96 protein-coding genes, 3 tRNA genes, 2 pseudogenes and 2 riboswitches (1 of these 103 cut by a window edge) are annotated in these 114001 nt (G+C 71.8%); of the genes and pseudogenes, 45 read left to right on the top strand and 56 right to left on the bottom strand.

Annotated elements, in window-relative coordinates; translation table 11 throughout:
- A protein-coding gene (locus ACIQ6R_RS31640) for a hypothetical protein (protein ID WP_404225035.1) crosses the window boundary here: on the top strand, window positions 1-788 show its 3' portion. Its footprint begins 304 nt before the window's first position; only the last 788 of its 1092 coding nucleotides appear in the window; its start codon lies off the left edge, out of view; its stop codon occupies window positions 786-788.
- 98 nt (window positions 789-886) lie between these two features.
- Here ACIQ6R_RS31640 and ACIQ6R_RS31635 read toward each other — a convergent pair whose 3' ends face one another.
- Complete coding sequence (locus tag ACIQ6R_RS31635; RefSeq protein WP_404225034.1) at window positions 887-9919, bottom strand: DNRLRE domain-containing protein; 9033 nt, start codon at window positions 9917-9919, stop codon at window positions 887-889.
- 369 nt (window positions 9920-10288) lie between these two features.
- Here ACIQ6R_RS31635 and ACIQ6R_RS31630 point away from each other — a divergent pair, with 369 nt between their 5' ends.
- Window positions 10289-10873, top strand: a complete 585-nt coding sequence (locus tag ACIQ6R_RS31630) for a hypothetical protein (RefSeq protein WP_404225033.1) — start codon at window positions 10289-10291, stop codon at window positions 10871-10873.
- A 572-nt stretch (window positions 10874-11445) separates the two neighbouring features.
- Here ACIQ6R_RS31630 and ACIQ6R_RS31625 read toward each other — a convergent pair.
- The 4 genes from ACIQ6R_RS31625 to ACIQ6R_RS31610 form a co-directional block, all read right to left on the bottom strand.
- On the bottom strand, window positions 11446-12471 hold the full coding sequence (locus ACIQ6R_RS31625) for an ABC transporter substrate-binding protein (RefSeq protein WP_404225032.1): 1026 nt from the start codon (window positions 12469-12471) through the stop codon (window positions 11446-11448).
- A gap of 59 nt (window positions 12472-12530) precedes the next feature.
- A complete protein-coding gene (locus tag ACIQ6R_RS31620; RefSeq protein WP_404225030.1) occupies window positions 12531-13313 on the bottom strand; it encodes an ABC transporter ATP-binding protein in 783 nt (260 codons plus the stop codon).
- Window positions 13313-14416: a FecCD family ABC transporter permease gene (locus ACIQ6R_RS31615; protein WP_404225029.1), complete on the bottom strand. Its 1104-nt coding sequence runs from the start codon at window positions 14414-14416 to the stop codon at window positions 13313-13315. The genes ACIQ6R_RS31620 and ACIQ6R_RS31615 overlap by 1 nt, the downstream gene beginning before the upstream one ends.
- A gap of 121 nt (window positions 14417-14537) precedes the next feature.
- A riboswitch (cobalamin riboswitch) is annotated at window positions 14538-14620 on the bottom strand.
- Between the two features lie 220 nt (window positions 14621-14840).
- A complete protein-coding gene (locus tag ACIQ6R_RS31610) occupies window positions 14841-16562 on the bottom strand; it encodes a carbohydrate-binding module family 20 domain-containing protein (protein WP_404225028.1) in 1722 nt (573 codons plus the stop codon).
- 301 nt (window positions 16563-16863) lie between these two features.
- Here ACIQ6R_RS31610 and ACIQ6R_RS31605 point away from each other — a divergent pair, with 301 nt between their 5' ends.
- The 3 genes from ACIQ6R_RS31605 to ACIQ6R_RS31595 all read left to right on the top strand — a co-directional run bounded on the left by ACIQ6R_RS31605 (window position 16864) and on the right by ACIQ6R_RS31595 (window position 21047).
- Complete coding sequence (locus ACIQ6R_RS31605; RefSeq protein WP_404225027.1) at window positions 16864-17820, top strand: endonuclease/exonuclease/phosphatase family protein; 957 nt, start codon at window positions 16864-16866, stop codon at window positions 17818-17820.
- An 87-nt stretch (window positions 17821-17907) separates the two neighbouring features.
- The gene (locus tag ACIQ6R_RS31600; protein ID WP_404225025.1) at window positions 17908-18918 is read left to right on the top strand and encodes a LacI family DNA-binding transcriptional regulator; all 1011 of its coding nucleotides are present in this window, start codon (window positions 17908-17910) and stop codon (window positions 18916-18918) included.
- A 344-nt stretch (window positions 18919-19262) separates the two neighbouring features.
- Window positions 19263-21047, top strand: a complete 1785-nt coding sequence (locus ACIQ6R_RS31595; RefSeq protein WP_404225023.1) for a SpoIIE family protein phosphatase — start codon at window positions 19263-19265, stop codon at window positions 21045-21047.
- Between the two features lie 44 nt (window positions 21048-21091).
- On the opposite strand, the gene ACIQ6R_RS31590 is transcribed toward ACIQ6R_RS31595, so the two are convergent.
- Window positions 21092-22975: an ABC transporter ATP-binding protein gene (locus ACIQ6R_RS31590; protein ID WP_404225177.1), complete on the bottom strand. Its 1884-nt coding sequence runs from the start codon at window positions 22973-22975 to the stop codon at window positions 21092-21094.
- 231 nt (window positions 22976-23206) lie between these two features.
- Between ACIQ6R_RS31590 and ACIQ6R_RS31585 the strand changes: the two genes are divergently transcribed.
- From ACIQ6R_RS31585 to ACIQ6R_RS31565, 5 genes are all read left to right on the top strand, one after another.
- Window positions 23207-24106, top strand: coding sequence for a YbhN family protein (locus ACIQ6R_RS31585; RefSeq protein ID WP_404225174.1), 900 nt, complete (start codon window positions 23207-23209; stop codon window positions 24104-24106).
- A gap of 233 nt (window positions 24107-24339) precedes the next feature.
- Window positions 24340-25401, top strand: coding sequence for a mechanosensitive ion channel family protein (locus ACIQ6R_RS31580; RefSeq protein ID WP_404184078.1), 1062 nt, complete (start codon window positions 24340-24342; stop codon window positions 25399-25401).
- 151 nt (window positions 25402-25552) lie between these two features.
- Window positions 25553-27772, top strand: coding sequence for an NADP-dependent isocitrate dehydrogenase (locus ACIQ6R_RS31575; protein WP_404183725.1), 2220 nt, complete (start codon window positions 25553-25555; stop codon window positions 27770-27772).
- A 122-nt stretch (window positions 27773-27894) separates the two neighbouring features.
- Complete coding sequence (locus ACIQ6R_RS31570) at window positions 27895-28680, top strand: N-formylglutamate amidohydrolase (protein WP_404225021.1); 786 nt, start codon at window positions 27895-27897, stop codon at window positions 28678-28680.
- A 70-nt stretch (window positions 28681-28750) separates the two neighbouring features.
- Window positions 28751-29974, top strand: a complete 1224-nt coding sequence (locus tag ACIQ6R_RS31565) for a cytochrome P450 (RefSeq protein ID WP_404225020.1) — start codon at window positions 28751-28753, stop codon at window positions 29972-29974.
- A 22-nt stretch (window positions 29975-29996) separates the two neighbouring features.
- Here the strand turns inward: ACIQ6R_RS31565 and ACIQ6R_RS31560 are convergent, their stop codons facing one another.
- The 3 genes from ACIQ6R_RS31560 to ACIQ6R_RS31550 are packed head-to-tail and all read right to left on the bottom strand — an operon-like array spanning window position 29997 to window position 32568.
- Window positions 29997-30491, bottom strand: a complete 495-nt coding sequence (locus ACIQ6R_RS31560; protein WP_404225018.1) for a hypothetical protein — start codon at window positions 30489-30491, stop codon at window positions 29997-29999.
- Entirely contained in the window at window positions 30488-31126 is a 639-nt protein-coding gene (locus ACIQ6R_RS31555) for an RNA polymerase sigma factor (RefSeq protein WP_375911458.1), read from the bottom strand. Before ACIQ6R_RS31555 ends, ACIQ6R_RS31560 begins: the two co-directional genes overlap by 4 nt.
- Before the next feature lie 8 nt (window positions 31127-31134).
- On the bottom strand, window positions 31135-32568 hold the full coding sequence (locus tag ACIQ6R_RS31550; protein WP_404225016.1) for a S8/S53 family peptidase: 1434 nt from the start codon (window positions 32566-32568) through the stop codon (window positions 31135-31137).
- Between the two features lie 197 nt (window positions 32569-32765).
- Here ACIQ6R_RS31550 and ACIQ6R_RS31545 point away from each other — a divergent pair, with 197 nt between their 5' ends.
- Window positions 32766-35570 (top strand): CHAT domain-containing protein, encoded by a 2805-nt coding sequence (locus tag ACIQ6R_RS31545; RefSeq protein ID WP_404225172.1) that lies wholly within the window; start codon window positions 32766-32768, stop codon window positions 35568-35570.
- 34 nt (window positions 35571-35604) lie between these two features.
- On the opposite strand, the gene ACIQ6R_RS31540 is transcribed toward ACIQ6R_RS31545, so the two are convergent.
- Window positions 35605-37419, bottom strand: a complete 1815-nt coding sequence (locus ACIQ6R_RS31540; protein ID WP_404225014.1) for a LuxR C-terminal-related transcriptional regulator — start codon at window positions 37417-37419, stop codon at window positions 35605-35607.
- 78 nt (window positions 37420-37497) lie between these two features.
- Between ACIQ6R_RS31540 and ACIQ6R_RS31535 the strand changes: the two genes are divergently transcribed.
- Window positions 37498-38577 (top strand): hypothetical protein, encoded by a 1080-nt coding sequence (locus ACIQ6R_RS31535; protein WP_404225012.1) that lies wholly within the window; start codon window positions 37498-37500, stop codon window positions 38575-38577.
- Window positions 38578-38749: 172 nt separating this feature from the next.
- Here the strand turns inward: ACIQ6R_RS31535 and ACIQ6R_RS31530 are convergent, their stop codons facing one another.
- Complete coding sequence (locus ACIQ6R_RS31530) at window positions 38750-39280, bottom strand: hypothetical protein (RefSeq protein WP_404225011.1); 531 nt, start codon at window positions 39278-39280, stop codon at window positions 38750-38752.
- Window positions 39281-39415: 135 nt separating this feature from the next.
- Window positions 39416-39489, bottom strand: a tRNA-Pro gene (locus ACIQ6R_RS31525).
- A 117-nt stretch (window positions 39490-39606) separates the two neighbouring features.
- Between ACIQ6R_RS31525 and ACIQ6R_RS31520 the strand changes: the two are divergent.
- Window positions 39607-40521 (top strand): annotated as a pseudogene (locus ACIQ6R_RS31520) (bile acid:sodium symporter family protein); the annotation flags it as partial.
- A 66-nt stretch (window positions 40522-40587) separates the two neighbouring features.
- On the opposite strand, the gene ACIQ6R_RS31515 reads toward ACIQ6R_RS31520, so the two are convergent.
- Window positions 40588-41034: a GNAT family N-acetyltransferase gene (locus ACIQ6R_RS31515; RefSeq protein WP_404225009.1), complete on the bottom strand. Its 447-nt coding sequence runs from the start codon at window positions 41032-41034 to the stop codon at window positions 40588-40590.
- 177 nt (window positions 41035-41211) lie between these two features.
- On the opposite strand from ACIQ6R_RS31515, the gene ACIQ6R_RS31510 reads away from it, so the two are divergent.
- Window positions 41212-41574: a cupin domain-containing protein gene (locus ACIQ6R_RS31510; RefSeq protein ID WP_404225007.1), complete on the top strand. Its 363-nt coding sequence runs from the start codon at window positions 41212-41214 to the stop codon at window positions 41572-41574.
- Between the two features lie 111 nt (window positions 41575-41685).
- On the opposite strand, the gene ACIQ6R_RS31505 is transcribed toward ACIQ6R_RS31510, so the two are convergent.
- Window positions 41686-43434: a protein kinase gene (locus tag ACIQ6R_RS31505; protein WP_404225006.1), complete on the bottom strand. Its 1749-nt coding sequence runs from the start codon at window positions 43432-43434 to the stop codon at window positions 41686-41688.
- Window positions 43435-43595: 161 nt separating this feature from the next.
- On the opposite strand from ACIQ6R_RS31505, the gene ACIQ6R_RS31500 reads away from it, so the two are divergent.
- The 4 genes from ACIQ6R_RS31500 to ACIQ6R_RS31485 all read left to right on the top strand — a co-directional run bounded on the left by ACIQ6R_RS31500 (window position 43596) and on the right by ACIQ6R_RS31485 (window position 47900).
- Window positions 43596-44747 (top strand): Gfo/Idh/MocA family protein, encoded by a 1152-nt coding sequence (locus ACIQ6R_RS31500; protein ID WP_404225004.1) that lies wholly within the window; start codon window positions 43596-43598, stop codon window positions 44745-44747.
- 152 nt (window positions 44748-44899) lie between these two features.
- Window positions 44900-46060, top strand: coding sequence for a phytanoyl-CoA dioxygenase family protein (locus ACIQ6R_RS31495; protein ID WP_404225002.1), 1161 nt, complete (start codon window positions 44900-44902; stop codon window positions 46058-46060).
- Between the two features lie 14 nt (window positions 46061-46074).
- Window positions 46075-46854 carry an SDR family oxidoreductase gene (locus tag ACIQ6R_RS31490; RefSeq protein ID WP_404225000.1) on the top strand — a complete coding sequence of 260 codons (780 nt, stop codon included), beginning with the start codon at window positions 46075-46077 and terminating at the stop codon, window positions 46852-46854.
- A gap of 41 nt (window positions 46855-46895) precedes the next feature.
- Window positions 46896-47900 (top strand): Gfo/Idh/MocA family oxidoreductase, encoded by a 1005-nt coding sequence (locus ACIQ6R_RS31485; protein ID WP_404224998.1) that lies wholly within the window; start codon window positions 46896-46898, stop codon window positions 47898-47900.
- Between the two features lie 27 nt (window positions 47901-47927).
- On the opposite strand, the gene ACIQ6R_RS31480 is transcribed toward ACIQ6R_RS31485, so the two are convergent.
- The 5 genes from ACIQ6R_RS31480 to ACIQ6R_RS31460 form a co-directional block, all read right to left on the bottom strand.
- Window positions 47928-48341, bottom strand: coding sequence for a VOC family protein (locus tag ACIQ6R_RS31480; RefSeq protein ID WP_404183675.1), 414 nt, complete (start codon window positions 48339-48341; stop codon window positions 47928-47930).
- A 194-nt stretch (window positions 48342-48535) separates the two neighbouring features.
- The gene (locus ACIQ6R_RS31475) at window positions 48536-49438 is read right to left on the bottom strand and encodes a sugar phosphate isomerase/epimerase family protein (protein WP_404224996.1); all 903 of its coding nucleotides are present in this window, start codon (window positions 49436-49438) and stop codon (window positions 48536-48538) included.
- A gap of 1 nt (window position 49439) precedes the next feature.
- Window positions 49440-50432 carry an ATP-binding cassette domain-containing protein gene (locus tag ACIQ6R_RS31470; protein ID WP_404224994.1) on the bottom strand — a complete coding sequence of 331 codons (993 nt, stop codon included), beginning with the start codon at window positions 50430-50432 and terminating at the stop codon, window positions 49440-49442.
- A 6-nt stretch (window positions 50433-50438) separates the two neighbouring features.
- The gene (locus ACIQ6R_RS31465) at window positions 50439-51515 is read right to left on the bottom strand and encodes an ABC transporter permease (protein WP_404224992.1); all 1077 of its coding nucleotides are present in this window, start codon (window positions 51513-51515) and stop codon (window positions 50439-50441) included.
- On the bottom strand, window positions 51515-52537 hold the full coding sequence (locus ACIQ6R_RS31460) for a sugar ABC transporter substrate-binding protein (protein ID WP_404224990.1): 1023 nt from the start codon (window positions 52535-52537) through the stop codon (window positions 51515-51517). Before ACIQ6R_RS31460 ends, ACIQ6R_RS31465 begins: the two co-directional genes overlap by 1 nt.
- 235 nt (window positions 52538-52772) lie before the next feature.
- Here ACIQ6R_RS31460 and iolC point away from each other — a divergent pair, with 235 nt between their 5' ends.
- Genes iolC through ACIQ6R_RS31435 form a run of 5 tightly spaced genes read left to right on the top strand, consistent with a single transcriptional unit; the run spans window position 52773 to window position 58250 of the window.
- Window positions 52773-53735 (top strand): 5-dehydro-2-deoxygluconokinase, encoded by a 963-nt coding sequence (gene iolC / locus ACIQ6R_RS31455; RefSeq protein WP_404224988.1) that lies wholly within the window; start codon window positions 52773-52775, stop codon window positions 53733-53735.
- Between the two features lie 13 nt (window positions 53736-53748).
- Entirely contained in the window at window positions 53749-54636 is an 888-nt protein-coding gene (locus ACIQ6R_RS31450; RefSeq protein ID WP_404183657.1) for a deoxyribose-phosphate aldolase, read from the top strand.
- A 14-nt stretch (window positions 54637-54650) separates the two neighbouring features.
- Window positions 54651-55544 (top strand): 5-deoxy-glucuronate isomerase, encoded by an 894-nt coding sequence (gene iolB, locus ACIQ6R_RS31445; protein WP_404224985.1) that lies wholly within the window; start codon window positions 54651-54653, stop codon window positions 55542-55544.
- Entirely contained in the window at window positions 55541-57415 is a 1875-nt protein-coding gene (gene iolD / locus ACIQ6R_RS31440) for a 3D-(3,5/4)-trihydroxycyclohexane-1,2-dione acylhydrolase (decyclizing) (RefSeq protein ID WP_404224982.1), read from the top strand. Before iolB ends, iolD begins: the two co-directional genes overlap by 4 nt.
- Window positions 57416-57464: 49 nt before the next feature.
- On the top strand, window positions 57465-58250 hold the full coding sequence (locus ACIQ6R_RS31435; protein WP_404183649.1) for a GntR family transcriptional regulator: 786 nt from the start codon (window positions 57465-57467) through the stop codon (window positions 58248-58250).
- A 147-nt stretch (window positions 58251-58397) separates the two neighbouring features.
- Here ACIQ6R_RS31435 and ACIQ6R_RS31430 read toward each other — a convergent pair.
- The 4 genes and pseudogenes from ACIQ6R_RS31430 to ACIQ6R_RS31415 all read right to left on the bottom strand — a co-directional run bounded on the left by ACIQ6R_RS31430 (window position 58398) and on the right by ACIQ6R_RS31415 (window position 61035).
- Window positions 58398-59383 (bottom strand): annotated as a pseudogene (locus tag ACIQ6R_RS31430) (aldo/keto reductase).
- 86 nt (window positions 59384-59469) lie between these two features.
- Window positions 59470-60147, bottom strand: a complete 678-nt coding sequence (locus tag ACIQ6R_RS31425; RefSeq protein ID WP_404183643.1) for an NUDIX domain-containing protein — start codon at window positions 60145-60147, stop codon at window positions 59470-59472.
- A 67-nt stretch (window positions 60148-60214) separates the two neighbouring features.
- The gene (locus tag ACIQ6R_RS31420; RefSeq protein ID WP_404224980.1) at window positions 60215-60499 is read right to left on the bottom strand and encodes an alpha/beta hydrolase family protein; all 285 of its coding nucleotides are present in this window, start codon (window positions 60497-60499) and stop codon (window positions 60215-60217) included.
- Window positions 60481-61035: a quercetin 2,3-dioxygenase gene (locus ACIQ6R_RS31415; protein WP_404224979.1), complete on the bottom strand. Its 555-nt coding sequence runs from the start codon at window positions 61033-61035 to the stop codon at window positions 60481-60483. Before ACIQ6R_RS31415 ends, ACIQ6R_RS31420 begins: the two co-directional genes overlap by 19 nt.
- 156 nt (window positions 61036-61191) lie before the next feature.
- On the opposite strand from ACIQ6R_RS31415, the gene ACIQ6R_RS31410 reads away from it, so the two are divergent.
- Complete coding sequence (locus tag ACIQ6R_RS31410) at window positions 61192-61635, top strand: MarR family winged helix-turn-helix transcriptional regulator (protein ID WP_404224977.1); 444 nt, start codon at window positions 61192-61194, stop codon at window positions 61633-61635.
- Window positions 61632-62054, top strand: a complete 423-nt coding sequence (locus ACIQ6R_RS31405; protein ID WP_404224976.1) for an ankyrin repeat domain-containing protein — start codon at window positions 61632-61634, stop codon at window positions 62052-62054. Before ACIQ6R_RS31410 ends, ACIQ6R_RS31405 begins: the two co-directional genes overlap by 4 nt.
- Before the next feature lie 140 nt (window positions 62055-62194).
- Here ACIQ6R_RS31405 and ACIQ6R_RS31400 read toward each other — a convergent pair.
- A tRNA-Pro gene (locus ACIQ6R_RS31400) sits at window positions 62195-62268 on the bottom strand.
- Window positions 62269-62368: 100 nt separating this feature from the next.
- Here ACIQ6R_RS31400 and ACIQ6R_RS31395 point away from each other — a divergent pair.
- The 3 genes from ACIQ6R_RS31395 to ACIQ6R_RS31385 all read left to right on the top strand — a co-directional run bounded on the left by ACIQ6R_RS31395 (window position 62369) and on the right by ACIQ6R_RS31385 (window position 65916).
- Window positions 62369-62908, top strand: a complete 540-nt coding sequence (locus ACIQ6R_RS31395; RefSeq protein WP_404183628.1) for a DUF309 domain-containing protein — start codon at window positions 62369-62371, stop codon at window positions 62906-62908.
- 71 nt (window positions 62909-62979) lie between these two features.
- Window positions 62980-63753: a precorrin-6A synthase (deacetylating) gene (cobF, locus tag ACIQ6R_RS31390; protein WP_404224975.1), complete on the top strand. Its 774-nt coding sequence runs from the start codon at window positions 62980-62982 to the stop codon at window positions 63751-63753.
- Window positions 63754-63843: 90 nt separating this feature from the next.
- Complete coding sequence (locus tag ACIQ6R_RS31385) at window positions 63844-65916, top strand: MDR family MFS transporter (RefSeq protein ID WP_404224974.1); 2073 nt, start codon at window positions 63844-63846, stop codon at window positions 65914-65916.
- On the opposite strand, the gene ACIQ6R_RS31380 is transcribed toward ACIQ6R_RS31385, so the two are convergent.
- From ACIQ6R_RS31380 to ACIQ6R_RS31365, 4 genes are all read right to left on the bottom strand, one after another.
- Window positions 65903-66673, bottom strand: coding sequence for a cobalt-precorrin-6A reductase (locus ACIQ6R_RS31380; protein WP_404224973.1), 771 nt, complete (start codon window positions 66671-66673; stop codon window positions 65903-65905). The genes ACIQ6R_RS31385 and ACIQ6R_RS31380 overlap by 14 nt on opposite strands.
- Before the next feature lie 69 nt (window positions 66674-66742).
- Window positions 66743-67519 (bottom strand): sulfite exporter TauE/SafE family protein, encoded by a 777-nt coding sequence (locus ACIQ6R_RS31375; RefSeq protein ID WP_404183616.1) that lies wholly within the window; start codon window positions 67517-67519, stop codon window positions 66743-66745.
- Window positions 67520-67582: 63 nt separating this feature from the next.
- Window positions 67583-69115 (bottom strand): long-chain fatty acid--CoA ligase, encoded by a 1533-nt coding sequence (locus ACIQ6R_RS31370; RefSeq protein WP_404224971.1) that lies wholly within the window; start codon window positions 69113-69115, stop codon window positions 67583-67585.
- Between the two features lie 77 nt (window positions 69116-69192).
- Window positions 69193-70380, bottom strand: a complete 1188-nt coding sequence (locus tag ACIQ6R_RS31365; protein WP_404224969.1) for a thiolase family protein — start codon at window positions 70378-70380, stop codon at window positions 69193-69195.
- Between the two features lie 152 nt (window positions 70381-70532).
- Here ACIQ6R_RS31365 and ACIQ6R_RS31360 point away from each other — a divergent pair, with 152 nt between their 5' ends.
- The 6 genes from ACIQ6R_RS31360 (at window position 70533) to ACIQ6R_RS31335 (ending at window position 74549) form a co-directional block, all read left to right on the top strand.
- Window positions 70533-71342, top strand: coding sequence for a lysophospholipase (locus tag ACIQ6R_RS31360; protein ID WP_404224968.1), 810 nt, complete (start codon window positions 70533-70535; stop codon window positions 71340-71342).
- A gap of 67 nt (window positions 71343-71409) precedes the next feature.
- Complete coding sequence (locus ACIQ6R_RS31355) at window positions 71410-71748, top strand: WhiB family transcriptional regulator (RefSeq protein ID WP_404224967.1); 339 nt, start codon at window positions 71410-71412, stop codon at window positions 71746-71748.
- Window positions 71694-72026, top strand: coding sequence for a DUF3140 domain-containing protein (locus ACIQ6R_RS31350; RefSeq protein ID WP_404224965.1), 333 nt, complete (start codon window positions 71694-71696; stop codon window positions 72024-72026). Before ACIQ6R_RS31355 ends, ACIQ6R_RS31350 begins: the two co-directional genes overlap by 55 nt.
- A 2-nt stretch (window positions 72027-72028) precedes the next feature.
- Window positions 72029-72679, top strand: a complete 651-nt coding sequence (locus tag ACIQ6R_RS31345; RefSeq protein ID WP_404224963.1) for an endonuclease — start codon at window positions 72029-72031, stop codon at window positions 72677-72679.
- A 161-nt stretch (window positions 72680-72840) separates the two neighbouring features.
- The gene (locus tag ACIQ6R_RS31340) at window positions 72841-73710 is read left to right on the top strand and encodes a hypothetical protein (RefSeq protein ID WP_404224961.1); all 870 of its coding nucleotides are present in this window, start codon (window positions 72841-72843) and stop codon (window positions 73708-73710) included.
- Window positions 73711-74021: 311 nt separating this feature from the next.
- Window positions 74022-74549 carry an NUDIX hydrolase family protein gene (locus ACIQ6R_RS31335; protein WP_375920227.1) on the top strand — a complete coding sequence of 176 codons (528 nt, stop codon included), beginning with the start codon at window positions 74022-74024 and terminating at the stop codon, window positions 74547-74549.
- A 29-nt stretch (window positions 74550-74578) separates the two neighbouring features.
- Here ACIQ6R_RS31335 and mnhG read toward each other — a convergent pair whose 3' ends face one another.
- The 19 genes from mnhG to ACIQ6R_RS31240 form a co-directional block, all read right to left on the bottom strand.
- The gene (mnhG, locus tag ACIQ6R_RS31330) at window positions 74579-74944 is read right to left on the bottom strand and encodes a monovalent cation/H(+) antiporter subunit G (RefSeq protein WP_404224959.1); all 366 of its coding nucleotides are present in this window, start codon (window positions 74942-74944) and stop codon (window positions 74579-74581) included.
- The gene (locus ACIQ6R_RS31325; RefSeq protein ID WP_404184069.1) at window positions 74941-75207 is read right to left on the bottom strand and encodes a monovalent cation/H+ antiporter complex subunit F; all 267 of its coding nucleotides are present in this window, start codon (window positions 75205-75207) and stop codon (window positions 74941-74943) included. The genes mnhG and ACIQ6R_RS31325 overlap by 4 nt, the downstream gene beginning before the upstream one ends.
- 47 nt (window positions 75208-75254) lie before the next feature.
- Complete coding sequence (locus ACIQ6R_RS31320) at window positions 75255-75854, bottom strand: Na+/H+ antiporter subunit E (protein ID WP_404224958.1); 600 nt, start codon at window positions 75852-75854, stop codon at window positions 75255-75257.
- Window positions 75851-77521, bottom strand: coding sequence for a Na+/H+ antiporter subunit D (locus ACIQ6R_RS31315; RefSeq protein WP_404183591.1), 1671 nt, complete (start codon window positions 77519-77521; stop codon window positions 75851-75853). The genes ACIQ6R_RS31320 and ACIQ6R_RS31315 overlap by 4 nt, the downstream gene beginning before the upstream one ends.
- Window positions 77518-78279, bottom strand: coding sequence for a Na(+)/H(+) antiporter subunit C (locus tag ACIQ6R_RS31310; protein ID WP_404183589.1), 762 nt, complete (start codon window positions 78277-78279; stop codon window positions 77518-77520). Before ACIQ6R_RS31310 ends, ACIQ6R_RS31315 begins: the two co-directional genes overlap by 4 nt.
- Window positions 78276-81191, bottom strand: a complete 2916-nt coding sequence (locus ACIQ6R_RS31305; protein WP_404224957.1) for a Na+/H+ antiporter subunit A — start codon at window positions 81189-81191, stop codon at window positions 78276-78278. The genes ACIQ6R_RS31310 and ACIQ6R_RS31305 overlap by 4 nt, the downstream gene beginning before the upstream one ends.
- Before the next feature lie 116 nt (window positions 81192-81307).
- Window positions 81308-81381: transfer RNA gene (locus ACIQ6R_RS31300), tRNA-Pro, on the bottom strand.
- 205 nt (window positions 81382-81586) lie between these two features.
- On the bottom strand, window positions 81587-82912 hold the full coding sequence (locus tag ACIQ6R_RS31295) for an MFS transporter (protein ID WP_404224955.1): 1326 nt from the start codon (window positions 82910-82912) through the stop codon (window positions 81587-81589).
- A gap of 165 nt (window positions 82913-83077) precedes the next feature.
- Window positions 83078-83437: an MmcQ/YjbR family DNA-binding protein gene (locus tag ACIQ6R_RS31290; protein ID WP_404224953.1), complete on the bottom strand. Its 360-nt coding sequence runs from the start codon at window positions 83435-83437 to the stop codon at window positions 83078-83080.
- 30 nt (window positions 83438-83467) lie between these two features.
- The gene (locus tag ACIQ6R_RS31285) at window positions 83468-84013 is read right to left on the bottom strand and encodes a GNAT family N-acetyltransferase (protein WP_404224952.1); all 546 of its coding nucleotides are present in this window, start codon (window positions 84011-84013) and stop codon (window positions 83468-83470) included.
- Window positions 84010-84597: a helix-turn-helix domain-containing protein gene (locus ACIQ6R_RS31280; RefSeq protein WP_404224951.1), complete on the bottom strand. Its 588-nt coding sequence runs from the start codon at window positions 84595-84597 to the stop codon at window positions 84010-84012. Before ACIQ6R_RS31280 ends, ACIQ6R_RS31285 begins: the two co-directional genes overlap by 4 nt.
- Before the next feature lie 46 nt (window positions 84598-84643).
- Window positions 84644-85546 carry a LysR family transcriptional regulator gene (locus ACIQ6R_RS31275; RefSeq protein WP_310869903.1) on the bottom strand — a complete coding sequence of 301 codons (903 nt, stop codon included), beginning with the start codon at window positions 85544-85546 and terminating at the stop codon, window positions 84644-84646.
- Window positions 85547-85605: 59 nt separating this feature from the next.
- Window positions 85606-86799, bottom strand: coding sequence for a glycine C-acetyltransferase (locus ACIQ6R_RS31270; RefSeq protein WP_404224949.1), 1194 nt, complete (start codon window positions 86797-86799; stop codon window positions 85606-85608).
- A 53-nt stretch (window positions 86800-86852) separates the two neighbouring features.
- Complete coding sequence (tdh, locus tag ACIQ6R_RS31265; RefSeq protein ID WP_404224947.1) at window positions 86853-87881, bottom strand: L-threonine 3-dehydrogenase; 1029 nt, start codon at window positions 87879-87881, stop codon at window positions 86853-86855.
- Window positions 87882-88074: 193 nt separating this feature from the next.
- Window positions 88075-88650: a GAF domain-containing protein gene (locus ACIQ6R_RS31260; protein ID WP_404183562.1), complete on the bottom strand. Its 576-nt coding sequence runs from the start codon at window positions 88648-88650 to the stop codon at window positions 88075-88077.
- 82 nt (window positions 88651-88732) lie between these two features.
- Window positions 88733-89377 carry a GTP-binding protein gene (locus ACIQ6R_RS31255; protein WP_404183559.1) on the bottom strand — a complete coding sequence of 215 codons (645 nt, stop codon included), beginning with the start codon at window positions 89375-89377 and terminating at the stop codon, window positions 88733-88735.
- Entirely contained in the window at window positions 89355-89729 is a 375-nt protein-coding gene (locus ACIQ6R_RS31250; protein ID WP_404183556.1) for a DUF742 domain-containing protein, read from the bottom strand. The genes ACIQ6R_RS31255 and ACIQ6R_RS31250 overlap by 23 nt, the downstream gene beginning before the upstream one ends.
- Window positions 89730-89731: 2 nt before the next feature.
- A complete protein-coding gene (locus ACIQ6R_RS31245; protein WP_279560566.1) occupies window positions 89732-90166 on the bottom strand; it encodes a roadblock/LC7 domain-containing protein in 435 nt (144 codons plus the stop codon).
- A gap of 98 nt (window positions 90167-90264) precedes the next feature.
- Window positions 90265-92169, bottom strand: a complete 1905-nt coding sequence (locus ACIQ6R_RS31240; protein WP_404224945.1) for a sensor histidine kinase — start codon at window positions 92167-92169, stop codon at window positions 90265-90267.
- A 698-nt stretch (window positions 92170-92867) separates the two neighbouring features.
- On the opposite strand from ACIQ6R_RS31240, the gene ACIQ6R_RS31235 reads away from it, so the two are divergent.
- Window positions 92868-94694: a glycoside hydrolase family 3 protein gene (locus ACIQ6R_RS31235; protein ID WP_404224944.1), complete on the top strand. Its 1827-nt coding sequence runs from the start codon at window positions 92868-92870 to the stop codon at window positions 94692-94694.
- 215 nt (window positions 94695-94909) lie between these two features.
- Window positions 94910-95332, top strand: coding sequence for an ATP-binding protein (locus ACIQ6R_RS31230; RefSeq protein ID WP_404183547.1), 423 nt, complete (start codon window positions 94910-94912; stop codon window positions 95330-95332).
- A 45-nt stretch (window positions 95333-95377) separates the two neighbouring features.
- On the opposite strand, the gene ACIQ6R_RS31225 is transcribed toward ACIQ6R_RS31230, so the two are convergent.
- A complete protein-coding gene (locus ACIQ6R_RS31225; RefSeq protein WP_404224942.1) occupies window positions 95378-96541 on the bottom strand; it encodes an MFS transporter in 1164 nt (387 codons plus the stop codon).
- A gap of 660 nt (window positions 96542-97201) precedes the next feature.
- Between ACIQ6R_RS31225 and ACIQ6R_RS31220 the strand changes: the two genes are divergently transcribed.
- From ACIQ6R_RS31220 to ACIQ6R_RS31195, 6 genes are all read left to right on the top strand, one after another.
- A complete protein-coding gene (locus tag ACIQ6R_RS31220; RefSeq protein ID WP_404183541.1) occupies window positions 97202-97927 on the top strand; it encodes a TauD/TfdA dioxygenase family protein in 726 nt (241 codons plus the stop codon).
- A gap of 23 nt (window positions 97928-97950) precedes the next feature.
- The gene (panD, locus tag ACIQ6R_RS31215; protein WP_404183538.1) at window positions 97951-98388 is read left to right on the top strand and encodes an aspartate 1-decarboxylase; all 438 of its coding nucleotides are present in this window, start codon (window positions 97951-97953) and stop codon (window positions 98386-98388) included.
- Window positions 98385-99761: a DUF6002 family protein gene (locus ACIQ6R_RS31210; protein ID WP_404183535.1), complete on the top strand. Its 1377-nt coding sequence runs from the start codon at window positions 98385-98387 to the stop codon at window positions 99759-99761. Before panD ends, ACIQ6R_RS31210 begins: the two co-directional genes overlap by 4 nt.
- 76 nt (window positions 99762-99837) lie before the next feature.
- Entirely contained in the window at window positions 99838-101058 is a 1221-nt protein-coding gene (locus ACIQ6R_RS31205; RefSeq protein WP_404224941.1) for a hypothetical protein, read from the top strand.
- Window positions 101055-102167: a hypothetical protein gene (locus ACIQ6R_RS31200; RefSeq protein WP_404224939.1), complete on the top strand. Its 1113-nt coding sequence runs from the start codon at window positions 101055-101057 to the stop codon at window positions 102165-102167. Before ACIQ6R_RS31205 ends, ACIQ6R_RS31200 begins: the two co-directional genes overlap by 4 nt.
- A complete protein-coding gene (locus ACIQ6R_RS31195) occupies window positions 102164-103000 on the top strand; it encodes a methyltransferase domain-containing protein (RefSeq protein ID WP_404183526.1) in 837 nt (278 codons plus the stop codon). The genes ACIQ6R_RS31200 and ACIQ6R_RS31195 overlap by 4 nt, the downstream gene beginning before the upstream one ends.
- Before the next feature lie 86 nt (window positions 103001-103086).
- Here the strand turns inward: ACIQ6R_RS31195 and ACIQ6R_RS31190 are convergent, their stop codons facing one another.
- Window positions 103087-104280, bottom strand: coding sequence for an MBL fold metallo-hydrolase (locus tag ACIQ6R_RS31190; RefSeq protein ID WP_404224937.1), 1194 nt, complete (start codon window positions 104278-104280; stop codon window positions 103087-103089).
- A gap of 168 nt (window positions 104281-104448) precedes the next feature.
- Here ACIQ6R_RS31190 and ACIQ6R_RS31185 point away from each other — a divergent pair, with 168 nt between their 5' ends.
- Entirely contained in the window at window positions 104449-105033 is a 585-nt protein-coding gene (locus ACIQ6R_RS31185) for a carboxymuconolactone decarboxylase family protein (protein WP_404183520.1), read from the top strand.
- 59 nt (window positions 105034-105092) lie between these two features.
- Window positions 105093-105713 (top strand): TetR/AcrR family transcriptional regulator, encoded by a 621-nt coding sequence (locus tag ACIQ6R_RS31180; RefSeq protein ID WP_404224935.1) that lies wholly within the window; start codon window positions 105093-105095, stop codon window positions 105711-105713.
- 189 nt (window positions 105714-105902) lie between these two features.
- Here the strand turns inward: ACIQ6R_RS31180 and ACIQ6R_RS31175 are convergent, their stop codons facing one another.
- Window positions 105903-106688: an SGNH/GDSL hydrolase family protein gene (locus ACIQ6R_RS31175; protein WP_404225169.1), complete on the bottom strand. Its 786-nt coding sequence runs from the start codon at window positions 106686-106688 to the stop codon at window positions 105903-105905.
- A gap of 204 nt (window positions 106689-106892) precedes the next feature.
- The gene (locus tag ACIQ6R_RS31170) at window positions 106893-107855 is read right to left on the bottom strand and encodes a peptidoglycan DD-metalloendopeptidase family protein (protein ID WP_404224933.1); all 963 of its coding nucleotides are present in this window, start codon (window positions 107853-107855) and stop codon (window positions 106893-106895) included.
- Between the two features lie 2 nt (window positions 107856-107857).
- A riboswitch (cyclic di-AMP (ydaO/yuaA leader) is annotated at window positions 107858-108017 on the bottom strand.
- Window positions 108018-108440: 423 nt separating this feature from the next.
- Between ACIQ6R_RS31170 and ACIQ6R_RS31165 the strand changes: the two genes are divergently transcribed.
- Entirely contained in the window at window positions 108441-109238 is a 798-nt protein-coding gene (locus tag ACIQ6R_RS31165) for a tyrosine-protein phosphatase (RefSeq protein WP_404183511.1), read from the top strand.
- 22 nt (window positions 109239-109260) lie between these two features.
- Here ACIQ6R_RS31165 and ACIQ6R_RS31160 read toward each other — a convergent pair whose 3' ends face one another.
- The 5 genes from ACIQ6R_RS31160 to ACIQ6R_RS31140 form a co-directional block, all read right to left on the bottom strand.
- A complete protein-coding gene (locus ACIQ6R_RS31160) occupies window positions 109261-109383 on the bottom strand; it encodes a DUF6126 family protein (protein ID WP_404224931.1) in 123 nt (40 codons plus the stop codon).
- Entirely contained in the window at window positions 109380-110033 is a 654-nt protein-coding gene (locus tag ACIQ6R_RS31155) for a helix-turn-helix domain-containing protein (RefSeq protein WP_404183505.1), read from the bottom strand. The genes ACIQ6R_RS31160 and ACIQ6R_RS31155 overlap by 4 nt, the downstream gene beginning before the upstream one ends.
- 95 nt (window positions 110034-110128) lie before the next feature.
- Window positions 110129-111514 (bottom strand): aspartate aminotransferase family protein, encoded by a 1386-nt coding sequence (locus ACIQ6R_RS31150; RefSeq protein ID WP_404224930.1) that lies wholly within the window; start codon window positions 111512-111514, stop codon window positions 110129-110131.
- Complete coding sequence (gene dxs, locus ACIQ6R_RS31145; protein WP_404224929.1) at window positions 111515-113455, bottom strand: 1-deoxy-D-xylulose-5-phosphate synthase; 1941 nt, start codon at window positions 113453-113455, stop codon at window positions 111515-111517.
- A 27-nt stretch (window positions 113456-113482) separates the two neighbouring features.
- Window positions 113483-114001, bottom strand: a 519-nt coding sequence (locus ACIQ6R_RS31140; RefSeq protein WP_404224927.1) for a flavodoxin-dependent (E)-4-hydroxy-3-methylbut-2-enyl-diphosphate synthase, incomplete at its 5' end; no start/stop codon positions are given.

The following is a 114001-nucleotide window of genomic DNA, read 5'->3' as shown; positions in this document are numbered from 1 at the left end:
ACCGGACAGGCAAGGTTCACTGGGAGCTCCCGCACGGGTGCTGGTCCGCCGCCAAGTGCACGGCGGTCCATGCCTCGTTCGAGGAATACGCGGACGACCCGCGGCATCGGCACGCAGACCGTGGTTCCGCCGCGTTCAGCCCGGACGGCAAGCTGGTGTGGGCCCATGTGCGGCACGCACAGGACTGGCCGCACGAGGAGTGGCTGGTCCTTGACGCTGCCGACGGGTCGGTGCTCGGCCGGACCAGGACCTCGACCATGGGTTCGGCGTCCGCACACTTCCCGCATCCCGACGGCTCGTACATGGGACTGACCGTCGGTGAGGGGCATGAGGACTCCCCTTCCCTGTGGGGGCGTTGGGACGGTACGGACCTGAGCCTCGAACGCATCGAAGGGGTACTGCTGCAGGACGTCAGCCCGTCCGGTGGCCACTTCCTGTGCACGGATCCCGGCCAGTGGGCGCTGTATCTGCACGAGTCCCCCGGCGCGCAGGAGACCGGACGCCTCAACGCCAGGGATGTCGTGCCACCCGCGCCGGGTGAGGACATGGCGCGCTGGGACTACGAGGGCGCCTACCCCTACGAGGACGGTGCCGTCGTCAGCACCGACGGGCACACCACCGAGCCCCGTCACTGGCTCGTGGACCCGGGCACACTCGCCCTGCGCGGGCGGATCGTCTACTCCCTGCCGGTACCGGGCAGCCCATTGCCGGCCGGCCCCGGCCTGTGGGCCACCCTCGCCGAGGACCGCGCGGCCGTGCACCTGTGGAGTCTGACCGACGCGAGCTGAGTGCGTCCCGCGACGCGAACGCCCGGCCGGGGAAGCTCCCCGGCCGGGCGTCCTGCTTGCGTGTCCGGCGGCGCCACTGGAGGTGGTGCCGGTGTTTCCTAGCGCCTCAAGCGCCAGAACGTCCGGAAGTCGGTCTTGTCGGACGCTCCGCCGAACACCTCACCGTCGAGCTTCATCTTGCTCTGTTCGACGAGTGGTGCGCAGATGTCGGAGCACACGTTCTTCGACGTGCCGCCGTACAGCACCTCGTAGTCCGGGTTCTCCTCGAGCCACCTGAACACCGATTCCTCGGCGTGCTCGTAGGCGGGATTGCCCTTCTTGGTCGCACGTCCGGGCACCAGGTTGCCGGGCACGAACGACTGGCCGTCGGAGAGGTTCAGAAGGTCGCCCTTCTGACCGGAGCTCATGCCCACCTTCTCGACGATGTCCTTGGTGCCCTTCTTCCGGACCCCGATGACCGCGACGGTCACCATGGACTCCTTGAAGAAGTGGAGCTGACCGGCGAGTTCCTGGGCGCGCTGCTGCGCCCTGACCGCCTCGTCCTTGTAGCCACAGTTGTGAACCAGGACGGCTGCGGTACCCGACCCCACGTAGTACGTGTGGACGCCCTCGACCGACAGGTTGTAGACCCTGGCCGAGCGGTGGGCGGTGTCGACGGCACTGATCTGGACCCAGGTACCGGCCGAGGTCTGCAGCCACATACCGGCCTTGAGGTCCCTGGCCGGGGCCCACGTGCCGAAGTCCGGCAGCCAGTACAGGTGCGCAGCCGTCGAGGTCAGCTTGAGCGCCTTACCTTTGCCGCCGGAGTCGACGGTCAGGGTGACGAGGTCCTTGGCGCCCTCGTGATCACGCGTCTCGGTGACCTCCCGGGCCCGGGTGTCTCCGGTCTCCGGGTCGGTGGCCACGACCAGGTCGCCGACCTCCAGCTTCTCGATGGCCCGGGTGGTGCCGTCCGCGAGGACGACCTGGGTGCCCGGCAGGAAGCTGTTCACCTTGCAGGCGGGTGCCTGCGGGCTGTCCGGCGACTTCGTCGTCGGGGCGTCCACGCCGTCTGCCTTGCGGGTGTCGCTCGCGGCGTTCGCCGCGTCTCCGGCGTTGTCCACCGCCTTGCGCGCGTCGTTGGCGGAGTCCACCGCCTCGACACCCTTCTCGACGTAGCGGCCGGCCTTGACGGCGGTGGCCGCGTACCCCGCGAGCGGGATCGCCGAGGTCAACGACAGCGCGGCGTCGGCATAGTTGCCCTCGGCCGCGTACCAGATGCCGTTGGCGACGTCGGCGACCTCACCGACGACGGGGACCAGGCCGACCACGTCGAGCGTGGCATGGCCGATGTCCGAGAGCGACAGACCGAACAGGTGCCCGTCGAGCTCGACGAAGCTGATCGGGTTGCCGCCGGCGAACGCGTACCGGTTGCCGGTGAACGGGTCGGTGGCCAGGGACATGTCGGCCAGGGCGCCGCTGTACGAGTCCCGGGTGAGGAAGCGGTTCAGCCCCGGGTCGTAGTTGCGGAAGCCCATGTCGTACGTGCCCGAGGCACCGTCCCAGCGCGAGGAGTTGAAGCGGAACGAGTTGTAGTCGCTCTTGCCCTCGGTGCCGCTGCCCGGCTTGTCCGCACCGGTCATCTGGGACGAGTCGTCCGAACCGTAGGCCGTGTAGCCGTACGTGGAACGGGTCCTGCCGTCCTCCTTCGTGATCGCCTCGACGTCGCCGCGCGGACTAGTGACGTACTGCGAGACCTCCTTGCTGCCGTCGTCCTTGTGCTTGATCTGCGTGGCGCGCTGACCACCGGCTATGTACTGGTAGTCCTTGTCCGCCTTGCCGTCGACCGTCTCGCGCACGAGCGTCTTGTCCATGGCGAGGTAGGTGAACGCCGTGGTCTTGCCCTGGTCGCCCGAGGTGGTCTGGGAGACCGTCCGGTCGAACGGGTCGTAGACGTACGAGGTGGTCACCGCGGTGGCGCCCACGCCCTGCCGGACCTTCGCCTCACGGTCGAAGCCGTCGTAGTAGTGCTTCTCGACGGTCTGACCGCCGGTGCTGACGGTGTCGAGCCGGCCCAGCGGGTCGTAGTTGTAGGTGGACGTGACCCCGCCCGAACTCGCCGACAACAGGCGGTTGCGGTCGTAGCGCTGGGTGGTGGTGACGTTGTCCACCGTCTGCTCGATGATGTTGCTGTTGCGGTCGTAGCGGTAGGACTCGGTGGACGCGTCGTCGCCGCTCTTGGTGACCTTGGTGATGCGGTCCTGCGGGTCGTAGTCGAAGGTGTACGTGTTGTTGATGTAGGCCGAGTTGTCATCGGCGTTCATCAGCTTCAGGATGTCCTTGGAGCGGTGCCCGTTGGGCGAGTACTCCAGGTCGTGCTGCGACACCACGGTGCCGCCCGAGGTCTTCTCGAGCGACTGCTCCACCGACCCGTCGGGGTAGTAGCGCATGTCGAGCGTGTTGCCGTTGGGCTTGGTCTGCCTCAGGAGCTGGCCGCGCCCGGTGTAGGTCATCGTGGTGATCTGCTGATCGCCCGCGGTGGGCGAATCGGCGTTGGTCACCTTCTTGACCATGTTTCGCTCGTCGTACTCGATCTTCGTCCAGGTCAGATCGTGCCTGGATGTGACGGGGTTGCCGTTTTCGTCGTAGGTCAGCGAGGTGGTGTTCTTCACCGTGCCGCCTGCGGACTCCTCCACCTTGGTGACGTGGTTGAGGCCGTCGTACGAGATCTTGTACGTGTCGATCTTCGCGCCTGGCGAGAGGTCACGGACCTCGGTCATGTTGCCGTTCGCGTTGTAGCTGTAGGTGAAGTCCTTCTTCTCGTCGTCCGTCTCAGCGGAGTTCGAGCGGACCAGCTTCACCGCGTCCGCCAGCACCGTGCCATTGGCGGCGTCGGTCAGCGTGACCTTCTGCGGGCCGTCCTCCACGAAGGGGTAGGACCCGAGCGAGACCCACGCGCCGGTGTTGGCGGTCTGGTCGACGGCTTTTGTGGTGCTGCCGCCGTCGTGGTCGACCTTGAACTTGGCGTCCGAGGCGGCGCCCGTCATCTTCGGGTAGCGGACGAACACCTCGTAGGTGCCGTTCCGCGGGATGTTCAACTGCCAGGACAGCGACGAGGTGCCGGTGCCCGCGGGGTGCGAGTACGTGTCATAGCCGTACTGCTGTTCGGCCTGCGTCCGGGACCAGTTGCCCTGGGTCGCGATGTTGTTGAAGTCCGAGCTGTCCACCAGGACGACCTGGTTGCCGACCGGCACACCGTCGTCCGAGTGGGCCTTCTTGTTGCCCGACGGGTAGTAGTCCCAGGTCATGGTGCGCTGCTGGGAGCCGCCCGCCGAGGTCAGCGTGTTCTTCGTCTGCTGGCCGAGCTTGTTGTACTCGTAGGCCGTGGTGATGTCCCACGGGTCCTTGGCCGTACGTGTCCAGCCGTTGTCGAAGTACGTGTAATCGGTGACGTTGCGGACCGTCTGGCCCTCCGACGGGGGAGCCGAGACCGACCGCAGGTTGCCGACGGAGTCGTACTCGTAGAACACCGAGTCCGGTGAGGAGTAGAGCACTTCGTCCTTGTCGTAGGGCGAGCGCTCCTCCTTGACCCGGTTCAGCTCGTCGTAGACCGTCTCCGACATGAAGTCCGCGTCGTCGTCACCGGTGGCGACGCCGCGTGGGGTGGTGGTCTTCGTACGGTTGCCGACCTGGTCGTACGCGTACTTGGTCGTGCGATAGGTGATGTTGCCGGAGGCGTCCTCCTTGACCGGCACCTTGGACTCCACGAGCGCGCCGCGTTCGTCGTACGTCGCGAGCGACTCGTTGCCCTCCGCGTCGGTCTGCGCGATCTGGAGGCCGTCCTTGTCGTAGCGGACCGAGGTGGCCCACTCCAGGGCGTCGACCGTGCGCTTGACCCGGTGGTTCAGGTCGTATTCGTAGCGCGTGGTGTAGTCGTCGGCGTCCGCGGTGGCGTTCTTGCGCGCGTCCACGACCTTGACGACGTTGCCGACGTTGTCGTACTCCACCGTCGCCCTGTTGCCCTCGGCGTCCACCATCTCGATCGGCTGGTAGATCGCGTCGAACGTGGTGGTGGCGGTGTAGTCGCCCTCGGTCGCCGTCAGGTTGCCCTGTGCGCCGGTGCCGGAGACGAGGTTGCCGACCTTGTCGTAGACGGAGGTGGACCTGCGCGCCGGACCGCCGGGCTCGTCGGACGGCTTGACCGACTCGATCCGCTGGTCCGCCTTGTCGAACACCGCCGTGGTCTGCGTCCCGTTGGGGGCGAAGGCCTTGGTGATGTTGTCGTTGGCGTCGTAGACCGGCTCCGGCGTGACGATGAACTCGTCTGCCTTCTGGTCCTTGGGCTCGCGCTTCTCCAGCGGCCTGCCGAACACGTCATAGGTCTGGGTGACCTCGGCGCCCTGGGCATTGGTCACCTTGGTGACGTTGCCTCGCACGTCGTAGACGAAGTGGGAGGGGTGACCGGCCGCGTCCGTGATGGTCATCGGGTAGCCGGCCGGCGCGAACTCGCCGTACCGCGTGGCGTGCCCGTTGGCGTCGGTCTCCTTGACGACCTGGCCCAGCGCGTCGTACTCCGTGCGCGAGGTGTAGTCGCCGTCGGCGGCGGATGCGACGCCCTTGGGGTCGGTGACCGAGGTCAGGTTGCCCTTGGTGTCGTAGCCGAACCGGTAGGTGCGGCCCTCCGGGGACTTCTTCTCGAAGAGGTCCGCGATATGGCCGTCGAGCCCGTAGGAGTATGTGAGGGTCTGTGCCGCGGTGCCGTTCTTGTTGGCCTCGGCATCCTTCATCTCCAGCGGATAACCGGTGGTGGTGTCGTACTTCCACGTGGTGACCGCGCCGTTGGCCTCCTCCAGGCGCGTCACGTTGTTGTCGGTGTCCCAGGCCGTCCTGGTGGTCTCGGACTTGGCGTTGGTCATCTGGGTGGCGCGGCCGAACCCGTCGAGCACGTACTGCGTGTCGTGGTTCTCGGCGTCCGTCACCTTGGTGTTGACGACCGAGCCCGCCGTACCGTCCGGATCGGTGTACACATAGCCGGTGGTCCCGCCCAGGCGGTCCGTCAGCGTCTGCGTGTTCCAGTGGAACTTCGGGTCATCGCCCTCGCTCGGGTAGTAGTAGTCCAGCGAGGTGGAGTTGCCGCGCGGGTCGGTGACCTTGACCAGCTTGGCGTTCTTGTTGCCCTGCTCCATGTCGTACGTGAAGCGGAACACCTTGGGCTGCGCGCTGCCCGTACCGTCGGTGAGGGTGGTGAGCAGGCCCTTGTCGGAGTACTCGAAGGTGACCTTCCGTCCCGAGATGTCGGTCATCGACTTGACGTGGTCGATGATCTTCGGGCTGCTGGTGTCGGCCTTCGTGTAGTACTCGACCGTGAGCGACTGACGCGCGGCCGGGTCCTCGATGTAGGTGAGGAACTTGACCGGCTTGTTGTTCGACTTGCGCTCGGCGTACGTGTACGTCTGCGTGTTGCCGTTCTTGTCGACGATCGACGTCAGGTAGCCGTCGCAGTCGAAGAAGAACTGGGTGCGGTCCGGTCGGGTCAGCGACCAGGCCCTCGGGTCGCCGTCCTTGTCCGGGGTGCAGTCCACGCCGGTGCCCTGCCGCAGCAGGTAGTGCACACCCGCCGGTGCCAGCCACGTCCCGTCCGCCTGCTTGCGGAAGACGTGGGCGGTGCCGTCACCATCGGGGAGGGTGACCTCGGTCGGCTTCGGGTTGGGGTGGAAGTCCAGCGCGGCGCCCAGGCGCAGCGGCATCGCGGCCTGGGCCGACCAGCCGTGGCCGAGGACCGTGTCGGAGGTGTCCTGGGAGTTGTACGCGAACCGGGCGAAGGTGGTGACACCGCGGCCCGGGTTGGAGAACGCGTTGTACTGCCAGACGCTGTTGCCCGCGTACAGATTCGTCATCAGCGACGAACCCGCGCCCGTGTTCTTGCCCGCGTAGGAGTAGAACTTCTCCAGACCGAGCTGGTTGGAGGTCGGGTCCTCCGTGCGGACGTTCTGCGCCAGCGGGGCGATGCCGTCACTGTCGGACAGCCAGGTGCCGGTCGCGGTGTTCTTCAGGCCCCACTTCAGCACGTAGTCCAGGCGCTTGTTGCCGGAGTCCGAGTTGATCGGGGCCTTCAGCCTGGCCGGCACGGTGACCGAGTCGCCGGGCAGGACCTCGTCCGGCAGCGCTGTTTGAAGCTGATTGCCGCCGGTGGTGGCGTCGGTGCCGTCCGGGAGCGACCAGGTGTAGGAGAGCGCGTGGTCGCCCGCCGTCCAGACGCCGGTGGTGGTGTTGGTGAGGGTGACGTCGACTGTGTACTCGTCACCCGGGATCATCCGGGACGGCGTGTACGGGGCGTGGTACGTCGCCTCCGTCGACTTCGTCAGGTATGTGACGACCAACTGCGGGCGAAGCTGGGGCTCCTCGGCCTCGGAGGAGAGAAACAGCGTCCGCTCGCGCGGGCCGGCCGTCGACTCGTCGCGCAGCCTGACCGCCACGCCGTGGTTGCCGGCGGGGTCCGAGACCCAGCTCTGTGCCAGTGAGGTGATGTACCACGACTGCCGTGCCGGGTCGTTGGTGACTGTGCCCACCGTGTCGGAGACGGCGGCGTCCATGTCACCACCGGCTGTCGTCCACGAGGTGGTGGCGTCCGCCTTCGTCCAGGACGCGGTCGCCTCGTCGAAGTCGCGCGTCAGGGCGCGGGCCTCGTAGACCGCGCCGTTCGAGTCGGTCGTGGTCTGGAAGCCCCACATGTTCAGCTGCGCCTCGAGGACCCGGGCGTTGCCCGGGATCTCGCTGACGGCGGGGAACTTCAGCGCGGCACGGGTGGTGCCGTATGTGGCCGAGTTGTTGCCCACCGAAAGCCACGGGTGGTCGACGCCCGCGTCGGTGAGCGTGTCGTGACCGGTGGACGGCTCCGCCGAGGCGAGCGTGGTGTCGCTCTGCCCGGACTGCAGCACCACCGTGGTGCGTCCGGCCTTGGGCAGACGCACCAGCTCCGTGGCGGACGGGAGGACCTGCCCGCTGCGGGTCTTCACCGCGACCATGTAGTAGTACGCGTCACCGAACTCCTCGGCGGAGTCGGCCGGGGTGGGCCGGGCCGAGGTGTCCGTGTAGGCGCGGGTGTCCCTGGCGACGGGGGAGACCAGGGTCTGCGAGGACGGCGTGAAGTGCTGGAAGACGCTGCGATGGACCTGGTACTCGACGATGTCGTCGCCCGGCGAGGTCGACGGGTCGGTGTACGCGGGCCAGCTCAGCTCGGCACCGGTGGAGTGGATGACCTTCGGCGGGTTGACGTCGACACCCTGGTCGCCCCAGGTGAGGACCAGCTTCGGGTAGTTGGCGGCCTCGCCCTTGTAGCCGTACTCCGCGGCCTCGTACCGCGGGCCGCCCTTGGGGGCGCTCGCGGACTCGTCGGCGGCCTTCACCACGAAGCCGTGGTTCTCGTAGGTTCCGTCGAGCCACTGCTGGACCGTCTTGGTCACCGGGAAGGCATGCCAGGTGTTGACCTCCTGCGGCTGCTTGGTGACCACACCGCCCTTGGTGAAGCGCACCGCGTCCGCAAGGACGGATGTGGAGGTCGAGGCGGGGCCGTCACCGAGCACGACCTGGCCGGTGGTGCCGGCCTGGAAGGGGTGCTTGCCCAGCGACTTCCAGACACCCTCGGTTCCTGCCCGCTGGTCGACCTGGTAGGTCTTGGAGCCGCCGTCGTACGTCACCGTGTAGGGCGCGTCGGCGGCGCGGTCGAAGGCCGGGACGTAGTGCACGTCGACCTGGTACTCGCCGTCCTCGGGGAGGCTCGGCCGCCAGGTGTACGTGTCACCCGCCGTGGTGTCCTTGTTGTACCGGTAGTCCTGCCCGACCGCGTACTGGGTGTACGCGGTGTTGCCCGATGTGGGCCAGGCGCCCTGGGCGGCTGTGGTACCGGAGTCGCCGTCGTCGACGAGGACCGACGTACCGGACAGCTCCCCGGTGATGTCCTTGGCGCTGTTCCAGGTCGCGCCCGTCTCGGTCCAGGCCGTGGTGGCGCGGTGCGCCTCCAGCTGGACCTCGGTGGCGCCGGTGGTGTGCGTCTGGTCGTAGTACAGATTCAGTTCGGCCGAATCCAGCTGCGTGCCGACGGGTATGCCGGACAGCCCGAACCTCAGCAGCGCACGCGAAGTCCCGGTGCTGGTGTTGCCGACCGAAAGGCGCCAGAGGTCCGCATAGTTGGCGCTGGGGTCGTCCGAGGAGATCATCGCGTCCGCGGACTGCGTCGGAGTCGGCGCGATCGTGACGGTCGGGTCGACCGTCACCGGGTACTGGCGCTCCGGCGCCGCCAGCCACTCGGCGTCCGGCTTCAGACTGATGCCGTACGAGCCCTCCTTGCCGGACAGCGCCTGGCGGACGGCGTCGGAGCCGGTGGTGCCGTACGCGGAGCCGGCGTCCTTCTTCACGTCCGTCATGAACGGTGCGGGGATCACCAGCGCGGGAGCGCCGACGGGGGAGTTCTCGCCATACAGCGAGATGGTGCCGTTCTTCTCCGACTTCGCGGTCAGGCCGCCCGTGGTGAGCGTGAACTCGAAGGAGGGGGTGCCCTTCGGACGCTCGTTGAGGACGATGTCTTCCTTCACGCTGCCGTTGCCGACCGTGTAGGAGAGATCGATCCCCTGGCCCAGGGCGTCCTGGTAGGTGACCTTGTTGCCGTCGACCGCCGGCGTCAGCTTCGCGGCACCCGCGTCCTTGAGGCCGATGGCGACCCAGTGGCCCTCGTCGAGCTCGAAACGGACCAGCTCACCGGGGCGTGAGCCGAAGTAGGTACGGGCTAGGTTGGTGGTGTTCGCCTTCTCGAAGCCCTTGCGGTCGGTGCCGGTGACCGCGGTGTCGATCGGCTTCCACTCGGAGTCCTCGCCCTTGCCCGTCTCGTAGGCGGTGGCCATGGCCGACACCTCGGACTGAATCCGCCCGTCCGACATGCGCCAGTGACGGGAGTACGGCGTCCGCCGGCCCGTCAGCTCCTCGACACGCTTGGCCTTTGGCGTGTCCTTCGCCTTGGCGAGCTGGTCACTGGCCGGTACATCGGTGTCGGGGAGCTCTGGCGGATCGGCAGGTTCGATGTCCCCGTCGGCGAATAGACCGCGAAGGCTGTCGGCGAGTCGCCCCGTGTCGGGTGGTGCCGCGAACGCCGGTGTCATGGGTGCGACGGTCGCGAGGACCGCCAGGGCCGCACTCGAGGCCAAGAGCCTTACGGCCCGTGGTCTGTGCATCGGTTTCCCTTCGAAGGAACCAAGGACCATCTGCCGGTTGGCAGTTGGCAGCCGAGATTCCTAACAAAGAACACCCTGTCCATGTCAAGCACACAGACGATCTACGCAACTCGCCTGAAAGTCATGGCAGTTGTCGTCTGACCTGCTGCTTTCCCTCTTCCTCACGGGATCTTCCCGCGTGTGGCGCACTGAGATCAGGCCAACCCTGACCGGGGACCAGGATCGGTTGACAGGGGCCTCCCCACCCCTCTTGGATCGGGCGGGGCCCGTCCGGGCCTGCGGCCGAGGGGAGTTTGGATGAGCAGCGAGACGCGCGAGGCGGGGCCCTCCACGTCCACCGTCGAGGGCGCGGGGGCGGATGTGGACGCTCCCGAAACGACCGGGACGGCTGACGCCGGAGCCGGGAGCGACGGACAGGGCGGGACTCCCCCGGTCGACACCGAGGACGGCGGACACAAGACCCACTCCGACCGCTCCGTACTGATCGCGGCCGTCGGCCTCCTCGTACTCTGTCTCGGCGTCGCGCTGTTCGGTATGGTCCGTGGCGGCGACGAGGGCAAGGCCGAGCCCAAGGCCCCCACCGCGCCGGTGACGTACGAGGTGACCGGCGAGGGGACCGTCGACCTCAGCTACCAGGGCGTGAGCGAGCAGGGCACGGCGGAGACCGTCTCCGGCGCCTCACTGCCCTGGAAGGAGACGGTCGAGGTGCCTCTCGGTCAGAACCCTGTCATCAGCATCACTCTGGGCGAGCAGGGCGGTCAGGTCCGCTGCGCGGTCGCCGTGCGCGGGCGGCACATGCAGAGCGCCACGGCCAGCGGTGGGTTCGGCCGGGCGACCTGCTCGGCGCCCCTGCCCGCGCCGGAACCCGAGGCGACCAACTGACCTCTTGCCACTCTTGCAGGCATAGACGCAGGTCAAAGCGCCATCGGGCGAAGTAGGCGCCGTCCCGACCGAGTGTGGTCGGTTTCCTCCGCTGCTGAAGTAGGGACGGGAACTGGAAACGGAGCCGTGAGTCACCGCGCCCAGTCTCGGCCTAGGTGCAGGGTTTGCTGGAGTAGCGGGAGCGGGAGCGCGTGGCCCGGGTGGCCGTGGAGGAGCTTCAGGAGGAGGCGGACCGGATCCTGGCCGCTCCTGGTGAAGCCGAAACGGTGCTGGAGTTGACAGCGGCGAAGATGGAAGGGGTGCGTTCGAGAGCGAAGCGGCTGACCGGGCGGGAGTGGTCGTCACCGTCACTCCCGGCACCCGGCACAGCACCTCGTACGGTCCGACCGCGTCGAGGGCGGTGAAGCCGTCGTACAGCGGCACCGCTACCCGTACCTCCCCCTCCTCTCCCGCCATGTCCGACTCCCTGTCCTGATACGCGCCCCCGGTGGGGCACCGACGGACGAGCAGTCTCCGCGCGCCGCCGACGAGTTCCCGACAGCGCTCGCTCTCTTCTCCGGGAGCCGCGCCGCTCAGGAGCCGAAGCCCTTCAGGGACGCCGCGAGTGAGTCGATGGCCGCGGGGTTGCGCGGGCTCTCCACGAGGTCGACGTAGTCGAGTACGACGATCCGGTCGTTCTTGATGGCGGACACGTTCGCCAGTGGCTTGTAGGACTTGAGGAACTTCCGCTTCTGTTCCGCGGTGACGTCGCCGTAGTCGTTGATCACGATGACCTCGGGGTCGCGGGCGACGACCGTCTCCCACCCCACCGTGGTCCAGCTGTCCTTGAGGTCCTTCATGACGTGGTCGCCGCCGGCCTTGGTGATGATGTCGTGGGGCCCCGCGAAGGCGCCGGACGTGAACGGTTTGTCCTCGCCGCTGTCGTAGAGGAACACCCGCGGCCGGTCGGCGCCCTTCGGAGCCTTCGCCTGGGCTTCGGCCACCTGCTCGCGGAACGAGGTGACGAGGGTTTCGGCCCTGTCCTCGACGTCGAACACCTTGCCCAGATTCCGCAGGTCCGTGTACAGCGCGTCGAGCGGCGTCATCACACCGCGGGCCTTGCCCTGTCCGTTGCGGCACGACTCGCTGAGCAGGTACGAGTCGATGCCCACGCGTTGCAGCGCGGCAGGCGTGAAACCCTCGCCCTCGTTGAAGCCGTAGTTCCAGCCCGCGAAGACCAGGTCGGCGCGGGCGTCCAGTACCAGTTCCTTGTTGATCCGGTCCTTGGAGAGCCACTCGGTCTTCTGGTAGCCGTCCTTCCACGGCACCGCCGTGAGGTCGCCCTTGTCGTCGGGCATGACGTATCCGGCCATGTGGTCCTCGAGGCCGAGGGCGAACATGATCTCGGTGATTCCCACGTCGTTGGTGACCACGCGCCGCGGAGCCCTGTCGAACGTCTTCCTCTCGCCGCAGTTCTCGACCGTGACCGGGTAGTGGCTGCCCGACGACGCCGTGGCGCCGTCTCCCTTCCCCTCCCCCTGCGAGACGTCCGCACCGCAGCCGGTGACTGCGAGGGCCAGGACGAGAGTGAGGGCGGCGGGGCGTGCGAGGTTGGGCATGGTGGCGGTGACTCCTTCGAGGACGGGTCAGGGAAGACGGACTGGGCGGACTGGGCGGACTAGGCGGACCGCTGGGAGGGGAGGCGGTCGAAGAGCAGTTGAACCGCGCCCGTCTCCGGGTGGGGCACCCGGTGTGCCCGGACTCCGAAGACGTCGGCCAGCAACGCGGGTGTGAGAACGTCGTGGGGGGCGCCGGAGGCGACGATCCGCCCGCCGTCGATGACGTGGAGAAGGTCGCAGTGGGTGGCGGCGAGGTTGAGGTCGTGCAGTGCCGTGAGTACGGTCAGCCCACTGGCCCGCACCAGGGAAAGGACCTCCAACTGCTGTGCGATGTCCAGGTGGTTGGTGGGCTCGTCCAGGACCAGTACCTGCGGCTGCTGAGCGAGTGCGCGGGCGATCAGGACGCGCTGCTTCTCACCTCCGGAGAGCGTGAGGAAGCCGCGGTGGGCCAGGTGGCCGGCGCCGACTCCTTCCAGCGCCGCGGTACACGTCCGCCGGTCCGCGTCGGTCTCGCGGGCCACCGCCCCCTGGTGCGGCAGTCTGCCCATGGCCACGACCTCGGCCACCGTGAAGTCGAACTCCGCGACCGCTTCCTGCGGGAGGGCGGCGAGCCGGCGTGCGCTTTCACGCGTGCTCATGGTCAGGAGGTCGTCGCCGCCGAGGCGTACCGCACCGGCCGTGGGGCGCAGAGCCCGGTAGACGCATCGCAACAGGGTCGACTTACCGCTGCCGTTGGGTCCGACGAGTCCCACGACCTGTCCGCTGCCCGCCCGCAGTGAGACGTCCTCCACCACGCGCGCCCCGGAGAGCTCCACTGTGACGGTGTCGATGTCGACCTGCATCACACGCCTCCGAAGGTGTAGGTGCGGCGGCGCATGAGCAGGATGAAGCACGGCACGCCGATGGCGGCGGTCAGTACGCCCAGCGGCAGCTCGGCCGGGGCGAGCACCACGCGCGACAGGATGTCCACCCAGATCAGCAGCACGGCGCCGGCGAGCGGTGCCACGGCCAGCAGCCGGCGGTGGTCCGCCCCGACCAGCATCCGGGCGGCGTGCGGGACCATCAGGCCCACGAATCCGATCGCCCCGCTGACCGCGACCACGGCCCCGGTGACGGCGGCTGCGGTGAGGAACAGTTCCTTGCGAAACCGCCCGGGGTCCACGCCCAGCGCGGCAGCGGTCTCGTCGCCCATGGCGAGGGCGTTCAGGCGCCGGGCCGACCAGCCGAGGTGGACGAGGCCGCCGAGCACCGCGCCCGCGGCGATCGGTACGGAGGACCAGCTCGCACCGCCCAGACTGCCGAGCAGCCACATCACGGCGGACCGGGCCGCTTCACCGTGCTCGGCGGCGAACACCATGAACGTGGTCACGGCCGAGAACCCGTAGTACAACGCGGTACCGGTCAGCACCAGCCGCAGCGGCGTCAGCCCTCGCGGGGTCCGGGCGATCGCGTACACCAGGATCATGGCAGCGAGCGCGGAGACGAACGCCGCGGTGGACAGCGCCCAGACACCGAGGGCGCCGAAGGCGCCGAAGATGAGCACGGCGTTGGCTCCGACGGCGGCGCCGGAGGAGATACCTAGGACGAACGGGTCCGCGAGCGCGTTGCGGACCATGGCCTGTACGGCGACGCCGACGGACGCCAGACCGGCGCCGACGACCGCGGCGAGCACGGCGCGGGGGAAGCGGAGTTCCCACACGATGGTGTAGGAGGAGACCTCGTCCGGTGCTACGGCCCCACCGGTCAGCCCCGCCCAGAGGTAGTGCAGCGCCTCGCCCCACGAGAGCCCCGACGCCCCGATGCCCGCCCCGCAGGCCAGGGAGACGGGGAGCGCGACGCACAGGGCGGTGACGAGCAGGGGCAGCGGGACACGCTGAGGTTGCGGGGGTCCGCCGCTCGTACGGTGGTGCGGTACGACGGGTATGCGGTCGCGGAGCGTGGCCACAGGCGGATCGCTTTCGCCTCGGGCCGTGCACCTGCGTGTTCGAAGGAGCGGGCCCGGGCGCTGGGCGCCGTGCGCAGCACCTCTCGCAGTCCACGGCGATCGACAGGAGCTTCACCACCGCGGGTAATCGGGCTTGCGGAGACGCCCTGTTCGGGGCTCCGCCTACCGTTGCGGGTCAGCGCCGGACTTCGACCGGACTTCCCCCGCGAGGCGCTTGCAGCTTAGCGCCTGTCCCCCGCCCGCTCTCCACGGGGACGGTCGAGGGCGGTGCCGCCCGGCTGCCCGGCCTTCGGCGAGGATGGCCCGGTCGTGCCGTTGCCGGCGGCTCTCAGCACGCGGCGCCCGAAGGGGGCCCGGCCGACCGACGCGGGTGTGGCCGTCCCCGTCGGCAGAGTCGGGGACGGCCACTGGGCGGTCGGGCGGTTCAGCCGCGCCAGGTGTCGTCGAGGGTGGTCCTGGTGGAGGTGGCGGTCGCGGTGCGGTTGGCGCCGCTTTCCCAGGTCACGTTTCCTGCCTCGTCCTTGCGGAGGTACTTGTACTCGAAGGACGTGCCCTCGGGAAGCTCCAGGTCCAGTTTCCACACCGGGTATGCGGCCGGGTCGAGCTTGAGGGCGCTGCCCGGGTTCCAGTTGCCCAGTTCCGGCCTGTCGCCGGTCACGTAGATGTTCTGGCCCGGGTTGGTGGACGCGTTGACGGCGAAGGACACGCCGGAGGTCACCGGGTCGGGAGCGGGAGTGGTGCCACCGTCGCAGTTCCGGGCGTTGACGTGCAGGGCCGCGGCCGTGTGGGCGCCGAGGGTGGCGGTGAACCGGCCGGATCCGTCGACGGTGACACCCTTGCCGGACTGGATGTCGCAGTAGTCACCGGCGGGCAGTGACGTCTGGAACGTACGGGTCAGCGAGGAGCCCTCGTGGTTGATCGCGACGTACGCCTTGGAGCCGCGCCCGAAGGCGATCCGGTCGCCGCCGTTGTCCCACCAGTCGGTCACCGCCTGGCCGCGGGCGGTGTTGCGGAAACCGACCATGGAGGAGATCTCGCGCCAGGCGTGCTGGCACTTCCAGCCGTCGCTGTAGCATGCGTTCACCTGGCCGCCGCTCGGCGGGCCGGCGTCGCGGTCGGAGAACTCGTAGCCGGAGTGGACGTCGGGGTTGCCGTACGGCCAGGCCAGCATGAAGACGTGGGCCAGGGTGTAGGCGGCACCGTCCTTGTAGCTGAGGGTCTCGCCGTTGCGTTCGGTGTCGTGGTTGGCGACGAAGACGTTGGACTTGTCCGAGGGCATGTGGCCCCAGGCTTCGCCGAAGTTCTTCAGGTACGCGAGGTTCTCGCCGTTGAAGACGCGCTTGAGGTCGCGTCCGTAGCGGAATTCCTGGACGTCGCCGCTGCCCAGGTACTCCGTCGGGGAGACGGCCTCGCCGGCACCGTGGATGGCCTCGTGCTTCCAGTACACGTTCGGGTCGCTGAGGCGGGACTTGATGTCGGCCAGGTCGCCGGCGGCCATGTGCTTGGCCGCGTCGATCCGGAAGCCGTCGACGCCGAGGGACAGCAGGTCGTTGAGGTAGCCGGCGATCCTGCCCCGGACGTAGTCCTCGCCGGTGTCCAGGTCCGCGAGCCCGACCAGCTCGCACTCCTGGACGTTGAATCGGTCGCGGTAGTCGTTGATCTGCGAGGTGCAGTTGTCGAAGTCGGGTGCCGAGTAGCTGCCCGGGTAGTTGTACTTGGTGTACGACGAGCCGCCGGTTCCGGTGCCGTTCCCGGCCGACATGTGGTTGATGACCGAGTCGGCGACGACCTTCACACCCGCCGCGTGACACGTGTCGACCATGCTCTTGAACTGTCCGCGGTCACCGAGGCGGCCCGCGATCTTGTAGCTGACCGGCTGGTAGGAGGTCCACCACTGTCCGCCCTGGATGTGCTCCTGCGGCGGGGAGACCTGGACGAAGCCGTAGCCGGCCGGGCCGAGGGTGTCGGTGCACGCCTTGGCGACCGAGCTGAACTTCCATTCGAACATCACCGCGGTGACGTCTTTGTCGCCGGGCGGGGAAGCCTGCGCCGGCACCGCGGTGGTGAGGAGGCTGCCGGCCACGCCGGCGGTGAGTGCAAGTGCCGCGGCGGTGCTTCTTCGCGCTCTGCTGGTGCTCCTGTGCATGGAGTCTCCCGTGTGAGGATGCGGGTGTCCCGGATACCGACCGATGCTTGACTGGGGAGTCGACACACTCTTGCAATACGTTGCTGCAAGATGACTGCAAGGTGTTGCGGTCGTGACCGTAAGGGCACCGTTCTGCACCGGTCAACCCTTCGGACGAGGCCCGCCGCAGGACGTGACGTGGCGTCATTTCTGTAATTTTCCGCATCTACTTGCAGAAGGGGGAGGTGCGCGCCCGCCCACGACCGGAACCCGGCCCACCTGGTACTGCGTCCTGACGGGCAAGGACGAGCGGACGGGAACGATGGTCGAACGAACAAGAGCGCGGGGCAGGTCGGTCTGGGCGCGGGGGCGCGTGCTCGCCGGGGCGGCGGTGCTGACGGCCGCCCTGCTGATGCTCCACGGGGTGGTCCCCAATGCGGTGGGCGGGCTGGGCAGTCTGCTGGAGTCGTTCCTGCCGTGGCTCGGCCTGGTGATCGTGGGGCTGCTCCTCCTCGCGCTGCTGCGCCGCTCGGCCGTCGCGCTGGCGGCGCTGCTCCTGCCGCTGGCGGCCTGGACGTACCTCTTCGGCGGACTGCTCCTGCCCGCGCCGGAGCCCGGCGCCGCCGACCTGGTCGTGGTGCAGCACAACGTCAGCGACGAGAACACCGACCCCGCGGGCACGGCCCGTGCGCTGGCCGAGGTCGGGCCCGACCTCATCGCGCTCCAGGAACTGGTGCCGCCGGCACGGAACGTGTACGAGAGGACTCTCGCCCCGGACTACCCGTACCGGACGGTTCATGGCACGGTCGGACTCTGGTCGAAGCATCCGCTCACCGGTGCCCGGCCGCTCGACATCAAGCCCCGGGGCATCACGGAGGAGTGGAACCGCGGACTGCGGTCCTCGGTGCACACGCCGCACGGCGAGATCGCCGTGTACGTCGCACACCTGCCCTCGGTCCGCGTCCGGGCGAGCGGTCTCGCGTCATCGTGGCGGGACGAGAGCGCCGGTCTGCTGGGAGACGCCGTCGCGGCCGAGCGGCTGAGCCGGGTCGTGCTGCTGGGTGATCTCAACGGCACGGTCGACGACCGCGCGCTGGATCCGCTGACGGCACACCTGAAGGTGGCTGAGCGGGGCTTCGCGCTCAGCTTTCCCGCCGCCTTCCCGGTGGCCCGGATCGACCAGGTCATGGCCCGCTCCGCGACCGTCGGCCACATCCGCACCCTCCCCGCCACCGGAAGCGATCACCTTCCGGTCGTCGCCCGGGTCAGGGTGGAATGAAAGGGGCATACGCTTCACAGTCATCGCAAGCGCCCCGATACGCCTGGAGAGCAAGCCGCTTACGGAGCTTGCGTTAGCCTTGCGTGTGTGACGCGACGACTTGCTCAAGTGGCGAAGAAGGTCGGGGTCAGCGAGGCCACGGTCAGCCGGGTGCTCAACGACAAACCGGGGGTCTCGGAGGCGACCCGGCAGTCGGTGCTGAGCGCGTTGGACGTTCTCGGCTACGAGCGGCCGACGCAGTTGCGGGGTGAGCGTGCGCGGCTGGTGGGGCTGGTGCTGCCGGAGTTGCAGAACCCGATCTTTCCGGCGTTCGCCGAGGTCATCGGTGGTGCCCTGGCCCAGCAGGGGCTGACGCCGGTGCTGTGCACCCAGACCAAGGGCGGCGTCTCCGAGGCCGACTACGTCGAGCTGCTGCTGCAGCAGCAGGTGTCGGGGGTCGTCTTCGCGGGCGGGTTGTTCGCCCAGGCCGACGCCCCGCACGACCACTACCGGCTGCTCGCGGAACGCAACATCCCCGTCGTGCTCGTCAACGCCTCCATCGCGGACCTCGACTTTCCCTGCATCGCGTGTGACGACGCCGTGGCCGTCGAGCAGTCCTGGCGACACCTGGCCTCCCTCGGTCACGAACGCGTCGGTCTGGTGCTCGGCCCCTCCGACCACATCCCCTCCCGCCGAAAACTGACCGCCGCCCGGCAAGCGGCCGAGGCCATGAACGCGGAACTCCCCGACGAGTTCGTCGAGCGGGCCATGTTCTCCCTGGAAGGCGGCCAGGCAGCCGCCTCACGCCTGCTGGAACGCGGAGTCACCGGCATCATCTGCGCCAGCGACCCCCTCGCCCTCGGCGCCGTCCGCGCCGCCCGCCGACGCGGACTCCACGTCCCCCACGACATCTCCGTCGTCGGCTACGACGACTCCGCCTTCATGACCTGCACCGAACCCCCGCTCACCACCGTCCGCCAACCCATCGAAGCCATGGGACGCGCCGCCGTCGACCTCCTCTGCGCACAGATCCAGGGCACCGAAGTCCCCCACAGAGAGTTGCTCTTCGAACCCGAACTCGTCGTCCGCGGCTCCACCGCACAGGCATCCGCCAAGTAGTCGCGCCTCGACATCTTCGGCAAGCTGTCGAACAATTGCAAAATCCGCGCGCGATATCGCGTTCGCTTGTTCGCGAGACGAACGGAACGGTGCTCACGCTCTCCCGCGAGGCGCTGGGTCCGCGGCGCTCCACCGGCGGGTTCGGTGAGGGCCCTCGACCGGCCTCCGGCGCCGTATGACGTCGTCCTCGTGCCCGGCGCCGCGGGACACGGCGGTGCGGCCGCGCGTGTGAGGCGGACCCGGCGGGCGCCTCGCTCGTGGGCCGACCGGTCGAGGCGCCGCCGTCGCCACTCGCCCCGAGGCAAGGCAGAATCGGGGCAGAAGGCCGTGGGAGGAGGCGACGCGTGCGGGAACGACCGTGGCTGCGCGGGGTCCGCCGGCCTCCCGAGCCCCTCGTCGGCGGCCATCGAGCACTGAAGGCGGCCCTGCGGCCGGTGACCGAGGCGGTGCGCGCCCGGAGCCGGCTGGCATGGCTGAACGAGGCCGGTATGCGCATCGGGACCACGTTGGACCTGCGGCGCACGGCCGAGGAACTGTCCGGCTTCACCGTGCCCGAACTGGCCGACGGGTGCGCGGTGGACCTGCTGGAGTCGGTGCTCCGCTTCCAGGAGGGCGACCGCTTCGAGGGGGAGGCGGGCACTCCCGAGCTGAGGGCCATGGCGGTCGCGGAGATCCCCGGGCTGAATCTCGCGCCCGACCCGGTGGGCCAGGTGTCGGTGTACACCGCCGACCGGCTGGTACGCACGTGCCTGACCACCCGCAAGCCGGTTCTGGTCACCCGCATGGAGCCGTCCGACTTCCATGCCGTCGCGCCCACTCGCCAGGCGGCCGAGCTCATGCGGCGCGCGGGCGTGCACTCCTACCTCGCGGTCCCGCTGATCGCGCGCGGGGTGCTGCTGGGCCTGGCGGACTTCATCCGGACCGGCAGCCGGTCACCGTTCACCCGGGCCGACGTGGCTCTGGCCCTGGAACTGGCGTCCAGGGCGGCCGTGTCCATCGACAACGCCCGGCTCTACGGGCGGGAGCGCGAGCACGTGGTCACGCTGCAACGGGCCCTGCTCCCCCGGTCCAGCCCGAGTACCCCCGGCCTCGACGTGTCCTCGTGCTACGACCCGGCCGGCGATCCGGCCGCCGTGGGCGGCGACTGGTTCGACGTCGTCGCGCTGCCCAGCGGCCGTACGGCGTTGATGGTGGGCGACGTGATGGGGCGGGGGCTGGCCGCCGCCGCGACCATGGGCCGGCTGCGCACGGTGGCCCGCACCCTGATGGCGCTCGACATCGCGCCCGAGCGGCTGCTGGCCCGGCTGGACCTGGCCGCCCGCGACCTGGAGGAGGACCAGGTCGCCACCTGTCTGTGCGCGGTCTACGACCCGTACGGCAGCACCTTCCGCATCGCCAGCGCCGGTCACCCGCCGCCGCTGCTGACGGGTCCCGACGGCACCGCCTCGTTCCTGGACGTGCCCGCCGGGGCGCCGCTGGGGGCCGGAGTGATCCCGTACGACCCGGTCGACTGCCCGGTGCCCGAGCGGGGCCGGCTGACGCTGTACACGGACGGTCTGATCAGGTCGCGCACCGCCGACCTCGGCACGCAGATGGAACGGCTGCGCGAGACGGTCGGCGACGGCCTGCCCGAGGACGGCACGGTGTGCCGGTCCGTCACCGAGCGGGTCTGCGGTGACCGGTCCGACGACGCGATCATTCTGGTCGCCGGCACCCGGCCGCTCGGTCCGGAGGGCGAGGTGTACGTACGGACGCTGCCGCCGGACGGCAAGGCCGCGGGGCAGGCCCGGACCGCGGTGCGCGAGCAGCTGGTGAAGTGGGGCCTGGACGACCTGGTCGACTCGACGGAGCTGGTGGTCAGCGAGTTGGTCGGCAACGCCCTGCGGTACGGCAACGCCCCCGGCGAGCTGCGCCTCCTGCGGCACGAACGACTGTTCGTGGAGGTCTCCGACTCCGGGCCCGACCTGCCGCAGATCCAGCACGCGGACGTGAGCGACGAGAGCGGGCGCGGTCTCCAGCTGATCAACATGCTGTGTCGGCGCTGGGGTTCGTGCCGCACGCCCGAGGGGAAGGTCGTCTGGGCCGAGCAGGACCTGCCCGTGCGTACCGGGGCGGCCGGCCCGCGGTAGCGCCGCCCGTACCGTCCCGGCCCGCACCTCCCGCCCCCGCGCGCTCACGCCGCCTGCTTCGCCTCCTCCGTCGCCGGCCGTCCGAACTGGGTGCGGTGGAGCTGGGCGTAGCGGCCGCCGACGGCCAGGAGTTCGTCGTGGGTGCCGCGTTCCACGATGCGGCCGGCCTCGACCACCAGGATCTGGTCGGCCGCCCGGATCGTCGACAGCCGGTGCGCGATCACCACGGCGGTCCTGCCCTCCAGTGCCTCCGCGAGGGCCTCCTGGACGGCCGCCTCGGAGGTGTTGTCGAGGTGGGCGGTGGCCTCGTCGAGGATGACGACGCGCTGGCGGGCCAGCAGCAGCCGGGCGATGGTCATGCGCTGGCGCTCGCCGCCGGAGAGCCGGTAGCCGCGCTCGCCGACCACGGTGTCGAGGCCGTCGGGCAGGGACCGTACGAGGTCGACCAGGCGGGCGCGGCGCAGCGCGTCCCACAGCTCGGTGTCACCGGCCCCCGGCCGGGCCAGCAGCAGGTTGGCGCGGACCGTGTCGTGGAAGAGGTGACCGTCCTGGGTGACCATGCCGACGGTGTCGCGCAGTGACCGGGCGCCCAGGTCGCGGACGTCGACACCGCCGACGCGCACGGTGCCGCCGTCGGCGTCGTACAGGCGCGGCAGCAGCTGGGCGATGGTCGACTTGCCGGCGCCGGAGGAGCCGACGAGCGCGATGGTCTGCCCCGGTTCGGCGCGGAAGGAGAGGCCGTGCAGCACCTCCTCGCCGCCCCGGGTGTCCAGCGTGGCGACCTCTTCGAGGGAGGCCAGGGAGACCTTGTCGGCGGACGGGTAGCCGAAGCGGACGTCGTCGAACTCGACGGCGACCGGACCGTCGGGGACCGGGCGGGCGTCGGGCTTCTCGTCGATGAGCGGGGCCAGGTCCAGCACCTCGAAGACCCGCTCGAAGCTGACCAGGGCGCTCATGACCTCCACGCGGGCCCCGGCGAGCGCGGTGAGCGGCGCGTACAGGCGGGTCAGCAGCAGCGCGAGCGCCACGACGGCGCCCGGGTCCAGGGTGCCGCGCAGGGCGAACCAGCCGCCGAGGCCGTAGACCAGGGCCAGGGCGAGGGCGGAGACCAGGGTGAGGGCGGTGATGAACGCCGCCTGGGCGGTGGCGGTGCGCACTCCGATGTCGGCGACGCGGCGGGCGCGGTCGGCGAACTCGGCCGACTCGTCCTCGGGGCGGCCGAACAGCTTGATCAGGGTGGCGCCGGGGGCCGAGAAGCGCTCGGTCATGCGGGTGCCCATGGCGGCGTTCAGGGCGGCGGCCTCGCGCTGCATGCGGGCCATGCGGCGGCCCATGCGTCGGGCCGGGAACACGAACACCGGCAGCAGCACCAGCGCGAGCAGGGTGATCTGCCAGGACAGGGTGAGCATGACGGCCAGGGTGAGCAGCAGCGTGACCAGGTTGCTCACCACCCCGGACAGTGTGTTGCTGAAGGCCCGTTGGGCGCCGATGACGTCGTTGTTGAGACGGGAGACGAGTGCTCCCGTACGAGTACGTGTGAAGAACGCGACCGGCATGCGCTGCACATGATCGAACACAGCCGTGCGCAGATCGAGGATGAGTCCCTCCCCGAGCCTCGCCGAGAGCCTCCGGGAGAAGATGCCGAGCACCGCCTCGGCGACCGCGATGAGCGCGATCAGCAGGGCGAGGCGTACGACCGTGCCCTCGTCGTCGCCCGACACGATCGCGTTGACGACGTTGCCCGCCAGGACGGGGGTGGCGACGGCGAGCAGCGCCGTCACCACCCCGAGCAGGACGAACCGGGTGATGCGGCGGCGGTGCGGGCGGGCGAACGCGCCGATGCGGCGCAGTGTCGCGCGGGCGAGGGGTCGGCGCTCCTGCTCGGCGTTCATAACGCTGTGCAGTTGGGTCCAGGCTGTGGTCTCCATGCTCATGCGAGTGACGGTAGAACCTCAATCTTCCTTGAGGTCAAGAGCCTCGGGGTGGACCGGCCGCCCGCCATCCGTAAGACGTCGTCCGCGCGTCGGCCATCCGTAGTTGGCGCCGTACCGGGAATCTCTTGTGGTGTGACAGCGGTACAACTCCCCGAGAAGCCCGTCCCCGGCTTCACCCCCGTCCGCCGCGACAGCCGCGCCCGCCTGGTCCGGCGGGTCTTCTGCGTGCTTCCGTTGCTGCTGGTCACCGTGGTCGCGGTGCGACACCGGTTGGTGCTCGCCGAGGGCTTCGGCCATCTCGCCACCGCCCGGTGGCCCTGGTTGCTGGCCGCGGCCTGCGCGACCTGTCTGACCTGGGTCGCCGCGGCCTGCACCCGGCAGGGCGCCGTCGTGGAACGGCTGCCGCGGCGGCGGCTGCTCGCCACGCAGTTCGCGGCGGGCGCGGCCAACCATCTGCTGCCGACGGGGCTGGGCGCGAGCGCGGTCAACCTGCGGTTCATGGCGGTGTGCGGGCTGCCGCTCGCCCGTTCCTCGGCCGCTCTCGCCCTGTATCTGCTGGCGGAGAGCGTGGGCCGGCTCGCCCTGCTGGGCGCCCTGCTGATCGCGTTCCCCGACGCGCTGCGGCTCGGCACCCTGCTGCCCGAGGGGGCCGTGGGGCCGCTGCTGATCGTGGCGGGCGCGGTGCCGTTCGTGGCGGCGGGCGTACTCGCGCTGGCGCCACGGCTGCGTGCGACGCTGGTCTCCTTCCTGCGGACGGCGCTCGGCGAGGCCCGCTCGGTGCACGCCCTCCCGGCGCGGGCGCTGGCGCTGTGGGGCGGCGCGCTCGCCTTCCCCGCACTCCAGACGGCGGTGCTGGTCCTGGTGGGTGAGTCGCTGGGGCTGCCGGTGCCCGCCGCGCACATGGCGGTGGCGTATCTGGCGGCGACGGTGGCGGTCGCGCTGGTGCCCACGCCGGGCGGGATCGGTTCGGTGGAGGCGGCTCTGGTCGTGGCGCTGGTGGCGGCCGGCGGCCCGGCGGCCGTGGCCACGGCGGTGGTGCTCGCGTTCCGGCTCATGACGGTCTGGCTGCCGCTGCTGCCCGGGGCACTGACGTTGGCGGCGCTGGTACGGATGAAGGTGATCTGAGGCCGAAACACCGCGCCCCGCTCCTGGGCGCGGTATCGACCACCACGCGCGATGCGGCAGGATGAACGCTCGCGCCGGTCGAACTCTCTTGCGGACCGGCGTGGTTCGCGCATCCCGGAATACAGCAGGTATCGAGCAGGTGACGACGTGACGAGACTTCACATCCGGCCGTCGGCGAGGCACTTCGCCGCAGCCGCGCTCCATGGAGGTGGCCGGTGACGGACGACCCGACCATGGACCACCTGGTGCCCGCCGGCATCGCGCTGGCGGCGGGCCTCCTGGGCGCGTTCCTGCTGCGCATGGTGCTGCGCTGGCTGGCGGGACACGCCGGGCGCACCCGCTGGAGCGGCGACGACGTCATGGTGGCCGCGCTGCGCACGGTGGCGCCGTGGGCGGCGGTCGCGGGCGGCGTGGCGGGCGCGGCGGCGGCGCTGCCGCTGACGCGTGCGGTGCAGCACAACGTCAACCAGGTGCTGACGGTCCTGCTGATCTTCGTGGCGACGGTGTCGTCGGCCCGGGTGATCGCCGGCCTGGTGCGGGCGGTGACGACGTCCCGTTCCGGGGTCGCGGGATCCGCCACGATCTTCGTCAACATCACCCGGATCCTGGTGCTCGCCATCGGTTTCCTGGTGATGCTGCAGACGCTGGGCGTCTCCATAGCGCCGCTGCTCACCGCGCTGGGAGTCGGTGGTCTGGCGGTCGCGCTGGCCCTGCAGGACACGCTGGCCAACCTCTTCGCGGGCATCCACATCCTGGCCTCGAAGACGGTGCAGCCGGGTGACTACATCCAGCTCAGCAGCGGCGAGGACGGCTACGTCGAGGACATCAACTGGCGGCAGACCACCGTCCGCGACCTGTCCAACAACCTGGTCGTCATCCCGAACGGCAAGCTCGCGCAGTCGAACATGACCAACTTCATGCGGCCCGAGCAGCAGCTCACCATCATGGTCCAGGTCGGCGTCTCCTACGACAGTGACCTGGAGCACGTGGAGCGGGTGACGGCCGAGGTGGTCGCCGAGGTGATGACCGAGATCACCGGCGCGGTGCCGGACCACGAGCCGGCGGTGCGCTTCCATACGTTCGGCGACTCGCGGATCGGCTTCACGGTGATCCTGGGCGTCGGCGAGTTCAGCGACCAGTACCGGATCAAGCACGAGTTCATCAAGCGCCTGCACAGGCGCTACCGCGAGGAGGGCATCCGCATCCCGGCCCCCGCCCGGACGGTCGCTCTCCAGCAGGGGTCCGTGGTGTTCCCGCAGCAGCGGACGGGCGAGGACGCCGTCCCGTTCGCCTGACCCCCCACCGACTCGTTCAGGTATTCGATCGAATGCGACGGGAGTCGTGCGGCCGCTTGTCCGGAATCTCCGCACGGCCCCTGTCGAGCCCGGGTCGATCACGAGATATCTTGATGTCGAGCAATGTTGCAGACGTGGAGCGGAGCACCCGGTGACTGACTCGACCATCATCTATACGCACACTGACGAGGCCCCGGCCCTGGCGACGTATTCGTTCCTGCCGGTGATCCGGGCGTACGCCTCGCGGGCGGGTGTCGCGGTCGAGACCCGCGACATCTCGCTGGCCGGCCGCATCATCGCCCTGTTCCCGGAGTACCTGGCCGAGGACCAGCGCATCCCGGACGCCCTGGCGGAGCTCGGTGAGCTGGCCAAGACGCCCGCCGCCAACATCATCAAGCTGCCGAACATCTCGGCGTCCATCCCGCAGCTCAAGGCCGCGATCGCCGAGCTGCAGGACCAGGGCTACGCGCTGCCGGCCTACCCGGACGACCCGAAGACCGACGAGGAGCGCGACGTCCGCGCCCGCTACGACAAGGTCAAGGGCTCCGCGGTCAACCCGGTCCTGCGCGAGGGCAACTCCGACCGCCGCGCCCCGGCCTCGGTGAAGAACTACGCCAAGACCCACCCGCACCGCATGGGCGCCTGGTCCGGCGAGTCGAAGACCAACGTCGCCACCATGGGCGAGAACGACTTCCGCTCCACCGAGAAGTCCGTGGTGATCGCCGAGGACGGCGCGCTGCGGATCGAGCTGGTCGGCGACGACGGCACCACCACGGTGCTGCGCGAGTCGGTACCGGTGAAGAAGGACGAGGTCATCGACGCCTCCGTGCTGCGCGTCGCCGCGCTGCGCGAGTTCCTCACGGCCCAGGTCGCCCGCGCCAAGTCCGAGGGCATCCTGTACTCCGTGCACCTGAAGGCCACGATGATGAAGGTCTCCGACCCGATCATCTTCGGCCACGTGGTCCGCGCCTTCTTCCCGAAGACCTTCGCCCAGTACGGCGAGGCGCTCGCCAAGGCCGGCCTCACCCCGAACGACGGCCTGGGCGGCATCTACAAGGGCCTGGAGTCCCTGCCCGAGGGCGCCGAGATCAAGGCCTCCTTCGACGCCGAACTCGCCGAGGGCCCGGAGCTGGCCATGGTCGACTCCGACAAGGGCATCAGCAACCTGCACGTGCCCTCCGACGTCATCATCGACGCCTCCATGCCGGCCATGATCCGCACCTCCGGCCACATGTGGGGCCCGGACGGCCAGGAGCAGGACGCCCTCGCGGTCATCCCGGACTCCTCCTACGCCGGCGTGTACCAGGCCGTCATCGAGGACTGCCGCGCCAACGGCGCCTACGACCCCTCCACGATGGGCTCGGTCCCGAACGTCGGCCTCATGGCGCAGAAGGCCGAGGAGTACGGCAGCCACGACAAGACCTTCGAGATCCCCACCACGGGCACCGTCCGCCTGGTCGACGCCGACGGCAACGCCGTCCTGGAGCAGACGGTCTCCGCCGGTGACATCTTCCGCGCCTGCCAGACCAAGGACGCCCCGATCCGCGACTGGGTGAAGCTGGCCGTCACCCGCGCCCGCGCCACCGGCGACCCGGCCGTCTTCTGGCTGGACGAGGGCCGCGCCCACGACGCCAACCTGATCGCCAAGGTCAAGGCGTATCTGCCGGAGCACGACACCGAGGGCCTGGACATCCGGATCCTCAACCCCGTCGAGGCGACCAAGCTGTCGGTGGAGCGCATCCGCCGCGGCGAGAACACCATCTCCGTCACCGGCAACGTGCTGCGCGACTACCTGACCGACCTCTTCCCGATCCTGGAGCTGGGCACCAGCGCCAAGATGCTGTCGGTCGTCCCGCTGATGGCGGGCGGCGGCCTGTTCGAGACCGGCGCCGGCGGCTCCGCGCCCAAGCACGTGCAGCAGCTGGTCAAGGAGGACTACCTGCGCTGGGACTCCCTCGGCGAGTTCTTCGCCCTGGTGCCGTCCCTGGAGAAGTACGCCGAGGTCACCGGCAACACCCGCGCCAAGGTCCTCGCCGACGCCCTCGACCGTGCCACGGCGACCTTCCTCAACGAGGACAAGTCCCCGACCCGGCGCGTCGGCGGCATCGACAACCGCGGCAGCCACTTCTACCTGTCCCTGTACTGGGCGCAGGAGCTGGCCGGGCAGACCGACGACGCGGACCTGGCCAAGGCCTTCGCCCCGCTCGCCGAGAAGCTGACCGCCGACGAGCAGAAGATCGTCGACGAGCTGAACGCCGTCCAGGGCAAGCCGGCCGAGATCGGCGGCTACTACCAGCCCGACCCGGCCAAGGCCGCCGAGGTCATGCGCCCGTCGGCCACGTGGAACGAGGCGCTGGCGTCCTTCGCCTGATCCTCCCCCGGCCCGAAGGCCCGCGACGCACCCCGTCTCCGTCCACGGAGGCGGGGTGCGCGTCTCTCCCGTCCCCGCGTCCCCGCGTCCCCGCGTTATCTACGTCTGTGCGGAGCAGCCTCATGCCCTCCTTCGAGCTCGTCCCCGGCGACCCGGCTTCCCCCGTGCTCCTCCACGTGCCGCACTCCTCCCGGCGGATACCCGCCGACGTCCGCCCCGGCATCCTCCTGGACGACGCCGCGCTGGAACGGGAGCTGGACCACATCACCGACTCGCACACGGACCGGATCGCCGAAGTCGCGGCCAAGATGGCCGGACTCACGCCCTGGCGGTTCGTCAACCGGGTGTCGCGGCTGGTGGTGGACCCGGAGCGGTTCCCGGACGAGCGGGAGGAGATGACGGCCGTCGGGATGGGCGCCGTGTACACGGGGACGTCGCACCGGGAGGCGCTGCGGCCCGACGGCACCGACCCGGAGCCGTTGATCGAGCGGTACTTCCGGCCGTACGCACGGGCGATGGCCGCGGCGGTCGCCGACCGGCTCGCCGCCACCGGTCGGGCCGTGATCATCGACGTGCACTCCTACCCCACCGAGCCGCTGCCCTACGAGCTGCACGGCGAGGGCCCGCGTCCACCGGTCTGCCTAGGCACCGACGCGTTCCACACGCCGTCCGAGCTGCTCGACGCGGCCCGGGAGGCGTTCGCCCCGTGCGGGCAGACGGGGCTGGACAGCCCGTTCAGCGGGACGTACGTGCCGCTGGAGTTCTACGGGAAGCGGCGCGAGGTGGGCGCGCTGATGGTGGAGATCCGCCGGGACACCTACATGACCGAGCCCGGGGGCCCGGCCGGGCCCGGGCTGTCCCGCCTCGCGGCATCGCTGGCGGCCCTCGTCGACGCCGTACCGGGCTGACCGCGGGCCCGCCCACCGGCTGGAGCACTCCCGCGCGACAGCCGCCCGGGTGCGCGGTGAGGGTGGGTGCATGACGCAGGAGACCACCACGCTGACCGGCCAGTCCCCGCCCCCCGTGCGGGACTGGCCCGCCCTGGACCTGGACGGCCCGCAGTTCGACCCGGTCCTCGCCGATCTGATGCGCGAGGGGCCGCTGACCCGCGTCCGGCTGCCGCACGGCGAGGGCTGGGCGTGGCTGGCCACCCGGTACGAGGACGTGAAGGCGATCACCAACGATCCCCGGTTCGGGCGGGCCGAGGTGACGAGGCGGCAGATCACGCGGCTCGCCCCGCACTTCAAGCCGCGCCCCGGCTCGCTCGCGTTCGCGGACCAGCCCGACCACAACCGGCTGCGGCGCGCGGTCGCGGGGGCGTTCACCGTGGGCGCGACGAAGCGGCTGCGGCCCCGGGCGCAGGAGGTCCTCGACGGCCTGGTGGACGGGATCGTCCGGGACGGACCGCCGGCGGACCTGGTCGAGCGGGTCCTGGAGCCGTTCCCGATCGCCGTCGTCAGCGAGGTGATGGGGGTGCCGGCCGCCGACCGGGAGCGCGTGCACTCCTGGACGCGGCAGATCATCTCCACCTCCGGGGGCGCGGAGGCCGCCGAGCGGGCGAAGCGGGGACTGTACGGGTGGATCACGGAGACCGTCCGCGCCCGCGCCGACAGCACCGGCGACGACGTGTACTCGATGCTCGGCGCCGCCGTGGGCCGCGGCGAGGTCGGCGAGACGGAGGCGGTGGGCCTGGCGGGGCCGCTGCAGATCGGCGGGGAGGCCGTCACGCACAACGTCGGTCAGATGCTGTACCTGCTGCTGACCCGCCCGGAACTGATGACCCGGATGCGGGAACGCCCGGACGCGCGGGACACCGCCCTGGACGAGCTGCTGCGCTGGATCTCGCACCGCACCTCGGTGGGCCTCGCCCGCATCGCGTCGGAGGACGTCGAGGTGCACGGGGTGCGCATCGGTGCCGGCGACCCCGTGTACGTGTCCTACCTCGCCGCCAACCGCGACCCGGACGTCTTCCCCGACCCGGACCGGATCGACCTCGACCGCGCTCCCAACCCGCACCTGGCCTACGGCAACGGGCACCACTACTGCACGGGTGCCGTGCTCGCGCGGATGCAGACCGAACTGCTCGTCGACACCCTGCTGGAACGGCTGCCGGGGCTGCGGCTCGCGGTCCCCGCCGACCAGGTGGCCTGGCGCCGCAAGACCATGATCCGCGGGCCGCGCACCCTGCCCTGCGCCTGGTAGGCCGTCACCGCGGACCGGCGGCTCAGGCGCGCAGCCACTCCGTCACGACCACCTCCCGGCCGGTCCGCAGCCGCAGCGCGAAGGGGCCGGTGGGCGGCGCCCCGCCGGTGAACCGGCCCAGGTCGTCCGCCGTCAGCCGCGCGTGCGCCAGCGGACCGCTGAGGACCTCGATCCGGGCCGGCCCCGGCGGCAGCACCTGGCCGATCAGGCCGTCGGCGGTCACCTCGACGTCGACGGTCATCTCGTCCGCGCGGAAGGTCAGCATCCGCGGCGGGTCCGTCGCTCCTCTGACCGGGATGGCGTCGACCAGCGAGTCGAAGGTCAGCTCGGCGACGCGGGCGTCCAGGTCGTGCAGGGCGAACGCGTCCACGGTGATCTGCCGCAGTTCGGCCGGGACCGGGTCCAGGATCGCGGCGGCCTGCCGCAGCTCCTCCTCCAGGAGGCCGGTGCCGAGTTCCTCGTCGGTGAACGTCCCGTCGGACGGTTCGTCCCCGAAGTCGTCGTTCATGTCGCTCATATCGTCCCCCGTGCCTCTAGCCGGGCCCGTAGCCGGCGCAGACAGCGCTGGCGCATCGGCCCGATGCTGCCCACCGCGATACCCAGCGCGGCGGACACCTCCTGGTAACTGGGCGGCGGCGAGGAGATCAGCACTCGCAGCAACTGGCGGCAGCGCTCGCCCAGTTCCTCGAACTCCTGCCACAACCGCCGCACGCGCTCGGTCTGCGCGGCGGCCTCCTCGGAGTCGAGCACCGACTCCTCCGGCGTGCGGTCCTCGCTCGGCCGGTCGAGCAGTTGCGGATCGTCGGTCGGCGTCCACCGCTTCGACGCTCTGATCAGCTTCAGGCACTCGTGCCGTGCCGTGCTCGCCAGCCAGGAGCCGGTCTTCTCCGGTTCGCGGATCCGCCCCAGGTGCTGGGCGAACCGGAACCAGGCGGTCTGGTACACCTCGTGCGCGTCGGCATCGGACAGTCCGTGGGCCCGCACGACGGACCACACCAGCGGGCCCAGCCCGTCCACCAGTGACTTCCAGGCCGCCGCGTCCCCGTCGGCGGCCGACTGGACGAGCACCCCGACATCTGCACGGTCCACGGTCCCACCCCTCGTGTACGACACGTCATCGTACGCCGTGGAGTGGGTGGTTCCGCCCGGCATCCGGCCGCTCACGACCCGCCGGCCGGCGGGTCGAGGGGGACGGGGCGCCAGGTGGGCGGCAGCAGCGCCGGTACGTGCGCTCCGCGTACCTCCGCGTACTCGGTGTTGGCCGCGAGCAGTTGCTTGCGGGCCGCGCGCGGGTCCCGCTCCTTGTGCGCCGTCATGTGGGAAGCGACAAGACCGGCGACGACGGGGGTGGCGAACGAGGTGCCGCTCCACTGCGCGTGGCCCTCGAACATCACCTGGTCCGGCTTGGCGGGTGCCTCGCCCGGTTCGCTCAGGACCCCGTTGTGGCGGGGGTACTGGCAGGTGCAGGCGTAGCCGAACCCGTATCGGCACGCGTCGTAGGTGGAGTGCTGGTAGACGTACGGCACGGGTGTGCCGAAGCCGGTGAGGGCGCTGGTGAGGCGCTCGCCGGGGGCGTAGGCCTTGACCCAGCCGCCGTGGTTGCTGAAACAGGCGCCGAACTCGCCGTCGGCGCGCAGCGCGCCGACCGACAGCACGGACTTCTCCCAGCCGGGCAGGTCGGCGTAGGCGGCGGGCCAGAAGGGCGTGGCACTCGCGTTGTTGCCGGCGGCGGCGACCAGCAGGGTGCGCTGGTCGCGCAGTTCCGTCATGAAGGCGTGCAAGCCGAGCAGGCCGTCGGTGCGGCCGTTGGAGGTGCCGGCGGAGAGGCTGAGGATCTCGGGCCAGCCGCTCCGGTCGACGGCCTCGAAGAGCTTCTCGCCCAGCTCGGACTCCAGGATGGCGCCGGCGTCGTTGAGGGTGTTGCGAACGGTCACCTCGGTGTTGGGGGCGACGGCGGCGACGAGCCCGGCGATGAACGTGCCGTGGCCGACGTACTGCTGGAGGATGCCGTCGTCGTCGCACTCCCTGATCTGGGCGTCGCCGTCGGTGTGGGCGAGCAGCGGGTAGGACCGGTAGTCGTGCATGAGGCCGGTGTCGATGACGAGGACGCCGACGGCGGTCCCGGCGTCGTACGGCGTCTCGGCGGCGGCCGGGTTCGGTGGCTCGCCGATCGGGGCGGGGACGGGCTCGTCGCCGGGGCAGGCGTTGACGGCGATGGAGACGACGTGGTTGCGGCTGATCAGCCGACGGCCCGCGCGTCCCTCCATCGTCCTGAGAGAGCGCAGCGCGTGCGCGACGGTCGGATCGCCGCCGCCGTCGCCCTCACCGGGGTCGGCGACCTGGATGCGGGTGATGCCGGTGCGGTTGGTCTCGGGGCTCGCCCGGCGCACGTGGTCCGGGGTCAGGCCGGACATCGCGGTGAAGTGGTCGCGCACGGTGTCCTCCACGATGCGGGCCTCCTCACCGTCGCGGGCGAGGACGACGCCCTTCTCGTAGAAGAACTCGGCGGAGTCGTCCGGCCCCATCGCCAAGGGAACGCCCGGCATGGAGCGCTGGATCTGGTCGAACTGCTCGCGGAATCTCTGTGGTGCCATGGCATTTCCTCCACTGGGGCGGCGGCGGTGGTGGCGGCGGTCGCCGCGACCGTCTCGTCCGCGGTCTCGGCGACGGTCGTCAATCAGAGTCCGGGGGTGGCTGATTGATACAGACTCGAACCTGTGTGGCGCGGTTCCGGAGCACTACCATCCGTGGGGTGACAGCGGGAAGCGACTCGGTTCTCCAACTGCTGCCGATGGTGTTCGCCGCCCCCAACGAAGCGCTGGCGCGGGCGGAGGAACTGCTCGGTGCCGATCCCTCACCGCTGCACGCCTCGATCGCCCATCAGGTGGTCGGCATCTGGCAGCGGGACTTCGGGGACACCCGGCGGGCTCTGGCGCATCTGCGGCGCGCCCGCGATCTCGCGGCACGCGCGGACTCGGCGGAGCGGGAGGCGGACGTCCTGGCCACGCTGGGGGTCGCGCTGGTGCACTCCGGCCGCACCCGGGAGGGCCTGGCCGCGTTCGAGCAGGGGGTGGCGCGCGGTACCGGGCACACCCGCGCGCGGGTGCTGTACCGGCGGGCGTACGTGTGGTGGGTGCTGGGCCGGCACGGCGAGGCGCTGGAGGACGTACGGCGGGCGATTCCGGTGCTGCGGCAGGCGGACGACGTGATCTGGACGGCGCGGGCGCTGACCCTGCGGGCCACCGTGCATCTGGCGCTCGGCGCGGTGGAGCGGGCGGACGCCGACTTCACCGCCGCCGAGGCGCTGTGGGACACCACCGGCCAGGAGCACGACAAGGCCGACGCGGTGGAGAGCCGAGGGCTCGCCGCGTTCCGGTCCGGTGACGTGCCGGCGGCGCTGCGGTTGCTGGACGAGGCGGAGGAGCGGTACGCGAAGCTGGGCACGCCGACGTTCATGCTCACCATCCGGCGCTGCGAGGTGCTGATGGCGGCGGGGCTGGCGACGGAGGCGCTGACCGAGGCGGACGGGGCGATCGCCGCGCTGGACGGGATCGGCGGGCAGTCCACCCGCAAGGCGGAGTTGCTGCTGGTCGCGGCGCGAGCGGCCCGGCTGGCGGGTGATCCGCAGACCGCGCTCGCGCGCGCGGCCGTCGCGGTCCGGCTGTTCGCCGGGCAGCGGCGCACCTGGTACGAGACGCACGCCCGCCTGGTGCTGATCGAGGCCCGCGTCGCGACGGGGCGCGGTTCGGGCCGGCTGGTCGCGGACGCGGCGGCGGTGGCGGAGCGGCTGGCCGCCTTCGGGGCGCCGGCCGCCCCGGAGGCGTCGCTGCTCGCGGGCCGGATCGCGCTCGGGCTGGGCTGGACGGCGGACGCCGAACGGCATCTGGCGGTCGCCGCGCGCAGCCGGCACAGCGGGCCGCCGCTGGCGCGGATGACGGGCTGGGCGGCGCAGGCGCTGCGGGCGGGGTCGGCGCGGGGTGTGCTGGAGGCCTGCCGGCGCGGTCTGGACGTCCTCGACGACCACCGGATGACGCTGGGCGCCTCGGAGTTGCGGGCACGGGCCACGGCGCAGGGGGCGGAGCTGGCGGCGCTGGCGCAGCGGGCGAGTCTGGTCTCGGGCGGGCCCCGGCGGCTGCTGGTGTGGAGCGAGCGCTGGCGGGCGACCGTACTGGCGGCGCCGCCGACCCGGCCGCCGGCCGACCCCGCGCTGCTGAGCGGCATGACGGCGTTCCGCGAGATCGCCGCCCGCGCGGAGGAGGCCCGGACGGACGGCGGCCGTCCCGTCCCCGCCCTGGAGCGCGAACAGCGTCGCCTGGAGCGGGAGATCCGCTCCCGCACCCTGCACATGCGGGGCGAGGCGCCGGGTGACGGCGACCGGTTCGACGTGGGGCGCCTGCTGCGGCGGCTGGGCGACGACGTACGGCTGGTGGAGCTTGCGGTGCTCGACGGACGCGTGCACGTACTGCTGTGCGGTCAGGGCCGGGTACGGCGGTTCGAGGCCGGGTTGCTGGCCGACGCGGAACGGGAGGCCGAGCATGTACAGGCCGGCCTCCGGCGCCTGGCCCACCCGGGCGCGGAGGCCCGGCTGCCGCTGGTGGAGGCGGCGGGCGCGCGCCTCCAGGAACTCCTGCTGGGCCCCGCCGCGGCGCACCTCGGCTCCGGCCCGGTCGTCGTGGTCCCCCCGGCCCGGCTGCACCGGGTGCCCTGGGCCCTGCTGCCCGTACTGCGCGAACGGGTCCTGAGTGTGTCGCCGTCCGCGAGCAGCTGGCTCCGCGCGAAGGAGACCGCGCCCCCGCTGGGCGGCCGCCAGGTCCTGGTGCGCGGGCCGGGGCTGGCGAGCGGCGGCGCCGAGGTACCGGAACTCGCCGACCGGTACGGGGCGGTGTCGCGGACGCCGGACGGCGAGGAGGCGTGGGCGACGCGTGGGACCCGGCCGGCCACACCGGAGGACGACGAAGAGACGCCAGCGGCACGTGAGGTCCGGCCCGCGGGACCGGACGGCGGCGAAAAGACACCAGCGGCACGTGAGGCCACGCCCGCCGGACCGGGCGGCGACGAAGAAGCGCCAGAGACACGCGAAGCCCGGCCCACCGAACCGGACGGCGACGCCGGGCGGCGGGAGGTGCCTACCGTGCTGGAGGGGGACGCGGCGCGGGTGCCGCGGGTGTTGCGGGAGCTGGACGGGGCGGCGCTGGCGCATATCGCGGCGCACGGCACCTTCCGCGCGGACAGCCCTTTGTTCTCGTCGCTGCGGATGGCGGACGGGCCGCTCATCGTGCACGACTTCGAACGGCTCGACCGCAGCCCCTATCGGATCATCCTGTCCTGCTGCGACACCGCCCGCTTCGCCTCGGTCGGCGCGGACGAGTTGCTCGGGCTGGTCACGGCGCTGCTGCCGCTGGGTACGGCCGGGGTGGTGGCGTGCAGCGCGCCGGTCAACGACGCGGCGGTGGTGCCGCTGATGCTCGCGCTGCACAAGGGCCTGGACGCGGGGCTGTCCCTAGCGGAGGCGCTGCGCGACGCGCGGGCGGCGCTGCCGGACGACGCGGTGCACCAGGCGACGGGGTGGGCGTTCTCCGCGTTCGGGGCGGCCTGAGCACCGGCCTGCCTCCGCGTGGTCTCTCCGTACGTCAGGCGGGCTGGGGCTCGGGCAGCTCCATCAGCCAGGGCAGGGCGCCGCGGTCGCCGGCGCCGAGGCGGGTGTAGGCGCCGTACAGGTGATTGCCGACGGTGCGGACGGACAGGGTGAGTCGCTCCGCGATCTGCCGGTTGCTCAGACCCGCGGCGGCGAGGGTGACGATCTGCCGCTGGCGGGCGGTGAGTTCGCCGAGTACCAGAGCGGACAGGGCGGGGGTGCGCGCGCCCTGGCAGCGCCGGGCGAGGGCGACGGCGCGGGTGCGGGCGGTGCGGGCGGCGCCCGGGGCGCGGTGGGCGCGTACCGCCTGGGCCTGCGCCTCGGCCGCGAACAGCAGGAACCCACGTCGCTCCAGCTCCTCGGCCACGCGGTCCAGCGCCGGTCCGTCACCCCGCGCGAGGGCGTCGGCGTGTCCGGCGAAGACTCCGGTCAGCCGGCCGGCCGACCCTTCGGGGGCGCCGAGCCGGACGGCGTCGTACGGGTCCCCGGTGCGAGCGGCCGCCCGGACCGCCTCGTCGAGGTCACCGCGTGCGGCGGCGGCCCAGGGTGCGGCCGCCCCGTGGCTCTCCGCCTTCGCGTCGCCCGACTGGGCGGCGGCCAGGGCGAGTTCCTCGCGGCACGACGCGTCGTCCGGGCTGCCGCGCAGGCCCTCGCGGGCCCAGGCCGCGGCTTCGTGCAGCCGACCGCGCAGGCGGGCGAACCGGGCGCGAAGCACCGCGTACTCCACCGGCAGGGGCGCCCCTTCGGCCGCCAGCCACTCCCCCACCGGTGTCTCCAGCGCCCGTACGTTGGCCTGCTCGACGCGCAGGGACAGGGCGGCCCGCTCCGCCGCCAGCGCCGGCCCGCACCGGTCCGGGGTGCGGGCCAGCCGCCGGGCCCGCAGTCGGCCCGCGGCGGCGCGCAGGACGGGGCCGTGCAGGGGGTGGGCGAGTCGGGTGGCGCCGTGGTCGTCGACGATGACCAGCCCCTCGGCCTCCAACCGCTCCAGGATCCATACGTCGAAGGCGTCCAGGCCGAGCGGAAGGGGCTCGGCGAAGGCGAGGCGTTCGAGCGTCTCGCGCTCCTCGGTGCGGGCGCGGTCGAGGACGTGGGCGGTGCGTTCCCGTACGGCCGTGGTGACCGGGACCGGTCCCCGCCACGCCCACTGGTCCGTGTCCGGGACCCGTGCGAGCAGCCCTCGCTCGCACACGGCGGTCAGCAGCTCGCGCAGCAGCCGCAGATCCCCCCGGCACAGGCGGTGCAGCCGGCCGACGGTGAGCGGCTCGACGGCGACGCCCGCACCGGCCGTGAGCAGGTCGGCGGTCTCCTCGCGGGGCAGCGGCTCCAGGCAGAGGCGAGGCAGCAACTCACCGGACCACAGCCGGGACACCGCGCCCGGCACGGGGACGCCTTCCGCGGCGACGACCAGAAGCCGGGTGCGGCCGTGCACGGCGAGTTGGTGCAGGAGGGCGGCGGAGGCGTCGTCGAGCAGGTGGGCGTCGTCGACCACCAGCAGCCGTACACCGGAGAGGAGTTGTACCGCTCGGTGCAGGGTGACGGTCTCGGGCAGCAGGTGGGCGAAGGCGGCGAAGGGGATCTCCCGGGTCGCGGGGGTCCCGGCCGCCCTGGCGTGGTCCGTGCCCCGGACGGCCTCCGTCACGAGCCTGGTCTTGCCGCAGCCCGCCGGGCCCGTCACCACGATGCCGCCGCGTCCGGCGGCCAGGGACCGGCGCACCAGATCCAGTTCGTCCGTCCGCCCGGTGAACGGCCAGGGCGCCTGCAGGGTCTTCGGGGTCCGCGGAGAAGTCGTCACGGCAACATGAGTCGGCATACTCAGCCCTGATACAGGGTGACTTGAGTAGCCCCCGACTCAGGCGCCCGGACCGGGCCGGACGGCAGTCTGGAGGCCATGACCGCACGCTACTGCTCGCTCGCGCAGCAGCCTGCCCCCGTGTTCGCGCCGGGGCTGGCCGCAGAGCGCCTCGCCGCGCTCGTCGGCGGGCAGCGGATGTGGGTCAACGGCACCGTGCTGCACTACTGCTTCCTCGGGGGCGACACCGACTCGTCCGTGGTTCCCATGCCGGGTACCGGCCGGCCTCGGCGGGTGTCGTGGGTGGGTACCGACGAGCAGCGGGACGTGGTGCGCGACTGTTTCCGGGAGTGGCAGGACCTCGGCATCGGGCTCGTCCTCACCGAGGTCGGCGACCGCTCGGAGGCCGAACTGCGGATCGGCTTCCAGCCCGGTGACGGGTCCTGGTCGGCGGTGGGCAAGGACGCGCTGCGGGTGGGGCTGAACGACCGCACGATGAACTTCGGCTGGGACCTCACCGCGCCCGGGGAGCGTGCGACGGCCCTGCACCAGATCGGGCACGCGCTCGGCATGCTGCACGAGCACCAGAGCCCGTTCGCCGGCATCCTCTGGGACGACGAGGCCGTCTACGCCGAACTGGCGGGCCCGCCGAACCACTGGAGCCGGGAGCGGACGTTCCACAACATCCTGCGCAAGCTCGACTCGGACGAGGCCAACAACCCGGTCTGGGACCCCCAGTCGATCATGGAGTACCCCTTCCCGTCGGGGCTGATACTGGAGCCGGAGCACTACCGCTCGGGCCTGCACCCGCCCGGTACCCTCTCGGCCGCCGACAAGGAGTTCGCCCTGCGCTGGTATCCGTCCACCGGCCGGCCGGGCCCGCTGGTGCCGTTCCGTTCGGTGCCGCTGGGGCTCGGGCCGGGCGAGCAGGCCGACTTCCGCGTGGATCCGCCGGAGACCCGCGAGTACACCGTGGGTACCTTCGGTGACAGCGACGCCGTCGTCGTGATCTTCGAGGTGCGGGACGGAAAGCCCCGCTACCTCGCGGGCCAGGACGACGGGGGAACACCCCGCAACGCCACTATCAGGGCCCGCTTCGTCAAGGGCCGCCGCTATGTCGTCCGGGTGCGTCTGTACTCCTCGTGGGGTGCGGGCGAGACGGCGGTCATGTACTGGTGACCGCGGGGCTCCAGAGCACCCGGGCGCCACGGCCACAGTCCGGCGCCGGGGGACGGCCGGGGCACGTCGCCTTCGGGGGAGGGTGACGTGCTCCGGCTACGTCGTGTCCGCCGCGCGAGGGGGGCGGCGGACACGGCACTGATCGCCGCACGGGGTGCCTCTCCCTCCCGCGCTAGGACGGGTCGGCGGCGTGCTCCCGCAGGAAGGCTCCCGCATGAGCGGCGGCCTCTTCCTTCGTCGTGTACCCGGTGTCGCCCTCGGCGGCGCCGTGCGTTCCGTCCGCGCCGTCGCCCGTCCACGTCCACTCGCCGGACGTCGGGTCCTGCGCCAGTTCGGCCGTTCCGCCGAAGAGTTCGAGCGCCGTGTCCTTCCGCGCTGTCGAGCGACGGGGGACCGCGTCGGGCCACTTCTTGCGCGCGCCCTGCCGGGTGATACCCCAGACGGCGCCCAGTTGTTCGTAGCTCGCGCCGTAGGAGCCGGCGGTGGCCGCCGCGAACGCCGTCAGCCGCTTGACCTCCTCGTCCACCACCTTCCAGGCGGCGAGGACGGACAGAGTCACGTCAACCGGGTCCGCCTCCCAACTGCCGGCCTCGGAGAGCCCCGACGCGCGGGAGCGAATGGCGGAGGCGAGGGGATCGAGGGCGTCGTAGAGGGCTTTGTCCAACTCTGCCCGCTCGTCGGCGGTGGCCTCAGCGGAAGTCATGCGACAACCATAGTTACCGTGAATCGCGGTCGTCAACTTTTGTTTCCGATTGGGTGGGATCGTGAACGGCGCAACGACAGAAAGGCCGTTCCCGCTGTTCAGCGGAAACGGCCTACGACCTGCGAAGAACGCAAGTCGGGACGACAGGATTTGAACCTGCGACCCCTTGACCCCCAGTCAAGTGCGCTACCAAGCTGCGCCACGTCCCGGTGCGCGGCCCACGTTTCGTGTGATCGCGCTGGTCAAGACTACCTCATCCCCTGGGGGCCTGACGTCGGCCGAGGCATGTGGCGCGGGCGTTCGGAACCTCCCGATGATCACATCGCGAGACGGCTTTGCGGCGCGCCGTGACCGTCTTCCCGATCCTCGTCCTCGCGGCCGGCGCCCTCGGCCTGCTGCTTCCCGGGACTTTCACCGGGTGGAGCGAGTCGGTCCCGTACCTGCTGGGCGTCGTGATGTTCTGCATGGGCATCACCATGACCCCGGAGGACTTCCGCGGGGTCGCCGAGCGTCCCTGGGCGGTGGCCCTCGGGCTGGTCGCGCACTACGTCATCATGCCGGGGCTCGGCTGGGCCATCGCCCACCTGCTCGACCTTCCCCCGCAGCTCGCCGCCGGCGTGATCCTCGTCGGCTGCGCGCCCAGCGGCACGGCCTCCAACGTGGTGACGTACCTGGCCCGGGGTGACGTGGCCCTGTCGGTCTCCGTCGCGACCGTCTCGACGCTCGTCGCCCCGCTGGTCACCCCGCCGCTGACGCTGCTGCTGGCCGGCGAGTACCTCCCGGTGGACGCCGGGTCCATGGTCACCGACATCCTCAAGACGGTGCTGCTGCCGATCCTCGCGGGTCTGGCCGTACGGCTGCTGGCGGGGCGGTACGTGGAGCGGGCGCTGCCGGCGCTGCCCTGGCTGTCCGCGCTGACGATCTCGGTGATCGTGGCGGTGGTGGTGGCGGGCAGCGCCGACGCGATCAAGTCGGCGGCGGGGCTGGTGTTCGTCGCCGTGGTGCTGCACAACGGCCTCGGGCTGGCGCTCGGTTACGGCGCGGGTCGCATCGGCCGGCTCGGCGAACCGGCCAGCCGTGCCATGGCCTTCGAGGTCGGCATGCAGAACTCCGGCCTCGCGGCGTCCCTGGCCACCGCCCACTTCAGCCCGCTGGCGGCCCTGCCGGCCGCGGTGTTCTCCGTCTGGCACAACGTCTCCGGCGCGGTCACCGCGGCGTGGTTGTCGCGCCGGGGGCGGTGAACCGCGATCGGACGAGCGAGGTCGGGTTCTCCGACGCGGGTCCGGCGCGCGTGCCTCCGCCGCCGGTCAGGTCCGGACCGGTTCGCGCATCATGAACACGTCCACGGGGTCCTCGGTCTCGACGGTGAACCCGTGCCGCTCGTACAGCCGTCTGGCCGCGCTGCCCCGCAGCACGTTCAACCGGACGAGGTCGCCGTCACGGTCGCACCGGGCCAGCAGCGCGCGGAGCACGGCCGAGCCGATGCCCGCACCCTGGAGGCGCGGGGCGAGGTAGAAGTGCTCCAGCCATCGGGCGTCCTTCGCCGGCCGCAGCGCCACGCAGCCGGCGAACCCGCCCTCCACCTCGATCACCCAGGTGTGTGTCCGGTCGAATCCGTCCCTCAGCCGTTGCCGTACCCGCTGCTCGTCGTACCGGCCGAGGCGTTCCAGGTCCGCCCGCAGTACCACGGCCCGCAACTCGGCGACGGCTTCCACGTCCGACGTCGAGGCCTGCCGAAGTGTCCAATCCGCCATGATCGCCACGCTAGCGGTCGGCGCCCTGCCCGGCTTCGGGCGGGTGCCGGTTCGCACGCCGACGCCGGGGGCCGCGTTCTCGCCGCCGTACGGCCCGACGAAGTGTCCGCGCGCCCCGCCGGATACACCACACCTTGTCAGCCCCGGGGGCCCGTGCGCCCCGGTTAGCCTCACCGCATGACCCACAGCTTCGTTGTCCGCGTCCCCGACGCCGAGCTCCTACCCGAGTCCCTCTCCCCCGCGCAGATCGTGTCCGGCACCCCGGAGGTGACCGGCAAGGTGGTCTGGGAGTCGGCGGACGGCGGGCAGGTGCGCGGCATCTGGCAGATCACCCCGGGCGTCGTCACCGACACCGAGGCGGACGAGATGTTCGTCGTGCTCAGCGGGTCGGCCACGATCGAGGTGCAGGGCGGCCCGACGCTGACGGTGGGGCCGGGCGACCTGGCCGTGCTGCGCGAGGGCGACCGTACGACGTGGACGGTGCACGAGACACTGCGGAAGGCGTACGTGATCAACCTCGGCCAGAAGTCACCCGGTTGATCATTGATGGCGGTCGGGCAACGCCCGGAGACCGGTCTTCCACCCGTTCTCCCTCCCGTGTCGGCGGTGCTGTGACCGCTGCGTTCCGGTCAAGTGACCGGCCTGACTGGTTCAGTCCGTTCGGAACGGCCTCAATGACGACCAGTCGGTGAGGGGGCGGGGTTCCTGGAGGCGGCCCTTGCCGGAGCGGTCGCCCGCGACGTGGACGAGCAGGTACTGGTCTCCGGAGAAGACCCAGAAACGATGGTCGTCACCGGGAACCGGCAGAACCGCGTCGATCCCGTTCGTGAAGCGGTCCAGGCCGCCGAACGTCTTGCGCCACTGCCCGATCGGAGCAGGCCCGCTCACCCGCCGCGCCGACGCCGGGTCCGCACCCACCTCGACGACCGTGTACTCACTGCCGGAGAACACCCAGAACCTGCCCCGCACACCCGGCACCGGCATCACCGCATCCACACGACGCGAGAAGCCCGCCCCCTCGCCGATGCTGTCGCTCCAGTCGGTGAGGGGGCGGGGTTCCTGGAGGCGGCCCTTGCCGGAGCGGTCGCCCGCGACGTGGACGAGCAGGTACTGGTCTCCGGAGAAGACCCAGAAACGATGGTCGTCACCGGGAACCGGCAGAACCGCGTCGATCCTGCTCGTGAAGCGGTCCAGGCCGCCGAACGTCTTGCGCCACTGCCCGATCGGAGCAGGCCCGCTCACCCGCCGCGCCGACGCCGGGTCCGCACCCACCTCGACGACCGTGTACTCACTGCCGGAGAACACCCAGAACCTGCCCCGCACACCCGGCACCGGCATCACCGCATCCACACGCGACGCCGCATGGGCACCAGTGGACGTCTGCCCGGTCTGGTCGGGCGAACCGGAGCCGAGGTCCTCTCCGGCGACGTATGCGGTCACACCCGCTCCGGCGAGGAGCACCCCCACGGCGAGCGCCCCTGTGATCGCCGTGCGGCGCCGGTTCGCGCGTGCGGTGGCCGTGCGGCGCCGGTTCGCGCGTGCGGGCTGCACCGGCTGCCGCAGTGTCGCCCGCACCGTTTGTGGGACGCCGTCGACTATCGACTGCAGCGCGTCTGTGAGCTGTGCGCTGGACGGGCGCTTGGCGGGGTCCTTGTCCACCAACTGCTCGATGACGTCGCCCAGCGGGCCCCGGACGTGGACGGAGGGCGGTTCGAAGGCGACGGCGAACGAGGTGGCCGTGAGGTCCCCGCGGGCGAAGGGAGTCTGGCCGGAGGCCAGGAAACACAGAGTGACGCCGAGGGAGAACAAGTCGCTGGCCGGCCCGGCGGGCTGATCGCGCAGGCGCTCCGGGGCCGTGTACTCGGCCGAGCCGACCACGCCCCCCGTGCCCGTGAGTCCTGTGTGTCCGGACAGGGCGGCGATACCGAAGTCGGTGAGCACGCTGCTTCCGTCGGCGCGCAGAAGCACGTTGGCCGGTTTCACGTCACGGTGCAGCGCACCGGCCGCGTGCACCGCCTCCAACGCGGACAGGACCTCCAGGCCGACGCGGGCTGTCTCCACCGGTGACAGGAGCCCGCTCGCTCGCACTCGCTCGCTCAGTGAGCCGCCCGGCACCAGTTCCATGACGATCCAAAGACCGCCGTCGAACTCCACCAGATCGTAGATGTCGATGACATGCGCGTGCGTCACCCGGGCGATCGCCCGCGCCTCCGACAGCACACGGCGCATCGACGCCTGCTGCTCGTACCCGACACCGACGGCATGGAGTTCCTTGACGGCCACCGTCCGCTGCAACAGATGGTCCCAGGCACGCCACACCGTGCCCATACCGCCGCTGCCCAACTGGTCGGCGAGCACGTACCTGTCGGCGACGACTCGCCCGCCCACTCTTTCGATCACGACGAGACAATGTACATGCCGACTGCCAGGGCGTTCGGTGATCACATGCGGAAGTCGACCGCCCTCTCCGTACCTTTGTCCTGTCAAAAGGTTGACATGATGCCTCGGCTGCGCCGAGGGTGGGCGGGACAGAGCAGGGACCGGTCCGAAGAGGGGCTTTCATGGTGGACGCGCTGGGTGTCGCCGTCGTCGGTTTCGGCTGGATGGGCCGGGTGCACACCCAGGCGTACGCCCGCGTCCGGCACCACTATCCGCAGCTCGCCCTGCGCCCGGAACTCGTGACGGTCGCCGAGGAGGTGCCGGGGCGCGCGGAGGAGGCCGCCGCGCAGTTCGGGTTCGCGTCGACGACCCGGGACTGGCGCGACGTGGCCGCCGACCCGAGGGTGGAGGCGGTCAGCATCACCGCCCCGAACTTCCTGCACCGCGAGATCGCCGTCGCGATGGCCGAGGCCGGCAAGCACATCTGGATCGAGAAGCCGGTCGGCCTGACCGCCGGGGACGCCCGTGCGGTGGCGGACGCGGTCGCCGAGGCCGGTGTCCAGGGCGCGGTCGGCTTCAACTACCGCAACGCGCCCGCCGTCGAGGCCGCCCGCGAGCTGATCGGGTCCGGGGAGGTCGGCACCGTCACGCATGTCCGCATCCGTCTCTTCAGCGACTACGCGGCCCATCCCGAGTCCGCGCTGACCTGGCGCTACGAGCGGGAGCGCGGCGGCAGCGGGGTCCTCGGCGACCTGGCCTCGCACGGTGCCGACCTGGCTCGCTTCCTGCTCGGCGACATCGCGTCGCTGACCGCCGACACGGCGATCTTTCTGCCCGAGCGGGCCCGCCCGGCCGCCGCCACCGCCGGTCACTCCCGGGCCGCGGGCGGCGAGCCGGGCCCGGTCGAGAACGAGGACTACGTCAGCTGTCTGCTGCGCTTCGCCTCCGGCGCCCGCGGTGTCCTGGAGGCCTGCCGGGTCTCGGTCGGCGAGCAGAACAACTACGGCTTCGAGGTGCACGGCACCAAGGGCGCGGTGTTCTGGGACTTCCGCCGCATGAACGAACTGGGCGTCAGCCGCGGCACGGCGTACCAGGACCAGCCGGTCAGCACCGTCTACGTCGGCCCCGCGCACGGCGAGTTCGCCGCCTTCCAGCCGGGCGCGGCGAACGCCATGGGCTACGACGACCTCAAGGTGGTGGAGGCCCACCGCTTCCTGCGCTCGATCGCCGAGGGCACCCCGCACGGCGCCACCCTGCCAGACGCGGTGCACAGCGCGGCCGTACTGGACGCGATGGCGCGGTCGGCCGAGCGCGGCGCCTGGGTCGAGGTCTGACCGGAGGGATGAGGGCGGAACGCCCCGGCAAACAGGGGCGGGCGCTGCTGGCAACCCGCAAAAGTGCCGCCGGGCCCGCCGCCCCCGCACGTGGTCGGCGCTCCCGCCCCGCATCCTTCGTACCCCGTCCCCCGGCCACCGAAAGGACGACGATGTCCTCGCCCCCCGTCCCCTCCGGCCGCACCTGGCTGTCCGAGCGGGACTGCGACCTCGACACGTTCCGCGCACTCGTCGAGCGGCCCACCGACCCCGCCGACCATCCGCGGGCCCGCGCCGTGGAGCGGAACGTCCCGGTCTACGAGGCCGGCCGACTGCGCGACGACCGTGAGACGGCGGCCGAGCTGGTCCGCGCCCTCGCCGACGGCCCCGGCATCGTCGTCCTCGCGGGCGCGTTCCCGGACCCGTCGGTCGTCGACCGGGCCACCGCCGTGTTCGACGCCCTGATCGCCCAGCAGCGTGCCTCCGGCGCCACCGCCGGCGACCACTTCGCGGCACCCGGGGCCAACGACCGGGTGTGGAACGCCCTGGAGAAGGCGGCCCTGCACGACGCCGAGGCCTTCGCCGACTACTACGCCAACGACGCGCTGGCCCTGGTCGCCCGGGCCTGGCTCGGCCCCGGCTACCAGGTCACCTCCCAGGTCAACGTGGTCAACCCGGGCGGCACCGCCCAGACCGTGCACCGCGACTACCACCTCGGCTTCCTCTCGAACGAGGTCGCCGCCGCCTACCCGGCGCACGTCCACCGCCTCTCCCCCGTGCTCACGCTGCAGGGTGCGGTCGCGCACCGCGACATGCCCGTGGAGTCGGGGCCCACGATGTACCTGCCGCACTCCCAGAAGTACGTGCCGGGCTACCTGGCCTGGCGGCTCCCGGAGTTCCGGGCCTGCTTCGAGGCGCACCACGTCCAACTGCCCCTCGCCAAGGGCGACGCGGTCTTCTTCAACCCCGCGCTCTTCCACGCCGCCGGCACCAACCGGTCTACGGACATCCGTCGCATGGCCAACCTGCTCCAGATCTCCTCCGCGTTCGGCCGCGCCATGGAGACCGTGGACCGGGAGGCGGTGGCGAACGCCGTCTACCCGGTGCTGCTCAAGCGCCGGGGCGAGGGCGTGGGCGAGCGGTGGCTGGAGAACGTGGTCGCCGCGAGCGCCGAGGGCTACCCCTTCCCCACCAACCTCGACAGCGATCCGCCGGTCGACGGTCTGGCCCCGCCCTCCCAGGCGGATGTCGTACGGCGGGCGCTGCGCGAGGAGTGGACGCCGGAGGCACTGCGCGAGGTACTGCGGGCCGGCCGGGAACGCCGAGAGAGCTGAGGGACGGTACGGACGTGAGAGGACTTCTCGACGACAAGGTCGTCCTGGTCAACGGCGGAAGCCAGGGCGTCGGCGCCGCCATCGCGCGGGCCGCCGTCCGCGAGGGAGCCGTCGTGGCCGTCACCGGGCGGCGCCCGGAGCTCGGAGATGTCCTGGTGGCCGAGCTGGCGGAGGCGGGCGGCACGGTGATGTTCGTACGGGCCGACCTGGCGGACGCGGAGCAGGCGAAGGCCTGCGTGGCCCGGGTGGTGGAGGCCTACGGCCGTGTCGACTGCCTGGTGAACTCGGCGGGGCTGACCTCCCGGGGGACACTGCTGGACACGACTCCCGAGCTGTTCGACCAGCACATCGCGATCAACCTCAAGGCGCCGTTCTTCGCGATGCAGGCGGCGGTCGCGGACATGGTGGGCCGGGGCGCGCCCGGCAGCGTGGTCAACATCATCACGTCCTCGGCGCACGGCGGGCAGCCGTTCCTGGCGCCCTACGTCGCGGCGAAGGCGGGACTGGTGGGCCTCACCCGGAACGCGGCGCACGCGCACCGCTGGGACCGGGTGCGGATCAACGGCCTGAACATCGGCTGGACGGCGACCGAGGGCGAGGACGCGACCCAGCGCGCCTTCCACGGTGCCGGGGACGACTGGCGCGAGGAGGCCGCCGCCCGGCTGCCGATGGGAAAGCTCGGGCAGCCGGACGAGATCGCCGACTTCGTGGTCCTGCTGCTGTCGGACCGCTCCGGGGTGGTCACGGGCTCGGTGATCGACTGGGACCAGAACGTCCTCGGTGGCCTGGACTGAGTCCTCACCACCGCAACCACACACAGGGAGCAGCGGAGCACATGCGTATCGGAATACTCGGCCTCGGCCGCATCGGCGCCTTTCACGCCGAGACCCTCTCCGGACTCGAGTCCGTCGACTCGCTGGTCGTCGCCGACCCGTTCGCGGACGCCGCGAAGGCCGCCGCCGAGCGGTTCGGCGCCGAGGTCGCGGACTCCCCCGACGCGGTGCTGGCCGCCGGGGTGGACGCGGTGGTGGTCGCGGCGGCCACCGACGCCCACCCGGGGCTGATCCTGGCCGCCGTCGAGGCCGGCCTCCCCGTCTTCTGCGAGAAGCCCGTCGCCCGCACCATGGCGGAGGGCGTCGAGGTGCTCAAGGCGGTCGCCGGTCATGACGTGCCGGTCCAGATCGGTTACAACCGCCGCTTCGACGCCGGGTTCGTCGCCGCGCGGGCGGCCGTGCGGGGCGGTGAGCTGGGCAAGCTGCACACCGTGCGGTCCACCACGCTGGACCCGGCGCCGCCGCCCGCCGCGTACATCGCCGCCTCCGGCGGCATCTTCCGCGACTGCTCGGTGCACGACTTCGACATCATCCGCTGGGTGACCGGCCGCGAGGTGACCGAGGTGTACGCCGTCGGCGGCAACCGGGGCGCCGACTTCATCAAGGACGCGGGCGACGCCGACACCACCGGAGCGGTTCTCACCCTGGACGACGGCACGATCGCCGTGGTCTCCAACAGCCGCCACAACGCGCGGGGTTACGACGTACGCATGGAGATCCACGGTTTCGCGGACTCCATCGCCGTCGGCCTGGAGGACAGGCTGCCGCTGCGTTCGGTCGAGCCCGGCGTGACCTTCCCGGCCGGCACTCCGCACGACTTCTTCATGGACCGCTTCACCGCCGCATACCGCGCCGAACTCACCGCGTTCACCGAGGTGGTGGCCGGTGACCGCACCTCTCCCTGCACGATCGAGGACGCGCTGGAGGCCGGCTGGATCGCCGAGGCCTGCACGCTGTCGCTGCACGAGCACCGGCCGGTGACGATCGAGGAGGTACGGCGGGGGTGAGCCCGTACGGGCCGGCGGGCCGCGCGATCAGCTCGCCGGCTCGCTGATGTTCACCATCCAGGGCACGCCGAACCGGTCCGTGCACATGCCGAAGACGTCGCCCCACATCTGCTTCTCCAGCGGTACGGCGACGGAGCCGCCGGCGGAGAGCTGCTCCCAGTAGCCGCGCAGCTCGGTCTCGTCGTCGCCGCTGAGACTCACCGAGAAGGTGTTCCCCGGGCTGTACTCCATGCCGGGCGGGGTGTCGGCGCCCATCAGGGTGAAGCCGCTCGGTGTCTCCAGCATGCCGTGCATGATCTTGTCGGCGTCAGGGCTGTCGGACATGCCGGACGCACCGAAGGTGTTCAGCGCCAGCGTGCCGCCGAACACCTGCTCGTAGAACTCCATCGCCTGTCGGGCATCGCCGTCGAAGCTGAGGTAGGGGTTGAGACGTGAGGACATGACTGCCTCCCGGAACGGGACGAAGTGCCAGTGCTGTGCACGCTAGCGCGCGCCACTGACAACGGCCCGCCGAGCGACGCGCCGGCGGTACCCGCCCCGCCGGCGCGGTCAGCGGCCTCGGTCCCAGGCGTCTCGGCGTCCGTCTCGGCGTTGCAGGCGTCTCGGCGTTCCAGGCGTCTCGACGTCTCGGCGTCTCAGGCGCCGCAGGAGCGCAGGAACCTGCGGGTGCGGACGGCGATGGGCAGGGGCTTGTCGGGCTCGCAGGGGTACATGTCCTGCTCGACGATGGCGAACAGGTCCACGCCCAGTTTCTGGGCCGCCGTGAGCACCGGACCCAGCTCGGGTACGCCGGCGGGCGGTTCGCACATCACCCCGCGCTGCACGGCCGGCCCGAACGGCACCCCGCCCGCCCGCACCTCGGCGAGGATCTCCGGGTCGACCTGCTTGAGGTGCAGGTAGCCGATGCGCTCGGCGTACGTCTCGATCAGCTTGACGCTGTCGCCGCCGCAGTAGGCGTAGTGGCCGGTGTCCAGGCAGAGGTTGACCAGGTCGGAGTCGGTGGAGTCGAGGAAGCGCTCGACGTGCTCCTCGGTGTCGATGTGGGTGTCGGCGTGCGGGTGGACGACGATGTCGAGGCCGTAGGTCTCCCGCACCTCGTGGCCGAGGCGTTCCATTCCCTTGGTCAGGTGCGCCCACTGCTCGCCGGTCAGCTCCGGCGGCTCCAGGATCTCGGCGGTCTTGTCGTCGCGCCAGAAGGACGGGATGACGACGAGGTGCTTCGCGTCCATGGCCCGCGTCAGGGCGGCGACACGGCTGACCTGCTCCCAGGTGGCGTCCCATTCCGAGGGCCCGCGGTGCAGGCCGCAGAAGATGGTGCCCGCGGAGACCTTGAGGCCGCGCCGGGCCACCTCGTCGGTGAGCCGGGCCGGGTCGGTGGGGAGGTAGCCGTAGGGGCCCAGCTCGATCCACTCGTAGCCGGCCTCGGTGACCTCGTCCAGGAAACGCTCCCAGGGCACCTGCCGGGGGTCGTCGGGGAACCAGACGCCCCAGGAGTCGGGGGCCGAGCCGACGCGGATGCGGTCGAGGGCAGCGGGCATGTCAGGCCTTCCCTTCGGCGGATGCGGCGGAGTCGGACGCCGCGGAGTCCACGGCCGCGGAGTCCAGGGCCGCGGAATCGGGCACGACGGTGTCGGGCCCGGCGGAATCGGCCGCGGTGACCTCCGGCTTTTCGTCCGGGAGCGTGGCCACGTCGACCCCGCCGACCTGCGCCAGTTCGTGCTTGAGGGCGGCGAGTTCGGCACCGCCCGCCATGTGGTTGGTGAGTTCTTCGAGGGTGATGTCGGCGCGGGCGGCGCTGAGTTCCAGGGTGCCCAGGCGCAGCACGCTGAAGTGGTCGCCGACCATGTACGCGTGGTGGGGGTTGTGGGTGATGAAGATGACGCCGAGGCCGCGTTCGCGGGCGGCGGCGACGTACTTGAGGACCACGCCGGACTGCTTGACGCCGAGGGCGGCGGTGGGCTCGTCGAGGATGAGGACGCGGGCGCCGAAGTAGACGGCGCGGGCGATGGCGACGCACTGGCGCTGGCCGCCGGAGAGCGTGCCGATGGGCTGTTCCAGGTCGTCCAGGACGATGCCCATGTTGCGCAGTTCCTCGTCGGCGGTCCGCTTCATGCGGGCGATGTCGAGTCGGCGCACGGGCCAGGGGCCCTTGGTCATCTCGGAGCCGAGGAAGAAGTTGCGCCACACCGGCATCAGGGGCACGGTGGCGAGGTCCTGGTACACGGTGGCGATGCCCCGGGCGAGGGCGTCACGCGGGGTGGTGAAGCGCACGGCCTCGCCGTCGACGAGGAACTCGCCCTCGGTGTGCTGGTGCAGCCCGGAGATGATCTTGATGAGGGTGGACTTGCCGGCGCCGTTGTCGCCGAGCACACAGGTCACCCGGCCGGGGTGGACCGCGAGGTCGACGCCGTGCAGGGCGCGGACGTTGCCGTAGGCCTTGCCGGCGCCGCGCAGTCGGACGATCGGCCGGTCGGTCTCGGGCGCGGTGTCCGCGAGGACGGCCCCGTGGGTGCCGGCGGTCTTGCTGGTCATTTCCGATCACCTCCGGGTCGCCGTGCGGCGGACCCACAGATTGATGAGGACGGCGCCGAGGAGCATCACGCCGAGGAAGGCCTTGAACCAGTCGGGGTTCCAGCCGGCGAAGACGATGCCCTGGTTCACCATGCCGAACATGAAGGCGCCGAAGACCGGGCCGATGGCGGAGCCGTAGCCGCCGGTGAGCAGACAGCCGCCGATCACCGCCGCGGCGATGTAGATCAGCTCCTGGCCGACGCCCTCACCGGACTGCACAGTGTTGAAGGAGAACAGCTGGTGCATGCCGACGAACCAGGCGCCGAAGCCGACCAGCATGAACAGCGTGATCTTCGTGAAGGCGACGGGGACGCCGACCGCGCGGGCGCTGTCCTTGCTGCCGCCGACCGCGAAGATCCAGTTGCCGTACTTGGTGCGCAGCAGCACCCAGGTGGCAAGGGCGGCGAAGACGAGCCACCACACGACCGTGATCTTCACCTGTACGCCGCCGACGTCGAAGGACGAGGCGAAGAGGGCCTTGGCCTGGTCGAAGCCGTCCATGTCGCTGATGTCGTCGGTGGCGACGTTGCCGGTGACCAGCTTGGTGACCGCGAGATTGACGCCCTGGAGGATCAGGAAGGTGCCGAGCGTCACCAGGAAGCTCGGCAGGCCGGTCTTCATCAGCACCCAGCCGTTGAACGCGCCGACGCCGAGGGAGACGGCGAGGGCGACGACCACGCCCACCCAGACGTTCATGGTCAGCTGGTAGCTGAGCATGCTGGCGGTGAGCGCCGAGGTGATGACGGCGACACCGGCCGACAGGTCGAACTCGCCGCCGATCATCAGCAGCGCGACGGGCAGCGCCATGATGCCGATGGTGGACGACTGGTACAGGACCGTCGCCATGGAGCCGCCCTCGCGCAGCGAGGGGGCGGCGATCAGGAAGAAGACGAACACGGCGACGGCGCCGAGGAAGACCCCGACCTCCGGCCGGGCGAGCAGCCGCAGCGCCAGCGAGCGCTGCCGGGTCCGTCCGTCGGTCTGCCCCGGGCCGGGGACCGGCGGTGTGGTCACCGCCGGTTCAGCCTGTTGGGTCATGCTCATCACCGGGTGCCCTTCGCGGCGAACTCGGCGACGGCCTTCACGTTGGACTTGTCGACGAAGGCCGGGCCGGTCAGCACCGGCTGCTCACCGCCGCCGCTGTAGTTGCCGTTGTTCTTGTAGAGCCACATGCCGTCGACGGCCAGGTAGCCCTGGAGGTAGGGCTGCTGGTCGACGGCGAACTCGATGTCGCCCTTCTCGATGGCGCCGGTCAGTTCCTTGTTGAGGTCGAACGTGACGATCTTCGCCTCACTGCCGGTCTCGTCCACCGACTGCACGGCGGTCATGGCGAACGGGGCGCCGAGCGTGACGAGGCGGTCGATCTCGCCGTCCTGCTTGAGCTTGGCGGTGACGGTCGACTTCACCGAGGGCATGTCGGTGCCGTTGACGTAGAGGTTCTCGATGGAGCCCTCGAAGGTCTTCTTCACGCCGTCGCAGCGCTGGGTCAGGCCGACGTTGCCCTGCTCGTGGATCACGCAGACGGCCTTCTTGGCGCCGTCCTCGTTCAGCCGCTTGCCGAGCGCCTCGCCGGCCACGGTCTCGTCCTGCCCGTAGAACGACATCAGGCCGAGCTTCTTCCAGTCCGCCAGGCCGGAGTTGAGGCCGACGACGGGTATGCCGGCCTTCTCGGCCTTGCCGAGGACGCTGCGGAGGGCGTCCGGCTTGGCGAGGGTGACGGCGATGCCGTCGACCTTCTGGTCGATCGCGTTCTGCACCAGGTTGGCCTGGTTGCCCGCGTTCGGGTCGGCGGAGTAGACGAGCTTGATGTTGTCCTTGGCGGCGGCCGCCTCGGCGCCCTTGCGGACGATGTCCCAGAAGGTGTCGCCGGGCGCCTGGTGGGTGACCAGGGCGACGGTCATGCGGGGGGTGTTCGCCTTGCCCGCAGAGGCGCCCGAGTCCCCTTCCTCGTCGGCCTTCTTGCCCCCGGAGCCGCTGGAGCAGCCGGCGAGGGTGAGGGCCGCGGCGGCGGCGAGGGCCACGGCGGGGGCGAATCCGCGGGGGCGGGCGTGCGAAGAGCGGTCCATCTTTCCTGCACCTCACTGTGCGACTGTGCGACGGGGGAGCCGTGTGCCAGACCAGAGAAGAACGGCTGTTGCGCTGGGACCGGATACAAGTCCTTGGGACGCCCGCTGTCAATACTTTGTCAAGACATCATTTCACTCGCAGGTCCGAATGTAAGTACAAAGTATTGACACGGTCGCCTCGGAGTCATACACCTGGGAGGCGGCAGGCCCCCGCCCAGCCCGAGGAGCGTCGCACATGGCCGAGTCAGTCCCGCGTTTCGATCTGATCACGATGGGCCGCATCGGGGTCGATCTCTATCCTTTGCAGACGGGCGTACCCCTGGCGGAGGTTGAGTCCTTCGGCAAGTTTCTCGGCGGTTCGGCCGCCAACGTGGCGGTCGCGGCCGCGCGTCTCGGCCGCCGCACGGCCGTCATCACCCGCACGGGCGACGACCCCTTCGGCGGCTATCTGCACCGGGCGCTCGAGGAGTTCGGCGTCGACGACCGCTGGGTCACCCCGGTCGCCGCCTACCCGACCCCCGTCACCTTCTGCGAGATCTTCCCGCCGGACGACTTCCCGCTGTACTTCTACCGCCGCCCCAAGGCCCCCGACCTGGAGATCCACCCGGAGGAGCTGGACCTCGACGCGATCCGGGCGGCCGCCGTCTTCTGGATCACCGGCACGGGGCTCAGCGAGGAACCGAGCCGTACGGCGACCCTGGCCGCCCTCGCCCACCGCGCGAAGTCCGGCACCACGGTCTTCGACCTGGACTGGCGCCCGATGTTCTGGACCGATCCCGACCAGGCCCGCCCGTACTACGCCGAGGCGCTGCGGCACGCGACCGTCGCGGTCGGCAACCTCGACGAGTGCGAGATCGCCACGGGCGTACGCGAGCCGCACGCCTGCGCCGAGGCGCTGCTGGCGGCCGGTGTGGAGCTGGCCGTCGTCAAGCAGGGGCCGAAGGGCGTCCTAGCCGTGCACCGCGACGGCCGGACCGCCGAGGTGGCGCCGGTGCCGGTCGAGGTCGTCAACGGTCTCGGCGCGGGCGACGCGTTCGGCGGCTCGCTCTGCCACGGTCTGCTCTCCGGCTGGGAACTGGAACGGACCATGCGGTACGCCAACGCGGCCGGCGCCCTCGTCGCCTCCCGTCTCGCCTGCTCCTCCGCGATGCCCACCGAGGCCGAGGTCGACGGCCTCCTCGCGCGAGCCACTCCCTGAACGGAGCAACGCCTTGTCCCTCAGCATCCCCGACCTCACCGCGGTCAGAGCCCGGCACCCGGAGGCGATCGCCGAGGCGGCGGCCCGCCGGGTACGCCGCCCGCTGATCGGTGACTCCGGCCGCCTGATGATCGTGGCCGCCGACCATCCGGCGCGCGGAGCGCTCGGCGTCGGCGACCGCCGGCTCGCCATGGCCAACCGGGCCGACCTGCTGGAGCGCCTGTGCACCGCGCTGTCCCGGCCCGGCGTCGACGGGGTGCTCGCCACCGCCGACGTGCTGGAGGACCTGCTGCTCCTCGGGGCGCTGGAGAACAAGGTGGTCATGGGCTCGATGAACCGCGGCGGCCTCGCGGGCGCCGTCTTCGAGATGGACGACCGCTTCACCGGCCACCGTGCCGAGGACATCGCCCGGCTGCGCTTCGACGCGGGCAAGCTGCTGCTGCGCATCGACTACGACGACCCCGGTTCGCTGGCCACACTGGAGTCCACGGCGCGCGCGATCGACGCCATGGCCGAGCGTGAACTGCCCGTCTTCGTGGAGCCGTTCATCTCGCGCCGCGTCGAGGGCCGGGTCCGCAACGACCTGTCCGCCGACGCGGTCACCCGGTCCGTCGCCATCGCCTCGGGCCTGGGCGGCACCTCCGCCTACACCTGGCTGAAACTGCCCGTCACCCACGACCCGGACGACATGGGCGAGGTCCTGGAGACCTCGACCCTGCCCGCCGTCCTGCTCGGCGGTGACATAGGGGGCTCCCCCGCGGACCAGGTCGCCGCCTACGAACGCTGGCGCAAGGCCCTGCGGCTGCCCACCGTGCAGGGGATGGTCGTCGGCCGCTCGCTGCTCTACCCGGCCGAGGGCAGCGTGGAGCAGGCGGTGGACACGGCCGTCGGACTGCTGTGACAGAGGAGGATCCGTTGACGTATCACCTTTCCGCCGGCAAGGCCGCGAGCGGCCCGTACGCCGTGGACGTCACCCCCGAGGTGGCCGGCTGGGGCCACGCGGCCCTGCGCGTGCTGCACCTGCCGCCCGGCGGCAGCCACACCTTCGACAGCGGCGACAGCGAGTGGATCGTCCTGCCGCTCAGCGGCGGCTGCACGGTCGCCACCGCCGACGACTTCGGTCAGGCCACCTTCGAACTCACCGGCCGCACCGACGTGTTCAGCGGCGTGAGCGACTTCGCGTACGTACCGCGCGACGCCCGCACGACCGTGACCTCCACCGGCGGCGGCCGCTTCGCCCTCACCGGCGCCCGCTGCACCCGCCGCCTGCCCAGCCGCTACGGCCCGGCGTCGTCCGTTCCGGTGGAGCTGCGCGGCACGGGGAACTGCTCGCGGCAGGTCAACAACTTCGGTGCGGCCGGGGTGTTCGAGTGCGACAGGCTCATCGCGGTCGAGGTCGTCACCCCGGGCGGCAACTGGTCCTCCTTCCCGCCGCACAAGCACGACGAGCACCGCCCCGGCGAGGAGTCGGTACTGGAGGAGGTCTACTACTTCGAGTTCGCCGACCACGACGGCAGCCCCGGCCTCGGCTACCAGCGGGTCTCCCCGTCCGGGCGGGGGCAGGGCACGGACGTGCTGGCCGAGGTGCGCGACGGCGACGTGGTCCTCATCCCCGACGGCTGGCACGGACCGTCGATGGCCGTCCCGGGCCACCACATGTACTACCTCAACGTCATGGCCGGCCCGGACGCCGAACGCGCCTGGCTGATCTGCGACCATCCCGACCACGCCTGGGTCCGCGACACCTGGGCGGACCAGCCGGTCGACCCCCGACTCCCCCTCTACACCGCACCGGAGAGGTCCGCATGAGCGCCGCCACCCGCCGACTGACGACCGCCCAGGCCCTGGTGCGTTTCCTGGCCGCCCAGTACACCGAACGCGACGGTGCACGGCACCGCCTGATCGCGGGCACCTGGGGCATCTTCGGCCACGGCAACGTGGCCGGCCTCGGCCAGGCCCTCGTCCAGTACGCCGACGTCATGCCCTACCACCAGGGGCGCAGCGAACAGGCCATGGTGCACGCGGCCGTCGGCCACGCCCGACAGCTCAACCGGCTGTCCGCGCAGGCGGTGACGACGTCCATCGGCCCCGGCGCCACGAACCTGGTCACCGGCGCCGCCCTGGCCACCATCAACCGCCTGCCGGTCCTGCTCCTGCCCGGCGACTACTTTGCCTCGCACGCCGCCGACCCGCTGCTCCAGCAGCTGGAGCACCCGACCGAGGCCGACGTGTCCGTCAACGACACCCTGCGCCCCGTCTCCCGCTACTTCGACCGCGTCACCCGCCCCGAGGCCCTCATCGCCTCCGCCCTTCAGGCGATGCGCGTGCTCACCGACCCGGCCGAGACCGGCGCGGTCACCCTCGCGCTGCCCCAGGACGTGCAGGCGGAGGCGTACGACTGGCCGGAGGAGTTCTTCGCCGACCGGATCTGGCGCGTACGGCGTCCGGCGCCCGACCCGGTGGAACTGGCCGAGGCGGTGCGGGCGGTCCGGGCCGCCGAGCGCCCGATGATCGTCGCGGGCGGCGGCATCCACCACAGCGAGGCCGAGGAGGCGCTGAAGGCGCTGGTCGACGCCACCGGCGTCCCCGTCGCCTCCACGCAGGCCGGCAAGGGCACGCTGCGCCACGACCACCCGGCCGACCTCGGCGGCGTCGGCCACACCGGCACCGCCGTCAGCGACGACCTCGCCCGCACGGCGGACCTGGTGATCGGGGTCGGCACCCGCTACTCGGACTTCACCACGGCCTCCGGCACCCTCTTCCAGCGCCCGGACGTCCGCTTCCTGAACCTCAACATCACCGCCTTCGACGCCCACAAGCTCGCCGCCCGCACCCTGGTCTGCGACGCCCGGACGGGGCTCACGGCGCTGACGGAGGCGCTGTCCGGCCACCGGGTGGACGCGTCGTACGAGGCCGAGTACCGCGCCGGCAAGGCCCGCTGGGACGAGACGGTGGCGGCGGCCTTCCGCGCCGGCGACGACAGCGCCGTGCCGACCCAGACGCAGGTGCTGGGCGCGCTGGACGCGGTCGTCGGCGACGAGGACGTGGTGATCAACGCGGCCGGTTCGCTCCCCGGCGACCTGCACAAACTGTGGCGGGCCCGCTCGCCGCGCCAGTACCACCTGGAGTACGGCTACTCGTGCATGGGTTACGAGATCCCGGCCGCGCTCGGCGTCCAGCAGGCCGCACCCGGCACGCCGGTGTGGGCCCTGGTCGGCGACGGCACGTACCTGATGAACCCGACGGAGATCGTCACCGCCGTGCAGGAGAACCTGCCGGTCAAGCTGGTCCTGGTCCAGAACCACGGCTACGCCTCCATCGGCGGCCTGTCCGAGTCGGTCGGCGCCGAGCGCTTCGGCACCGACTACCGCCACCGCGCCGCCGACGGCACCTTCACCGGCGCCCCGCTCCCCGTCGACCTCGCCGCCAACGCGGCCAGCCTCGGCATGGACGTCCTGCGCGCCAAGACCGTGGGGGAACTGCGCGAGGCTCTGCGGGCGGCCCGCGCGGCGGACCGTCCGACCTGCGTGTACGTGGAGACCGACCCGGCGCCGCCGACCGCTCCCCCGGCCGAGGCCTGGTGGGACGTGCCGGTGGCCGAGGTGTCCGCCCGCGAGGCCGCCACCGAGGCCCGCGCGGAGTACGAGCGCGCCGTAGCCGACCGCCGCCGTCACCTCTGACGGGCCGTCTCCCATGACGCCCCGTCACCTACTCGAGGGAGGTACGTCCATGGCGAAGACCGGCGACCCCGCACGTGCCGCGACCGCCCCCGCGCTCAGCACCCTGGACTTCACCCTGGACCGGGGCAGTCCGGTGCCGCTGTACTACCAGCTCGCCCAGCAGTTGGAGGCTGCGATCGAACACGGCGTCCTCGCCCCGGGCAACCTGCTGGGCAACGAGGTGGACCTCTCCGTCCGCCTCGGCCTGTCCCGGCCGACCGTCCGCCAGGCCATCCAGTCCCTGGTCGACAAGGGGCTGCTGGTCCGGCGGCGCGGGGTCGGCACGCAGGTGGTGCACAGCCAGGTCAAACGCCCCCTGGAGCTGAGCAGTCTCTACGACGACCTGGAGGCGGCCGGTCAGGGGCCCACCACACGGGTGGTGCGCAACGAGGGCGTACCCGCCCCGGCCGATGTGGCGGCGGCCCTCGGCATCGCGGAGGGCGGCGAGGTCACCGTCCTGGACCGGCTGCGCCTCACCCACGGCCAGCCGGTGGCGCTGCTGCGCAACTACCTGCCGGCGACGCTGCTGGACCTCGACGACGCCCGCCTGGAGTCGACCGGCCTGTACCGGATGATGCGCGCGTCCGGCATCACCCTGCACAGCGCCCGCCAGACGGTGGGCGCCCGCTCGGCCACCCGCACGGAGGCGGACCGCCTGGACGAGAGGGAGGGCGCCGCACTGCTGACCATGCAGCGCACGGCGTACGACGACACCGGGCGGCCGGTCGAGTACGGGACGCACCTGTACCGCGCGTCCCGGTACGCGTTCGACTTCCAACTGCTGGTGAGGAGTTGAGTGCCGACGCCGGTGAGGCCGGCGGTGGAACACGGCGCCGGGTACCCGCTCGCGCGCCCGGCGCCGGTGGCCACGCCCGGCGAGGCTGGTCGGCCGGGCTCGGACCGGGCCAGTGCCTTTCCCGGGGTCACCGGTGCCTTTCCCGGGTCAGTGGACCGTGTCCAGGCGGGTCCGCTGGTCCGGGGTGAGGTCCAGGTCCACGGCGGCCAGGTTCTCCTCCAGCTGTGCCACCGACGACGCGCCGGCCAGCGGGACGATCGGCAGCTCGGCGCCGATCTGCCAGGCGAGGACGACCTGGCCCGCGGTGGCGCCGGTCTCCCGGGCGATGTCGCGGAGCACCGCGAGCCGGGCGGGGGTGCCCGGGTGGTCGTAGTCCGGGGGCAGCGGCTTGTCGTCGCGGTCGTAGGCGCCGGCCAGGAGGGGTGAGTAGGCGACCAGGGTCAGGGCGGGCTCGGCGCGCAGGTAGCCGAGCAGTTCCGCGCCGGCGTGGCCGAGGCTGCCGTCCGGGGAGAAGTCGCCGGGCACGTCGAAGCGGGGACGCAGGTGGCTGTGCTGGTACTGGAGCACCTCGTAGCCGGGCAGTGCGGCCGCGGCGGCGAGGGCGCGGGCCCGCTCCACGCGCCACACCGCCTGGTTGCTGACGCCGAGCAGTCCGACGGTGCCCTCCGCGACCAGTTCACCGAACGCCTCGACGGTCTCGCGCTGCGGCACGGTGTGGTCGTCGATGTGCGCGTACAGCAGGTCCAGCCTGTCGACGCCGAGCCGGTCGCGGCTGCGGTCCGCCGCCTCGCGGATCACCTTGGCCGACAGGCCCTCGGGGTTGTCGGTGTAGCTGGTGCCGGGGGCCAGGGGGCGGGCGCCGAGCTTGGTGGCGATGACGATCTCGTCGCCGACACCGCGGCTGCGCCGCCAGCGGCCGAGGAGTTCCTCGCTCTGGCCGCCCTGGCCGCCGTCCGTCCAGAAGGCGTAGTTGTCGGACGTGTCGATGAAGTTGCCGCCGGCCTCGACGTAGCGGTCGAGGACGGCGAAGGAGGTCTTCTCGTGGTCAGCGAGCCGAACAGCATGGCGCCGAGCGCGAGCACGCTCACCTCACGACGGTGGGCCGGGTCGGTGCCGATGGTGCGGTACTTCATGGTGTTCCTCCCCTTCGTGCCCGGTCGTCCGGGCACGAGAGGGAGTCTTCGGTTTGAAGTGCACTTCAAGTCAAGCGGCTTCGGCGTCAGTCCGTTCCGGCAGGGCGGGCGAACGGGCCCTCCAGCGCCGCCCACTGGAGCAGCATGATGGTCTTCGCGTCGGCGATCTCGCCGGTACGGATCATCTCCAGGGCCCGGCGGAAGGGCAGTTCGAGGATCTCGATGTCCTCGCCCTCCTCGTCCAGGCCGCCGCCCTCGTGGGTGCGGGTGGCCGGGCCGTAGGCGGCGGCGTAGAAGCTGACGCGCTCGGTGACCGAGCCGGGGCTCATGTAGACGTCGAAGACGTGCCGGACCGCGCCGACGGTGTGCCCGGTCTCCTCGACGACCTCGCGCCGCACGGCGACCTCGGGGTGCTCGTCCTCGTCGTCGAGCAGCCCGCCGGGTGTCTCGATCAGCATGCCGTCGGGGTGGCCGTTGACGTAGACGGGGAGGCGGAACTGTCGGGTGAGCAGCACGGTCTCGCGTTCCGCGGCGTAGAGCAGGACGGTGGCACCGTTGCCGCGGTCGTGGGTCTCGCGCTCCTGGGTGCTCCAGGTGCCGTCGGCTCGCCGGTAGTCGAAGGTCGTGGTGCGTTCGACGTACCAGTGGCTGGAGAGGAGCCGTACGTCCCGGACCCTGACCCGGGGGTTGCCGGTCAGGTCCCGGCCGGCCCGGTCGAGTCCGGTGCGGCCCCGGCGGTCCGGGGTGTCGATGCCGGCGGTCATCGGCTGCCGCCGGGACGGAGAGGCTTCGGCGGCACGGTGCAGGGCAAGTTGCTCATGCCCGCTTCTATCACCCGGTCCGGCCGCGCACGAAGTCGAGGGAGGCGGTGAAGCGGTCCTCCACGTCCCATTCGGCCGCCCCGGTCCACAGGTGGTCGGCGTCGGGGACGGTCCGGAAGCCGGCCTCCGCGCCCACCGCGCGCGGTGCGGAGGCGAGTGCCTCTCCCCGGGCGGCGGGGACGACGGTGTCCTCGGCTCCGTGCAGGATCAGGAAGGGCGGCGCACAGCGCGCCCACGAGAGGGCCGGCCGGCGCCCATACGTACGCCCCCGTGCCCTCAGCTTCCCGTGCGCCACTGGTGGTCGGGCAGGAAGGTCACGTCGTACCGCTGCGGCACGGTAGCGAACTTGTGCGGCTCGGGCACGTACGGCCGTCGTGGCGGACCGAGTTCGTCGGTGTCGGTGCCGAGGGTCTCGAAGAACCGCTCGAAGGTGCCCCCGGGGCCGGCCGCGACGCCCACGATCTGACTGTGGTGGCGTTCGATGCGGTAGGCGTGCGGGCAGTTCTTCGGTACGAAGCCGAAGTCGCCGGCGGTGAGCAGCCTCTCCTCCTGCTCGCCCCGGAGGTCCTCCACGAAGAGCCGGACGGCGCCCTGCGTGACGAAGAAGACCTCGTAGGTGCCGGGGTGGGAGTGGGCCGGGATGAGGTCGCCCTTGGGGCCCTCGCAGGTGAAGAAGTTGAAGGCGTTCTCGGTCTGCGGGCCGCCCGCGTAGACGGTGATCAGGTCGCCGAAGAGGTGGGCGCGATCCCCCATGCCCTTCTCGATGAAGTAGGGCTTGCCCGGTTCGGCGGGGATGAGGGAGTGCGAGCGCCTGGCGAATTCGATGGTCACGAAGCCTCCGGTCGATCTCAAGGTCAGGCTGCCTGACGTTCTTTCCGGCGTCAGGCTACCTGACAGCCGGCGGCGGCAACAGCTCGTGCACGGGAAATAGCGGAAACACCTGGCCAGGCTGCCCGTATGCTCGGAGCCGGAGGAACCCGAGGAGACATGACGGAAGCCGAACAGAACCTGCCCCTGCTGCTGGCCGGAGCCAAGCGCTGGCTCGACGACGCGCTGACGGCGAGCATGCGGGCGGCGGGTGAACAGCCGCTGAGCAGCGCCCAGGGTCAGGTCTTCGCCCTCCTGGACGCGGAAGGCACCACGGTCGCCGAGCTTGCCCGCCGTCTCGGCGTCACCCGTCAGACCGCCCACCAGGCCGTGCACGGGCTGCTCGCCCTGGGCCTGCTGGAACAGGTGCCGGACCCCTCCTCGGCACGCAACCGCCTGATCCGTATCACCGCGGAGGGCACCCGCGTCCACCGACGCGCCCAGGCCACCCTCGACGTCATCGAGGGCGTCCTGGCCGACCGCATCGGCGCCGCGCGGGCCACGGCACTGCGGACCGCCCTGACTCTGCCGCGCGGCGAGCCGCCGGTCGTGGAGGCCCCGTGAACAGGCGACGGCACAAGAAGCTGTCCCGGCGTCTCGTCGACGCGACGCTGGTCGGTGACATCGCACGGGTGAAAGCGGTACTGCGAGCCGGAGCGCCGGCCGAGACGGCCGACACCGCGGGCACCACGCCGCTGTACCAGGCCGCCGTGAACGGGGCCGCCGACATCGTCCGCGTGCTGCTGGCGGCCGGCGCCTCGCCCGACACGGAGAGCGGGATCGGCTCGGAGGGCACACCGCTGTGCGGGGCCGCCTGCTGGGGACATACCGAGGCCGTACGCGCACTCCTCGAACACGGCGCCGACCCGAACCTGCGAGAGGACCACGGCACGGGCTGGGCACCGCTCGACTGGGCGTCGAAGGGGCCGTATCCGGAGACGGCGGACCTGCTCGTCGCGGCGGGGGCACGCCCGCGGTCGTGATCCCCGGCGGGAAGGGCGGCACAGGGGCGCATCCGGCGGATCGGGGCGCGCACAAGACGGCACAGGTGGCCCTGTGCGGTACAGGGCGGCACAGCAAAAGAGCCCTCACGGATCATCGCCCGTGAAGGCCCTTCACACCGTCGGGACGACAGGATTTGAACCTGCGACCCCTTGACCCCCAGTCAAGTGCGCTACCAAGCTGCGCCACGTCCCGGTCTGCTGACACGCGGCGAACCGCGCGATCACGCGGACAGCACTTTACCCCACACCCCGGGTGACTCCTAAGCGGGCACGGGCGGGGGACAATCGGTCCCATGGACAGCCCTGCCGACAGCCCCATGGACAGCACGGCCGCGAACCTGCCGGTGAACGCGCGGGACCGCGACGACGAGGGCCGGGCGCGCAACGCCCGGCCCCGGGACGGTCTCGGCCGCCCGTTGCCGTACGGCGAGGACGGCGTCCCCCGCCAGCCGGAAGGCGTCGTACGGGCCCCCGAGGAGACGGTGGCCGAGGCGCAGCGGCTGCTGGACGCGGGGCGGCCCTTCCACGCCCACGAGGTGTTCGAGGACGCCTGGAAGTCGGGTCCCGAGGAGGAGCGGGAGCTGTGGCGGGGGATGGCCCAGCTGGCCGTGGGACTCACGCACGCGGCACGCGGCAACGTCACCGGCGGGGCCAGGCTGCTGCGGCGCGGGGCCGGGGCCGTGACGGAGTGGGCGGCTTCGGCGTCCGGACGGGGGCGGCCGTACGGGATGGACCTGGACCGGGTCGCCGGGTGGGCCCGGGAGCTGGCGCGGGACGTGGAGGGCGGCGCGACCGTGGACGCGGGGGGACGGGCACCTCGGCTGCGCGGCTGACGCCGGCCCCGCCGCAGCGCTGAGGGCAGCCCGGCCAGGGGGTTGTCAGTGGCGTACGGCAGACTCGTGGCGTGCGGAAGATTCATGTGATCGGTATCGGCGCGGGCGACCCCGACCAGCTCACCTTGCAGGCGGTCAGGGCGCTGCGCGGCACGGACGTGTTCTTCGTCCTGGACAAGGGCGAGGTGAAGGCCGACCTGGTGCGGCTGCGCCGGGACATGCTGGAGACGCACATACCGGAGGGGACGTACCGGGTCGTCGAGGCGCGCGACCCCGAGCGGGACCGGAGCGCGGGCGGCACGGCGTACTCCCCCGCCGTCGGGGACTGGCGCAGTGCCCGCGCCGGCATCTACGAGCGGCTGATCGCCGAGGAGCTGGGCGAGGACGAGAGCGGTGCCTTCCTCGTGTGGGGCGACCCGGCGCTCTACGACAGCACGCTGGGCATCCTGGAGGAGATCCTGGAGCGCGGCGCGGTGGCCTTCGAGTACGACGTCGTACCGGGCATCAGCAGCGTCTCCTCCCTCGTCGCCCGGCACCGGACCGGGCTGAACCGGGTGGCGCGGCCGGTGCAGATCACCACCGGGCGGCGGCTCGCGGAGGGCTTCCCCGAAGGGGTGGACGACGTCGTGGTGATGCTCGACGCGCACCAGACCTTCCGGCAGTACGCGGACCAGGACATCGACATCTACTGGGGCGCCTACATAGGCACCCCGGACGAGATCCTCGCCTCCGGCCCGATCGCCGAGGCCGCGCCCCGCATCGAGCGGCTGCGCGCGGAGGCGCGGGAGCGCAAGGGCTGGATCATGGACACGTACCTGCTGCGGCGCAACCCCGGCGACGGCTAGCCGGACCGGCTGCCCGGCCCGGCCCGGCGGCCGCACCCGGGCGGACCGGCCCCGCATGCGTGGCCGGTGCACCGGTGTGATCGTGACCGTGTGACAGTCGCCGAGGAAACACCACGGAACGCCGCCGCGCAGCCGCCCGTGCTCGACAAGCGCCGCCGCAACGTCGTCTTCGTCACGATCATGCTGGGCATGCTGCTCGCGGCCCTCGACCAGACGATCGTCGGCACCGCGCTGCCGACGATCGTGTCGGATCTGGGCGGCGGCGAGCACATGTCGTGGGTGGTCACCTCGTACCTGCTCGCGGAGACCGTGGCCACGGTGCTGGTCGGCAAGTTCGGCGACATGTTCGGCCGCAAGGTCGTCTTCCAGGTCTCGGCGATCGTGTTCATCACGGGCTCGTTCCTGTGCGGGCTGGCGACGAGCATGCCGCTGCTGATCATCTGGCGGGCGATGCAGGGCATCGGCGCGGGCGGTCTGATGGTCACGTCGATGGCGCTGATCGCCGACGTCATCCCGCTGCGGGAGCGCGGCAAGTACCAGGGCGCCATCGGCGCGGTGTTCGGCGTGGCGACGGTCATCGGGCCGCTGCTGGGCGGGCTGTTCACCGACCACCTGTCCTGGCGCTGGGCGTTCTACGTCAACGTGCCCATCGCGATCGTCGTCGTCATCGCCGCCGCGCGCACCATCCCGGTGGTGAAGTCGGCCGCCCGTCCCGTCATCGACTACCTGGGCATCGCGCTGATCGCGGTCGGCGCGAGCGCCCTGATCCTGGCGACGAGCTGGGGCGGAAACGAGTACGCGTGGGGCTCGGCCGTGATCATCGGCCTGTTCGCGGGCGGGCTGATCGCACTCGGGCTGTTCTGCCGGGTGGAGACCCGGGCGGCCGAACCGATGCTGCCGATGCGGCTGTTCTCCAACCCGGTGTTCACGGTCTGCTCGATCCTCAGTTTCATCGTCGGCTTCGCGATGCTCGGCGCGCTGACGTATCTGCCGACCTATCTGCAGTACGTCGACGGCGACTCGGCCACCGTCTCGGGCGTCCGGACACTGCCGATGGTGGCCGGGCTGCTGATCGCGTCGGTCTTCAGCGGCAGCGTGGTCAGCAAGACGGGGCGGTACCGGCTTTTCCCGATCGTGGGCACCCTGGTGATGGGCGTCGGTCTGTACCTGATGTCGCTCATGGACCCGTCCACGGGCGCCTGGCTGGAGTCGCTGTACATGTTCGTGCTCGGCACGGGCATCGGCCTGTCCATGCAGGTGCTGACCATCGCCGTGCAGAACACCGTCGACTACGCCGACCTCGGCACCGCGACCTCCGGCGTGACCTTCTTCCGCACGCTGGGCAGTTCCTTCGGCACCGCCGTCTTCGGCACCATCTACGCCAACGCGCTCGGCCCCAACCTGCGGGACGGCGTCACCGCCGCCGCGGGGACCGGCGCCGCCGATCCGGCCGCGATCAGCAGGGCGGCGACCAGTCCGGAGGGCGTGCACCGGCTGCCGCCGGACGCGTCGCTGCCCATCGTCGGCGCGTACGCGGACACCATCCAGACCGTGTTCCTGTGGACGGTCCCGGTCGCGGCGCTCGGCTTCCTCGTCGCGCTGTTCCTCAAGCAGGTCCAGCTGCGCGACAGCGCCCGGCTGGGTTCCACCGACATGGGCGAGGGCTTCGCCTCACCGCACGACGCCGACAACAGGCGGGCACTGGAGGCCTCCGTCGGAAAGATCATCGGCAGTACGGAGCTGGACACCGCGCGCCGGATCATCGCGGACAGCGACACCCGGCTCGATGTCGCCGGCGCCTGGGCCGTCATGCAGGTCGACCTGTTCACCCGGCTGGTCGGGCACGCCAGCCTCGGCCTGATCGCCGCTCGCCGCCGGCTGCCGCCGGAAGTGCTGCTGCCGGTCTTCGACCGCATGGTCGAGGAGGGTTTCCTGACCCGCCACGGCTCCCTGCTCTCGCACACCGACGCGGGCGCCCGCGAGGCCCTGGTCATCGGCCGGGCCTGGTCGGCGTGGCTGGAGGACCGGGTGGAGCAGGACATCGGCCGGCCCTCGGACACGGAGCTGCGTGCCGCGGTCGACTCGATCGCCAGGCGTCTGCTGGTCGAGGACCTGAGCAGCGGCCTGCCGGAGCGCATGCGGCAGCCGGTCACGGCCCGCTGAGCCCCAGCCGCTCCAGCCGTTCCAGAACCGCCGGCACGTCGGACACCGCGTCCACGCCCCGCGGCAGCGGGGGCCTGCGGACGACCACCACCGGGAGGGCCAGCTCCCGGGCCGCCGTGAGTTTGGCCGCGGTGGCCGCTCCCCCGCTGTCCTTGGTCACCAGTACGTCGATGCGGTGGTCGCGCAGAAGGGCCGTCTCGTCGGCCTCCGTGAACGGGCCGCGGGCCAGCAGCACGCGGGTGTCCGGTGGAAGGGGCGGCTCGGGGGGCTCCACCGAGCGGGCGACGAAGTGGTGGTCGGGCAGCTGCGCGAAGGCCGCCAGGCCGAGTCGTCCGGTGGTCAGGAAGACGCGGCGGCCGAGGCCCGGCAGCAGGTCGGCCGCCTCGGCGAGGGAGGCGGCCGGGTGCCAGTGGTCGCCGGGCCCGGCCTGCCAGCCGGGGCGGCGCAGGATCACCGTGGGGGTGCCCGTGGCCGCCGCGGCGAGGACCGCGTTCGCCGTGATCGTCCCGGCGAACGGGTGGGTCGCGTCGACGAGGGCGTCCACGTGCTGCTCGCGCAGCCAAGCGGCCAGCCCGTCGGGTCCGCCGAAGCCGCCGGTCCGCACCTCCCCGGCGAGGGAGCCCGGCCGGGTCACGCGTCCCGCGAGGGAGGTGGTGACGCGGACGCCGGATCGCGCCGCCAGCTCGGCGGCCAGGCGGCGGGCCTCGGTGGTGCCGCCGAGGATCAGCACGTGCGGGGACGGGGGCAGGCGGGACATGGCGTCGAGACTAAGGCCTGTCCGGCGGATCAGGTCGCGGGAAAGGCACGGCGCCTGCCCTGCGGTCCGTCAGGGCAGCAGGAGCTGGAGGCCCCCCACCACCGTCGCCGCGATCACCAGCCGCTCGAACAGACGCTGGTTGATGCGGGTCACGGCCCATGTGCCGAGGAACGCCCCGGGCACCACGAACACCACGAGCGCGGCGTCGAGAAGCAGCGAGCGGCCGTCGATCAGGCCGAGGCCCGCACTGAAGGGCAGCTTGGAGACGTTGACGATCAGGAAGAAGAAGGCCGAGGTGCCCAGGAAGCCGAGCTTGCGGAAGCCCGCGGAGAGGAGATACATCGACATCACGGGGCCGCCCGCGTTGGCGACCATCGTGGTGAAGCCGCCGAGGACGCCGTACGAGCGGGCCTTCACGCGGCCGGCCCCGGAGGCGATCTCGTCGGGCCGCCCGTCCGCGTCGGCGGCCTGCCGCCGACGCCACATCGTCACCCCGGCCATGAACAGCAGGATCACACCGATCGACGTCCGTACGATCGCGTCGTCGGCCCACACCAGGAACAGCGTGCCCGCGACCACCCCGACCGCCACCGCCGGGAACAGCCGCCACAACGTGGGCCAGTGTGCGTGGCGCCGGTAGGTGAGCACGGCCAGGATGTCACCGGCGATCAGCACCGGCAGCAGGATGCCGGTGGAGGCGCGGGCGGGCAGGACCGCCGCGAAGATCGCGAGGCTGACCGTGTTGGCCCCGCTCACGGCGGTCTTGGAGAAGCCGACGAGCAGGGCCGCGAAGGCGAGTGCGGCGAATTGCCAGCCGGTGAGGTGCCACAGCGTCATGGTGTCCATTGCGGGCACCGATGCTATGCGCACCCGTCCGGTGCCCGTAAGCACCGTCTCGCCTGACGGCCCTCACTGCCTGACGGACAGGCCCTGGCGGTCCGCGTAGAGCACCCGCAGTTCCCGCTTCAGCACCTTCATGCTGGGTCCGAGCGGCAGCGCGTCCGCGAACTCCACGCGGCGCGGGTACTTGTACTTGCCGAGGTACTGCTTGGACCACTCGGTGATCTCGGCGGCGTCCGGCGTCGCGTCGGGGGCCGGGACGACGACGGCGCACACCTCCTCGCCGTGCAGTTCGTCCGGGAGGCCGATGACGGCCACCTGCGCGATGCCGGGGTGGCGCATCAGCACCTCCTCGACCTCGCGCGGGTAGACGTTGTAACCGCCCCGGATGATGATGTCCTTCTTGCGGTCGACGATCCGGAGGAACCCCTCGTCGTCCTTGGCCCCGAGGTCCCCGGTGCGGAACCAGCCGTCGACGAGCGCCTCGGCGGTGGCCTCCGGGCGGCCCAGGTAGCCGGAGAAGACGTTGTGGCCGCGTACGACGACCTCGCCCAGCTCACCGGGCGGCAGCAGCTCGACGGTGCCCTCGGTCTCCGCTCGGGCGATCTCCACGTCCACGCCCCACAGGGGGTGGCCGATGGTGCCGGGCTTGGCGCCGAACACCGGCTGGTTGACGGCCGCCGCCGGGGAGGTCTCCGACAGCCCGTACCCCTCGTAGATCTTCGCGCCGAAAGCCGCCTCGAACCGCTCCAGGACGGCCACCGGCAGCGAGGCACCACCGGAGACGCACACCCGCAGGCCGGGCAGGACGTCGGCTCCGGCGGCCGCGGCGGCCAGGGCGACGAACATGGTCGGGACGCCGTGGAAGGTGTTGACCTTCTCCCGCACCATCAGTTCGATCGCGCGCGCCGCGTCGAAGCGCGGCAGCAGGACGAGGGTGGCTCCGGCGCGCCAGGTGGAGTTCAGGGAGACGGTCTGGCCGAAGGCGTGGAAGAGCGGCAGCGCGCCGAGTGCGACGTCGTCGGGCCGGATGTCGTTGGCGTCGAAGGCGTTGACGGTCGCGTTCATCACCAGGTTGAAGTGGCTGAGCACGGCGCCCTTGGGGACGCCGGTGGTGCCGCTGGTGTAGAAGACGACGGCCGGGTCGTCGGCGTCGCGGGTGACGTAGGAGGGCAGTGGCTCGGCGTCGGCCGCGAGTTTGTCGAGCTCGTCGCCGAGGGTGACGACCCGTACGCCCGCCTCCCGCGCGGCGGCCGCTGCGGTCTCCGCCTGTGCCGGGTGGCACAACAGCAGCGTGGCACCGCTGTCGCGCAGGACGTGCTCGACCTCCGCCGGTGACAGCAGCAGGTGGACCGGGACGACGACGCCACCGGTCGCGGCGATGGCGTAGTACGCCTGCGGGAAGTCGGCGGTGTTCGGCGCCATCAGCGCGACCCGGTCCCCCGGCCGGACGCCCAGGCCGGTGAGGGCGCCGGCCTGGGCCCGGGCCAGCTGCCACACCTCGGCGAAGGTCAGCCGCAGGTCGCCCTCGACCAGCGCCTCCTTGTCGGGACGGCGCCGGGCGTTCTCGGCGAGGATGGCGGCGACGGAGAGGGTTGCCATGGAGTGTTGCTCCGTTCCTTGCTGCTTCCTTGCTGCGGCTCCGCAGCAGGGGGCGGATGATGTGCGTCCGGCTGGGGCTAGTGCCGCTCGACCAGCACCGCGCTGCCCTGTCCCACGCCCACGCACATCGTGGCGAGCCCGCGGGCCGCTCCCGTGCGGCGCATGCGGTGGAGCAGGGTGGTCAGGATGCGGGCGCCGGAGCAGCCGAGCGGGTGGCCCAGCGCGATGGCGCCGCCGCTGGGGTTGACCAGTTCGGGGTCGATGCCGAGCTGGTCCACGCAGGCGAGGGCCTGGGCGGCGAAGGCCTCGTTGAACTCGGCCGCCGTGAGGTCGTCGATGCTCCAGCCGGCGCGGGCGAGGACCTTGCGGGTGGCGGGGACCGGGCCGATGCCCATGACGTCCGGGTGGACGCCGGCCGAGCCGCCCGCGACGTAACGGCCGAGGGACTCCAGACCCAGGTCGTTCAGGGCCTCCTCGCTGACCAGGAGGAGGCCGGCGGCGCCGTCGTTCATCGGGGAGGCGTTGCCCGCCGTGACGGTGCCGTCGGCGCGGAAGACCGGCTTGAGACGGCCCAGCTTCTCGACGGAGGTGTCCTCGCGGACGCATTCGTCGGTGTCGACGACCACGCCGTCGGGGCGTTCGACGGGGAGCAGCTCGTCGTCGAAGTGGCCGTTCTTCCGGGTCTCGGCGGCGAGACGGTGGCTGCGCAGGGCGAACTCGTCCTGGCGTTCGCGCGGGATGCCGTACCGCTCGGCGACCTCCTCCGCGGTCTCGCCCATGGCCAGCAGACCGTGCAGGTCCTTCATCGCCGGGTTGACCAGGCGCCAGCCGAGCCGGGTGTCGACGGTCTCGACGCGGTGCGGCAGGGCCTCGTCGGGGCGGGGCAGCACGAAGGGGGCGCGGCTCATGGACTCCGAGCCGCCGGCGAGCACGATGTCGGCCTCGCCGGCGGCGATGGTGCGGGCGGCGGTCGTGACGGCCTCCAGGCCGGAGGCGCACAGCCGGTTCACCGTGGCGCCGGGCACGGATTCGGGCAGGCCGGCGAGCAGGGCGGCCATGCGGGCGACGTTGCGGTTGTCCTCGCCGGCCTGGTTGGCGGCGCCCCAGTAGACGTCGTCGACGCGGGCGGGGTCGAGCGCGGGCACGTCGGCGACCAGGCCACGGATCACGGCGGCGGCTAGGTCGTCGGGCCGCACGGTGGACAGGGCGCCGCGGAGCTTGCCGATCGGGGTGCGGCGGGCGGCCGCGAAGTGGACGGGACGCACGAGGGGACTCCTGACCGTCACTCGGTCGCCGGGCGGCGAACGAACACTCGGGACGAACACTTAATTAGCACTGCTAGTTTTGGACTATAGACCGCCGGACGGCTCCCTGGGAAGATCCTCCGGTGACCTTCACCGACGCAGCTGGAGGAGAGATGACCGAGGCCCGCGAGCACGTCCTGACCGGAACGCGGGGACGGCTCGCCGCCCGCGAGTGGCCCGCCGAGCGGCCCACGTACGTGGCGCTGCTGGTACACGGATACGGCGAGCACATCGGCCGCTACGACGAGGTGGCCGGCGTCCTGACGGAGCACGGTGCGGCCGTGTACGGCGTCGACCACACCGGGCACGGGCGGTCGGACGGCGAGCGGGTGCTGATCGAGGACTTCGAGGACGTGGTCACCGACGTGCACACCGTGGCCGAGTGGGCCCGGGCCGCCCACCCCGGTCTGCCGGTCGTCATGATCGGGCACTCCATGGGCGGCCTGATCGCCTCCCGCTACGCCCAGCGCCACCCCGGCGAGCTGACCGCACTGGTGCTGTCCGGGCCGGTCATCGGCGACTGGGAGCTGCCGCGCACGCTGCTCGCCCTGGAGGAGATCCCCGACACCCCGATCAGCCCGTCCTCCCTCTCCCGGGACCCGGCGGTCGGCGCGGCGTACGCGGCAGACCCGCTGGTGTGGCACGGCCCCATGAAGCGGCCGACGGCTCAGGCGTTCGTACAGGCCCTCGACACCGTGGCCAAGAGCGGCGACATCGGCCCGCTTCCCCTGCTGTGGGCGCACGGCGACGACGACCGGCTGGTACCGCTGCCCGGCAGCCGCGCAGGCGTCGAGCGGCTCAGCGGCGGCGACCTGACCGAGCGCGTCTACCCGGGCGCCCGGCACGAGATCTTCAACGAGACGAACCGCGCGGAGGTGTTCACCGACGTCACGCACTTCCTGGACGGCGTACTCGCCCGCTGAGTGCCGGGGCGTCCGGCGGGTCCGGCGGTCCGGCGGGGTCCGGCGCGGGCGTTTGCCCGGGAGCCCCATGGGCACCCGCGCCCCCATGGAGTGGTTGCGCCGCGCCGCCTGCGTGGATGAGGACCCCGAACTGTTCTTCCCGGTGGGCACGGCCGGACCGGCTCTGCGGGACACCGAGGCCGCCAAGGCCGTCTGCGCCCGGTGCCCGGTGAGCACCCAGTGCCTGGCGTTCGCCCTGAAGCTGGGGCGGACGTCGGGCGTGTGGGGAGGCACCGGCGAGGAGGAGCGCGTCGCTCTGCTCCGTACACCCGCGCAATACGCGCATACGCACGACGAAAAGAGGGGCAACTCATGGCCGACGCCCTCGAACTCGACGCACTGTGGGAGGACTTCCACCGCGTGGTGAACATGACCTCCGCGGAACTCTCCGACTGGCTCCGGGTGCGCGACTCCGGCGAGCTGACCGAGCCACTGCCGGACGACGCCGGGTCACCACTGGGGCAGCACGTCCTCGCGATCCTGCAGAAACGGCGCACGGACCTGACGGAGGACGACCTCCGGGCGATGCGCAAGGTCGTGGACACCGTGACGTCGCAGGCCGACCTGGAGAACGAGCCCCGGTCCGAGGACACCCGGCTCAGGCACCGGCTGATGACGGTCGGTCACGACCCGCTGAAACCGTAGGCGTGAGCCGTGACCAACGGCGGGTCGTACGGGCACTGGTCGACGCGCATGGGCAGACGTACGCCGAGGAGGCGGGCATCCGGCTCAAGGACACCCCGCAACCGCTGTACCGGCTGCTCGTCCTCGCCCATCTGCTCAGCGCCCGCATCAGCAGTTCGATCGCCGTGGCCACCGCCCGTGCCCTGCACGAGGCGGGGCTGCGCGACCCGCGCCGCATGGCCGACGCCGACTGGCAGGAGCGGGTGGACGCGCTCGGCCGGGGCGGTTACCGGCGCTACGACGAGCGCACCGCCACCCAGCTCGGCGACGGCGCCACACTGCTGACCGAGCGATGGGGCGGGGACCTGCGCCGACTCCGGAAGGAGGCGGACGGCGAGGTGCCCGAAATGGGGCGGCTGATCCAGGAGTTCCCCGGGGTGGGCCCGACCGGCGCGGACATCTTCCTGCGCGAGGCCCAGCGCGTCTGGCCGGAGGCCGCGCCCTACCTGGACCGCAAGGCCCTCCGGGGCGCGGAGCGTCTGGGTCTGCCGGACGATCCCGACCGGCTCCTCGACCTCGCCGGGACGACGGAACCGGCCGTCCTCGCGGCGGCGCTGGTGCGCGCGTCGGTGGACAAGGAGGTCGCGCGGGACATCCTCGACCGCGCCGGATGAGCCCTCCCGGCCACGGCCGCCGACTACGGCTGCCGGTCACGACTGCCGGTCACGACTGCCGGTCACGACTGCCGGTCACCCGAACGACCCCGTGCGCTGGTGCGTCCGCGGGTGCGGTGGTGCGCTGGGGGCACCGTGTCACGTCCCAGGAGGCATCCGCGATGAGCCGTCGTCCGTCCCACCCCGTCCGTCTCATGGCCTCCGCCCTGGCGGCGGGCGCGCTGCTGACCACGGCGGCCTGCTCGGACGACGGCGGCGGGTCGGGGACAGCCTCGGACACCGCCGCACAGGCCCGCGCCGCCGAGCAGAACGCGGCGCGGCAGACCCCGAGCGGCTCGCCCACGAGCTCCCCGACCGGCTCCCCCAGCGCCTCCCCCTCCGCCCTCACCGAGCCGGGCGCGAAGGCCGCCCTGCTCACCGAGGCCGACCTGGAGGGCGACTGGAACCAGGTCCAGGACGCGGACAAGTGGCGCGACCGGCTGCTCGTCGGCGAGGTCGACGTCTCCGACTTCCTCACCGCCAAGACCGACGCGGCGGACTGCCAGAAACTCCTCGACGGCCTCTACCGCGACAATCTGCTGGGCCAACCGTCGGGCCCCTCGGCGCTCACCGGCTTCGAGCAGGGCGACTCCCGCCTGCTGGAGCAGGTCGCCGCCTACGACCGCGCCGGACTCGACGCCGGCCTGAAGTGGATGGACGCCCTGCCGCAGGAGTGCGATCAGTTCACCGCGACCGACGAGGCGGGCGAGAAGCGCACGGTCCAGGTCACCGAGGCCTCGGTGCCCGAGGTCGGCGACGCGCGTGAAGGCCTCCACGTGACCGTCCAGGGCACCGCCGCGGACAACCCGGCCACGCTCACCCTGGACATCGTCGCCGTACGCGTCGGCACCTCCGCCCTCACCGTCACCGGCGGCGGCCTGGACGGCGACGAGGCCGCCTCCGTGGAGCAGGCGGTGCGGCAGGGCACCGAGCGCCTGAAGACCGTCCTGGACGGCGGAACCCCGTCACCGCGGCCCACCAACCTCGACTGACGGCCTCTCCGGACGGCCCCGGCACCCATGCCCCGTAGCGCGTCACCCGACGCGGCGTGGGACACCGCCGTGTACGCACCTCGCACCGCCGTGTGCCCACCTCGCACCGCCGTGTGCCCACCTCGGGCGAAAACCGGACACCGTGATCACCGGACGGCACAATGAGGGTCTGCGCCGACTGCCGGTCCGGCTCGCTCCACGCCGCCCGGCAGCCTGGTGGAAGGCGACAGAGCGGCGTGGGACCGGTCACAGTCCCGGAGCGCCGCCCGGGAAGCGGGAACGGCTGAAAGTATGATCAAGCGATGTCTGACATGACCGAAACCACGCCGGGCTGGCTGTCGACCGACGAACTCGAGATGGCACGCGCCCGCATGCCGATCCTCTACGTCGAGGCCGTGCCCGTGCGCGTCGACGACAGCGGGGAAGTCACCAGCGTCGGCCTGCTCCTGCGCATCGGTCCCGACGGGACGGTCAGCCGGACGCTGGTCTCCGGCCGGGTACTGCACCACGAGCGGGTCCGGGACGCCCTGCTGCGTCACCTGGAGAAGGACCTCGGCCCGGTGGCGCTGCCCCGAGTGCCGTCCTCGCTCCAGCCGTTCACGGTGGCCGAGTACTTCCCCACGCACGGCGTCACGCCGTACCACGATCCCCGGCAGCACGCGGTCTCCCTCGCCTACGTCGTGCCGGTGACCGGCGACTGCCGGCCGCGGCAGGACGCGCTGGACCTGGTGTGGTTCAGCCCGCGGGAGGCTCTGTCACCAGCGGTGCAGAGCGAGATGCCGGGCGGACACGGGGTGCTGCTGAAGCAAGCGCTGGCGCATGTGGGCTGCGTGGTCTGAGCCGCCGGCGGCCGCCCTCCCCCACGGGGCTACTCCCCGGGCCGCTCCCCGTCGCTCAACTGCGGATCCAGGTCGTCCCGGAGCAGACCCCGGGACCCCGTCTGGCCGGTGCGGTAGGCGGAGCGGGCCACCAGGTGGGAGGCGACCGGGCCGGTGAGGAACTGGAAGAAGACGATGAGGGCGAGGGTGCCCATGTCGATGCCGTGGCGCAGTCGCAGCGCCACGCCGACGAGGACGAGGAGCACCCCGAGGGTCTGCGGCTTGGTGGCGGCGTGGCTGCGGGAGAGCACGTCGGGGAAGCGGAGCATCCCGATCACACCGAGCAGGCACTGCAGGCAGCCGAGGAACAGGAGGACCGCCCCGGTCAGGTCGGCGGCCTCGGCCCAGGCGTTCACCGGTGGTCCTCCCTGCCGTCCGCGCGCACCGAGGGCCGGTCGCGTACGGCGATGAACCGGGCGATGCCCACCGAGCCCGTGAAGCCCAGGAAGGCGAGCACCAGCATCACCGGGAAGTAGAAGGAGTCGCCGTCGTGGGCGGCCTTGACGCCGAGGCCGGCGATGATGAGCGCCGCTGCCACGTCCAGGGCGACCGCGCGGTCCAGCATCGAGGGCCCGTACCAGACGCGGTACAGCAGCAGGGCGCCCGCGACGAGGATCATCACGGCCGAGGCGACCAGCACGGCCTCTTCGACGGCACGCAGGGTGGTCACGGCGAGGGGTCCCCTTCCGGTACGGGCTGGGCGGCGAGTGCGATGTCCTCCGCGGTGCCGAAGGCGCGGGCCACGAGTTCCTCCATGCGCCACACCGACCGCCGGGCGCTCTCGATCTCGCCGGGGTCGTCGGCGTCGAGGACGTGCAGGAACAGGGTGGCCGTCGACCGGCGCACCTCGATCACGGAGCCGCCGGGGACGTTGGAGACGGCCACGGCGGTGGCCGTGAGCATGAGGTCGCTGCGCACCCGCAGCGGGACGGCCACGACCGCGGCCGGGTACGGGCCCTTGGCGAAGATCTGCCGGGTGACCTCGACACTCGAGGAGAACATGTCGTACAGCAGGTAGACCGCGAGCCGCAGGATGCCCAGCGGACGCAGCCGCAGGCCGAGGTCGACGGCGGGCAGCGGGAACGCGAGACACAGGCACACCGCGACGATGACGCCGTTGACGAGGTTGGCCCAGGACAGGGTGCCCCACAGCAGGATCCAGATGACCGTGAGCCAGGCGATGAGCGGCAGTTCGAGAACGCGTCTGCCGCTGCCGAGGCGGAAGGACCAGCTGTAGGGGGAACGGTCGCGGAAGAGGTTGCTCATCGGCCGAGCACCGCCTCGATGTAGGGGGTCCGGGCGAGGAGTTCGGTGGCGGCGGCCTCGGTGAAGGTGGTGAAGGGGCCACCGAGCACGGTGTAGAGCAGACCGAGGGCGACCGCGGCGCCGGTCGCGACCAGCATCGGCCAGGGCAGCCGCCTGGTGGTGGTGATGGTCTGGCCCAGGAAACTGGCCGGGACCACGGCACCCGCCGGCACCGGCAGGCCGCGCCCGGCGCCGGTCTCCGCCCCGTCCTCGCCGCCTGCCGCGTCCGCCCCGGCTTCGTCGTTCGCGTCGTCGCCGGGCTCGTCCTCGGCCGATTCCAGCACCCTGCCCTCGCCCTCGGTCCCGGGCGGAGCGTCGCGCCAGAACGCGAGGTTCCAGACCTTGGCCATGACATAGAGGGTGAGCAGGCTGGTGGCGGCGGACCCGGCGACCAGTGCCCAGGCCCAGCCGCCCCCGTCGTCGACGCCCGCCCGCATCAGACCGAGCTTGCCGATGAACCCGGAGAGCGGCGGGATGCCCGCGAGGTTCATGGCGGGCACGAAGAACAGCACGGCGACCAGCGGCGCGGACTTGGCCAGGCCGCCGAGGCGGGTGAGTTCCGTGGTGCCGTCGCGCCGCTCGATCAGCCCGGCGACGAGGAAGAGGGTGGTCTGCACGGTGATGTGGTGGGCCACGTACACGATCGCCCCGGCGATCGAGCCGCGTCCGGCGAGCGCGATACCGAAGACCATGTAGCCGATGTGGCTGATGAGAGTGAAGGAGAGCACCCGCTTCAGGTCGGTCTGGGCGACCGCGCCGAGGATGCCGATGACCATGGAGGCGAGCGCGGCGAGCATCAGCAGGTCGCCGAGGCGGTGGCCGGGGAAGAGGAGGGTCTGGGTGCGCAGCATCGAGTACACGCCGACCTTGGTCAGCAGGCCGGCGAAGACCGCGGTGACCGGTGCGGGCGCGGTCGGGTAGGAGTCGGGCAGCCAGGCCGCGAGCGGGAACACCGCCGCCTTGATCGCGAAGACCGTCAGCAGCATCGCCTCCAGCAGGGTGCGCACCCCGGGCGGGACTTCCTGCAGCCGCCCCGCGAGCTGCGCGAAGTTGACGGTCCCCGCGACCGAGTACGTCATGGCGATGGCGACGAGGAAGAGCACCGAGGAGAACAGCGAGATGATCACGTACGTCGACCCGGCCCGGACGCGGGTCGCGGTACCGCCGATGGTGAGCAGGACGAAGCTCGCGACGAGCATGATCTCGAAGCCGACGTAGAGGTTGACGAGGTCTCCGGCCAGGAAGGTGCAGGAGACGCCTGCCACGAGGATGAGGTAGGCGGGGTGGAAGACGCCGACCGGTGTCTGGTCGTCGCGGTCGGCCATGCCCTGGCCCAGCGAGTACAGGTTGACGAGCAGGGTGACGGCGCTGGACACGGTGAGCATCAGGCCCGCGAGCCGGTCGGCGACGAGGGTGATGCCGACCGGCGGCGCGAAGTCGCCGAGATGCACGCTGAGCGGACCGTGGCGGTCGGCGGCCACCATGAGAATCACGGAGAGCACGAGGACCGCGCCGAGCACGGCGAGGGTGATGAAGCGCTGGAGCCGCTGGAGCCGGGGGCCGATGGCCAGTTTCAGGCCCGTGACGCACAGGGGCAGCAGGACGGGGAGGGGGACGAGCGCGTTCACCTGGTTCCTTCCGTGCCGGCGCCCCCGGGGTCGTCGGGCTGGTCGGGCGGCGGGTGGCCGGAGTCCTCGCCGGGGCGCGAGTCGGGTTCGCGGCCGGTCTCCTCGGGGTCGTTGGAGGGCCCGGCGACACGGGCCGGCGCCGGGCCCGGACGGCCCGACGGGTCGGTGGTGCCCAGCTCCCGGCCCTCGCGGTAGTCCTCCGGGTCGGCGCCGAGGATGTCGTTCCACAGGTTCCCGGAGACGTCGTTGGCGCGGGCCTGGTAGGCGCGTTCCTCGCGGACCCGCCGGCGCAGCCGTTTGCGGGCGGCGCGGTAGCGGGCGCCCAGTTCGGGGTCGGTGCCGTGCTCGGCGCGCGCCTCGCGGTAGCGGTCGCGCAGTTCGCCGCGCCGGTCGAGGAACTCGGCGCGCAGGGCGACCAGCCGGTCCTCGGTGTCGTCGCTGATCTCGTCGGAGCCGGTGACCTGGTGGCTGCGGTAGGCCATGGCGAGCAGGAACGCCGTGGTGGCGAGGGTGATGACGATCGCGGTGAGGGCGATGGCCTGGGGCAGCGGGTCGGTGACCCGGTTGCGGACGACGTGCGGGTAGAGCAGCGGCGCGGCGCCCGCGCTGCCCGTCGAGGCGAGGACCAGCAGGTTGACGCCGTTGCCCAGGACGACCGCGCCGAGCAGGATCCGGGTCAGTGACCGGGTCAGCAGCAGGCTGGCGCCGACGGCGCTGAGGACGGCGGCGGCCACCAGGAGGGAGAGGCTCACGGTCACGCGGGGCCCGCCTCTCCGCGCGGGGTGCCGCGGCCGGCGGCCCGCTCGATCTGCCGGTCGATGCGGGCGCCGAGGGCCCGCACGATGTCCAGGACCACGCCGAGCACGAGGAGGTAGACGCCGCAGTCGAAGAGGACGGCGGTGGACAGGTGGGCCTCGCCCCACACGGGCAGGTGGCCGTGCCAGGTCCAGCCGTGCAGCACGGTGCCCTCGGCCAGGCCCCCCAGTGCGACTCCGGTGGACAGGAACAGGCCGAGCCCGGTGAACATGCCCGCCTTGAAGGGCACGGCGTCGGCGAGTTCGTGCCGCCCGCCCGCGAGATAGCGGGCGATGAAGGCGACGCCGGCGGTCAGGCCGGCGACGAAGCCACCGCCCGGCAGGTTCTCCGCGCACATCAGCAGGTAGACGGAGAGGACGAGGATGGGGTGGAAGATGAGGCTCGCGACCACTTCCAGGACCACGGAGCGGCGCTCGGGAGCGAGGGTGGAACTGGCCGCGAGCCAGGTCCGCTCCGGTGCGCCCTCGTCGCCGCTGGGCAGGCCCGCCGATTCGTACGAGGTCGCCCGCCAGGCGGTGCGCAGGCCGGCGTACGGGTGGTCCCCGGGCAGCGGCAGTACGGGCTGCTCGGCGCCGTCGGTGCGGCGGTGCAGGTAGATGAGGCTGGTGACACCGATCGCGGCGGCGGCGAGTACCGCGGACTCCCCCATGGTGTCCCAGGCCCTCAGGTCGACGAGGATCGTCGCGACGACGTCCTTCAGGCCGTGGTGGGCGGTCTCCTCGACCATCGCCGCCCCGGCGCTGTCGGCCCGGCGGTGCCCCGCCATGATCCAGACGACGAGGCCGACGGCGGCGCCGCCCGCGAGCGCCACCGGCATGCGCAGCGCGCGCCGCCACCGGCTGTAGTTCTCCTCGAAGTACACCGGCATCCGGCGCAGCACGAGCACGAAGACGATCATCGAGACGGTCTCCACGCAGAACTGGGTCAGCGCGAGGTCGGGCGCGCCCTGCACGACGAAGAGCAGCGCGGTGCCGTAACCGGTGAGCCCGGCGAGCACGACGGCCTTCATCCGGCGCCGCACGCCCAGGCACAGCACGGCGGCGGCACAGGTCAGCAGGGCCACACCGGCCTGGGCCGGGGTGTCCCACAGGCGCGGTGCGGGCACGCCGGTCCAGGGTTCGTCGGCGACGAGTACGGCGATCTGTCCGGCGAGGACCACGCTCATGGTCGTCACGAGGTACACCGACAGCGAGCCGCGCTGCACGAAGCCGGTGCACTGGAGGGCGGTGCGCTCCAGGGCGAGCAGCAGCCGTCCGAAGTTCCGGTCGGCGGAACGCCAGGCCAGGGCCTGCCCGACACGCTGGACGGGGCCTGTGGCGAGGAACAGCAGGACACCGCCCGCCCAGGCCGCGCAGGACAGGCCGAGGGCGAGGCCGGCCCCGTGCCACAGCGCCAGGTGGTAGGGGTGGGCGGGTACGGGGAACTGCCCGGCGTACGTACCGAGGAGCCCCTGGAGCCAGGACACGCCGGGTCCGAGGACGAGGCAGGCCAGGGCCAGCACGGCGGGCGGCGCGAGGAAGGCCGGCGGGACGGGGTGCGCGTCGGTGTCCGGGAGGCCGGGTTTGCGGGCGAAGGCACCCCACAGGTAGCGCAGGGTGTAGGCGGTGGTCAGGGCCGAGCCGACGACGGTCATGGCGAGCGCCCAGCGGTCGGCGGTGTCCCCGTCCAGGAGGGACTGGAAGGCGGCCTCCTTGGCGGTGAAACCGAGCAGCGGCGGCACGGCGGCCATGGACAGTCCGGCGACCACGGCGACGGCGCACACGGCGGGCAGCCGGCGCCCGAGGCCGGAGAGTCCTCGCAGGTCGCGGGTGCCGGTGGCGTGGTCGATGATCCCGGTGACCAGGAAGAGCGGGGCCTTGAACAGGGCGTGGCCGAGGATCATGACGGTGGCGGCGAGACCGGTGTCGTGCCGGCCCGCGCCGGCGAGGACGGTGAGGAAGCCGAGCTGGCTGACGGTTCCGTACGCGAGGACGAGTTTGAGGTCGTTCAGGCGCAGCGCCCGCCAGGCGCCCAGCAGCATCGTCGCGGAGCCGAGCACGAGCAGGAGCGGCCGCCAGGGCGTGACCTCCGCGAACGCGGGAGCGAGCCGGGCGATGAGGTAGACGCCGGCCTTGACCATCGCGGCGGCGTGCAGATAGGCGCTGACCGGCGTGGGTGCGGCCATGGCGTTGGGCAGCCACAGGCTGAACGGCCAGATCGCGGACTTGGAGAGGGCGCCGACGAGGATCAGCACGATCGCGGTGGACAGCGCCGCCGACGCGGACGGCGGGTCGGCGAGGATCGCCGAGATCCGGTAGGTGCCCGCCTCGTGGCCCAGGATCAGGAAGCCGACGAGCATGGTCAGTCCGCCGAGCGTGGTGACCGTCAGGGCCTGCAGGGCGCTGCGCCGGTTCCGCTTGTGGTCGCTGGTCTGGCCGATCAGCAGATAGGAGAAGATCGTCGTCAGTTCCCAGAAGATGTAGAGCAGGACGAGGTCGTCGGCGAGGACCAGGCCGAGCATCGCCCCGGCGAAGGCGAGGAGGTTCCCGGCGAACCTGCCCAGTCGCCGCGACCGGTCGTCGAAGTAGGAGGCGCAGTAGACCAGGACGAGGGCACCCACCCCCGCGGCGAGCAGCACCATGAGTTCGGCGAGGGCGTCCAGCCGCAGCGCCCAGTCCACGCGGTAGGCGGGCAGCCAGGACCGCTCGACGGTGTCGGCGCCGCCCGCGGCCGTCGTGCTCCACCTGGTGGCCGCCCAGACGGCCGCCGCCGCCGGCGGCAGGGCCAGTACGAGGAAGGCGCGGGTCCCCCACCACCTCACCAGCGGCGCGGCGAACAGCGCGAGCGCGAAGTGGCAGAGGATGAGCGCGGACACCCGACAGTGATATATCGGGCATCTCGCCTGAGCGCCCAGGCACGCCGCAGGGCAGACAATCGAGGGGCGGTTTCGGATCTCTCCGAAACCGCCCCTCGATCAACGACTGTCTCCAGTCGGGACGACAGGATTTGAACCTGCGACCCCTTGACCCCCAGTCAAGTGCGCTACCAAGCTGCGCCACGTCCCGTTGCCCGCCTGACCTGGGGTTTCCCCCGGCCGAACGCGCAGGAAAACCATACCGCACTCGGGCCGGTGGTCGCGCATCGCTTTTCCGGGGCACGGCCCGCCGGCCGGCACGGCTCCGTGCGGTCCGCCGTCAGCGGTTCTCGACGCGGTCGCCGTCAGCGCTTGTGCGCACGGTCTCCGCCAGGGGTTCTCCGCACGGTCCGCCGTCAGCGCTTCTCCGCACCGGACGGCTCGGGGGTGGTCGCCGTGCGGTCGGAGCCGGCCGCGGCCGCGTCGACCCGCACCAGCCCGCGTACCGCCGGTATCAGCAGCAGGGCGGCGCAGACGGCGAAGCTCGTCGCGCCGGCGACGAGCAGCACGTGGTCGGCGCCGATGACCGAGGCGGCCGGTCCCGCGAGGGCCTGGCCGACGGGCATCATGGCCAGCGAGCCCGCCACGTCGTAGGCGTGGATGCGGTTCAGGACGTCCGGCGGGACCTGGGTCTGCACGCTGGTCGCCCACATGACGCCCCAGAAGGACATCCCGGCCCCGGCGACGGCGGCTCCGGTCGCCATGGCGGGTACGCCGAGCCCGGCTCCGACGCTCGCGGGGAAGGCGGCGAAGCCCACGAGGGCGATCGCGCCGGCCCGGAGCATGCGGCGGGGTCGCAGCCGCAGCGCGAGGAGCCCGCCGACGACGGTGCCCGCGCCCAGGGCGGAGTTGACCAGGCCGTACGCGCGTGGGCCGTGCTCCCGCACCACCTCGGTCGCCACCAGCGGGACGGTCGGGCCCCACACGGCGATCATGTAGACGCACCAGACGGCGATGACGCCCCACAGCCACCGCCGGGAGCGGAACTCCCGCCACCCCTCGACCAGGTCGGCGCGGAAGGCCTTCGTCCCGCCGCCGACCACCACTCGGCCGCCCGGCGCGAGCGGGGGCAGCCGGAGCAGCAGCAGGCACACGGCGCTGACTCCGTACGTGGTCGCGTGGGCCGCGAAGACCCCGCCCGGTGAGGCGAAGCCGACCAGGAGACCGGCCACGGCGGGTCCCGCGAGCTGGGCCGCGGACTCGGCGACGCGTATCGCGCCGTTCGCGCCCTGGATGTCGGAGGCGAGCCGGGGCACGGTGCTGGCGACGCCGGGCTGGAAGACGGCGCCCGCGACGCCGTTGACGAACCCGATCGCGCAGATCTGCCACAGCACGACGTGGCCGGAGAAGAACAGGACGGCGGCCAGCGCCTGGGTGCCGAGCCGGACCAGGTCGGCGCCGATCATCAGTTTGCGGGTGCTGAAGCGGTCGGCGAGGACCCCGCCGAAGACGACCAGGCCGGCGAAGGCGGCGGCCGTCGCGGCCATGGCGAGACCGACCGCGCCCGCCCCGTACCCGTGCTGGAGCAGACCGGCGGCGAGCGCGACGGGCAGCATGGTGTCGCCCAGCCGGGCGATGGCCCGGGCCACGAAGAACAGCCCGAAGTCCCGCGACCAGACGGCTCGCGCCGCGCCCACTCCGGCCGCCCGCTCGTGCCTGGGCTGCGACGACGTCCCGGCCATCCCGCGCTCTCCCCTCCACGGCCGGCCCCCGCCGGCCACCCGCCCCGTGCGGCCCCTGCTGATCCCGCGCGCGACGTACGTCCGACAGCCGGAGCCCCCCTCCGGCCCCGGCTGCACGCACGCCCCGGATCATGCCACGGGGCACTGACAACGCCCGAGGGGTTTTCAGCCCCCGGCCGGCAGCCCCAGCCGGGGATGGGCCTCCAGCAGCCGGGTCGGAGCCGCCTGGCGCCAGGAGTCGGCGAGGATGTCGCGCAGCTCGTCCTCGCCCTCCAGGGCGACGAGGCGGGCCCGCACCCAGGCGAACTGCGCCTCGTGGCCCGCGATCCAGAACTTCCCCGGCTCGGCCAGCACGAGTTCGTCGCGCTCCTCCTTGGGGCAGCGCACCGCGATGGAGGTCTCGTCCTCGGGCAGTGTGGCGAACATCTTCCCCGCGACCCGGAACGTGGGCATGCTCCAGGCGACCTTCTCCGTCGTTTCCGGCAGGGACAGGGCGATACGGCGTACGTCTTCTGCGTCCGGCATGTCAGGCACGGTAGCCGCCGCCACTGACATTCACCCGGCGCCGGCCGGGGCGCCCGCCTCCCCGCCGACCTGCTTGAAGTAGAGCGTCGTCGGCCGTAGTTGCCCGCCCGGGTCCGCCGCGTAGTCGGGGATCGTTCCGGCGCGGGTCCACCCGGTGGAGCGGTAGAGGTGCTCGGCGGGGCTGCCGGTCTCGGTGTCCAGGTGGAGCAGGGTGAGGCCGGCCGCCGCGGCCGCCTCCTCGGCGGCGGTCAGGAGCCGGCGGCCCAGCCCCCGGCCGCGCGCCGCGCCCGAGACCATCAGCTTGACCAGCTCGGCGCGGTGACGGCTGTTGGGCTTGTCGGGCAGGGCGAGGCTCACCGTGCCGAGCACCCGGCCCCCCTCGTGTGCGACCCAGACGGCGAGTCGCCCGGCGGCGACGGCCGCGGCCCGCTCCCGCCACCAGGCGACGGCGTCCGCCCGGTCGAGCGGCGCGAGGAAGCCGACGGACGCGCCGCCCTCGACGGTGTCGGTCAGCAGGTCGGCCAACTCCTCCAGCAGGGCCGTGAGCCGCCGCTCGTCCACTTGGGTCACGATCACGGCAGCACCACCACCAGCGCATAGCGCGCGTCCTCGGGGCCGGCGCACCGGAACCTCGTCGGCCCCCACACCCGCATCCGCAGGCAGTCCCCGGTGCCGAGGTGGTGCTCGACGTCCTGGGTCGTCACCTCCAGGGCTCCGTCCAGGACCCAGATGTGCTGTTCCAGGCCGGGCACGGGCGGCCGGTCGTAGGCGAGGTCGGCGCCTGCGGCGAGCCGTCCCTCGACCAGTTCGCCGCGCAGCCCGGCGTGCGGCGGGGACACGGAGCGGCGTACGAATCCGGCGGACCGGTCCTCCCACAGCGGCTGCTCGCCGGCCCGCACCAGCAGCGCGGGTTCCGCCTCGACCTCACTGAGCAGCCGGGACATGGTCCGCCCGTAGACGGCGCACAGGCGGTTCAGCAGGGAGGCGGTGGGGCTGATCTCCGCCCGTTCGGCGCGGGACAGGGTGGACCGGCTCACTCCGCTGCGCTCCGCCAACTCCCCTAGCGACCAGCCGCGTTCGGCGCGCAGCTCGGCCAGCCGGGCGGCGAGCCGGGCGTCCACGAGGTCGGGAGCCTTCGGCTCCTCATCCGTGTCTCTCATATTCGGGACGCTATCCCGGATATGAGACGGCCGTGTTACGGAGACCTCACGCCCGGGCCGCCTCGTCGAGCGCGTCCAGGACCGGGCGGATCAGCGGGTGCTCCTCGGCTCCCCGGCGCACCGCCGCGAAGACGCGGCGGGTGGGCGCGACCCCGTCGACCGGGCGGACGACCACGCCCGTGAGGTCCGTGCCGTGCAGGGCCGAGCGCGGGACGAGTGCCACGCCGACGTCGGCCGCGGCGAGCGACACGACCGCGCGGAAGTCGTCCGAGGAGTGCTCCATGCGGGGCTGGAAGCCGGCGTGCTCGCAGGCCAGGACCACCACGTCATGGCAGGGGTTGCCCGGGTAGGGGCCGATCCACGCGTCCTTGGCCAGCTCCCCGAGCGGCACTTCGTCGGCGTCGGCGAGCCGGTGGCCGAGCGGGACGACGGCGTCGAAGGGCTCGGCGTACAGGGGGACGTGGGTCAGGCGCGGGTCGTCGGCGGGCGGCGCCCCCCGGTACTCGACGGCGACGGCCACGTCGACCTGCCGGTCGAGGACCATCGGCAGACTGGCGTCGCCCTCGGCGTCCTGGACGCGGATGCGGATGCCGGGCGCCGACTCGGCGAGGCGGGCCAGCGCGGGCGCGACGACCAGTGCGATACCGGTCGCGAAGGAGGCGACCGTGACGGTGCCCGCGTCGCCCGAGCTGTACGCGGCGAGTTCCGCCTCGGCCCGCTCCAGCTGGGCGAGGACGGCGTTGGTGTGGCTGAGCAGGATCTCGCCGGCCGGGGTCAGCCGTACGCCCTTGGCGCCGCGCTCGACCAGGCGGTGGCCCGTCTCCTGCTCCAGGGCGGCCAGCTGCTGGGAGACCGCCGACGGGGTGAGGTACAGCGCGGCGGCAGCCGCCGTCACGGTGCGGTGGTCCGCCACCGCTCGGAGGATGTGCAGCCGCCGCGCTTCGATCACGGGATCGATTCTCTCACCCACCGCACCCGCCGCGCCCGGGGCCGCAGGTCACGCCCGTGTCAGGCGTCCAGCTCCTCGCGCGCCGCCACGAACGCGTCCACCGCGCGGTTCACGTCCTCCGTCGAGTGGGCGGCGGACAGCTGCACCCGGATACGGGCCTGGCCCTGCGGCACGACCGGGTAGGAGAAGCCGATCACGTACACCCCGCGCTCCAGCAGCAGCTCGGCCATGCGGCCCGCCTTCGACGCGTCGCCGATCATCACCGGCGCGATGGCGTGGTCGCCGGGGAGGATGTCGAAGCCCTCCTCGGTCATCCGGCGGCGGAACAGGGCGGTGTTCTCGGCGAGCCGGACCCGCAGGTCGTCGGCCGACTCCAGCAGGTCGAGCACCTTGAGGGAGGCGGCTGCGATCACCGGGGCGAGGGTGTTGGAGAAGAGGTACGGCCGGGAGCGCTGGCGCAGCAGGGCGACGATCTCGGCGCGGGCGGCGACGTAACCGCCGGAGGCGCCGCCGAGCGCCTTGCCGAGGGTGCCGGTGATGATGTCGACGCGGTCCATGACGCCGTGCAGCTCGGGCGTGCCGCGCCCGCCGGGGCCGACGAAGCCGACTGCGTGCGAGTCGTCGACCATGACCATGGCGTCGTAGCGGTCGGCCAGGTCGCAGATCTCGCGGAGCGGGGCGACGTAGCCGTCCATGGAGAAGACGCCGTCGGTGACGATCAGCTTGCGGCGCGCGTCACCCGCGGCCTTGAGCTGGGCCTCCAGGTCGGCCATGTCGCGGTTGGCGTAGCGCATCCGCCTGGCCTTGGACAGGCGGATGCCGTCGATGATCGAGGCGTGGTTGAGGGCGTCCGAGATCACCGCGTCCTCGGGGCCGAGGAGGGTCTCGAAGACGCCTCCGTTGGCGTCGAAGCAGGAGGAGTACAGGATCGTGTCCTCCTGGCCGAGGAACGCGGAGAGCCGGGCCTCCAGTTCCTTGTGCACCTCCTGGGTGCCGCAGATGAAGCGCACGGAGGCCATGCCGTAGCCCCAGCGGTCCAGCGCCTCGTGGGCGGCGGCGACGACCTCGGGGTGGTCGGCGAGGCCGAGGTAGTTGTTGGCGCAGAAGTTGAGGACCTCGCCGGGGCGACCGCCCGCGGTGACGTTCACGGTCGCGGACTGCGGGGTGCCGATCACGCGCTCGGGCTTGTGCAGGCCGGCGGCGCGGATCTCGTCGAGGGTGGCGCGCAGGTCGTCGCGCACGGAGTCGAACATGTCAGAAGCTCCTGGAAGAGGCGTGGGAGAGAGCGCTGGAAGAGGCAGGTGACTTACGCGGTCCAGTCGAGGATGACCTTGCCGCCCTTGCCGCCGGCCGCGTCCTCGAACGCCGCCTCGTGGTCGCGGTGGCTGTAGCGGCCGGTGATGACGGGGGCGAGGTCGAGGCCGCCTTCGAGCAGCACCGACATGGCGTACCAGGTCTCGAACATCTCGCGGCCGTAGATGCCCTTGACGGTGAGCATCGAGGTGACGATCCGGGCCCAGTCGACCGGGAACTCCTCGGACGGCAGGCCGAGCATGGCGATCCGGCCGCCGTGCGTCATGTTGGCGATCATGTCGCGCATGGCCTCGGGGCGGCCGGACATCTCCAGGCCGATGTCGAAGCCCTCGCGCAGGCCGAGTTCGCGCTGTCCGTCGGCGATGGTCGACTTCGACACGTCGAGGGCGAGGCTCACGCCGACCTTGAGCGCCAGGTCCAGGCGTTCCTGGCTCACGTCGGTGATGACGACGTTGCGGGCCCCCGCGTGCCGGGCGACGGCGGCCGCCATCAGGCCGATCGGTCCGGCACCGGTGATGAGGACGTCCTCGCCGACCAGCGGGAAGGACAGGGCGGTGTGCACGGCGTTGCCGAACGGGTCGAAGATCGCGGCGACGTCGAGGTCGACGGGGACGCGGTGCACCCAGACGTTGGTGGCGGGCAGGGCGACGTACTCGGCGAACGCACCGTCCCGGCCGACGCCGAGCCCGACGGTGGCACGGCACAGGTGGCGCCGGCCGGCCAGGCAGTTGCGGCACTTGCCGCAGACCAGGTGCCCTTCGCCGCTGACCCGGTCACCGGCCTTGATGTCGGTGACGTCCCGCCCGGTGTCGACGACCTCGCCGACGAACTCGTGCCCGACGACGAGGGGGGTGCGGATGGCTTGCTGGGCCCAGCCGTCCCAGGCCCGGATGTGCAGGTCGGTGCCGCAGATGCCGGTGCGCAGCACCTTGATGAGCACGTCGCCGGGCCCCATGACGGGCTCGGGGACGTCCGCGAGCCGGAGGCCGGGCTCCGCCTTCTCCTTGACCAGCGCCTTCAACGCTACGGCTCCTGACGGTGAGGTCCCGGCGCCGGGCATGCCGGGGCAGCCCGCGTCCGGGGAAGGGAGGGGAATCGCACAGCAATCTGCCGTACGACACCGTCCCGGGTCCATCGAGCCTTTCTTAAGCCCGGTCGCAGCTTTCCTTCACGCCCACAACGCCCTCACACCGGTCGCTCCGGCGCCCGTCGGCTCACAGCGGCAGTCCGTCCTCCGCGCTGCGCTCGATGCGCCGTACGAGATCGGCCGCCGTCGACTTGATCGTCGCCAGGCCCGCCTTTCCCCAGGTCCGCGGCCTCACGTCGGCGGCGGACACCGCGCCCAGCACCGTGCCCGTGCTGTCGATGAGCGGGGCTCCCAGGTAGGAGCGGATGCCGAACTCGTCGACGACCGGGTTGCCGGCGAAGCGCGGATAGTCGCGCACGTCCTCCAGGACCAGGGCCTTGCGCCGGACCACCACATGGGGGCAGAAGCCGTGGTCGCGCGGCTGTACCCGGGCGAACTCGGGGCTGGTGCCGTCCCCCCGCGTCACCGGCGGGATCTCCGGCACCCGCAGGCCCGCGAAGAACTGCCCGCCCTCGACCAGGAAGTTGACCATCGCGTACGGTGCCTCGGCGAGATGGGCGAGGTGGGCCGCGTAGATGTCCAGGGCCGGATCCGGGCGTTCCGCCAGACCGAGCCGGCGCAGCCGTCGCACCCGGGCGGGGGCCTCCCGGTCCTCGGGGGTGAGCAGCAGCCGTCCGGCCGGGCGCGGCGGGTCATAGCTCATGGGCGGGCTCCGTCGCTGTGGGCGTGCGTCATGTGCGGCTCCGTGGCGGTGGGTACGGCGATCACCTGGGGTCACCCGGGGATCACCTGTGGGCGCCGTGCCCCGTCGTGGGGGCCGGTGTGTGGGCGATGAGGTGGCGTACGAGGGTGAGCAGGGTCTGTACGCCGGAACTGGAGATCCGGGCGTCGCAGCGCACGATCGGGATCTCGGGGTGGAGGTCCATGGCGGCGCGCACCTCCTCGGGGTCGTAGCGGTACGCGCCGTCGAACTCGTTGATCGCGACGATGAAGCCGAGTCCGCGCTCCTCGAAGAAGTCGACGGCCGCGAAGGACTCCTCCAGGCGGCGGGTGTCGGCGATGATCACGGCACCGAGCGCGCCCTCGCACAGCTCGTCCCACATGAACCAGAACCGTTCCTGGCCGGGCGTACCGAACAGGTACAGCACGTGTTCCGGGTCGAGGGTGAGGCGGCCGAAGTCCATGGCCACCGTCGTTTCGAGTTTGTTCTCGATTCCGTCGAGGTTGTCGGTCGCGGCGCTGACCGTGGTGAGCAGTTCCTCCGTGCTCAGCGGTGCGATCTCGCTGACCGCGCCGACGAAGGTCGTCTTGCCCACTCCGAACCCGCCCGCCACGAGGATCTTCAGCGCGGTGGGGAAGGGATCGGTCGTGTCGTGGCCGGGCCCCGGGACGGGTCCGTGGCCGTAGTCAGAGCTGTCGTCGTAGTCCATCGAGCACTGCCTCCAGAAGGGCCCGGTCCGTGGGGTCGTGGTGGAACGAGGCGGGGGGTTTGGTGGTCAGCGCGCCGCAGTCGACGAGGTCCGACAGCAGCACCTTGGTGACTGCCACCGGAAGCCTCAGATGAGCGGCGAGCTCGGCGACCGGGAGGGGCGCCCGGCACAGGTCGAGTGCCTGCGCGTGTTCGGGACCGAGGTAGCCGAGGGGGGTCGCCCCCGTGGCCATCACCTGGGACATCAGGTCGAGCGCGACGGTGGGCCGGGTACGGCCGTTGCTCACGGTGAAAGGGCGCACCAGCCGACCGGCCGCGTCGTCGAGCCAGGGCCCGTCGCCGGCCGCGGCCACCCTCAAGGCCTCATCGCCGGGGGTTCGACGGCGTGCTGCCGGGGCGCGGTGACCAGGTAGGGGCGGACGCTCTTGACCAGCATGGCCATCTCGTATCCGAGCACGGCCGCGTCGGCCTCGCGACCGGCCAGCACGGCGAGGCAGGTGCCGGAGCCGGCGGTGGTGACGAAGAGCAGGGTCGAGTCGAGTTCGACGACGACCTGCCGTACGTCTCCGCCGTCGCCGAAGCGGACACCGGCGCTGCGGCCGAGGGAGTACAGGCCGGAGGCCAGGGCAGCCATGTGGTCGGCGCTGTCCGCGTCGAGGCCGTGGACGGACTTCACCAGTCCGTCGCAGGACAGGAGCACCGCGCTGGACGTGTGCGGCACGCGCTGCACGAGGCCGCTCATCAGCCAGTCGAGGTCGGATACATGGCCGGTCGGCGCGTCGCTCGCCATGGTGGATCGACTCCTTGGGGTACGAAGGTCTGCGGGAGCGCTGGTCGTGGTGGTGGGGGTGGGGGTGGGGAGGAAGCGGGGGGTGGTCGCGGGGCTGCTCATCCGGCCGTGTCCCGGTGGGTCGGTTCCATGGGGGCCGGCTCCGTGCGGGACGGCTCCGTGCGGGACGGCTCCATGCGGGACGGCTCCGTGCGCGCCGACGCCGGATCGACGCGGGTCGGTTCCATGGAGATCGGCTCCATGGGGGCCGGCTCCATCTGGGCCGGCTCCACGTGCTGCTGGGCCTCCGCGAGACCGATGCCGCGTTGGAAGGCCGCCATGAGTCCGGGGTCGTGGCCGGTGTGCTGCTCGGGTTCCTGGCGAGGTGCGGGGCCGCCGCGCAGCTGGGGCACGATGTGCTCCTGGGCGCGGCGGCGGGGCAGTTGGGGCTTGCCCATGGTGCCGCGCACCGCGCTGTGGCGCGGGACGGGCGGGGCGGCCGCGTGCTCGGCGAGGACGCCCCGGTCTTCGGGCCGGACACCGGGCACGGCGGCCGCCGGGGTGGGCCGGTCCCGGTGGGCGCCGCGCACGGGCAGCGGCACGGGTTCGCCCGACTCCGCCCCGCGGGCCGGGACCGGCGCGGGCTCTGTGGGGGCGGGCGCGAAAGGGACGGGAGCCGGTGCGGCTGGGGCCGCGGCGGGCGCCGTCGGCATCGCGGGGGCGTCGGTCCGCGGCTGTTGCCGGGGCGGCGGCAGGGGCACGGGTCCGGCCCCGCCGGCCTCCGACGGCCGGGCGTCGCCCGCGGGGAGCGCTCCCGGCTCCGCGCCCAGCAGGGCCTGCGGGACGACCAGTACGGCCTGAACGCCGCCGTAGATGTTGGTCTGCAGGCGGACGGTGATCCCGTGCCTCTTGGCGAGCTGGGAGACGACGTACAACCCGATGCGGCCGTCCGCGAGCAGCCGGGCGACGTTGACCTGGTCGGGGTCGGCGAGGAGGGCGTTCATCCGGCTCTGCTCGCCGACGGGCATGCCGAGTCCGCGGTCCTCGACCTCTACGGCGAGGCCCGAGGTGACGAGGTTGGCGCGCATCAGCACCTGGGTCTGCGGGGCGGAGAACAGGGTGGCGTTCTCGACGAGTTCGGCCAGCAGGTGGATGACGTCGGCGACGGCGTGGCCGCGCAGGGTGCCGTCGATCGGCGGGACCAGCCGGACGCGCGAGTACTGCTCGACCTCGGCGATGGCCGAGCGGAGCACCTCGGTCATGTCGACGGGGTTGCTCCACTGGCGGCGGGAGACGGCGCCGCCCATCACGGCGAGGTTCTCGGCGTGGCGGCGGATGCGGGTGGCGAGGTGGTCGACGTGGAAGAGGCCCTTGAGGAGGTCGGGGTCCTCGATCTCGTTCTCCAGCTCGTCCAGGATGGAGATCTCCCGGTGCACCAGCGACTGCAGGCGCCGGGCGAGGTTGACGAAGACCTCCAGCTTCTGTTCGCTGCCCGCCTGACTGGAGAGCTGGGCGGCCCGGACGACGGCGGTGACGGCACCGTCGTGGGCGCGGGACAGGTCGGCGGCGAGCAGTTCGAAGTCGTCGGAGTCGTCCGGCGGTCCGCCGCGCGGTTTTCGCTGGGGCGGGGTCTCGCCGCGGCGCAACGCCTCGACCACGGCGCGCAGATCGCCCTCCTGGCGCGCGGTGCTGCGGCGCAGGGCGCCGACACGGTCGTGTACGGACCGCGCGGCGCGGTCGGCGGCGACGGCGGCGATGGCGACGGCCGCGAGGGTCACCGAGACCGCCCCGGCGAGCACGCCCCACAGGACGAGGCCGGGCCGGGCACCGGTGGACCGGACGGTGAACAGGACGACCGCGCACGCGCTGAGGGCGACCGCGACGGGCGGCAGCACGGCGAGACGCAGGAGTTGGGGGCGTATGTGGGACTCGGGCAGCGCGGGGGCGGTACGTGAGGCCGGCCGGCCGTGCCGCCCGCCCTCACGGCGGTCTGCTCGCGCGGCCGGGGCGCGGAGGTGAGACATCGGGGTCCTCGTACTGGTCCGTTGGTCCGTCGGGCCCGGATCGGGCCCTGGTGCTCGCGCGTGGTGGCGGATGCCACGCGGACACGCGACGTCACGCGGGCACGCGTCGTCGCGGTGTCGACCGAGCGGACCGGGGGATCCGGTCTACGTCGCCCGACGGACACTGACAGTAGTCGCCCGCACATCATGTGCGGTGGGCAGTTGCCAAAGTCCCTCGGACAACGTCCCGCTCTGGTATGAGGCTTCGTACGACAGCCCGATAAGCCGGTGAAGCTTCCGTTCCGGAAGCACCTGGAACCGGTCCGACTCGATCAAGTTCAGTCACCGCGAGTGACGACGGAGGCTCCCGTCGGGACGAGAGCGAGGCGGTGACGGGTACCGCACCGGGGACGCCGTCCGCCTCACCTTCGCCGGCCGCGGTGCGCGCCCGCGCCACGGACGGGCGGGGCGTGGCCGGCCGGGCGGAACGGGTGGTCCCGCGCATCGAGGGAGAGGTGCGGCCCCTGCGCGGTCGAGGCGATCATCGGCTCGGACGGCCGCGGGCCGACTCCGCTCGGCAACAGGGCGGCCTTGTCTAGACCTTTTTTGTCTAGACCTCTTGCCCCGCTCATGCCCGCGGGCTACGTTTCCCGCTGTTCGGAGTACCGCACGTTTCCTTCGATTCCCTTGATGAGCAAGGCTGGAAGGGGCATGTCCGTATGCAGGACCGGAGTCTGTCCAGACGAACCGTTCTCGCCTCCGCGACCGTGGTGGCCGCGAGCGCCACGGGCGTCGTGGGCGCGGCGGCCACCCCCGCGGTCGCGCACCGGCGCGACCACCGCCTCAAGAAGATCATCTCCAGGATGAGCATCGAGGCGAAGATCGGCCAGCTGTTCGTGCCGTACTTCTACGGTGCGTCGGCGACTTCTCCCAGCCAGTTCGACCAGGACCGCAACCTCCGGGAACTGGGCGTCCGCACCGTGGCCGAGCTGATCGCCAAGTACCACATCGGCGGTGTCATCTACTTCTCCGGCTGGACGAACAACATCCAGGACCCCCGCCAGGTCGCGGACTTGACGAACGGTGTGCAGCGCGCCTCACTCGCCCTGCCCACTCCCGTCCCGTCCCTCATCTCCATCGACCAGGAGCACGGGGCCAACGTCCGCATCGGCAGCGGCGCCACCCAGCTGCCGGGCGCGATGGCGCTCGGCGCGGGCCGCTCGCCCTCCGACGCGCGCACCGCCGGGTGGATATCGGGTACCGAACTGGCCGCCCTGGGCATCCACCAGAACTTCGCCCCGGTCGCCGACGTCAACGTCAATCCCGCCAACCCCATCATCAACGTCCGTTCCTTCGGCGCCGACGCCCGCGAGGTCGGTCGCATGGTGGCGGCCCAGGTGACGGGCTATCAGCAGGCCGGGGTCGTGGCCTGCGCCAAGCACTTCCCGGGCCACGGGGACACCGGGGAGGACAGCCACACCGGACTGCCCGTGATCACCCACACCCGCGAGGAGTGGGAGCGCGTCGACGCCCCGCCCTTCAGGGCCGCGATCGCCGCCGGCGTCGACTCGATCATGACCGCACACCTCCAGGTCCCCGCGCTGGACCCCAGCAACGAACCGGCCACCCTGTCGCCCACGATCCTCCAGGGCGTGCTGCGCGACGAACTCGGCTTCGACGGCGTGATCGTCACCGACGCCCTCAACATGCGGGGTGTGCGCACCAAGTACGGCGACGACCGCGTGCCCGTCCTCGCCCTCAAGGCCGGCGCCGACCAACTGCTGTTCCCGCCGGACATCGACGTCGCCTACAACGGCGTCCTGGCCGCCGTCCGCAGCGGCGAGCTCTCCGAGGGCCGGCTCGACGCGTCGGTCCTGCGCATCCTGCGGGTCAAGGACAAGGTCGGCCTGCTCAGCGGCAGCCCCTACGCCTCCCCGAAGGAGGTCGACCGGGTCGTCGGCGCCCGCAGGCACCAGCTCGCCGCCGCCCGGATCGCCGAGCGCACCACCACCCTGCTGGTCAACGAGGACGAGGCGCTCCCGCTGCGCCGCCGGCAGAGGAAGCTGCTCGTGGTCGGCGCCAGCCCGGCCTTCCCGACCGACGACACCCGCACCACGGTGCCCGAGCTGGCCAAGGCGTTCGAGGAGCTGGGCTACGCCACCACCCACCTCGCCACCGGCCGGGCCCCCGACGCGGCGAAGATCGACGAGGCTGTGGCCGCCGCGCGGGGACGGGACGCGGTGGTGGTCACCACCGACAACGTCGGCGCCACCAGCACCCAGCGCGCCCTGGTGTCCAGGCTGCTCGCCACAGGCGTTCCCCTCATCCACCTCGCGGTGCGCAACCCCTACGACATCGCCCACCTCGGCGACGTCCCGGCCTCACTGGTCTCCTACTGCTGGACCGAGGTCGAACTGCGCGCCGCCGCCCGGGTGATCGCCGGCCGGGTCGAGCCGCGCGGCAGGCTGCCGGTACCCATCCAGCGGGCCGACGACCCGACCAAGGTCCTCTTCCGCTCCGGGCACGGCCTGTCGTACGACGACTGACATCCGCTTCCCCCCACGGCTTTCCGCCCCGGTGCCCCCTGAAGGGGAGCGCCGGGGCGGAATGCGTCAACCGCTCGGCATCACGGCCGGACTCGTCGACCACGTGGGCAGCCGGCCGCACCACGCGTCGGCGCGGTGTGGGCCTCAATGCACCCACAGCTTCAGGAGGCACACAGGGGGTACCCGCGTCTCAGGACCGAACGGGGAGGATCGCGGTGGACGAATCGTCACTACGGGCGGTGGGCTGGGCGCGTGCGCTGCCGCTGGACAGCAGTCCGAAGTCGGCGCGTGACTGGGCGCGCGGGCACCTGGAGACCCTCGGCTGGACCGACAGCGCGAGAGACACGGTGGACGCCGTGCTGTTGACCGTCTCGGAACTGGTCACCAACGCTCACGTACACGCCCATTCCCACGCCCAGTTGGCGATGACCTGGGACGGCCACTGCCTGCACGTCGCCGTGCACGATTCGTCCACCACCCTGCCCACTCCCCGTCCCCCGAGCGGCGAACGCCTCGGCGGACGGGGGATGTTTCTCGTCGATGCCCTCACCGACGACTGGGAAGCCCGCCGCTGCCCGGAAGGGAAGACGGTCATCGCCTGCTTCCGTCCGCCGACGACGTCCGAGAGCGCCCGCTGACACCCACGCCACGTGTGTGCGAGCTCCCCCGGGGCGTCGCCGCCTTCAGCCGACGGAGGCCCGCGAGCCGCCGCCTGCTCTCAGCGCCCGACGGCAGAGAGCGGGAGTGGGTGCGGCGGCGGCGACGAAGATGACGGCGAGGACACCCCAGCCGCCGACCAGCGCGCCGGTGACGAGCGTGGTGATCAGCGCGGGTCCCACGGTGGCCACGGCCCCTTCGGTGCTTGCCGCCAGCCCCTGGTACTCGCCTTCGGCATCGCGACGCATCAGCCGGAGTGAAAGGCCCCAGCGCGAGGCGACGTAATGCAGTTCCCCGTAGATGTGCGCGGTCAGACCGGCGAGGACGACGAGGGAGGAGAGGATCGGTGGGGCCGGCCAGGCGGCAGCGGCGAACAGCAGGCAGCAGACCGCCAGGGCGGCACCGGCCTTCCGGGTCGAGCGGATCGCCCCTTTCAGGTTCTCCCCCTGACGAGTGACGCGTACCTGGAAGAGGGCGATGAACAGGGAGCTGACGACCACGGTCACCGGTGCGAGCCACACCGGCGCGGTGGTCTGGTACTTCAGCCACAGCGGCAGACCGCTGGAGAGAAGGGGCCAGCACAGCGAGAGCAGAGCAGTGGTGCTCATCAGCGACAGGAAGGGAAGGTCGCGTACGGCGCGGGTGCCGGAGCTGCGCCGGGCCGGAGGGACGGGCGGGGTGGGCGGCAGTCCGATGAGTACCCCGGCCGAGAGGACGGCACAGAGGGACACCACGGCCACCGCCCCGTAGTAGGCGCCGGCGGTGCCGTTGGACAGGACCCAGGCGGCGGCGCCGGCACCGGCCGCGTAGGTGATGTGCTGCACCACCCGGGCCTGGGCCAGCACCGTGAGGCGCCGGTGTCCCGGCATGAGCAGATAGATCAAGGTCACCTTCACGCCCCGGCCCGACGTCTCCGAGGCCGTGAACAGCGCGGCGGCCACGAGCAGGCTCCAGAAGTCGTCGGTGAAGAGGAAGAGCAGCACCAGTAGTCCGCGAGCGACGCTGACGGCGATGAACACCCGGCGGGCGCCGAGCCGGTCCGCGAGTGCGCCGACGGGGACGGCCGCGAGGAGACCCGCCCCGCCACCGAGCCCCATGGCCAATCCCATGGAAGCCGCCGGTATTCCTTTCACCGACGTCAGGTAGACCGCCCACATGCTGAACCAGAGACCACCGCCGAGAGCCGACACGGCTTCGGAGTACAGAAGTTTCCGTACGACGCCCCGCTCCTCCGGCGGGCCTTCTTCCTCTCGGGGTCCGGCCGCATCCTGGGAATTCGACGTACCGGTGTACCTCACATGGTCTCCGTCCTCTTGCGCTGGGGTCCGCACCGAGCGCGGACGGGTCTGCAAGCATGCCTCATGACAGCGTGAGCGCCTCGCCGAGCAAGAGGCCGATTTTCCCCTGCGGTTGGCCCGATAATTCACTCGTACGAAACACTGGGGCAGCTGCACTGACAGACGTCAGCGACGCGAGTACCCGTGCTCGGTAGTGCCATTCCTCGGAATGTTCGGCAGGACTGATTCGGCCACCGCGCCAGGTGGGAATACGACGGAATTCTGTCCCGCACCCCTTCCCGAGCTGCCCGGTTCCCTCCTTGAGACTTCTCCCGCCGGTGGCGCCAATGGCCGGATGACGCCCGTCGTCAAGCATTGACGGGCCCTCCCCGCTCCGGCTTATCGTGCTGTAGTCGCCGCTTCGGCGCGCCGCTTCCTGTCAACTCCGCCTCGTATCACAGGCAGGCCAGGGGCCGGTGTACCGCCGACATGCGAAAGCAACTCCCTAGTACCGCCGGCACACATCAGGCCACGCAGGAACTACGCCTTGGAGTAGCCTTGTCGCATTCCCCGGTGAGCATTCTTTCGCAGCTCGATTTCAACGGCAATCCGTTGAGCGATGAACTGCTCGCGAAGACCTTTCACCAGCTGATGGACGAGCATGGATACGTGCTCATGTGCAACGTACCGGACACCTTCGACCAGGTACGTTTCTGCCGGGAGCTGGGCTCGTTCGTGCCCAACTACAACGGCGCGGTGGTCGGCGACGTCCGCCCCGAGCCGGGCATGGACGACGTCTACCACGCGGGCAACACCCGCCCGCTGACCCCGCACACGGAAGGGTACGACTTCGCCGTTCTGCCACCCCGCTACATCGCCCTGTGGTGTGTGACTCCCGCGTCCGGACCCGGCGGCGAGACCACGCTGTGCGACACCCGGCCCTGGACCCAGGCGCTGTCCGACGACGAACGTCAACAGCTGCTGGACCACGCCTACGACTGGAAGACCACCGAAGGCGTCCAACGGCTCGGCCTCGACCTCAAGACCCGGCACCCGGTCCTGGAGGAGCACGAGCAGGGCCTGGTCGTCCGTTTCAGCTGCAACAACCTCCTGCGTGACGACGACGATCCCGCGGTGGGACTCCAGCAGCGGTGGCAGCGCGCCTTCGAGGCGGAGCACGTCGCCGTCACCTACCAGCGCAACGACATGCTGGTCTGGGACAACTGGCGACTGCTGCACGCCCGGAACGCGTTCACCGACCGCAGCAGGCATCTGCGGCGCATCCAGATCGCGGCCTGACCACCTCGGCAAAGGAGAAGTCCGTGTACCGAACCATGCTCCGAGGCAAGATCCACCGCGCCACCGTCACCCAGGCCGACCTCCACTACGTCGGCTCGCTCACACTGGACCGCGACTTGATGGACGCCGCCGGGCTGTTGCCCGGCGAGCAGGTCGACATCGTCGACATCGACAACGGCAACCGGCTCACCACCTACGTGATCGAGGGTGCCCGCGGCAGCGGGGTGGTCGGCATCAACGGCGCCGCCGCCCGGCTGATCTCCGTCGGCGACCTGGTGATCATCATCGCGTACGCCGGCGTCAGCGACGAGGAGGCGCGGACACTGCGGCCGGACATCGTCTTCGTCGACCGGCACAACCGCCCGCGCGACATCGGCACCGACCCCGCGCACGTCCCCGCCGAGACGGACGCGGCGTCGCTGGTCCGGGGCGACCACCTGCTCGAAGGAGCAGCCTCATGACCTCCATCCTGCCGCGCACCACACCGACACCGCGCACCTCCGCACACGCCGGTGAACTGCCCGCGGCACTCTCCCACTACGACACGGAGCTTCGGCGGGTACTCCACGAGACCGGAGCCGTCGCTCCCTCCGACCCCACGTCCTTCGCCCCCCGCTGGGAACTGCCGCGTCCCGGCCCGTCGCTGGACGCCTTCTTCGCTCCCAGCACGATCAGCGCCCACGCCCTGACCGAGCACCGGGGCCGCCGCCTGGACCTGCTGCACCTCATGCACAACCCGCGCACCCGCACCACGAAGACCTACGCTTCCCTGGTGATCGTCGCGCGTGCCGTCGCCCACATCGAACGCACCGGTGAACGGGTCGTCCTCCTCACCCCCTCCAGCGCCAACAAGGCGACCGCGCTGCGGGACGCCGTACTGCGCGCCCATGAGTGCGGACTGGCCGGCCCGGACACCCTGGGCATCGTCTGCGTCGTCCCCTCGACCTCGCGCGGCAAGCTGTGGCGCTCGAAGCTGTCGGACGACTCCGAGCTGCGCCGGGCCAACCCGCTGACAGCGCTGGACACGGACGAACCGGGCAAGGTCAAGCAGCTCGCCCGCGCCGTGACCGAGGACCTGGCCGCCGTCCTGCACCGGGAACGCGGTGTACGGCTGTGGCACTCGCTGGAACTGCTCAACTACGCCGTCGCCGACACCGTGCGCGCGCTCTTCGAACGCGACCGCCTCACCGCCGCGCCCCGACTGCACGCACACGCCGTGTCCAGCGCGTTCGGACTGCTGGGACACTTCCACGGACAACAGCACATCACCGGACAGTCATGGCCGGACACCTCGGCCGGCTACTTCCTGGTCCAGCACCTGGGCACCTCGGACATGGTCTCCAGCCTGTACCACGACCGCTTCGACTACCGGCCTCGCTGGACGGAGAGCGAGGGACGGCTCGTGCAGTACCACGACCCCCGCTTCCCCCGGACCGCCTACACGCCCGACGAACAGCTGGACGCCACCTTCTACACCCGCCGGCCGGCCACCTCGCCCCGGATGAACGAGATCATCCGCCGCCAGGGCGGCGGCGGCATCGTCGTCTCCCTGGCCGAGTGCCTCGACCGCTACCCGGCCCTGCGCTCCCTGCTCTCCCCGGCCGGGGTACGGCTGCCCGCCGACCCCCGGGAGCTGCGCGAGTGGTCTCTGGTGATGGCGCTGACCGGAGTGTTCAACGCCATCGACCGGGACTTGGTGGACGACACCGACATCCTGGTCCACGGCTCCGGTTCGTACGCGGCCGACGACTACCGGCCGGTCCCCCAGGACCACCTGCGCCCGGTCACGGACGCCGCGGATCTGGCCGCGGCCGTGCGCGAAGCGGCCAACTGACCTCGAGGCGCGGCCGTACTCCACGGCCGCGCCCGCGCCCGCCACCCCAGCTCTCCCGCCGCGACAGGGAGTTCCCTTGCTGCTCGTCCCACGATCGTACGGACCGACCCCCGCGGTTCGCCCACCCAGCCCGTTCCCGGCGGCCGAAGCCGTCCCGGCGCTGCCCGCTCGGCTGCGCTACACCTGGAACAACAGTCGGCATCCGGCCTGGCGTGCCGCGCGCCGCGCGCTCGACGACGCGCCTGCCCGGGTCCACGCCGTCGTCTCCCACGAGCGCCGCGGCCGCCTGAACATCGCCTACGTCGGCCTGTCCGCCGGGCGCACCAACATCCTGCAACTGCTGGAACAGCAGCGGGACACGCTCGGCATGTCCACCGTCGGCCATGAGCACGCCCTCGTGGCGTGGCGGGACCTGGCCCGCGGTGCCCTCCCCCCAGCCGACCTGGTGGTGATCGGGGCGGAGGCGGCCCGGCTCAGCAGGTTGCCGGCGAGCCGCAGCATCACCGCTCCCTTCCGCGTCCACCTGACCGTCGGTATACCCGAGGGGCTCGACGCTCTGGAACGGCAGATCTCCAAGCGCGAGCGTTGGCAGTTCCGCCGCGACCGCGCCCTGCACGACTGGGCGTGGACAGAGGACTCCTCCCCCCGCGCCCTCGACTTCTTCTACCAGCGCATGCACCTGCCGACCATGGCGACCCGGCACGGCGACCGGAGCCGCACCGAGACATGGCCCGTCGCCCGGCACGCCATCCTGCCCCACGGCAGCCTGTTCTTCCTGACCGACGCGGGCGAGCGCAGGGCGGGAGTGCTGTGCCACTGGTCGGCGGACGGCACGACGCTGACCACTCGCCTGCTGGGCGTCCTCGACGGCGACGAGCGTCTGTACCGCGACGGCACCTTCAAGGCGGTGTACCACCACCTTCTGCGCTGGGCCCGGGAACACGGCGTACCCCGCGTCGACTTCTACGGCACCGAGGCATTCATCAGCAAGGGGATCTTCCAGTGGAAGCGCCGTCTCGGCCCACGGGTCGAGCTGCCGCCCAACCACTTCTCCACCAAACGCATCCGTCTCTACCCACGCCGTGACACCGCCGTTCTACGCGACTTCCTGGTGTCGAACCCGCTACTGGCCCACCGTGCCGACGGCTCCCTGGCGCCGGTCTACTTCACCGACGAACAGCGGCCACCCCGACTCGACCTCAGCGCCCGCTGCCCCGGTCTGCCGGCACCTCACACCGTTCACCTCGACTCCTTCTTCCACGGAGCCGCCCCGGATCCCCAGCCGGTACAGCCATGACGGCCTCACCCACGGGACCGGTGGCCGTCCTGGGCACCGGCGCGTTCGCCCAGGGCCTGGTGCGCGGCCTGGCGCAGCGCCCCGGCCGCGTCAGCACCGTGCACATCATCGGCCGCACGCCCGAACGCGCCGAGGCCGTGGCCGCGCTCGCGGCAGGCCACGCGGCACTGGCCGGCACCCGGGTGGCGTTCGCCGCGCAGAGCGCCGGCCCCTCCCCCGGCGACCGGCTCCGGCCACTGCTGCGGAGTCTGCGCCCGGCACTGCTGGTGGTCTGCGCCTCGCCGCAGCCCCCGTCCGAGGCGCGCACCGGGGCGTCCGGTTGGGCGGCACTGCTGCGCCGGGCCGGGTTCGGTGTCACGCTGCCGATCCAGGCCGAACTGGTGCGGGACTGCGGGCTGGCCTGCGCCGACGCCTCGCCCGCCACTCAAGTGGTCAACGCGTGCTTTCCCGACCTCGTCAACCCCGCACTGCACGGCGAGGGCCTGCCCGTTCTCTGCGGCCTGGGCAACGTCGCCACCCTCGCCACCGGCATCCGTGCCCGCCTCGACCTGCACGACGAGTCCCGGCTGGCCCTCCTGGCGCACCACGCTCACCTGAGTACACCCGAGGATCCACGCGACGAGGCCGCGGGATGGCTGGACGGCACCCCGCTGGCCGAACTCCCCACGCTCCTCGAAGGGGTCCGCGCCACGCCCCGCGACTTCCTCAACGAACTCGGCGCACACAGCGCCGTACCCGCCCTGCACGCGCTCACCGACCCGACCGTCTCCTACACGGGGCACCTGCCGGCACCGCACGGACTGCCTGGCGGCTACCCGGTCAGCATCCACGAGTCCGTCCTCTCCCTGCGGCTGCCTCCGGACCTTTCCCAGTCCGAGGCCGTCGCCTTCCACCGACGACGCGAGCACCTCGACGGCGTACGCCTCGGCGACGACGGTCTCCTGCGCTTCACACCGGCCACGCTCTCCGTCCTGCGGGAACACGGAGCCGACCTGCCCGCGAGCTTCCGCCCCGCCGACCTGCCGGACCTGTGCCGGCGACTCCTCGAACTCCGCGACCGGCTACGGCGGACAGACGCTTCCCCGTCCCGCCAGAAGGAGCACCCGTGACAACCTCCGCGTCATCTCCGTCTCCCTACCTGCTGGGAGCCGACGACCAGGAACGCGAACGCCTGCTCTTCCAGGGGCGGCTGCTGGAAGACGACACGCTCGCTCTCCTCGACCGCGTCCCCCTCGGTCCGGGCGACCGTGCGCTGGACGTCGGATGCGGCCCGCTCGGCATCATGGACGCCCTGTCGGCACGCGTCGGTGAGCACGGCCGGGTCGTGGGCCTGGACGCCGAACCTCGCATGACAGAGATGGCCCGCCGCACCATCGACGAGCGGGGACTGCGCAACGTTTCCCTGCTCAGCGCCGACGCGGCGGAAACGGGCCTGCCCCGTTCATCCTTCGACCTGGTCCACACCAGGCTGGTCCTGATGAACGTCCCCCACCCCGACGATGTACTGGACGAGATGATCGCCGTGACCAAACCCGGCGGCACCGTCGCCGTGCAGGACGTCGACTGGCTCACCCGCGTCTGCGAGCCTCCGCACCCCTCCTGGGACCGCCTCGTCACGGTGATCGCTCAGCTCTGGGCGCGCAACGGCATGGACGTCATGCTCGGCCGCCGGCTGCCCGGCATACTGCGGCAACACGGACTGCTGGACGTGGGAGTCCGCGCGTCGACCCACGTCTTCCAGCACACCGACCCCTACCGGACGCTGCTGGTCGACCGCGCCCGACTGTGCCGATCCGCCCTCGTGGAACACGGCCTCATCACCGACGCCGAACTCGACGACCACATCGAAGCGCTCTCTCAGCACCTCGCCGATCCCGGCACCCTGGTCGTACACGCCACGCTCTTCCAGGCTTGGGGCAGCACCCGGCCGGCCACCGGCTGAACAGCGGAGGAGTCGCGCCGCTCGTGGTACGGCGACTGCATGGAAGCACAGGCATCTGCCCCCCCCCAGCTCGCCCCCGACCGACGTCACCGCTCACCGGCGAGGTCGAGATCACCCCTGCTCGGCTCGGCCACGACCTCAGCGCCCCGCGGACGCCGCCACGGGTGCGCGATCGGAGCGGACACCGCCCGCCACCACGGCTCCTCGGGCAGCTGCCCCGCCGGCTCGAACGGCTCGCCGGGACGGGGGAAAGCCACCGCCTGCCCCGCCTCCCCAGCGGCGTCCCTCGTCCACTCTCCCGGCTCCGCCCACGCGTGCGGAGCGAGATTGAAGGTCCCCCAGTGGATCGGCAGCAGGGCACCGCCGGGCCGCCCTCCCTGCAGATCGAGGTGGGCGCGTACGGCTTCCTCGGGAGTCATGTGGATGTCCGGCCAGAACTCGGCGTACGCCCCGAGCTGGATCATCGTGGCGTCGAACGGGCCGTGTGCGGCACCGATGTCCCGGAAGCCGGCGAAGTAGCCGGTGTCGCCGCTGTGGTAGACGCGGTGCTCCTCCCCGGCGACGACCCAGGACGCCCAGAGAGTGTGCTGGGTGTTGCGCAGCCCCCGTCCGCAGAAGTGCCGGGCCGGAGTGGCGGTCAGGGTGAGGCCGTCGACGCGCGTCGACTCGTGCCAGTCCAGCTCGCGCAGCCGGCCCGCGGAGACGCCCCAGTGTTCGAGGTGGGCGCCGACGCCGAGCGGCACCGCGAACAGGGTGTCCGTGCCGGCCAGCGCCTTGATCGTGGGCATGTCCAGGTGGTCGTAGTGGTCGTGCGAGATCACGACGGCGTCGACCGGGCCGAGGGCCTCCAGGGGCACCGGGACCGGATGCAGCCGCTTGGGACCGGCGAAGGGGAACGGGGAGCAGCGCTCGCCCCACACGGGGTCGAAGAGCACCCGCTGCCCGTCGATCTCGGCGAGCACGCTGGAATGCCCCATCCAGGTCAGCCGCAGTCCGGTGGCGGGCGGCCTGGCGAGGTCGGCGAGCGTGGTGGCGTGCACGGGCACGGTGCCCAGCGGCGCGCGACGGAGCCGGGCCTGCCGGTCGAAGTAGATCTTGGCGAACTCCGCGGCCGATCCGGAAGGCCGGGTTCGCGCGGTGCCCCCGGGGTTCTGGAAGACGCCGTCACGGAAGTGCGGCGATCTGCGGATGCGCGCCATGCGCTCGCCGCTCGGGTCCGCGCCGAAGGCCGCGGGCCGCGGCACGCTGAGCCCGGGGCTCGGGTAACGGAAACCGGCCACGGTACCTCCAGGTGGAGTAGGTCAGGCTCTCATTATCGTCTCGTCCGACATCACTCGAACGCCGGATGTCACATCCGAGTTCCCTCCGCCCGTCGTACCGGTGAGGGCGCCCCCGACCGAGCGCCCGGAAACACACCGGCACGACCGACGGACAGGAAGGTGGCCCTCATGGCCCGCGTATCCCTCACCCCGCCCCGGACACTCCTCCTCCACGTCATGGAGTGGTACTCCCGGCGCACCTACGGCAAGGTCCTCGACCCTGGAAAGGCACTCGCCCACAACCCGCGCGTGCTCTGGGGCGACCTGCGTTTCGAGCAGTCCGTGGCCAGGTGGAACAGGCTGGACTCCGACCTGAAGGCGCTCGCGGTGATGGCCTCGGCGGCCTCCATCGGCTGCTCCTGGTGCATGGACTTCGGCTACTGGGAGAACGCCGAGCGCGGCATGGACCGGCGCAAGCTCCACGACGTACCAGTGTGGCGGGAGAGTGATGTGTACACGCCGCTGGAACGGGACGTCATGGAGTACGCCGAGGCGGTGACGGCGACCCCGCCCACCGTCGGCGACGACCTCGCCGAGCGGCTGCGGGCCCGGCTGGGCGAGCCCGCGTTCGTGGAGCTGACGGCCATGGTCGCCGTCGAGAACCTGCGCTCCCGCGTCAACGCGGCACTCGATCTCACCAGCCAGGGTTTCAAGGACTCCTGCGACCTGTCCGGCACGGGGCGCACCGGCCCGGTCACCGCGACGACGGACTGAGCGGCCGGGCTGAAGCGGGCCGTCGCCGCGTGTCCGGGCGCGTGTATAGGGTGACGGGCGTGGTGAGAGTCCGGTTGGGAGTCGCGGAGCGGCGCGAGGAGCTGCTGCGCGCGGCCATCGAGCAGATATCGGCGCGGGGCGTGGCGGCGTTGCGGATCGCCGACGTGGCCGCCGCGCTCGGTGTCAGCAACGCGCTGGTGCTCTACCACTTCTCCACGAAGGAGAAGCTGGTGGCCGCGGCGTTCACGTACGCCGCCGAGGACGATCTCGCACGTCTGCGCAGACTTCTCGGCCGCCGTACGTCGGCACTGCGCCGGCTGCGGGCGGCCGTGCGCTGGTACGCCCCGACCGGGCAGGCCAAGGGCTGGCGGCTGTGGATCGAGGGCTGGGCGGTGGCCCTGCGCGAGCCCGCGCTGCGGGAGGTCACCCGGGAACTGGACCGCCAGTGGAAGGCGGCGATCGCCGAGGTCATCGCCGAGGGCGTGGCCGCCGGGGAGTTCACGTGCCCGGAGCCCGACGGCGCGGCCCTGCGTCTGACCGCCCTGCTCGACGGGCTGGCCGTGCAGCTGACGTCCTACCCGGGTGCGGTGTCCCGGGCCCGGGCCCAGGAGTGGACCGACGAGGCCCTCGCCCGCGAACTCGGCCTGGAACGCGAGACGTTGACAACACCCCGCCGCTAGGCCCGGCCCCACGCGGGACCAGCGACACCCCACCGCTGGGCCCAGCCCCACACGGAACCCGCGACACCCACCACGAAACACCGCCACACGCCCACCCCGCCCGGCACACGCCACACGCCCACGCTGCGCCACCCGCCACCCGCTCGCGCCGCACGCAGCCCGCCGCACGCAGCCCGCCGCACTCCGCCGTCAGGCCACCGCCGCGATCCGCACCTTGATGTCGTCCGGCGACAGCGCCCCCTTGGCGATCACGTGGTCGCCCGACGACTCTCCTCGCAGTCGGCGTCCGATCCACGGCACCAGGTACTCGCGTGCCCAGTGCACGTCGTCGCGCCTGACGTGCAGGGTGCCGCGGGGCGGCAGCGGCGGCCAGGGCTGGTCCGGGTCGGCGGGGACGCGCAGGCCGAGGGCCTGGCCCGCGCGCAGCGCCACGCGGGTGTGACCCTCCGGCGACAGGTGCAGCCGGTCGGCGTCCCACGCCCTGCGGTCCTGGACGCTTCGGAGCGACCACAGATCGAGCACGGGGCAGCCGTAGCGGTCGGCGACCGCACGGACGTGCCCGTTGTAGGTCGCGATCTTGCCGCGCAGATGCTTGAGGACCGGCACCCCGCGGGTGTCGAAGCCGGTCGTCACCAGGACGGTGCCGGCCGCCGCGGTCAGCGCGGCCACCGCGCGCTCGAACCGCTCGGCCACCTCGTCCGGATCGGTGCCGGGCCGGATGATGTCGTTGCCGCCCGCCGCGAACGAGACCAGGTCAGGGGCGAGCTCGACGGCCCGGGGGACCTGTTCCGCCACGATCTGGTCGAGCAGCCTGCCGCGCACGGCGAGGTTCGCGTACCCGAACTCGCCCTCGGGTCGCCGGTCCGCGAGCAGCACGGCCAACCGGTCCGCCCAGCCGACGAACGCCCCGTCGGGGCCGGGGTCGCCGACGCCCTCGGTGAAGCTGTCCCCCACCGCCACGTACGACCCGATCACTTCTCTGCTGTCACTCTTCGAATCGTCTGCCACGTCGGCCCATGATTCACCTTGGAATGTGACCTACGCGACCGTAGGAAAGGGTTGACGGGCGGTGAGAAAAACCACGCCTAAAGTGTTGGTCAATCCCGGAATACACCGAAGGCCGGACCCGGGGATCGGGGTCCGGCCTTCAGCGGCGCGGAGGCCGCGCCCAAGCGGTCGTCAGAGAGAGACGCCGTGCGAGCGCAGGTACGCGATCGGGTCCACGTCCGAGCCGTAGTCCGGCGTGGTGCGGATCTCGAAGTGCAGGTGCGGACCGGTCACGTTGCCGGTGGCACCCGAGAGACCGACCTGCTGACCCGCCGTCACGGACTGACCGGCGGAGACGGAGAGCGAGGACAGGTGGGCGTACTGGGCGTAGTGGCCGTCGGCGAGCTGGATGACGACCTGGTTGCCGTACGCGCCGCCCCAGCCGGCGGAGACGACGGTGCCCGCGCCGACGGCCTTGAGCGAGGTGCCGGTCGGGACGACGAAGTCGGTGCCGGTGTGGTAGCCGCTGGACCACATGCTGCCGGTCTGGTGGTACGGGGTGCCGACGCTGCCGCCGGGCACGGGGGAGGTGAAGCCGCTGGTGGTGCCGGCCGACTGGGCGCTCGTGCGGGACGAGTCCGAGGAGGAGGTCTTCGCGGCGTCCGACGACTTCTCGGCCGGCTCGGACTTCTCGGAGGTCGCCTTCTTCGGCGCGGCGGGCTTCTCGGCCGGCCGCTCCGACTCGGCGGAGGACGAGGGGGCCGACGACTTGGCGGCCTGCTCGCCGACCGAGAGCTTCAGGCCGGGGTGGATCAGCGACGGGTCCGAGCCGACGGCGTCGCGGTTGTCCGAGTAGAGCTTCTTCCAGCCGCCCTCGACGTCCTGCTCGTCGGCGATCTTCGAGAGGTAGTCACCGCTCTTGACGGTGTACGTCCGCGAGTCGGAGTTCTTCTCGGCGCTGGCGCCGGTGGCCTTCTTCGCGGTCGTCGGTATGGACTGCACGGCCTGCTCGGAAACGGACTGCGCGGGAGCGGCCTGGGCGCCGGCGGCACCCAGCAGCGGGAGCGCGAGCGCGGCGCCGCCGGTTCCGGCGACGGCGATGGTGCGGGTCAGGCGCATGGCCCTGGTACGGCGGTGCTTACCCTTCGCGGGCATGGCGATTTCCTCTCCGGCGCCTACGAGGTGAGCTGTCGGGTGCGGGCTGGAGATGCCCGGCCGCGCCGAGACGCGGCTTAACCCCAAGCCGTTCCGGGAACCGGAACAGGCGGTTGTACCTGTGGGTCCCCCGTTCCTGCCGTGTACGGGTGGTGGATGAGTGCGGTCTCCGGTCGGCGGCAGGATTAGGCGTCCGTCCGGATCGGTGGTGAACGTAAGGGACCAAGACGCGCGGGGACAAGCGAGGGGTTCCATTGACAGGTGTTCCGTTTGATCCTTTACGGGAATTACCGGTCACCCTCCGTGGATTCGCGCAGTGCCCTTTTCCGTGAACAGCCTTGGAAACCGGCCCGATTACGTGGACATGACGAGCAACGCACGGTCACGGATATGACGCTGCTCACGCACCGTCCCCCCAGTCCCTCTTATTCCAACGCTAGTTGGAATGAAGGTGCCAATTCGGGCAGAAGGCTCAGATGCGAAGCAGTCGGACGACTGTGCCGCCGAGGCTCCCGGACCGTGCCGTATCTTCGAGTGGTGCCCGTCGGCGAGCAGCGCCGGCGGGGCGGAGTGGGAGGAGCCCCCGTGACGCAGCAGGTCCCGTCGACCGAACCCGAGCTGGCCGGTGTGCGTAACTTCCGTGACGTGGGCGGGCTGCCGACCGTGGACGGACGGCGAGTGCGGCAAGGGGTGCTGTTCCGCAGCGGCCACCTGGCGCACGCCACCGGGGAGGACGCCGCGTTCCTGGCCTCGCTGGGCCTGCACACCATCTTCGACTTCCGCAACGCGGCCGACCAGAAGCTCGAAGGTCCGGACGTCGAGCTGCCGGGTGTGCGCAATGTGAACCTGCCGCTGAGCGATCCGGCCGACGGTGCCGAGTTCTGGAAGATGGTCCGCGACGGCGACCTCGACCAGTTGCGCGAGATCCTCGCGGGCGACAAGGGCGCCAACCGGATGATCGGCTCCTACCGCATGATCATCAAGGAACGCACGGCGGAGCACTCCCGGGTACTGCACGCGCTCGCCGAGGACAGCGTCCCCGCCCTGATGCACTGCGCGGCCGGCAAGGACCGCGCGGGCCTGTCGATCGCGGTCACCCTGCTCGCCCTGGGGGTCGAGCGCGAGGCCGTCATCGACGACTACCTGAAGTCCAACGCCACGCACCGCCGCTACAAGGTGCGCCGCAGCGGCTCCGCCGCCTCGGCCTACTCCCCCGAGGTCATGGAGCTGCTCAGCCCTCTCTTCGACGCGCGCGCCGAGTACCTGGCGGCGGCCTTCGAGACCGTCGAGGAGACCTGGGGCGGGGTCGACGCCTACCTGGAGAAGGGCCTGCGGATCACTCCGGAGACCCGGGAGCGGCTGCGCGAGCGGATGCTGGACTGAGCCCACCGGCTCACCGACCGGCTCACCGGCTGTTGGCGCCCACCTCGAAGAGCAGGTAGATGAAGGCCGCGAGGACGTGCCCCACGACGAGGTAGACGAAGAGCCGTACCCAAAGGGCGCGCGGGAGCTTCTCCTGCGGGTTCATGGCGTTTCTCCAAGGGTGGAGTGGGGCGGCGCGGCGGCCGGGCCCAGGCACAGCGCGGCCGACGGGCTCTGCAGCAGGGTGTGGACGAAGAGGAGCTCGACCCCGTCGGCGTCCTGAGCGGCGATCCGGTGCGGGGTCAGCGAGTCGAAGTGCGCGCTGTCGCCCGGACCGAGCCGGTGCACGGTGTCCCCCAGGCGCAGACGCAGCCGGCCCCGCAGGACGTGCAGCCACTCCTCCCCGGGGTGCACCCGCACGATGTCGCCCTGCGAGCCGTGCGGCACATGGACCCGCAGGGCCTGCATCCCGCGACCGGCCCCGCCGGCCTGCCAGTACGTCCAGCCGCCCGCGAACGTCGGCTCCATGGCGTCGGCACGCACGACGGCATCCCGGTCCGCGGCCGTCTCGCCGAGCAGCTCCGAGACGGTCGTACCGTAGACACGGGCGAGGGAGAGCAGCATCGGCAGCGAGGGCTGGCGCTGCCCGGTCTCCAGACGGGAGAGATGGGCGGGCGACAGCCCCGCGGCACGGGCCGCCGTCTCCAGGGTGAGGGCGGCCCTGCGCCGCAGGCCACGCAGCTGCGGCGCCACGACGGACACCGCGTCCGCCGCCGGCGCGTCCGTCGACGACGGCCCTGTCTCAGGGGAGGTCATGCCCCCATTCAGCCCGAGAATTGCCCACCGGGCAATTTTCTTGCCTCAGAGGCAAAGATCGGCGACGACCGGCGGAGGCGGCGGTCGGTGACTCGTCAACGGTTGCCCACCGCCTGCCTGACCAGGGTCTTCCCGAAGTCCCACATCAGACCGCCGCCGTTGTGGGCGTCGTCCATCACCTCGGTGAAGGCGTCGACGAACCGGTCCGCGTCCCCCGCGTCGATGATCAGCGGCGGGATCAGCTTGATCACCTCCAGGTGGTCGCCGGACACCTGCGTCAGGATCCGGTGCCGTTGCAGCAGCGGCACCACCACCATCTGCGCGAACAGCCCCTTGCGCGCCGCCTGCAGCATCGTCCAGCGGCTGCGCAGCTTCAGGGACCTGGGCCGGCCGAACTCGATGCCGATCATCAGCCCCCGCCCCCGGACGTCGGCGAGCAGCTCGTAGCGGTCCACCAGCTCGGCCAGCCGGGACTTCAGCCGCTCCCCCACCGCGGCCGCGTTCGCCACGATCTCCTCGTTCTCCATCACCGACAGCACCGCCAGCCCGGCCGCCATGGCCTGGGCGTTGGACCCGAAGCTCGCCGAGTGGACCTGCACCCGGTCCATGGAGGAGTACACCTTCTGGAAGATCCAGTCCTTGCCCAAAGTGGCCCCCACCGGCACGTATCCGCCCGACAGGGCCTTGGCCACGCACACCAGGTCGGGCTCGACGCCGTCCTCGTGCTGGAAGGCGTAGAACTTGCCCGTCCGGCCGAGGCCCGTCTGCACCTCGTCGGCGATCAGCAGCGCCTTGTGCCGGTGCAGCAGCTCCTGCGCGGCGCGCAGATAGCCGGGCGGGGCCTCGTGCACGCCCTTGCCCTGGACCGGCTCCACGATCAGCGCGGCCACATCGCCGTGCTTCAGCTCCCGCGCCAGGGCGTCCAGGTCGCCGAGGGGGACGGCGGTGTCGGGGAGCAGCGGGGCGAAGCCGTCGCGGAAGCCGTTCTCGCCGTTGACGGACAGCGAGCCGGTGGTCAGCCCGTGGAAAGCGTGCGAGCAGTACAGGATCCTCGGCCTGCCGGTCGCGTACCGGGCGAACTTCAGCGCGGTCTCGACCGCCTCCGTGCCGCTGTTGCCGAAGAAGACCCGGTCCAGGTGCGGGCTGTAGGAGAGCAGCCTCTCGGCCAGCAGCCCGGGCAGCGGCGGACAGTCGAAGCGGGTGAGGTCGGCCAGCGAGGCGTCGAGGACGTCGTGCAGCGCCTTGCGTACGACAGGGTGGTGGCGCCCCAGGCCCATCACCGCGAACCCGGCGAGCATGTCCAGGTAGTCGTTGCCGTCCGCGTCCCAGAAGTGCGCGCCCTCGGCGCGCTCGTAGACCTTGTCGAAGCCGATGGTGTGCAGCATGCGCGGCAACTGGTGGTTGAGGTGCTTGGCGTGCAGCTCGTACCGCTCGGCTCCGCGCTCGGCCAAGAGCGCGGCGAGGTCGAACTCCTTGGTCATTCAGCTCTCTCCTATGACTGGCGTGACGGTCCGTACGTCCCCGGTCTGCTCTCCGGCCCCTGCCCCGGCCTGTGCTCCTACGGCCAGGCTCGCGCTGATCCGTCCGGCGATCTCGACCGGCGTGAGACCGATGTCGGCGAGCGCCTCGGCGCGCTTGGCGTGCGCGAGGAACTGCTCGGGGATGCCGAACCGGCGCACCGGTACGTCGACGTCGGCGTCGCCCAGCGCCAGTGCCACCGCCGAACCGACCCCGGCAGCGCGGCTGTTGTCCTCCACGACGGCCACCAGACGGTGCCGGGCGGCCAGGGGCGCGAGCGCCGGGTCGACGGGTTTGACCCAGCGCGGGTCGACGACGGTGCACCGGATGCCACGGGCTTCGAGCAGCTCGGCGGCGCGGAGGCAGACGGGCGCCATCACGCCGACGGCCACGAGCAGCACCTCGGGCCGGTCCGCCGCGTGCAGGACGTCCACGCCGCCGACCCGGTCGACGGCGGGTACGGCCGGTCCGACGGACTCCTTGGGGAAGCGCACCAGCGTCGGCGCGTCGTCGACGGCCACCGCCTCGCGCAGCTGGGCGCGCAGCTGGTCGGCGTCGCGCGGGGCCGCGATGCGCAGCCCCGGGACGACCTGGAGGACGGACATGTCCCACATGCCGTTGTGCGAAGGCCCGTCGGTGCCGGTGACGCCGGCCCGGTCCAGGACGAACGTGACACCGCAGCGGTGCAGGGCCACGTCCATCAGCAGTTGGTCGAACGCGCGGTTGAGGAAGGTGGCGTAGACGGCGACGACCGGATGGAGGCCGCCGGTGGCGAGGCCGGCCGCGGACACGGCGGCGTGCTGCTCGGCGATGCCGACGTCCCAGACCCGGTCGGGGAAACGTTCGGCGAAGGCGGCGAGGCCGACCGGGTGCAGCATGGCCGCGGTGATCGCCACGACGTCGGCGCGCTCCTCACCGATCCGGACGATCTCCTCGCCGAACACGGAGGTCCAGGACGGCCCGTTCGAGGGGCTGAGCGGCGCGCAGGTGAGCGGGTCCATCGCCCCGACGGTGTGGAAGTGGTCCTCCTCGTCGCGCAGGGCGGGCTCGTAGCCGCGGCCCTTCTCCGTGAGGCAGTGCACCAGCACCGGCCCGTGGAAGCGCTTCGCGCGCCGCAGCGCCGACTCGACGGCGCCGATGTCGTGCCCGTCGATCGGGCCGACGTACTTCAGCCCCAGATCCTCGAAGAGCCCCTGCGGGGCAAAGGCGTCCTTGAAGCCCTTCTTGGCGCCGTGCAGCGCCTCGTAGACGGTGTTGCCGACCACGGGGGTGCGCTGGAGGACGTTCTTGCCCCAGGCCAGTGTCCGCTCGTAGCCGTCGGTGGTCCGGAGCGTCGCGAGGTGGTTGGCGAGGCCACCGATGGTCGGGGCGTACGAGCGTTCGTTGTCGTTGACGACGATGATCAGCGGACGGTCCCTGGCCGCCGCGATGTTGTTCAGGGCCTCCCAGGCCATGCCCCCGGTGAGCGCGCCGTCGCCGATGACGGCGACGACGTGGCCGCGCTCCCCCTGCACCCGGTGCGCCTTGGCGAGGCCGTCCGCCCAGCCGAGGACGGTGGAGGCGTGGCTGTTCTCGATGACGTCGTGCTCCGACTCCGCACGCGACGGATAGCCGGACAGGCCGCCCTTCCCGCGCAGCTTGGAGAAGTCCTGTCGGCCCGTCAGGAGCTTGTGTACGTAGCTCTGGTGACCGGTGTCCCACAGGATGCGGTCGGTCGGTGACTCGAAGACCCGGTGCAGGGCGACGGTGAGTTCCACCACCCCCAGGTTGGGTCCGAGGTGCCCGCCGGTGCGGGCGACCGCGTGCACCAGGAAGTCGCGTATCTCGTCGGACAGTTCACCGAGTTCCGCCTCGGACAGCGCCTTCAGGTCGCGTGGTCCCCGGATGCTCTCCAGAATCGTCACGCTCGGGCCCCCTTCGGTCCGTGCTGTTCAGCTCACGGTGACGGCCGGCTCCCCCGACGCGCCGTCCTTCTCCATCTGTTCGGCGATCTTCATGGCCTCCTCGATGAGCGTCTCCACGATCTTGGACTCGGGGACGGTCTTGATGACCTCGCCCTTGACGAAGATCTGGCCCTTGCCGTTGCCGGAGGCGACGCCGAGATCGGCCTCGCGGGCCTCGCCCGGACCGTTGACGACACAGCCCATGACGGCGACGCGCAGCGGGACGTCCATGCCCTCCAGACCGGCGGTGACCTCCTCGGCCAGCTTGTAGACGTCGACCTGGGCGCGGCCGCAGGAGGGGCAGGAGACGATCTCCAGGCCGCGCTGCCGCAGATTCAGCGACTCCAGGATCTGGATGCCGACCTTGATCTCCTCCACCGGCGGCGCCGACAGCGAGACGCGGATGGTGTCACCGATGCCCTGGGAGAGCAGCGCACCGAAGGCGACGGCCGACTTGATGGTGCCCTGGAAGGCCGGGCCGGCCTCGGTGACACCGAGGTGCAGCGG

The organism is Streptomyces sp. NPDC096048 (genome assembly GCF_044763415.1).
In the GTDB taxonomy this organism is placed as follows: domain Bacteria; phylum Actinomycetota; class Actinomycetes; order Streptomycetales; family Streptomycetaceae; genus Streptomyces.
The sequence above is the reverse complement of the archived record's forward strand: the minus strand, read 5'-3'. Positions and strand labels throughout refer to the sequence as shown.

Excerpts from the sequence above, each read along its gene's own strand:
- ACIQ6R_RS31635 (WP_404225034.1), bottom strand. The coding sequence starts at position 9,919 with ATGACACCGGCGTTCGCGGCACCACCCGACACGGGGCGACTCGCCGAC.
- ACIQ6R_RS31630 (WP_404225033.1), top strand. The coding sequence starts at position 10,289 with ATGAGCAGCGAGACGCGCGAGGCGGGGCCCTCCACGTCCACCGTCGAG.
- ACIQ6R_RS31625 (WP_404225032.1), bottom strand. The coding sequence starts at position 12,471 with ATGCCCAACCTCGCACGCCCCGCCGCCCTCACTCTCGTCCTGGCCCTC.
- ACIQ6R_RS31620 (WP_404225030.1), bottom strand. The coding sequence starts at position 13,313 with ATGCAGGTCGACATCGACACCGTCACAGTGGAGCTCTCCGGGGCGCGC.
- ACIQ6R_RS31610 (WP_404225028.1), bottom strand. The coding sequence starts at position 16,562 with ATGCACAGGAGCACCAGCAGAGCGCGAAGAAGCACCGCCGCGGCACTT.
- ACIQ6R_RS31605 (WP_404225027.1), top strand. The coding sequence starts at position 16,864 with ATGGTCGAACGAACAAGAGCGCGGGGCAGGTCGGTCTGGGCGCGGGGG.
- ACIQ6R_RS31590 (WP_404225177.1), bottom strand. The coding sequence starts at position 22,975 with ATGGAGACCACAGCCTGGACCCAACTGCACAGCGTTATGAACGCCGAG.
- ACIQ6R_RS31580 (WP_404184078.1), top strand. The coding sequence starts at position 24,340 with ATGGACCACCTGGTGCCCGCCGGCATCGCGCTGGCGGCGGGCCTCCTG.
- ACIQ6R_RS31570 (WP_404225021.1), top strand. The coding sequence starts at position 27,895 with ATGCCCTCCTTCGAGCTCGTCCCCGGCGACCCGGCTTCCCCCGTGCTC.
- ACIQ6R_RS31565 (WP_404225020.1), top strand. The coding sequence starts at position 28,751 with ATGACGCAGGAGACCACCACGCTGACCGGCCAGTCCCCGCCCCCCGTG.
- ACIQ6R_RS31560 (WP_404225018.1), bottom strand. The coding sequence starts at position 30,491 with ATGAGCGACATGAACGACGACTTCGGGGACGAACCGTCCGACGGGACG.
- ACIQ6R_RS31555 (WP_375911458.1), bottom strand. The coding sequence starts at position 31,126 with ATGCCGGGCGGAACCACCCACTCCACGGCGTACGATGACGTGTCGTAC.
- ACIQ6R_RS31550 (WP_404225016.1), bottom strand. The coding sequence starts at position 32,568 with ATGGCACCACAGAGATTCCGCGAGCAGTTCGACCAGATCCAGCGCTCC.
- ACIQ6R_RS31545 (WP_404225172.1), top strand. The coding sequence starts at position 32,766 with ATGGTGTTCGCCGCCCCCAACGAAGCGCTGGCGCGGGCGGAGGAACTG.
- ACIQ6R_RS31540 (WP_404225014.1), bottom strand. The coding sequence starts at position 37,419 with ATGCCGACTCATGTTGCCGTGACGACTTCTCCGCGGACCCCGAAGACC.
- ACIQ6R_RS31535 (WP_404225012.1), top strand. The coding sequence starts at position 37,498 with ATGACCGCACGCTACTGCTCGCTCGCGCAGCAGCCTGCCCCCGTGTTC.
- ACIQ6R_RS31530 (WP_404225011.1), bottom strand. The coding sequence starts at position 39,280 with ATGACTTCCGCTGAGGCCACCGCCGACGAGCGGGCAGAGTTGGACAAA.
- ACIQ6R_RS31515 (WP_404225009.1), bottom strand. The coding sequence starts at position 41,034 with ATGGCGGATTGGACACTTCGGCAGGCCTCGACGTCGGACGTGGAAGCC.
- ACIQ6R_RS31510 (WP_404225007.1), top strand. The coding sequence starts at position 41,212 with ATGACCCACAGCTTCGTTGTCCGCGTCCCCGACGCCGAGCTCCTACCC.
- ACIQ6R_RS31500 (WP_404225004.1), top strand. The coding sequence starts at position 43,596 with ATGGTGGACGCGCTGGGTGTCGCCGTCGTCGGTTTCGGCTGGATGGGC.
- ACIQ6R_RS31495 (WP_404225002.1), top strand. The coding sequence starts at position 44,900 with ATGTCCTCGCCCCCCGTCCCCTCCGGCCGCACCTGGCTGTCCGAGCGG.
- ACIQ6R_RS31485 (WP_404224998.1), top strand. The coding sequence starts at position 46,896 with ATGCGTATCGGAATACTCGGCCTCGGCCGCATCGGCGCCTTTCACGCC.
- ACIQ6R_RS31480 (WP_404183675.1), bottom strand. The coding sequence starts at position 48,341 with ATGTCCTCACGTCTCAACCCCTACCTCAGCTTCGACGGCGATGCCCGA.
- ACIQ6R_RS31475 (WP_404224996.1), bottom strand. The coding sequence starts at position 49,438 with ATGCCCGCTGCCCTCGACCGCATCCGCGTCGGCTCGGCCCCCGACTCC.
- ACIQ6R_RS31470 (WP_404224994.1), bottom strand. The coding sequence starts at position 50,432 with ATGACCAGCAAGACCGCCGGCACCCACGGGGCCGTCCTCGCGGACACC.
- ACIQ6R_RS31465 (WP_404224992.1), bottom strand. The coding sequence starts at position 51,515 with ATGAGCATGACCCAACAGGCTGAACCGGCGGTGACCACACCGCCGGTC.
- ACIQ6R_RS31460 (WP_404224990.1), bottom strand. The coding sequence starts at position 52,537 with ATGGACCGCTCTTCGCACGCCCGCCCCCGCGGATTCGCCCCCGCCGTG.
- iolC (WP_404224988.1), top strand. The coding sequence starts at position 52,773 with ATGGCCGAGTCAGTCCCGCGTTTCGATCTGATCACGATGGGCCGCATC.
- iolD (WP_404224982.1), top strand. The coding sequence starts at position 55,541 with ATGAGCGCCGCCACCCGCCGACTGACGACCGCCCAGGCCCTGGTGCGT.
- ACIQ6R_RS31435 (WP_404183649.1), top strand. The coding sequence starts at position 57,465 with ATGGCGAAGACCGGCGACCCCGCACGTGCCGCGACCGCCCCCGCGCTC.
- ACIQ6R_RS31425 (WP_404183643.1), bottom strand. The coding sequence starts at position 60,147 with ATGACCGCCGGCATCGACACCCCGGACCGCCGGGGCCGCACCGGACTC.
- ACIQ6R_RS31410 (WP_404224977.1), top strand. The coding sequence starts at position 61,192 with ATGACGGAAGCCGAACAGAACCTGCCCCTGCTGCTGGCCGGAGCCAAG.
- ACIQ6R_RS31395 (WP_404183628.1), top strand. The coding sequence starts at position 62,369 with ATGGACAGCCCTGCCGACAGCCCCATGGACAGCACGGCCGCGAACCTG.
- ACIQ6R_RS31380 (WP_404224973.1), bottom strand. The coding sequence starts at position 66,673 with ATGTCCCGCCTGCCCCCGTCCCCGCACGTGCTGATCCTCGGCGGCACC.
- ACIQ6R_RS31375 (WP_404183616.1), bottom strand. The coding sequence starts at position 67,519 with ATGGACACCATGACGCTGTGGCACCTCACCGGCTGGCAATTCGCCGCA.
- ACIQ6R_RS31370 (WP_404224971.1), bottom strand. The coding sequence starts at position 69,115 with ATGGCAACCCTCTCCGTCGCCGCCATCCTCGCCGAGAACGCCCGGCGC.
- ACIQ6R_RS31360 (WP_404224968.1), top strand. The coding sequence starts at position 70,533 with ATGACCGAGGCCCGCGAGCACGTCCTGACCGGAACGCGGGGACGGCTC.
- ACIQ6R_RS31355 (WP_404224967.1), top strand. The coding sequence starts at position 71,410 with ATGGGCACCCGCGCCCCCATGGAGTGGTTGCGCCGCGCCGCCTGCGTG.
- ACIQ6R_RS31350 (WP_404224965.1), top strand. The coding sequence starts at position 71,694 with ATGGCCGACGCCCTCGAACTCGACGCACTGTGGGAGGACTTCCACCGC.
- ACIQ6R_RS31340 (WP_404224961.1), top strand. The coding sequence starts at position 72,841 with ATGAGCCGTCGTCCGTCCCACCCCGTCCGTCTCATGGCCTCCGCCCTG.
- ACIQ6R_RS31335 (WP_375920227.1), top strand. The coding sequence starts at position 74,022 with ATGACCGAAACCACGCCGGGCTGGCTGTCGACCGACGAACTCGAGATG.
- ACIQ6R_RS31325 (WP_404184069.1), bottom strand. The coding sequence starts at position 75,207 with ATGATCCTCGTCGCGGGCGCCCTGCTGCTGTACCGCGTCTGGTACGGG.
- ACIQ6R_RS31320 (WP_404224958.1), bottom strand. The coding sequence starts at position 75,854 with ATGAGCAACCTCTTCCGCGACCGTTCCCCCTACAGCTGGTCCTTCCGC.
- ACIQ6R_RS31295 (WP_404224955.1), bottom strand. The coding sequence starts at position 82,912 with ATGGCCGGGACGTCGTCGCAGCCCAGGCACGAGCGGGCGGCCGGAGTG.
- ACIQ6R_RS31290 (WP_404224953.1), bottom strand. The coding sequence starts at position 83,437 with ATGCCGGACGCAGAAGACGTACGCCGTATCGCCCTGTCCCTGCCGGAA.
- ACIQ6R_RS31280 (WP_404224951.1), bottom strand. The coding sequence starts at position 84,597 with ATGAGAGACACGGATGAGGAGCCGAAGGCTCCCGACCTCGTGGACGCC.
- ACIQ6R_RS31270 (WP_404224949.1), bottom strand. The coding sequence starts at position 86,799 with ATGTTCGACTCCGTGCGCGACGACCTGCGCGCCACCCTCGACGAGATC.
- ACIQ6R_RS31260 (WP_404183562.1), bottom strand. The coding sequence starts at position 88,650 with ATGAGCTATGACCCGCCGCGCCCGGCCGGACGGCTGCTGCTCACCCCC.
- ACIQ6R_RS31255 (WP_404183559.1), bottom strand. The coding sequence starts at position 89,377 with ATGGACTACGACGACAGCTCTGACTACGGCCACGGACCCGTCCCGGGG.
- ACIQ6R_RS31245 (WP_279560566.1), bottom strand. The coding sequence starts at position 90,166 with ATGGCGAGCGACGCGCCGACCGGCCATGTATCCGACCTCGACTGGCTG.
- ACIQ6R_RS31240 (WP_404224945.1), bottom strand. The coding sequence starts at position 92,169 with ATGTCTCACCTCCGCGCCCCGGCCGCGCGAGCAGACCGCCGTGAGGGC.
- ACIQ6R_RS31235 (WP_404224944.1), top strand. The coding sequence starts at position 92,868 with ATGCAGGACCGGAGTCTGTCCAGACGAACCGTTCTCGCCTCCGCGACC.
- ACIQ6R_RS31210 (WP_404183535.1), top strand. The coding sequence starts at position 98,385 with ATGACCTCCATCCTGCCGCGCACCACACCGACACCGCGCACCTCCGCA.
- ACIQ6R_RS31200 (WP_404224939.1), top strand. The coding sequence starts at position 101,055 with ATGACGGCCTCACCCACGGGACCGGTGGCCGTCCTGGGCACCGGCGCG.
- ACIQ6R_RS31185 (WP_404183520.1), top strand. The coding sequence starts at position 104,449 with ATGGCCCGCGTATCCCTCACCCCGCCCCGGACACTCCTCCTCCACGTC.
- ACIQ6R_RS31170 (WP_404224933.1), bottom strand. The coding sequence starts at position 107,855 with ATGCCCGCGAAGGGTAAGCACCGCCGTACCAGGGCCATGCGCCTGACC.
- ACIQ6R_RS31160 (WP_404224931.1), bottom strand. The coding sequence starts at position 109,383 with ATGAACCCGCAGGAGAAGCTCCCGCGCGCCCTTTGGGTACGGCTCTTC.
- ACIQ6R_RS31155 (WP_404183505.1), bottom strand. The coding sequence starts at position 110,033 with ATGACCTCCCCTGAGACAGGGCCGTCGTCGACGGACGCGCCGGCGGCG.
- ACIQ6R_RS31150 (WP_404224930.1), bottom strand. The coding sequence starts at position 111,514 with ATGACCAAGGAGTTCGACCTCGCCGCGCTCTTGGCCGAGCGCGGAGCC.